The 115,343-nt window shown below is 28.3% G+C and carries 92 protein-coding genes, 2 tRNA genes, 3 riboswitches and 4 other annotated features (1 of these 101 running past the window's edge); of the genes, 16 read left to right on the top strand and 78 right to left on the bottom strand.

What is annotated here, in order from left to right; all coding sequences use genetic code 11:
* The 3 genes from nikB to J2Z24_RS12645 form a co-directional block, all read right to left on the bottom strand.
* Positions 1 to 342: the beginning of a nickel ABC transporter permease gene (nikB, locus tag J2Z24_RS12655; RefSeq protein WP_035145707.1), read on the bottom strand. The gene continues 603 nt to the left of window position 1, outside the view; only the first 342 of its 945 coding nucleotides appear in the window; it begins with the start codon at positions 340 to 342; the stop codon falls past the left edge of the window.
* Between the two features lie 94 nt (positions 343 to 436).
* A complete protein-coding gene (locus J2Z24_RS12650; RefSeq protein ID WP_035145705.1) occupies positions 437 to 1,186 on the bottom strand; it encodes a class I SAM-dependent methyltransferase in 750 nt (249 codons plus the stop codon).
* A 35-nt stretch (positions 1,187 to 1,221) separates the two neighbouring features.
* Positions 1,222 to 2,835 carry an ABC transporter substrate-binding protein gene (locus J2Z24_RS12645; RefSeq protein ID WP_035145704.1) on the bottom strand — a complete coding sequence of 538 codons (1,614 nt, stop codon included), beginning with the start codon at positions 2,833 to 2,835 and terminating at the stop codon, positions 1,222 to 1,224.
* Positions 2,836 to 3,009: 174 nt separating this feature from the next.
* A riboswitch (cobalamin riboswitch) is annotated at positions 3,010 to 3,191 on the bottom strand.
* Positions 3,192 to 3,490: 299 nt separating this feature from the next.
* On the opposite strand from J2Z24_RS12645, the gene J2Z24_RS12640 reads away from it, so the two are divergent.
* From J2Z24_RS12640 to J2Z24_RS21445, 3 genes are all read left to right on the top strand, one after another.
* Positions 3,491 to 3,862, top strand: a complete 372-nt coding sequence (locus tag J2Z24_RS12640; protein WP_035145702.1) for a BlaI/MecI/CopY family transcriptional regulator — start codon at positions 3,491 to 3,493, stop codon at positions 3,860 to 3,862.
* A 1-nt stretch (position 3,863) separates the two neighbouring features.
* Complete coding sequence (locus J2Z24_RS12635) at positions 3,864 to 5,348, top strand: M56 family metallopeptidase (RefSeq protein ID WP_035145700.1); 1,485 nt, start codon at positions 3,864 to 3,866, stop codon at positions 5,346 to 5,348.
* 108 nt (positions 5,349 to 5,456) lie between these two features.
* The gene (locus J2Z24_RS21445) at positions 5,457 to 6,731 is read left to right on the top strand and encodes a S8/S53 family peptidase (RefSeq protein WP_241392938.1); all 1,275 of its coding nucleotides are present in this window, start codon (positions 5,457 to 5,459) and stop codon (positions 6,729 to 6,731) included.
* 271 nt (positions 6,732 to 7,002) lie between these two features.
* Here J2Z24_RS21445 and J2Z24_RS12625 read toward each other — a convergent pair whose 3' ends face one another.
* Complete coding sequence (locus tag J2Z24_RS12625; RefSeq protein WP_156950183.1) at positions 7,003 to 7,143, bottom strand: hypothetical protein; 141 nt, start codon at positions 7,141 to 7,143, stop codon at positions 7,003 to 7,005.
* A gap of 290 nt (positions 7,144 to 7,433) precedes the next feature.
* Positions 7,434 to 8,252, bottom strand: coding sequence for a MerR family transcriptional regulator (locus tag J2Z24_RS12620; RefSeq protein WP_035145697.1), 819 nt, complete (start codon positions 8,250 to 8,252; stop codon positions 7,434 to 7,436).
* Between the two features lie 431 nt (positions 8,253 to 8,683).
* Between J2Z24_RS12620 and J2Z24_RS12615 the strand changes: the two genes are divergently transcribed.
* Complete coding sequence (locus tag J2Z24_RS12615) at positions 8,684 to 9,178, top strand: nucleotidyltransferase family protein (RefSeq protein ID WP_035145693.1); 495 nt, start codon at positions 8,684 to 8,686, stop codon at positions 9,176 to 9,178.
* 261 nt (positions 9,179 to 9,439) lie between these two features.
* Here the strand turns inward: J2Z24_RS12615 and J2Z24_RS12610 are convergent, their stop codons facing one another.
* From J2Z24_RS12610 to J2Z24_RS12590, 5 genes are all read right to left on the bottom strand, one after another.
* Positions 9,440 to 9,793: an ArsR/SmtB family transcription factor gene (locus J2Z24_RS12610; protein WP_035145690.1), complete on the bottom strand. Its 354-nt coding sequence runs from the start codon at positions 9,791 to 9,793 to the stop codon at positions 9,440 to 9,442.
* 118 nt (positions 9,794 to 9,911) lie between these two features.
* Complete coding sequence (locus J2Z24_RS12605) at positions 9,912 to 10,160, bottom strand: hypothetical protein (protein WP_035145689.1); 249 nt, start codon at positions 10,158 to 10,160, stop codon at positions 9,912 to 9,914.
* Between the two features lie 195 nt (positions 10,161 to 10,355).
* On the bottom strand, positions 10,356 to 10,583 hold the full coding sequence (locus J2Z24_RS12600; RefSeq protein ID WP_035145688.1) for a thioredoxin family protein: 228 nt from the start codon (positions 10,581 to 10,583) through the stop codon (positions 10,356 to 10,358).
* A 16-nt stretch (positions 10,584 to 10,599) separates the two neighbouring features.
* On the bottom strand, positions 10,600 to 11,616 hold the full coding sequence (locus J2Z24_RS12595; protein ID WP_035145687.1) for a permease: 1,017 nt from the start codon (positions 11,614 to 11,616) through the stop codon (positions 10,600 to 10,602).
* 20 nt (positions 11,617 to 11,636) lie between these two features.
* Complete coding sequence (locus J2Z24_RS12590; protein ID WP_035145686.1) at positions 11,637 to 11,978, bottom strand: ArsR/SmtB family transcription factor; 342 nt, start codon at positions 11,976 to 11,978, stop codon at positions 11,637 to 11,639.
* A gap of 439 nt (positions 11,979 to 12,417) precedes the next feature.
* Between J2Z24_RS12590 and J2Z24_RS12585 the strand changes: the two genes are divergently transcribed.
* Positions 12,418 to 13,950, top strand: a complete 1,533-nt coding sequence (locus tag J2Z24_RS12585) for a hypothetical protein (protein ID WP_035145684.1) — start codon at positions 12,418 to 12,420, stop codon at positions 13,948 to 13,950.
* 160 nt (positions 13,951 to 14,110) lie between these two features.
* Positions 14,111 to 14,710 (top strand): tyrosine-type recombinase/integrase, encoded by a 600-nt coding sequence (locus J2Z24_RS12580; RefSeq protein WP_035145682.1) that lies wholly within the window; start codon positions 14,111 to 14,113, stop codon positions 14,708 to 14,710.
* A 115-nt stretch (positions 14,711 to 14,825) separates the two neighbouring features.
* Here the strand turns inward: J2Z24_RS12580 and J2Z24_RS12575 are convergent, their stop codons facing one another.
* The 13 genes from J2Z24_RS12575 to brnQ (J2Z24_RS12515) all read right to left on the bottom strand — a co-directional run bounded on the left by J2Z24_RS12575 (position 14,826) and on the right by brnQ (J2Z24_RS12515) (position 31,410).
* On the bottom strand, positions 14,826 to 16,541 hold the full coding sequence (locus J2Z24_RS12575) for a methyl-accepting chemotaxis protein (RefSeq protein WP_035145680.1): 1,716 nt from the start codon (positions 16,539 to 16,541) through the stop codon (positions 14,826 to 14,828).
* A gap of 39 nt (positions 16,542 to 16,580) precedes the next feature.
* Positions 16,581 to 17,876 (bottom strand): putative bifunctional diguanylate cyclase/phosphodiesterase, encoded by a 1,296-nt coding sequence (locus tag J2Z24_RS12570; RefSeq protein WP_035145678.1) that lies wholly within the window; start codon positions 17,874 to 17,876, stop codon positions 16,581 to 16,583.
* A 503-nt stretch (positions 17,877 to 18,379) separates the two neighbouring features.
* Positions 18,380 to 18,769 (bottom strand): response regulator, encoded by a 390-nt coding sequence (locus J2Z24_RS12565; protein WP_035145677.1) that lies wholly within the window; start codon positions 18,767 to 18,769, stop codon positions 18,380 to 18,382.
* A 146-nt stretch (positions 18,770 to 18,915) separates the two neighbouring features.
* Entirely contained in the window at positions 18,916 to 19,371 is a 456-nt protein-coding gene (locus J2Z24_RS12560) for a DUF134 domain-containing protein (RefSeq protein WP_035145675.1), read from the bottom strand.
* A gap of 152 nt (positions 19,372 to 19,523) precedes the next feature.
* Positions 19,524 to 21,236, bottom strand: coding sequence for a methyl-accepting chemotaxis protein (locus J2Z24_RS12555; protein WP_035145672.1), 1,713 nt, complete (start codon positions 21,234 to 21,236; stop codon positions 19,524 to 19,526).
* 212 nt (positions 21,237 to 21,448) lie between these two features.
* On the bottom strand, positions 21,449 to 23,794 hold the full coding sequence (locus J2Z24_RS12550) for a cation-translocating P-type ATPase (protein WP_035145671.1): 2,346 nt from the start codon (positions 23,792 to 23,794) through the stop codon (positions 21,449 to 21,451).
* Positions 23,795 to 23,922: 128 nt separating this feature from the next.
* Complete coding sequence (locus J2Z24_RS12545; protein ID WP_035145782.1) at positions 23,923 to 25,086, bottom strand: glycosyltransferase; 1,164 nt, start codon at positions 25,084 to 25,086, stop codon at positions 23,923 to 23,925.
* A 132-nt stretch (positions 25,087 to 25,218) separates the two neighbouring features.
* Positions 25,219 to 25,356: a DUF4291 family protein gene (locus J2Z24_RS12540; RefSeq protein ID WP_206538599.1), complete on the bottom strand. Its 138-nt coding sequence runs from the start codon at positions 25,354 to 25,356 to the stop codon at positions 25,219 to 25,221.
* 214 nt (positions 25,357 to 25,570) lie between these two features.
* Positions 25,571 to 26,281, bottom strand: a complete 711-nt coding sequence (locus J2Z24_RS12535) for an endonuclease V (protein WP_035145670.1) — start codon at positions 26,279 to 26,281, stop codon at positions 25,571 to 25,573.
* A gap of 573 nt (positions 26,282 to 26,854) precedes the next feature.
* Positions 26,855 to 27,754, bottom strand: coding sequence for a homoserine O-acetyltransferase MetA (metA, locus tag J2Z24_RS12530; RefSeq protein WP_035145668.1), 900 nt, complete (start codon positions 27,752 to 27,754; stop codon positions 26,855 to 26,857).
* A 28-nt stretch (positions 27,755 to 27,782) separates the two neighbouring features.
* On the bottom strand, positions 27,783 to 29,069 hold the full coding sequence (locus J2Z24_RS12525) for an O-acetylhomoserine aminocarboxypropyltransferase/cysteine synthase family protein (protein WP_035145666.1): 1,287 nt from the start codon (positions 29,067 to 29,069) through the stop codon (positions 27,783 to 27,785).
* A gap of 54 nt (positions 29,070 to 29,123) precedes the next feature.
* Positions 29,124 to 29,366, bottom strand: a complete 243-nt coding sequence (locus tag J2Z24_RS12520; protein ID WP_035145665.1) for a hypothetical protein — start codon at positions 29,364 to 29,366, stop codon at positions 29,124 to 29,126.
* A 337-nt stretch (positions 29,367 to 29,703) separates the two neighbouring features.
* A riboswitch (SAM riboswitch) is annotated at positions 29,704 to 29,816 on the bottom strand.
* Between the two features lie 247 nt (positions 29,817 to 30,063).
* Positions 30,064 to 31,410 (bottom strand): branched-chain amino acid transport system II carrier protein, encoded by a 1,347-nt coding sequence (gene brnQ / locus J2Z24_RS12515; protein WP_278320975.1) that lies wholly within the window; start codon positions 31,408 to 31,410, stop codon positions 30,064 to 30,066.
* A 113-nt stretch (positions 31,411 to 31,523) separates the two neighbouring features.
* Positions 31,524 to 31,787, bottom strand: a binding site (T-box leader).
* A gap of 209 nt (positions 31,788 to 31,996) precedes the next feature.
* Here brnQ (J2Z24_RS12515) and J2Z24_RS12510 point away from each other — a divergent pair.
* Positions 31,997 to 33,343, top strand: coding sequence for an ISNCY family transposase (locus J2Z24_RS12510; protein WP_035145662.1), 1,347 nt, complete (start codon positions 31,997 to 31,999; stop codon positions 33,341 to 33,343).
* A 132-nt stretch (positions 33,344 to 33,475) separates the two neighbouring features.
* Here J2Z24_RS12510 and J2Z24_RS12505 read toward each other — a convergent pair whose 3' ends face one another.
* The 4 genes from J2Z24_RS12505 to J2Z24_RS12490 all read right to left on the bottom strand — a co-directional run bounded on the left by J2Z24_RS12505 (position 33,476) and on the right by J2Z24_RS12490 (position 38,114).
* Positions 33,476 to 34,288, bottom strand: coding sequence for an alpha/beta fold hydrolase (locus J2Z24_RS12505; protein ID WP_035145660.1), 813 nt, complete (start codon positions 34,286 to 34,288; stop codon positions 33,476 to 33,478).
* 32 nt (positions 34,289 to 34,320) lie between these two features.
* Positions 34,321 to 36,117, bottom strand: coding sequence for a methyl-accepting chemotaxis protein (locus J2Z24_RS12500; RefSeq protein ID WP_035145658.1), 1,797 nt, complete (start codon positions 36,115 to 36,117; stop codon positions 34,321 to 34,323).
* Between the two features lie 117 nt (positions 36,118 to 36,234).
* On the bottom strand, positions 36,235 to 36,570 hold the full coding sequence (locus J2Z24_RS12495; RefSeq protein WP_338078422.1) for a radical SAM family protein: 336 nt from the start codon (positions 36,568 to 36,570) through the stop codon (positions 36,235 to 36,237).
* A gap of 152 nt (positions 36,571 to 36,722) precedes the next feature.
* Entirely contained in the window at positions 36,723 to 38,114 is a 1,392-nt protein-coding gene (locus J2Z24_RS12490) for a coproporphyrinogen-III oxidase family protein (RefSeq protein WP_035145656.1), read from the bottom strand.
* Positions 38,115 to 38,313: 199 nt separating this feature from the next.
* Between J2Z24_RS12490 and J2Z24_RS12485 the strand changes: the two genes are divergently transcribed.
* Positions 38,314 to 39,069, top strand: a complete 756-nt coding sequence (locus J2Z24_RS12485) for a methyltransferase domain-containing protein (RefSeq protein ID WP_085058994.1) — start codon at positions 38,314 to 38,316, stop codon at positions 39,067 to 39,069.
* A gap of 151 nt (positions 39,070 to 39,220) precedes the next feature.
* On the opposite strand, the gene J2Z24_RS12480 is transcribed toward J2Z24_RS12485, so the two are convergent.
* From J2Z24_RS12480 to J2Z24_RS12440, 9 genes are all read right to left on the bottom strand, one after another.
* Entirely contained in the window at positions 39,221 to 39,958 is a 738-nt protein-coding gene (locus J2Z24_RS12480; RefSeq protein WP_051593146.1) for an ABC transporter permease, read from the bottom strand.
* An 11-nt stretch (positions 39,959 to 39,969) separates the two neighbouring features.
* On the bottom strand, positions 39,970 to 40,728 hold the full coding sequence (locus tag J2Z24_RS12475; RefSeq protein WP_035145653.1) for an ABC transporter permease: 759 nt from the start codon (positions 40,726 to 40,728) through the stop codon (positions 39,970 to 39,972).
* A complete protein-coding gene (locus tag J2Z24_RS12470) occupies positions 40,729 to 41,643 on the bottom strand; it encodes an ABC transporter ATP-binding protein (RefSeq protein ID WP_035145651.1) in 915 nt (304 codons plus the stop codon).
* Positions 41,644 to 41,719: 76 nt separating this feature from the next.
* Complete coding sequence (locus J2Z24_RS12465; protein ID WP_035145649.1) at positions 41,720 to 42,838, bottom strand: sensor histidine kinase; 1,119 nt, start codon at positions 42,836 to 42,838, stop codon at positions 41,720 to 41,722.
* Positions 42,839 to 42,840: 2 nt separating this feature from the next.
* Positions 42,841 to 43,551 carry a response regulator transcription factor gene (locus tag J2Z24_RS12460; protein WP_035145647.1) on the bottom strand — a complete coding sequence of 237 codons (711 nt, stop codon included), beginning with the start codon at positions 43,549 to 43,551 and terminating at the stop codon, positions 42,841 to 42,843.
* Between the two features lie 120 nt (positions 43,552 to 43,671).
* The gene (locus J2Z24_RS12455) at positions 43,672 to 43,863 is read right to left on the bottom strand and encodes a DUF4177 domain-containing protein (RefSeq protein WP_035145645.1); all 192 of its coding nucleotides are present in this window, start codon (positions 43,861 to 43,863) and stop codon (positions 43,672 to 43,674) included.
* A gap of 239 nt (positions 43,864 to 44,102) precedes the next feature.
* Positions 44,103 to 44,178 (bottom strand) — tRNA-Lys (locus tag J2Z24_RS12450).
* Between the two features lie 3 nt (positions 44,179 to 44,181).
* Positions 44,182 to 44,256, bottom strand: a tRNA-Gln gene (locus J2Z24_RS12445).
* Positions 44,257 to 44,453: 197 nt separating this feature from the next.
* The gene (locus tag J2Z24_RS12440; RefSeq protein WP_035145643.1) at positions 44,454 to 46,457 is read right to left on the bottom strand and encodes a methyl-accepting chemotaxis protein; all 2,004 of its coding nucleotides are present in this window, start codon (positions 46,455 to 46,457) and stop codon (positions 44,454 to 44,456) included.
* A 244-nt stretch (positions 46,458 to 46,701) separates the two neighbouring features.
* Here J2Z24_RS12440 and J2Z24_RS12435 point away from each other — a divergent pair, with 244 nt between their 5' ends.
* Positions 46,702 to 47,280, top strand: a complete 579-nt coding sequence (locus J2Z24_RS12435; protein ID WP_051593145.1) for a hypothetical protein — start codon at positions 46,702 to 46,704, stop codon at positions 47,278 to 47,280.
* Between the two features lie 33 nt (positions 47,281 to 47,313).
* Here the strand turns inward: J2Z24_RS12435 and J2Z24_RS12430 are convergent, their stop codons facing one another.
* The 6 genes from J2Z24_RS12430 to J2Z24_RS12405 all read right to left on the bottom strand — a co-directional run bounded on the left by J2Z24_RS12430 (position 47,314) and on the right by J2Z24_RS12405 (position 53,969).
* A complete protein-coding gene (locus tag J2Z24_RS12430) occupies positions 47,314 to 48,174 on the bottom strand; it encodes a methyl-accepting chemotaxis protein (protein WP_035145639.1) in 861 nt (286 codons plus the stop codon).
* A gap of 312 nt (positions 48,175 to 48,486) precedes the next feature.
* Positions 48,487 to 48,810, bottom strand: a complete 324-nt coding sequence (locus J2Z24_RS12425; protein ID WP_035145637.1) for a CGGC domain-containing protein — start codon at positions 48,808 to 48,810, stop codon at positions 48,487 to 48,489.
* A gap of 16 nt (positions 48,811 to 48,826) precedes the next feature.
* Positions 48,827 to 49,585: an ABC transporter ATP-binding protein gene (locus tag J2Z24_RS12420; protein WP_035145777.1), complete on the bottom strand. Its 759-nt coding sequence runs from the start codon at positions 49,583 to 49,585 to the stop codon at positions 48,827 to 48,829.
* A 6-nt stretch (positions 49,586 to 49,591) separates the two neighbouring features.
* Entirely contained in the window at positions 49,592 to 50,734 is a 1,143-nt protein-coding gene (locus J2Z24_RS12415; RefSeq protein ID WP_085058992.1) for a FecCD family ABC transporter permease, read from the bottom strand.
* A complete protein-coding gene (locus tag J2Z24_RS12410; protein WP_035145636.1) occupies positions 50,700 to 51,764 on the bottom strand; it encodes an ABC transporter substrate-binding protein in 1,065 nt (354 codons plus the stop codon). Before J2Z24_RS12410 ends, J2Z24_RS12415 begins: the two co-directional genes overlap by 35 nt.
* A 122-nt stretch (positions 51,765 to 51,886) precedes the next feature.
* A riboswitch (cobalamin riboswitch) is annotated at positions 51,887 to 52,071 on the bottom strand.
* A 110-nt stretch (positions 52,072 to 52,181) separates the two neighbouring features.
* Positions 52,182 to 53,969, bottom strand: a complete 1,788-nt coding sequence (locus J2Z24_RS12405) for a methyl-accepting chemotaxis protein (RefSeq protein WP_035145634.1) — start codon at positions 53,967 to 53,969, stop codon at positions 52,182 to 52,184.
* Between the two features lie 239 nt (positions 53,970 to 54,208).
* Here J2Z24_RS12405 and J2Z24_RS12400 point away from each other — a divergent pair, with 239 nt between their 5' ends.
* From J2Z24_RS12400 to J2Z24_RS12390, 3 genes are all read left to right on the top strand, one after another.
* Positions 54,209 to 57,322, top strand: coding sequence for an efflux RND transporter permease subunit (locus tag J2Z24_RS12400; RefSeq protein ID WP_035145633.1), 3,114 nt, complete (start codon positions 54,209 to 54,211; stop codon positions 57,320 to 57,322).
* A gap of 1 nt (position 57,323) precedes the next feature.
* Positions 57,324 to 58,577 carry an efflux RND transporter periplasmic adaptor subunit gene (locus tag J2Z24_RS12395; protein ID WP_035145631.1) on the top strand — a complete coding sequence of 418 codons (1,254 nt, stop codon included), beginning with the start codon at positions 57,324 to 57,326 and terminating at the stop codon, positions 58,575 to 58,577.
* 104 nt (positions 58,578 to 58,681) lie between these two features.
* Positions 58,682 to 59,107, top strand: coding sequence for a MarR family winged helix-turn-helix transcriptional regulator (locus J2Z24_RS12390; RefSeq protein ID WP_035145630.1), 426 nt, complete (start codon positions 58,682 to 58,684; stop codon positions 59,105 to 59,107).
* Positions 59,108 to 59,180: 73 nt separating this feature from the next.
* Here the strand turns inward: J2Z24_RS12390 and J2Z24_RS12385 are convergent, their stop codons facing one another.
* The 6 genes from J2Z24_RS12385 to ilvA all read right to left on the bottom strand — a co-directional run bounded on the left by J2Z24_RS12385 (position 59,181) and on the right by ilvA (position 69,027).
* Complete coding sequence (locus J2Z24_RS12385) at positions 59,181 to 60,893, bottom strand: glycoside hydrolase family 10-like protein (protein ID WP_051593144.1); 1,713 nt, start codon at positions 60,891 to 60,893, stop codon at positions 59,181 to 59,183.
* A gap of 121 nt (positions 60,894 to 61,014) precedes the next feature.
* Complete coding sequence (gene xdh, locus J2Z24_RS12380; RefSeq protein WP_035145628.1) at positions 61,015 to 63,570, bottom strand: selenium-dependent xanthine dehydrogenase; 2,556 nt, start codon at positions 63,568 to 63,570, stop codon at positions 61,015 to 61,017.
* Positions 63,571 to 63,590: 20 nt separating this feature from the next.
* On the bottom strand, positions 63,591 to 64,676 hold the full coding sequence (locus J2Z24_RS12375) for a 4Fe-4S binding protein (RefSeq protein ID WP_035145626.1): 1,086 nt from the start codon (positions 64,674 to 64,676) through the stop codon (positions 63,591 to 63,593).
* A gap of 31 nt (positions 64,677 to 64,707) precedes the next feature.
* A complete protein-coding gene (locus J2Z24_RS12370; protein WP_035145625.1) occupies positions 64,708 to 66,078 on the bottom strand; it encodes a nucleobase:cation symporter-2 family protein in 1,371 nt (456 codons plus the stop codon).
* Between the two features lie 51 nt (positions 66,079 to 66,129).
* Positions 66,130 to 67,458 (bottom strand): putative aminohydrolase SsnA, encoded by a 1,329-nt coding sequence (gene ssnA, locus J2Z24_RS12365; protein ID WP_035145622.1) that lies wholly within the window; start codon positions 67,456 to 67,458, stop codon positions 66,130 to 66,132.
* Positions 67,459 to 67,809: 351 nt separating this feature from the next.
* Complete coding sequence (ilvA, locus tag J2Z24_RS12360) at positions 67,810 to 69,027, bottom strand: threonine ammonia-lyase (RefSeq protein ID WP_035145620.1); 1,218 nt, start codon at positions 69,025 to 69,027, stop codon at positions 67,810 to 67,812.
* Between the two features lie 160 nt (positions 69,028 to 69,187).
* Positions 69,188 to 69,474 (bottom strand) — a binding site (T-box leader).
* Positions 69,475 to 69,682: 208 nt separating this feature from the next.
* Between ilvA and J2Z24_RS12355 the strand changes: the two genes are divergently transcribed.
* Both J2Z24_RS12355 and J2Z24_RS12350 read left to right on the top strand, forming a co-directional pair.
* On the top strand, positions 69,683 to 70,003 hold the full coding sequence (locus tag J2Z24_RS12355; protein ID WP_035145619.1) for a PadR family transcriptional regulator: 321 nt from the start codon (positions 69,683 to 69,685) through the stop codon (positions 70,001 to 70,003).
* 2 nt (positions 70,004 to 70,005) lie between these two features.
* Positions 70,006 to 70,665, top strand: a complete 660-nt coding sequence (locus tag J2Z24_RS12350) for a DUF1048 domain-containing protein (RefSeq protein ID WP_035145617.1) — start codon at positions 70,006 to 70,008, stop codon at positions 70,663 to 70,665.
* Positions 70,666 to 70,731: 66 nt separating this feature from the next.
* On the opposite strand, the gene addB is transcribed toward J2Z24_RS12350, so the two are convergent.
* The 4 genes from addB to J2Z24_RS12330 form a co-directional block, all read right to left on the bottom strand.
* Positions 70,732 to 74,196, bottom strand: a complete 3,465-nt coding sequence (addB, locus tag J2Z24_RS12345; RefSeq protein WP_035145615.1) for a helicase-exonuclease AddAB subunit AddB — start codon at positions 74,194 to 74,196, stop codon at positions 70,732 to 70,734.
* 152 nt (positions 74,197 to 74,348) lie between these two features.
* Positions 74,349 to 76,010 carry a putative ABC transporter permease subunit gene (locus J2Z24_RS12340; RefSeq protein WP_035145613.1) on the bottom strand — a complete coding sequence of 554 codons (1,662 nt, stop codon included), beginning with the start codon at positions 76,008 to 76,010 and terminating at the stop codon, positions 74,349 to 74,351.
* Complete coding sequence (locus J2Z24_RS12335) at positions 76,003 to 76,728, bottom strand: ABC transporter ATP-binding protein (protein ID WP_035145611.1); 726 nt, start codon at positions 76,726 to 76,728, stop codon at positions 76,003 to 76,005. Before J2Z24_RS12335 ends, J2Z24_RS12340 begins: the two co-directional genes overlap by 8 nt.
* 178 nt (positions 76,729 to 76,906) lie before the next feature.
* Positions 76,907 to 77,671 (bottom strand): hypothetical protein, encoded by a 765-nt coding sequence (locus J2Z24_RS12330; protein WP_035145609.1) that lies wholly within the window; start codon positions 77,669 to 77,671, stop codon positions 76,907 to 76,909.
* A 232-nt stretch (positions 77,672 to 77,903) separates the two neighbouring features.
* Here J2Z24_RS12330 and J2Z24_RS12325 point away from each other — a divergent pair, with 232 nt between their 5' ends.
* Positions 77,904 to 78,434, top strand: a complete 531-nt coding sequence (locus J2Z24_RS12325) for a hypothetical protein (protein WP_035145607.1) — start codon at positions 77,904 to 77,906, stop codon at positions 78,432 to 78,434.
* Between the two features lie 447 nt (positions 78,435 to 78,881).
* Here J2Z24_RS12325 and J2Z24_RS12320 read toward each other — a convergent pair whose 3' ends face one another.
* The 19 genes from J2Z24_RS12320 to J2Z24_RS12230 all read right to left on the bottom strand — a co-directional run bounded on the left by J2Z24_RS12320 (position 78,882) and on the right by J2Z24_RS12230 (position 106,324).
* A complete protein-coding gene (locus J2Z24_RS12320) occupies positions 78,882 to 80,426 on the bottom strand; it encodes an AbgT family transporter (protein WP_278320974.1) in 1,545 nt (514 codons plus the stop codon).
* Positions 80,427 to 80,449: 23 nt separating this feature from the next.
* Positions 80,450 to 81,625: a M20 metallopeptidase family protein gene (locus tag J2Z24_RS12315; RefSeq protein WP_035145606.1), complete on the bottom strand. Its 1,176-nt coding sequence runs from the start codon at positions 81,623 to 81,625 to the stop codon at positions 80,450 to 80,452.
* A 153-nt stretch (positions 81,626 to 81,778) separates the two neighbouring features.
* Positions 81,779 to 83,224: an aminotransferase-like domain-containing protein gene (locus tag J2Z24_RS12310; protein ID WP_035145604.1), complete on the bottom strand. Its 1,446-nt coding sequence runs from the start codon at positions 83,222 to 83,224 to the stop codon at positions 81,779 to 81,781.
* Positions 83,225 to 83,234: 10 nt separating this feature from the next.
* Positions 83,235 to 84,140 carry a D-alanine--D-alanine ligase gene (locus J2Z24_RS12305; RefSeq protein WP_035145602.1) on the bottom strand — a complete coding sequence of 302 codons (906 nt, stop codon included), beginning with the start codon at positions 84,138 to 84,140 and terminating at the stop codon, positions 83,235 to 83,237.
* A 312-nt stretch (positions 84,141 to 84,452) separates the two neighbouring features.
* Entirely contained in the window at positions 84,453 to 85,757 is a 1,305-nt protein-coding gene (brnQ, locus tag J2Z24_RS12300; protein WP_035145601.1) for a branched-chain amino acid transport system II carrier protein, read from the bottom strand.
* A gap of 63 nt (positions 85,758 to 85,820) precedes the next feature.
* Positions 85,821 to 86,077 (bottom strand) — a binding site (T-box leader).
* A 92-nt stretch (positions 86,078 to 86,169) separates the two neighbouring features.
* Positions 86,170 to 87,477: a branched-chain amino acid transport system II carrier protein gene (gene brnQ, locus J2Z24_RS12295; protein WP_035145599.1), complete on the bottom strand. Its 1,308-nt coding sequence runs from the start codon at positions 87,475 to 87,477 to the stop codon at positions 86,170 to 86,172.
* 180 nt (positions 87,478 to 87,657) lie between these two features.
* Positions 87,658 to 87,946 (bottom strand) — a binding site (T-box leader).
* 80 nt (positions 87,947 to 88,026) lie between these two features.
* Positions 88,027 to 90,378, bottom strand: coding sequence for an ATP-dependent DNA helicase (locus J2Z24_RS12290; protein ID WP_477100029.1), 2,352 nt, complete (start codon positions 90,376 to 90,378; stop codon positions 88,027 to 88,029).
* Positions 90,379 to 90,420: 42 nt separating this feature from the next.
* Positions 90,421 to 90,711: a hypothetical protein gene (locus J2Z24_RS12285; protein WP_035145594.1), complete on the bottom strand. Its 291-nt coding sequence runs from the start codon at positions 90,709 to 90,711 to the stop codon at positions 90,421 to 90,423.
* A gap of 100 nt (positions 90,712 to 90,811) precedes the next feature.
* On the bottom strand, positions 90,812 to 91,717 hold the full coding sequence (locus J2Z24_RS12280; RefSeq protein WP_035145591.1) for a hypothetical protein: 906 nt from the start codon (positions 91,715 to 91,717) through the stop codon (positions 90,812 to 90,814).
* Between the two features lie 45 nt (positions 91,718 to 91,762).
* Entirely contained in the window at positions 91,763 to 93,301 is a 1,539-nt protein-coding gene (gene xylB / locus J2Z24_RS12275) for a xylulokinase (protein ID WP_035145589.1), read from the bottom strand.
* Between the two features lie 107 nt (positions 93,302 to 93,408).
* A complete protein-coding gene (gene xylA / locus J2Z24_RS12270) occupies positions 93,409 to 94,731 on the bottom strand; it encodes a xylose isomerase (RefSeq protein WP_035145587.1) in 1,323 nt (440 codons plus the stop codon).
* Positions 94,732 to 94,835: 104 nt separating this feature from the next.
* Positions 94,836 to 95,981, bottom strand: coding sequence for a sugar ABC transporter permease (locus J2Z24_RS12265; protein WP_035145586.1), 1,146 nt, complete (start codon positions 95,979 to 95,981; stop codon positions 94,836 to 94,838).
* A complete protein-coding gene (locus J2Z24_RS12260; protein WP_035145585.1) occupies positions 95,971 to 97,503 on the bottom strand; it encodes a xylose ABC transporter ATP-binding protein in 1,533 nt (510 codons plus the stop codon). Before J2Z24_RS12260 ends, J2Z24_RS12265 begins: the two co-directional genes overlap by 11 nt.
* Before the next feature lie 99 nt (positions 97,504 to 97,602).
* Positions 97,603 to 98,652: a D-xylose ABC transporter substrate-binding protein gene (xylF, locus tag J2Z24_RS12255; protein ID WP_035145583.1), complete on the bottom strand. Its 1,050-nt coding sequence runs from the start codon at positions 98,650 to 98,652 to the stop codon at positions 97,603 to 97,605.
* Positions 98,653 to 98,845: 193 nt separating this feature from the next.
* On the bottom strand, positions 98,846 to 100,207 hold the full coding sequence (locus tag J2Z24_RS12250) for a helix-turn-helix domain-containing protein (protein WP_035145581.1): 1,362 nt from the start codon (positions 100,205 to 100,207) through the stop codon (positions 98,846 to 98,848).
* Positions 100,207 to 101,679 (bottom strand): sensor histidine kinase, encoded by a 1,473-nt coding sequence (locus J2Z24_RS12245; protein ID WP_162175674.1) that lies wholly within the window; start codon positions 101,677 to 101,679, stop codon positions 100,207 to 100,209. Before J2Z24_RS12245 ends, J2Z24_RS12250 begins: the two co-directional genes overlap by 1 nt.
* Positions 101,666 to 102,655: a sugar-binding protein gene (locus J2Z24_RS12240; protein ID WP_035145579.1), complete on the bottom strand. Its 990-nt coding sequence runs from the start codon at positions 102,653 to 102,655 to the stop codon at positions 101,666 to 101,668. The genes J2Z24_RS12245 and J2Z24_RS12240 overlap by 14 nt, the downstream gene beginning before the upstream one ends.
* Positions 102,656 to 102,682: 27 nt before the next feature.
* A complete protein-coding gene (locus J2Z24_RS12235; protein ID WP_035145577.1) occupies positions 102,683 to 105,124 on the bottom strand; it encodes a sugar phosphate nucleotidyltransferase in 2,442 nt (813 codons plus the stop codon).
* Positions 105,125 to 105,160: 36 nt separating this feature from the next.
* Positions 105,161 to 106,324, bottom strand: coding sequence for a glycosyltransferase family 4 protein (locus J2Z24_RS12230; RefSeq protein ID WP_035145770.1), 1,164 nt, complete (start codon positions 106,322 to 106,324; stop codon positions 105,161 to 105,163).
* A gap of 164 nt (positions 106,325 to 106,488) precedes the next feature.
* Between J2Z24_RS12230 and J2Z24_RS12225 the strand changes: the two genes are divergently transcribed.
* Complete coding sequence (locus tag J2Z24_RS12225; RefSeq protein WP_173680442.1) at positions 106,489 to 108,228, top strand: methyl-accepting chemotaxis protein; 1,740 nt, start codon at positions 106,489 to 106,491, stop codon at positions 108,226 to 108,228.
* Positions 108,229 to 108,285: 57 nt separating this feature from the next.
* Here the strand turns inward: J2Z24_RS12225 and J2Z24_RS12220 are convergent, their stop codons facing one another.
* The 7 genes from J2Z24_RS12220 to J2Z24_RS12190 form a co-directional block, all read right to left on the bottom strand.
* Positions 108,286 to 108,471, bottom strand: a complete 186-nt coding sequence (locus J2Z24_RS12220) for a DUF4177 domain-containing protein (protein ID WP_035145574.1) — start codon at positions 108,469 to 108,471, stop codon at positions 108,286 to 108,288.
* Positions 108,472 to 108,509: 38 nt separating this feature from the next.
* Entirely contained in the window at positions 108,510 to 109,016 is a 507-nt protein-coding gene (locus J2Z24_RS12215; protein WP_035145572.1) for a GNAT family N-acetyltransferase, read from the bottom strand.
* A 258-nt stretch (positions 109,017 to 109,274) separates the two neighbouring features.
* Positions 109,275 to 110,015, bottom strand: a complete 741-nt coding sequence (locus J2Z24_RS12210; RefSeq protein ID WP_051593141.1) for a DUF3298 and DUF4163 domain-containing protein — start codon at positions 110,013 to 110,015, stop codon at positions 109,275 to 109,277.
* Positions 110,016 to 110,084: 69 nt separating this feature from the next.
* Complete coding sequence (locus J2Z24_RS12205; protein ID WP_035145571.1) at positions 110,085 to 110,789, bottom strand: DUF1361 domain-containing protein; 705 nt, start codon at positions 110,787 to 110,789, stop codon at positions 110,085 to 110,087.
* Positions 110,790 to 111,035: 246 nt separating this feature from the next.
* A complete protein-coding gene (mglC, locus tag J2Z24_RS12200) occupies positions 111,036 to 112,049 on the bottom strand; it encodes a galactose/methyl galactoside ABC transporter permease MglC (protein ID WP_035145570.1) in 1,014 nt (337 codons plus the stop codon).
* 21 nt (positions 112,050 to 112,070) lie between these two features.
* Positions 112,071 to 113,582 carry a sugar ABC transporter ATP-binding protein gene (locus tag J2Z24_RS12195; RefSeq protein WP_035145567.1) on the bottom strand — a complete coding sequence of 504 codons (1,512 nt, stop codon included), beginning with the start codon at positions 113,580 to 113,582 and terminating at the stop codon, positions 112,071 to 112,073.
* A 123-nt stretch (positions 113,583 to 113,705) separates the two neighbouring features.
* Positions 113,706 to 114,761: a galactose ABC transporter substrate-binding protein gene (locus J2Z24_RS12190; protein WP_035145565.1), complete on the bottom strand. Its 1,056-nt coding sequence runs from the start codon at positions 114,759 to 114,761 to the stop codon at positions 113,706 to 113,708.
* Positions 114,762 to 115,343 lie beyond the last annotated feature (582 nt).

The raw sequence follows: 115,343 nt of genomic DNA, 5'->3' as shown, positions 1-115,343 counted from the left end.
AAAAATAGCAATAATTAATGCATATGAAGCTAATTTAATTGTAAATGTTAATCTATACAATAACTCATTTAAAACCGGCATTCCAGTTTTAAATGAGTTACCTAAATCAAAACAAATAGCTTTTTTCAGCCAATTTATATATTGAATATGTATAGGATAGTTAAGTCCCATTTCCTTTCTAAGTGCATCAGCAGTATCTTTGTTAAAAGCTATTCCTTGAGAATTAAGCTTTAATTCTACTGGATCTCCGGGTGCTAAATTTATCAATAAAAAAGTTATTATTGAAATAACTAATACTACAGGAACAATAGCTAATAATCGTTTTATAACATATCTTTTCAAATAAAACACATCCCTTAATTAAGTGGTTCTAAGCTTCAGCTGGAGTTTTCTTATAAAAAATAATTTAACTCTCAACTGAAGCTTAATTATAGTTTTATTTTCTAGCACATATATAGAACATAGGCGTAGTTCTATTAGCTATTTTTTCTTCTTCTGTACATACTTTTTCATTTATATTATCATCTATAACTATCTCCTTAAATCCAATTTTAGAAAGTACTTCTCTATCCCATCCTGGACGTTTCTCATAAGTTAGAGGCAATTTTAATGAAATTGAATCTCCCTCTGCCTCTAAACTATCACCTATATCTATGAAAAATCCTAAACTTTTTGCTTCCTCTATATCTTTTTCATAATTTTTTTGAACCTCTGGATTTACTAATCTTTCATTCCAATTTCCATCAAATATTATTACTTTTCCTTCTTTTTTCAATATCTTATGCCAAAGTTTATATACTTTTTCAGGTTCCTGTAATGTCCAAGTAACATTTCTACTTATAATTACATCAAAACTTTCTTCTGGAAAAGGCAATGAATCAACATCGCACTGCATGAAGTTTGGATTAACACCAACCATTTCAGCATTATGTGACGCTTGTTTTATCATCATTTCTGATGAATCTACAGCAGTAACTTCATAGCCCATTTGACTCATGATAATTGCAAAAAATCCTGGACCTGTTCCTATATCAAGTACTTTTTTATAATTATCTTTCTCTATATTAGTTTTTATTAAATTTTTCCATGCATCCTTTTTAAAACTAGTTAATTCCTCTAAAATCAAGTCATTATAAATTTCAGAACTTTCATTCCAGTACTTTACATTTCTCTCTTTAAGTTCCATAATACATTCCTCCATTGTATTTTATTAAATTTATATTATTTATTTTTATAAAGCTTTTCCCAAATAACAGGACTATAAGTTGTATTTCCAAATTCAAATCCTGAGATTGTTTTATTTGTTACAAAAATTTCATTAGTATAGTATATAGGTACACATACGGCCTCATCATACATAATTTTAAACATTTTGTCATAAGTCTTTTGTATTTCTTCTTTATTTGACATTGGTGCAATGCTATCTATTAATTTTTCCAATTCTTTTGTTGTATAGGATATAGCAGTTTCCCCTTGTCTACTATGGAATATATCTTTTAGAAAGAAATAAGGATTCCATCCATCAGAATATGTACGATATATAACTAATCCATAGTCCTTACTTTTCCAAATAGAATCATAATATGCACTTCCTTCAAGAATTTTTAAATCTAATTTAATTCCTATCTGTGCTAAATTAGCTTGAATAACTTCACATATAGACTTCCATTCTGGGAACTCTTCCACTTGAAGAACAAGTGGTATTTTAAGCGCTTGTCCGTTTTTATCTAAAATTCCATCATTATTTGAATCCTTCCATCCTGCTTCATTTAAAAGCTCTTTAGCTTTCTGAATATTATATTTATATCCTTTATTATTGTCTTTTGTTACATAAGGAACTGTAGATTGGAATAATCCTTGTGCTGGCTTTCCTGTACCATCAAACAAATTATTAGCAATTTCATCCTTATTTATTGCGTAATTTATTGCTTTTCTAATCTTACAATCTTTAAATATATCATTTTTATTATTAAACATTAAAAAATAAGAGGTTGTTCCTGAATTAGTAAAAATCTTCAAGTCATTATTCTTTTTTATTACTTTTAAGCTTTCAATAGGTATTCCAGACATTTGACCTCCTGCTAAGTCCACTTCTCCATTCTGAAGTGCTAAAACTCTTGTTTGAGGATCTGCAATTACTTTTATTACAAGCTTATCAACTTTAGGTTTATCTCCCCAATAATTATCATTTTTAATCAAAACAGTTTCCTTATCCTTTATATAATTCTCAACTTTCCAAGCTCCTGTACCTATTGGTTTTACAAACTTACCTTTAGGATCTCCTGCTGGCTCTACTGCTGTTGGACTTATTATTCTTATAGGTCTTGGATATGTAAATTCAGTTAATGCAAGTGAATATTTAGATTGAAAATCTAATTTAATTGTGTCCTTATCTATAACATTTATTTTCTTTATATCTTTGCAAATTTTCATCCAAGATAATTTTTCATTATTAGCCCATCTTTCAATTGAAAATTTTACAGCTTCAGCATCACAAGGGGTTCCATCCGAAAATTTTACTCCTTTTCTTAAATGAAAAGTATAGCTTTTACCATCTTCAGATACATTCCATGATTCTGCTAATCCAGAAACTATATTTCCATTTTCACCATATTCAACTAGAGAGTCGTAAATTAGTGGATAAGCCTGCATTAATCCTTTGTCTGAAAGAGTATCTAATGTATCCATTTCACTATCTGAACTAGCTGCTATATTTATTGTTTTTGATGAATTTTTATTGCTTGCTTCCTCTTTGCTTTTACCACATCCAGATGCAAATAAAGATATTAAGCTTAATATACTTAAAATAATAAAAAGCTTTTTCCTGCTAACCATCCTTTATCCTCCAATATTATAAATTTTATAATTTAAAAATCCGGATTTTATATCATAATCTTTTATATAAAAAAGAAACTCCTTCCTTGGGAGTTTCTTAACTACTTACTATAGAATTAATTTATTATAAATTAGCATAAGAAATAGTCACTATATTCCCTCCGAATATACTGAAGCATTTATATCATATAAGCAAGTCTCCTGGCTTGTACTTCATCCTACTTTCTTACCTTCCCGGAATACACCAGTGGTTAATTAAGATTTTGTCTGTACTTACAGTAGCGGGGCTGCGTCGGTCTCTCACCGAACTTCCTTTTTAATCTTTTCAAAAAAGCACTCATATAACTTTAATATAATATTTATTTTTTATAGTAAATATTTTAACATAATCATAAATTATTTTCAATTTTCTAATTTTCATAATATTCCTTGTGAATCCAATTATATTCATAATTCTATTAATATGTATATATTTCGTTTTTTTCCTTAAATTTGCGATATTATTTTAGTTTTATATTTTTTAATCTACAGTATTCTATAACGGATAATGCTTTAATATTTTTCCATGCTAACGTAAAACATAATTATTGACAAATTCAAATTAAAAGTATAATATTAATTTAGAAATTACAATTGTAATCTAAGGAGTGTTACTATGACTAAATTACCTAAAATATCTGACGCAGAATGGGAAGTTATGAAAATAATATGGGATAACAATCCGTGTAGTGCCAATTATGTTATAGAAAATTTGGAAAGCAAAATGGATTGGAAACCTAAAACCATAAAAACATTAATAAGCAGATTAGTAAAAAAAGAAGTATTATCATTTAAAGTAGACGGAAGATCTTATAATTATTATCCTTTAGTCAAAAAAGAGGATTGTATAAAAGAAGAAAGTAAATCTTTTTTGCACAGAGTATTTAATGGAGTGACTAAAGACTTGGTATTAAATTTTATAGAAGATCATAACCTTACAGATGAGGATATAGAGGATTTGAAAAAGATTTTAAAAGAGAGGAAATGATATGGATAAGTTAGTATTTTATATATTTTTAGTTTTTAAACTAATTATAGAAATGTCACTTTTCTCTATTATACCTATAATATTTATAATTACAATAAACAAACTTTTAAATAAGAAAATTTCTGTAAAATTTCAATATATACTTTATATCTTCATATTAATAAGATTAATTTCCCCTGTAATGCCTAAAAGCTCTTTAAGCTTATATAACAAAGCAAAAATATTAGCTATGCTAAATCATAAAAATACCATAGTTGATATGATAAAAAATGAAGATAAATCTAAAAGTTATGATAGTAGCTTAAGCTATTATAGGGAAATAGATAGAAGCTTTAGACAACCTAATTATATAAACTTTTCCTATACTATAAAAAGATCTCATTCTTATACAAAATACTTATTTATATTATGGTTTTTAGGAGTATGTATCTTAATCTTATATAATATAGTCAACCATATAAAGTTTTATAAAAAAATAAAATATATTAAAGAAGTAAATGATAAAAAAATAATAAACACACTGTTAGAGTGTAGTAAATTTCTTAAAATTAAGTCAAAATTTAAATTATTAGAATTAAGTTTTATAAGTAGTCCTGCTATATTGGGATTAAAAAATCCTATAATATTAATTCCAAAGGGATTATTAAAAGAAATTAAAAAAGAAGATTTAAAAAATATACTGCTTCATGAATTATGTCATTATAAAAGAAAAGATATTTTTGTTTTATATTTAGCTAAAATTGTTTGTATATTCTACTGGTTTAATCCTTTGATTTGGTATACTCTGAATAAATTAAAGAAAACCTTAGAATTAAGTTGTGATGAAATGGTACTTTCTTATATAAATACAGAAGGCAAACTAAGTTATGGACATACTATAATAAATCTTCTCTCTTATTCAAAAAATAATTTAAACATTTCCATGCCTTTAAATATGGTAGGAAATAAAAAAGAAATTGCCAAAAGAATATCCTTTATACGTGATTTTAAAAAGAAAGGATTATATGCTACAGCCCTATCTTTAGTTGTAGTAATTTTAACTGGTGCTATTATGTTAACAGAATGTAATAGCACAGTTTTGGCAGCTATGGACAAGAATATATCCTCTAGTTATGTAGTAGATGAAGAAGGAAGAATTAGAAAAATAGATAATACAAATATTTCATTTAATAAAGATGATAAAATCTTAGGAAAATGGATATCTGTAGATTTTGTAAAAAATATAAAGGATTTTATTCCTTATAGAAGAAATTACAAAGACGACTTATATCTTAAAAATTTAGAGTTTTTTCAAAACGGAAAAACAAATATAAAATATTGGAACTGGTCAAAAGATCTAATTATATGTCTTTATGATAAAACAGTTAGCAAGTATTATATAAAAAGTATAGATAATGAGGAATATATATTTTTGCAATGGAAAAGTGGAGATTATTCATTCAGAAATATGTCCCCATTTTACTATGTATTAAAAAAAGTTAAATAATATTTTTCGTATTAGAGATATCATCTTGGATAACTCTAATACAAAATTTTATACTTTAGAGATTACATACGTAATCTCTAAAAAGATTAAATTTGGAGGAGGATTATTATGTGGAATCATATTAAAAAATTTAGTGTCAAAAAGAAAGTATGTTTTTCAATTATTATTATTTTAGTTTTATTTGTAGTATTTGCTTTTACTTTTCCAATAGGTAAATATAACGATTGCAAAGTAAATGGTAATAGCGGAATAGCTAGAGTACCTAACCCTGTAGATTATAAAAGAGGGAAACTTAAAGAACTTCCAACGTATGAAGAAAACTCTAATAAAATGTGGCAAGTTGATTTAAGAAGTTGTGATTTATATGAACTAGACATTAAAAATAATTTAAAAGATTTAATGCACGCAGATTTTGATAGTAAAACAAAGTGGCCTTCTGACCTTCCAAAAGGATTTGATAAAAATGCTATTATGGAATATGGAAAAAATCCAGGTTTAAATTTAAGAAAACTTCACGAAAAAGGCATTACAGGTAAAGGAGTTAGCATGGCTATTATTGATCAAACTCTTTTAACTGACCATGAAGAATATAAGGATAGATTAAAATTTTACGAAGAAATCCATAATGGGGAAAGTGATGGTGCTTCTATGCATGGAGCAGCTGTTGGTTCTATTGCAGTAGGAAAAACTGTAGGCGTTGCGCCAGAAGCAGATTTATACTACATTGCAGAAACCCATGGTAAATTTACTTTAAGTAGCCTTGTAACAGGATTCCCTTTTGATTTTACTTATTTAGCAAAATCCATAGATAGAATCATAGAAGTAAATAAAACTTTGCCTAAAGAAAAAAAAATACGAGCTATCTCCATGTCTATAGGATGGGACGAGAGACAAAAAGGCTTTAAAGAAGTAGATGCCGCAGTAAAAAAAGCTAAAGGTGAAGGTATATTAGTTGTTTCTACAAGTTTTAGTCAATATTATAATATTGATTTTTGGGGCCTTGGAAGAGATAGTATGAAAAATCCAGAGGATTTTAAAAACTATGAAACAGGTATGTTCTGGAGTAATTTATTTTTTAAAGATAATAAAAGATTTAATCCATCAAAAAATATTATGGTACCAATGGATAGTAGATGTACTGCTTCCCCTACAGGAACATCAGATTATGTATTTTATAGAGAAGGTGGATTAAGTTGGGCTGTTCCCTATGTAGCAGCTTTGTATACTCTATGCTGCCAAGTAAATCCTGATATAACTCCAGATGAATTTTTAAAGGCTGCAGTAGATACAGGTAACATAATACAAATAGAGAAAGACAATAAAAAATATAATTTAGGTAAGATAGTAAACCCAGAAAAACTTATAGAAAAGGTTCGCAAATAGATGATTAATATAGGGAGTGTTATAAACACTTCCTATTTATTCGTTTAATATTTTCTAGTTTTTTTATGAAACTATCTATATGGCTTTTCTCCCAAACCATATTTACGATATTCTTTCTCAACAAAAATAGAATCAATTTCTCCAGTTAAATCTTCATTTATTGTATTAATACAGTAGACAATATATAAATCTTTCTCTGTATCTTTAATTAAATATATCTTTACTTGTAAATTATCATCTTTAATAAACTTACTTTTTTTAACTTCAAACTTTAAATTTCTGAATTCATGTGAAAAATAGATTGAATGTCAACTCTGATACCATCTTCCAACATCTTTTCATTTAATACTTCTTTTACCGTACATTCATCTTTTTCTTTTAAATAATTATATTTACATGTTGGAATAGACATATAATAATCTCCGGGGATATACTTAAATTTTATCTTCTTCCTTTACATATTTTGAAAAACACTTTACATATTTAATTTCAGTATTTTGTAATAAGTTAAACATATTTTCTCCTCCTTTTAAGCAAACTCTATATGAATCTAAACATCACTTAACTATTTAGTAACTTACTATGCCTTAAATAGTATTTCAATGATATTATTGGTTAATTATATTACCATAGCATGAAAATAAACAAAAAACTCTTTGCTATCCTTACTCAAAGAGTTTTTTGTTACAAATCTATTTAATTTTAAATTTTTTTAACAGGTATCTGAATTTCAGTAATATATTCCTCAATATTTTGAGTTGACCATTCCCCTTCTAAATATAATTCCCTATTAGGTGCTGAAATTCTATAACCATTTTCTTCAATCCATTTAATTAAAGCATTATATGCCATACATATATTTTCATAGCTTCCTTTGTGTACTACACAAGCTGCATTTTCTACTAATGGAAGATCTTTAACTTTTACCCTGTCTGTTTCTGGTACATCACTTGCTATACATGACATAACCTCAATATCCACATCACTTTCCTTATGCCCCTGGTCATAATATATTGCTCTACAAGGTGCAATTACCTTAGCATTATGTTTTTGTAAGTGTCCATTAAGCTCTATCCATAAATCATGCTGCTTACTATAATCTGGTATAATACCTCTCACAGCGGCTACCCTTCTAGATTCAAGTTGTTTTAAAACCACATCATATTTTAACATAAATCTGTCATCCTCCTTAATTTTATTTATAAGTGTCTCTACTCTTGAAAGTCTTATTTTTTCAGAATTTATGGTATCATTAATTTCTTTCTTTTTTTCATCTAACATTGAAAGTACAATATCCCTAGATTCCTCATTATCAATTACATTACTGATTTGATTTAATGAAAATCCCAAATCTTTTAAAGCCAGTATTCTATTTAATCTTAGAAGTTGTTTTGCTGAATAATATCTATATCCTGTTTGCCAATCAACTTCCATAGGTTTTAAAAGTCCTAGTTCATCATAATATCTAAGAGTTTTTATAGATATTTTATTAAGATTTGCAAATTCCCCTATTCTAAACATATTTTATCTCTCCTATGCGCGCATATTTTGTTAACAATTAAATAATAAACCCTGCCGTAATAGGAGAGTCAATAATTATTTATATTTATCCTTAATTTTCCTTATTATCTTTTATATTACTTATACATCTTCTTCGTTTTAAATATATACCAAGTATACTTGCCATAAAAATGCTTATGAATTGACAAAAGCCTATAACTAGTCCAATAATTCCAACACCATAATCATTTGATTCAGTATAGGTATGAAAAATCTCAGAACCTTTAGTTAAAACTATAACTGAGTACATCATGTATGGAATAAAAATCAAAAATATGTTTAATATTGTTCACCTTTTTTAATATATATTTTTCAATATATTTGAATTCAATTCCAACTATGATAATATTATTATATTGCACAATTTTCTTTACAGAAAGGATTGAATTTAATTGAAAGAAAATTTAACTGTTATAGATAATATAAATGAAGATATTAAAAATCTTCTTCCTACAACATATAATATTTTAAATGAATCTAATTTAACTGTACATCCTTCTGTTTACAAAATTATACTAAGTGGTTCTAGGGGGTTATCCAATCGTTTTCGTGAAAACTCAGATATTGATTTGTCTTTGTTAGTAGACTCAAAATTTTTAAATAAAGAATTAAATCCAGAGCAAATTTTAAAAGAAGTTTTAAATGTAACATTAATCAATTGGAAAAGTAAAGTTGAACTTGATACTGTTGCTGTATTTGATATTAATAATTGTAATTTAAAGTGTTTTGATTATAAATCATATTCAGATAAATTATGTAAAATGGGCGATACTGATTGTTTAGGATTATATAAGAAGCAAAAAGGATTCCATGGTTACGTTCCTAAAATTGGTATTAGTATTAAACTAATTCATCCAATTATAACTGTATGGGAACGTAAAAGATAAGCTTTTTACCATAATTTTCACATGTAGTGCTAAACTCTAGACTTCCGTACTTTAATTAAATGTAGATTTTTAAGCATCATTTAATATATCTTACTTAAACTGATATAAAAATTATAAATATATAGGCACGGGGTAGGGCAGTGGGTAACTTATCGGATTTATAACTTAGAGGTCATAGATTCAACCCTTACCTCTCCAACTCCAAAAACGCCTGTACTTATATGTATAGGTATTTTTTTGACATCAGTACCAGGTACCAAACTACCTAAACTTAATGGTATTACACTCAATTTTTGACTCCTTAAACTTTTTAAAATTATCCATATCAATTTTACATTGTTCTATTTTACTCATTTCATTATTTAATATATCCTTTATAAAATTATGTTTATTTACAGTATCTTCATTTATTTTATAATATACAAATTGAGCCTTTTTATAATTCTCTATTATTTTAGCATTATTTAATCTATTCAAATGCCTAGATACATTAGATTGTGATATTTGGAGTATATATTCAATTTCACACACACATAACTCCCCATAGTTTAATATGTTCAAAATCCTTATCCTATTTTCATCGCTTAATGCTTTTAATATGGTAATTACATCCATAATTCCCCTCCAAATTACTTTTATTCTTCATTTTTTAATATAATTTAATGAGACTATAGTTAAGTTTATGAGTTTACACAAACCTATCTACAGCCTCCATTTAACTTTATTATATAATTTAGCAGCAACATCTTCTTTTATGATGATGTTTATGTCTTTTACTGGAGCAACAACAGCAACATTGATTCCTTCCTCCTAATCCTCTACCATATCCTCCTTGGCCAAACAATAAAATCGCTATTAAAACTAATAAAGCTATATTGCCAGTTCCTCCTGACTTTAGCATTCCCCCAAGTAATTCATTTGTTCCTATACCATTTAAAACATCGCTATTTCCTAAAGCACTTATTAATTCATTCATATCCATAATGTACACCACCTTTCTTATATAGAGTAAAACCTAGTTTGAGTATGATTATATATGCATATAGTAATTTAATGTTTAATATATATTATGCTTATATTAAAAGACTGTTCCATAAATTTATATATAATTTTAAAACATAAAAATTAAAAGACTATCCCAAATATAGAATAGCCTTTTCTACCAATATAATATATTTTATAAATATTTCTTTATTTCCTCTGAGGATAAAACTCTTCCCATAACTTTTACTTTTTCATCTACTACAAGCGCTGGTGTCTTCATTACTCCATAGGATAAAATGTCCTTCATATCAGTTACTTTTTCAATAGTAGCATCTACTCCTAACTCTTCTACAGCCTTTCTTGTATTTTCTTCCAATTTTTTGCAATTAGTACATCCTGAACCTAAAACTTTAATTATCATACTATCTCCTCCAAACTTAAATTAAAATATATGAAAATGCATTAAATGCATAGCCTATAATAATTATTCCTACTGCTACTATTCCTATAAATATTCCTAATAATTTTGGCTTTATTACTTTGCTTAACATAATCATAGAAGGAAGTGATAAAGCTGTTACTGCCATCATAAAAGATAGTACTGTACCAATTCCAACTCCCTTACCAAATAAAGCTTCTGCTATTGGGATAGTTCCAAATATATCAGCATACATTGGTACGCCAACTGCTGTAGCTAATAAAACTGCGAAAGGATTATTATCTCCTACTACACTTTCTATGATGTTTTGTGGAATCCAATTATGAATTGCTGCTCCAATTCCTACTCCTATTAATACATATATCCATACTTTCTGTATTATATCCTTAACCTGACTTTTTCCATAAGAAATCCTTTCTCTATAAGTCATTTTCTCTGATTCTACATCAACATTTTCTATTCCCCATACATAATCTTCAATATATTTATGCATATTTAACTTGTCTATAATTGTGCCTCCTATAACTGCAAGAACTAATCCTACAATAACATAAGCTATTGCAATTTTAGCCCCAAAAAATGACATTAATATTAAAAGTGATCCTAAATCTACAAGGGGAGAAGATATTAAAAATGAAAAAGTAACCCCTAGTGGAAGTCCTGCTGATGTAAATCCTATAAAAATAGGAATACTTGAACAACTACAAAATGGTGTTACAGTGCCTAATAGAGCTCCAAGTATATTTCCTTTAATACCTTTAATTCCTCCAAGAATTTTCTTTGTCTTTTCTGGTGGAAAATAACTTTGAATGTAAGATATCATAAATATAAGAACAGATAAAAGTATAAAAATCTTTATGGTATCATATATAAAAAAATGTACACTTCCACCTAATCTATCTTGCACTGATAATCCAAATACCTTCTCTATAATTACTTTTACTAAATCTGAAAGCCATGTCATTTTTAATAATTGATTGTTTAACCATCTAAAAGCTCCACTTATAACACTCATAAATTTCACCTACTTTAAATTTACTTATTACATGATTGAAGAAATTTTTCTGATTCCTTAATTTTTTCAATATCATTTTTAATTTTTGGATAATCATTTATATTTTTTACTATATTTTGAATAATTTCACTAAAAAGTCCTTCTTCTATGTTTAAACTATAAAATATAAATTGTTCCTGTCTTTCATCTTTTACAAATCCCATATCTCTAAGTTTTGCAAGATGCTTAGAAATTTTAGGCTGGGACTCTTCCATAATGCCACATATCTGACAAACACAAAATTTTCTATGATAAAGTAAAATTAATATTCTTAAACGTGTTTCATCAGATAGCATCTTAAAAAAATTCATTAGTCTATCCATTAACTCACACTTCCTTTATTAATATTTTTATTATGGCAATACATATACTTATATACTCGTATACGTATATAAGTATGATACACTTATATTTATATTTTGTCAACATAAACAAAGTTCTAAACTTCAGAGGGAGTTTTTACTCCCTCTGAAGCTTATTAACAGAATTCTTAGGAATTTTACTCCTTAGAAGTGGTTATCCTTTAGGGGAAATCGTTATCCAGGGCTCTGGCCACTCTTTACTCCCATTTTAAAGATGGGAGTATTAGAATGGGCAGTCATCGGATAAAATAATTAATCCTCACCCATATATGACTTTTATTGACAATATATATTTTTTTACAACATATATAGACAAAATTTTGACCGTATGCTAAAATCATATAGGAAAAGTTCGAAAATTTACTAAAGCACTGATATTTTTTATTTTAAAGGAGGTCCTATGGAACAATTCGTAAATATACAAATGTTAAATCAGTTTTGGCTAACATTATTATTACTAATTCCTATTATTTTAATTTCTCGTACTGTTGTAGCTGGAACAAGATATTCCCCTATCTTAATTATAGTAATCTTTGGATTAGCTATGGGATTAATTCTTGTTAAAAGTAATGTTGCTACACCAGGTTTACCTGAATTTCCTATTGTTGATTTAATGAGTAAAGTGACAGTAACAGCATTAATAGTATCCTTCTTTGTTGGAGGACAAGAATTAAAGAAAATATTAATGCATGAAAAATTAGAAATTGAAGATTTAGTTGTACCATCAGAAGAGGAAATAATCCTTGGAACTCAGCGTACACAACTTGTATTTCTTGTTAGATCTTTCTTTATTTTAATAGGTATTGAAGGAGTTAAACGTTTAATTTTAGGAGTTTCATCTGATGATGCCCTTAGTAAATTCTATCCAATTATTTCTTACTTGGGATTATCAGGAGCTTTAATTTTGATTGACTATAAAGCAACTATTAAAAATAAGTCTCAATACATTAGAAAAGGTTTATTAGAAATTATATGTATAATAGTAATTTTAATTGCATCAGCTTATATTGCTGAATGGATTAAACCATTTATTGGTTTACCACAAATTTTCTTTGCTATGATTTTATCTGTTATTTTAGGTATGCTATTTTCAAATTGGAAATTTGGACCAACAATTAGAGCATTGCTATTTGCTGGTGTTCCAGTTGTACTTGCTGCTAACTTTATGGTAGGTGGTTCAAGAATTCTTGAAGCATTTAAATTAACAGAAATGAAAGCTGTTATGGTTTACGGTCTCTTTGGGCAATTATTTTGGATGTTTGGTGGCTTAACTTTACTTATTGGTTTTGGTTTAGCTAACCATGTACGTAATCTTGCACCAGGTATGGCTGGATCATTATCTCACTCTGGTTTAACTGGAGCATGTACCGCTGGTGACTTAGGTCCTGAAGCAGCATCTAGGGCTCCTATTATGATCAACATACCTTTCTTTGGACATGTATTTGTATTCTCTATATTAGCAGCTAGTGCGGCTCGTGGTTCCTTAATAATTGGATGGACTTTACCAATTGTAGTAATTGGTGCTTTATTGACAATATGGTCTTTAAAAACTTTAAGGAATGCTAAAGGTGAAGAAGCTTTAGAAGTTAAAGGATTAATGCAGTTTTCCTTTGGTTGGCAATTAGTTGCGGTATTTGGGGGATTTTTATTACTTAGCGTTAGTGGAATGCCGATAAATGATGCTGCTATGGCAAATTCATCAGCTATTTCCCACTTTGGACTTTTTGCGGCAGTTCAAGGAGGTATGTTTGGAGCACAAGCAGCTGACATGATTGCATTTATATTTGCAATGCCTTTCTTAATTCATCCATTAGTTTTTGGTATGTTTGGTAAAGCTGTTGAAAATAATGGTGCTATGCCTGCTAAGGTTGTATATGCATTAGGCATCATAGGTACAATAGGGGTTATATATTCTACTTTCTTTATGAAATAATTTATTAAAACATTTAGACTGTTGGCAAACATCATTTGTCAGCAGTCTTTTTACACTAACTATGTTGCATATATTACAATAAGTTGACTATTCATTTTGCTTTGGTATAATAATTGTACAAAACAATTATTTTGTATAATAATACTAAGGAGATCATTTTATGAGAAGAAATTCTGATACCAAAATAAAATACTTAACCCAACAAGAAGCAATAAAACTTTTTGATGCTATTAGCTCATGTGATAGTTGTCATTCTATACGGGATTTAGCTTTATTTAGGGTGGCTTATAGATGTGGTTTAAGAGCTTCTGAGATAGCTTTAATAAGGTTAGAAGATTATAATTCAACTAAAGGAGAGATTTATTGCAAAAGACTAAAAGGGAGTAACAATAATACTATTAGACTTGATCGTAAAACTAAAGTTGCTTTAGATAAATATATAAATAATTATAAAGTATGTGATGAATCTTCTATTCTATTTAAAAGTCAAAAAAATAATCCTATTTCTAGACAAACCATTGACCACTTGATGAAAAAATACTGTGTTCTTGCTCAAATTTCTGATAAGAGTAAACATCATTTTCATACTATTAAACACACTACTGCTGTTCACCTAGCGGAATCTGAAATGGATATTAAAGAACTTCAATGGTGGCTTGGTCATAAATCTGTGTCTAATACAGAAATCTACTTCCAATTTACTACAAAGCAACAAGAAAAAATGTATTTAAAACTTGAAGAAAAAAGTGAAATGGTATAAAAAAGTTCTTAGTTTCAGGTAAAATTAAGCATTCCTTGAAACTAAGAACTTTCCTTTATATTATTTTTTATAACTATCCTATGCCATGCTTACGTATATTACTGCATAAGTGATTCTAATCCACCTTAAATTTCTGAACTAACTCATTAAGAGTTTGAGCAAGCTCTGCCTGATTTTGAGCTGTAGCTGCAACATTTTCCATAGCTTGTGTTGATTCATTAATACTTTCTTTTATTCCTTTTAAATTTTCTGATGAAGTTTGAGACATTTGTGACATGTTTTTAACTTCTTCATTTACTTGATTTATTGTGGCGGTAATTTCCTCCGTCATAGAAGCTAATTCTTCTGACATATTATTAAAGAAATTTCCATCCTCATCATATTGTTCTCCTACCTTAACAAAAGTCTCAAACTGCTTGCTTACTTCTTCGTTCATAAATCTTAACAACTCATTGCTATTTTTGCATACACTATTAAAAGCCTTTTGAACTTCATCTATAGTGACTTTAACATTCTCTGCTGCCACTGAGGATTGCTCTGCAAGTTTTCTCACTTCTTCTGCAACTACTGCAAAGCCTTTTCCTTGTTCTCCAGCTCTAGCTGCTTCTATTGCTGCATTAAGCGCTAAAAGATTAGTTTGTTCTGCTATATTTCCTATTATATTGGCCATGTCTTTTATTTCATTTACAACCTTTCCTTTTTCTATATCTTTTATTATTTCTTTTTCTATATTATTATAAATTTTTGTTGTATTTCCAACTAATTCTTTACTATCTCTTTTAATATATGCCGCTCTTTCTTTTATCTTTAATGAATTACTACTTCCATCTACTGCTTTATTGGACAATACAGAAATACTTGAATCTATTTCCTGTACCGAAGCTGATACCTCTTCAGCTGTTGTACTTGTATTGTGTACTACTGAGTTAATCTCTGATGTAGATATATTTATAGTTTCAAAATTTGATGATAACTCTTCTACAGTTGCCGATAATTCCTCACTAGATGCACTCATATCTTGTGCACTATCTATAACACTTCTTATAAGAGAATTAACATTATGCTGTGCTCTATTCAAAGCCATAGCGGTTTCTCCAAACTCATCTTTTACATCTATTATTAATTCCTCTGAAAAATTATATTCTGATAATCTATCAGAAAAATCCTTTATTTTCTTTAATGGCATTGTTATAGCTCTTATTATCAATACAGAGCATATTGATAATAATATAAATGAAGTAATGATTATTGCTAAAGTAACTTTACGTGAATTATTAAAAGTTATTTTATTATTGGCAACAGCATCTTTTGCCCAAGTTTTATTTAATTCTATTAATTTATCTAACATATCACTAATGTTACTTCGCATATTAGTAAATTCTTTAAATTTTTCTTTAGCTTCAACTGTTTTGTTTTGCATTATTAAACTTATGTAAGAATTTCTAATGTTTTCATACTCTTTTAATTTTACTTCAAACTCACTAAAAAGTTTACTATCTTCATCTTTTGTAATAGCATTCTTATATACTTCCATTATCCTGTGATATTCTTTTGATAGTTTATCAATTTCATCTTTTAATTCATTTTTTCTTCCACTATACTCTTCTTTTGTCATCAATTGCGTATCTAAATAAGTAGCTATTAAATTTTTATCTATATCATTTATTGAATCTATTCCTACTATATTATCATAATATAGACTATCTGCCCCTCTATTAATTTTATTCATATTTGACATACCTAATGTGCTAATAAAAATCATTAACAAACCAACTATTAGAAAACTTAGTGCCAATTTAAAAGTTATCCTTAAATTATTAAAAAACTTCATATATACTCCCCCTTTATTTTCCATATATAGAAATTCATCTTAGTTAAACTGTATCTTATAAAACTCTTTTCTTGGAAATGGTTTAGAAAAAATAAATCCCTGAATTTTATTACAATGAATATTTTTTAAAATTTCTAGTTGTCTTTTGCTTTCTACTCCCTCTGCAACTACTTCAATTCCCAGTTCCTTTGATAATTGAACAACATTTTTTATTACAATAAATTCTTTATAAGAGTTTGAAATCTTATTAATAAAAGATTTATCTATTTTTAATCCACTTATAGGGAAATCACATAAATAATTTAAGGAAGAATACTTTGTTCCAAAATCATCAATTATTATTCCAATTTCTCTATTTTTTAATTGTTTAAGAATATTCAATATTTTCTCTGTAGATTTAACCATACATCTTTCTGTTATTTCAAATTTTATATATTTTCCTTCAACTCCTGTTTCTTTTAAAGTTTCATCTATAAAATCTAAAAATGTTTTGTCTGATAATTGTTTCTCAGATATATTTATACATATACTTATATCTCTATTAGCTAATTTATTTATATTTTTTATCTCATTGCATACTTCTCTAAAAACAAATTTTCCAACATCTATAATTAGTCCATTGGACTCTAGTATATCTATAAATTCTAATGGATTTAGAATTCCACGTCTTGGATGATTCCATCTTAAAAGTGCCTCAAAACTACATATGCTATTTTTAGAAATGTCAACTATTGATTGGTAATATATCTCAAACTGTCCACTATCCAAGGCAGTTAATATGTCTTTTTCGTATTCCCACTTTTTACTATAGCTTTCAATCATTTTTTTATTAAAAAATTCATATTTATTTTCATAATTTTTTTTAATATAATCTAATACAACTTCTGTGTATTTAAAAATAGTATTGATTTCTTTAGAATCTTCAGGATATCTAACTATTCCTATATTAAAAAAAATTCTTATCTTTTTCTCTTTAATTTTCACTAATTCATTAAAATCATTTATTATTTTTTCAATTATATGAGTTACTTTATCTTTGCATTTTTCATGTAAAATAATTAATAAGGTATCTCCACCAAATTTATGTACATGTCCATACCCTTTAATTATATGCCGTATTCTTTCCATGACAACCTTCAATATCATATCCCCATATTCATATCCCAATACATAATTATAATGTTTCAAGCTAGAAATACGTACAGGTATTATGGAAAGACTATTATATCCATACAAACTTTTATAAAATAGATTTTTAAAATTCTCTAAAGAATAATCTACATTATAAAAATTTGACAATATATCAAGTTCATAATTATCATATATAATTCCCATACATTTCCTCCCATATTATTTTAAAACATATTTTATTAAGTAATTTTTAACTTCAATAGGAAATTAATTCATTTCATTAAAGTAATTTACTATTAGGCAAAATAAATATTTTGTATGATTATTATACCAAAACATAGAAAAAAGTCAATTTTTTTACCAGAATATTGTATGATATTTGCATTTAATATCATATTTTTACATAAAAACGCATATAATATTAAATTATTTGTTATTATATTAGAATTTTTCTCTTAAAATGTATACAAAATATTTATTTTGTATGATTATTAGTAAATTTTTTCAATAATTTAAAATATAAAACATTTTATTTGGATATAATTTGCATTTAGCTTATAAAACAGCATATTAATTCTTGGTTATTATTCTACTTATTGTAATTTACTTTATATGATAACAATAAATATTAACAATACAAAAAGCTTCCACTCATTAAGGAGTGAAAGCCATATTTTACAGTAATATCCTATAACATTACTTTTTCTTTATTTATTCTCTAACAACACTTCATTTATTAAAGGAAGCAATTTTTGTTTAACATCATCCTTTTTCATAAAATACATAGCTCCCAAGGATTCGCATATTCCAAGTTCATTATTAAAATTTTCTTTACCTCCATCGGAAAGAACAATAATCTTTATACCTTTATATCCCTTTTCTAATTCTATTAATACTTCTATTCCAGTTTTTTTAGGCATATATATATCAGTAATTATTAAATCTATATTACTATTTTTTTTAAATACTTCAATTCCTTCTTCCCCATTAGAAGCCTCATATACTTTATAATTTGACTCTTCTAAAAGCATCCTTATAAATTTTCTAATGCTTGCTGAATCATCAATGATTAATATATTTTTTTGTTCTCCACTCATAATTCATTCTCCCCTTCATTTATTAGTTACACCACATAAAACATTAATTATAACCATAAATTTAAATTCTTAATAAATATATCGTATATTATTCCAAAAGTATAGTACATTATAAGTTAAATTATACCATACTTTTCATATAAATATTATTTATTTATATAAGAATTATTTCCTTTACACCATTTTCTACAAAATTCAGCTTTCTTGCTACACATAACTTTTTCTGAACCGCAGTTTGGACATATATATCTATTCTGCTCGTAATTTATTTCATAAATGGTTCCACAATCTAAACATTTAAATTTACATAATTTTGTTGTATAATGTCCTCCACTGATTTTAATAGCTTTTCCCTCTGTTAAAGCCATAGCCACCTTTTTTCTTGCACTATCTATAATATTTTGAAAAGTTTGCCTTGATACCTGCATCTTTTGTGCACATTCTTCCTGGTTTAATTCTAAAATATCTTTTAATCTCATAGCCTCAAGCTCTTCTACTTTTAAAACCATTTCCTCTATTTCACATTTCGGTTTTCCCCAAGGTATAAAATAATTTTCTTCTGGGAAAAATTCAACTCTTCTAAATTTTGTTGGTCTAGGCATTTTAATTCCTCCCTGCATATTTTAACATAACCCATTAAACATAATAACATAATTATATATTTCAGACCATTATACTATTATATTTGTAATATTCAAAATGAGAGCTAAATACCATTTAGATATTTAACTCTCATACATAAGTTGTATTTTATTTAAACTTTAAATTTAGATAAAATACTTAAAAGCTTCTGAGATTTCTCTTTAGCTGTATCTATTTCATTTATTACCTGATTTGATTTTTGCACTACTTCTGTAAGTCTTTCTGTAATATTTGTTGTACCTTGCGCCCCCTCTGTAGCCGCTTCTGTTATTCCATCTATTGTTTTTACAATATATTCAATTGATTCCGCTATTTCTTGTGATCTTATACTAAAGTCAGTTACTAAAGAATTTATAAAATTAGCATCCTTACTGTATTCATCTCCTGTTTCAACTAATGTATTATAATCCTTCACAACTTGTGTATCTATAAATTGCAGAACTTCTGTTGAACCATCTGTTAAATTACAAACAGCTTGTATTACAGTTCCTGTAACTTTCTGTATCTCTGCAACCGTAGTATTAGATTGTTCTGCTAATTTTCTTATTTCATCAGCAACTACAGAAAAACCTTTTCCAGCTTCTCCTGCTCTTGCAGCTTCAATAGCTGCATTAAGAGCTAATAAGTTAGTTTGAGAAGATATATTAAGTATAGTATCTGAAAGTACATTTATTTGTTCTACTATCTTTGAATCTTCAATAGCCTTTTCTAGCTTATCCTTTGCATTAACATAAATTGCAATAGCATCTTTTTGTGAACTTAATGCATTATTTTTCAAAGTTTTAGCTCTATTATTTATTTCTTTGGATGAAGTTTCTCCCTCTTTAGCTTTATTAGCCACAGAATCAATAACTAATGTCATTTCATTAGCTGTTGCATTCATTTCTTCTGTTGATGCAGCTGTTTCTTCCATACCAGCTGCTAACTCTTCTGTAGTAGAAAATACATCTTCTATTTGTATATTTAGATTTGCCATATTTTCACCAATAATTTTCACTGTTTGTACAGTATTAGCCGTGTTCTCATTTACTTCAATAATTATAGATCTTAGATTAGCTAAAAATTTATTTATAGCTCTAGCCAGCATCCCCATTTCATCCTTAGAAGAGACTTTAATTTCTTCAGTTAAATCTCCTCCCTTGCTAGATAACATTTCTAGCTCTTTATTTAATATACTTATAGGCCTTATTATACTTAATATTATTATAAATGCAATTACTATAGATAATAAAGTTACTACTACAACAATTATTATAAGAGCATTTCTAGTTTTTTCATATTGCATATTAGCATCTTTAGATGTAGCTACTGCATCTTCCTGGTTGTATTCAACTAATTTTATCACTTCACTACTGACTAAATCAAAAGCCTTTTTTCCTTCACTATTCATTAGATTTATGGCATCTTTAGTTTTTAATTGTTTACTTATTTCTATAACTTTTTTATGAGTTCCTAAATAATTATTCCATTTATCTTTTACTGAATTGTAGATTTGTCTATCATCATCATTAATAATAGTTTTTTCATATTTATTTAATTCATCATTGATTTGCTTATCTTTTTCTTCCATTAATTTTTCTATTTCATTCATACTTTCGTTAGATGCTGTTATAATATGCTCAAACTCTAAAATTTTAAAATCTGATACCATGGTATTGATATTACCTGAGCTTTGAATTCCAAAAATATTAGATTGTACTATTTCATTTGAACTATCATTTACATTTTTAAGAGATTTTATTGAATACGTCCCAATTGAAATTATTACCATAATTAGAAATATAAATGTAAATATTAGCTTATTCTTAATACTTAATCCTTTCATTTTCCTCGCCCCTTCACCTTTGTAGTAATAATAGTATTTCTTTCGACACTATTGTCTGTTTTTTATATTATATCGTCATTATTTTTAATAACTTTAACTACATGTTGCCAAAAATTATTACTTAATATTACATTAATGTGATTCTATTTAAATAAAAAAGCCCTGAAATGTATCATTATACATTCAGGAACTATAGCTTAACTTTTAAATTATTATAAAAATTTTCTTAAAATCCTCTTTATAATTTTAGGTAATGAAATTATACCTAATATAGCCATTAAACATATTAGTATTAGTGGTGCCACACAATAAGATTTAAAAAATCTAATAACAAATAAATTTCTTGTAAAAGGTAATGTAAAACTTAATATGAACAATATTACCATAGAAATTACAACAGAAAATCTATAAAGATTTAATGGGGTAGACACTTTAAGTAATACAAATAAGCTTAATCCTCCAAAAATAATTAGAGCTAAAGTACGACACTGTTCTAAAGGTAAATTTCTATAATAACCAAATAAAAATATTATAGTAGTGCTTATTCCTATTAATGCTCCATTAGGAATAGAAACCTGTAATACCTTTTTTAAAAAATTGCTTTCTATTATATCCGTATTAGGAGATAGCGCTAAAAAGAATGAAGGAATTCCTATGGTTAATGTACCCACCAATGTTAGCTGTATGGGTATAATAGGAAATGGTACTAATAGCAATCCAAATATTATAGAAAGAATTATAAAATATACGGTTTTAGATAAAAATAACTCAGAAACTTTCTCTAAATTATTTATAAGTCTTCTTCCTTCTAAAACTACATGAGGTAAAGCTGCAAAATCTGAATTTAATAAAACAAGTTGTGCCACCGCTTTTGTAGCATCTGAACCACTAGCCATAGCAATTCCACAGTCAGATTCTTTTAAAGCCAATACATCATTTACCCCATCTCCTGTCATTGCCACTGTATGATTATTCTTTTTAAGGCACTTTATTATATCCTTTTTTTGATGAGGAGAAACTCTTCCAAAAACACAAGTGTTTTCTACAATTTCTCTTAAACTTTTCTCATCCTTTGGTAAGTTTGTAGCATCTATGTAATTTTCAGCATTTTTAATTCCAACTCTCTTTGCTATAGATGATACAGTTACTGGATTATCTCCTGATATTATTTTTAATGTTACATCTTCTTTATTAAAATAATTAATAATTTCTTCAGCATTTTCTCTTATAATATCTTCAATAAATATTAATGCTGCTATTTCAACATTTCCATTTAATTCTTCATCAAAATTTTGTCCATTAAATTTAGCTAATAATAAAACTCTTTTTCCTTCCTTAGCTGCATTTTCAACTTCATTAGATATTTCTCTATATCTATTCTTTAATATCATTTCAGGAGCTCCTAAAATCCAAGACCCTTCCTCTTCAAATTGGACTGCTGACCACTTTCTCTTAGATGAAAATGGAATCTTATTTTTAACTTTTAAATTTGGATTATCATTATATTTTTCTAACAAAGCTTTTTGTGTTCCATTATCACTTCCAAAACTATGAACTATTGCTGACAGAATTTTATCTATCTTTTTTATATCTTTATCTTTAAAAGGAACTACATCACTTAATCTTAAATCTCCTTTAGTTATAGTTCCTGTTTTATCTAAGCATAGTACATCCACTCTAGCTAAAACTTCTGTGGCAGGTAATTCTTGAATAAGGGTATCCCATTTGGAAAGTCTTATAACTGATACTACAAAAGTAGCACTAGTTAAAAGAACCAGTCCTTCTGGCACCATACCCACTATACCCGTTACAGATGCTATTAATGCTTCCTGCCAACTTCTATTAGAATAAACTATCTGTGTAAAAATCAACAATGAACCTATAGGTATTACTAGCCATATTATTATTCTAAATATTTTATTTATAGATATTTGAAGCTCAGAGTTTATAAGTTTAAATTTCTTAGCTTCTTCAGCTAACTTTGCTGCATAGGTATCTTTTCCTACATTTATAACTTTTGCATAAGCCTTTCCTGAAGTAATAAAACTTCCTGATAAAAGTTTATCTCCCTGTCTTTTTAAAATAGAATCTGATTCTCCTGTAATCAATGATTCATCTACTTCTATTTCATCCTCATTAAATATCTCACAATCTACTAATATTTGATCTCCTGTATCTAATATAATAATATCATCTATAACAATTTCTTCTATATTTATGTTAACAACCTTGTTATCTCTTATTACATCTACTCTATTTTCATTTATGAGTGATAATCTTTCTAATATACGCTTGGCACGAATTTCTTGAAAGATTCCTATTATAGTATTACTTATTATTACTCCAGCAAAAATAGCATTTTTAGGAGATCCTGCTATAAGTACTGCTATAGCTAAAACAGCATTTAATGCATTATAATTTGTAAATAAATTTGCTCTTATTATTTGTCCAAGGGTACGCGATGGAGCTTTAGGAATAATATTAACTTTTCCTTGTTCTATTCTATCTAATACTTCTCTTTTACTAAGTCCTTTTATTATATCATCTTTATCCTTCATCCAATATTTCACCACCTAATATTATAAGTATAAGCTATTTCTATTAAATTAAACCAAACTATTTATAAAATAAAATGAACGCAGCTATGCCAGGCACTTAGACCTAAGTACCTGGCCGCTTATTCTCACTACATATGGCTGACTATTGGTGCTTGATATCTTACTTGATTAAATCCTATTTCATATAATTTATTAACTCTTTCTCCATATATATCTTTTGAATAATTAAATATGCTTTTAATTGCATTTTGTCTAAATTTGCCATTTTCCTTTAGTACCTTATCTAATGCCTTTAAATAACTATCTGTATTATCATATCTAAATCCATTAAAGTTATCCTTAATTAATCCTTCATTTGAATCGTCTTTTCTACATATAACAGGAGTTCCGCTTGCTAATGCCTCTAAATATGTTAATCCCTGAGTTTCGCTAATAGATGCTGTTAAAAACACGTCACTTATTTTATAATATTTTACAACCTGTTGTGGAGCAATCATACCAGTAAATATAACTTTATTTTCTAAAGAAAGTTCTTTAACTTTTATCTTTAAATTATCCAAATATGGTCCTCCACCTACTATCAATAATTTTTTATCTTCACTACTTAAGCTAAAATTTTCCATTATTTCTTCTATATTTTTCTCTTTTCCTATTCTCCCTAAATACAATAATATCTTTTCATTTTCTTTAATTCCTAACTGCTTTTTAAATTGAGTTTTCTCGTATTGTGTAAATTCTAAATTAAATTTTTGTAGGTCTATACCTGTTGGTATTACACTTATAGGTTGTTTTACTCCATAGCTTTTTAAAGCATTTTCTACTTTTACTGTAGGTGCTATTATTTTATCTACATGTCTAACTGCAAATTTTGATGCTAAGGCTGCTGCTTTTTTACTTAAATTCATTTCTTTCATAATGTATCCTACATAATCTTCATACATAGTATGATATGTATGAAAATGAGGTATTTTTAATAATTTACTTATTTTATTTGCATAATGCATAGTTATAAACTCTGTATGAGAATGTATAACATCTGGCTCCCATGAAATTAACTCTTGTAAAAAACTGCTTTTAAATGACAAACTTCCTTTAATTCCTGGGTATAATTTTAAATCAAAAGATTTCAGATAATAAACATCTTCACTTATATACTCTTGTCCATTTGGTGATAAGGTCAATATTTTAACATCATTTCCTCTTTTTTTAAGTTCTTTATATAAAATTCTTATTGATGTTACAACTCCATTTACTGATGGTAAATATATATCACTTGTTAATAAAATTTTCATATTAATTCCCTCTCCCAAATTTTTATTTGTCTCCATTATCCAATATAAAAATTATAAAAAGCTTATTAATATATTAAAATTTTATTAAGTCCACATAAATTAAATCTTAAATTTATACTTTAATCAGTTATATCATATAGGTTCACTTACATTATTAACATAATCAGTAATAAATTGTTGCCCAAATGCACCTAATCTCACAGCTTCATCTGCAATTTTAGTATTATATGCTTGATAAATTTTAATTGTATGCTCATCAAATTGAGCCAAAATCTTATTATCTATAATTTCATTAATATTACCTTTACAAGACTCTAATTTACCTTGTGGTATTTTATCATCATCATAGCTTTTAAATAATGAGTTGATTCAATCATCATTATAATTTAAAATTAAATTTCTTAATTTCTTTATATTTAACATAAGCTTACCCCTTAAATCTTTCAATTAGTACATAAAAATACTTATTTTTGAATTCTCTTTTTTATTTCCACCTTAATTTTTCTCTTACAATATGTGTTTCTAAATCTGCTAATCTTGTTGGTATTGGGATTCTACTCTCTTTATTTATTAAATTTAATACTATTTCTGTAGTTGTTTCTAAATCGATATAATTTCCACATGAAATAAATATTGGCTTTGTATTTTCTCTACTTCTTAATACTCTTCCATAAACTTCATTATCTATTATTATATCTGTATAGGCTCCTGCTTCATCTTTAGGCATTTCAAAATCTATACCTTTAATTTTAAGATAACTTTTTGCCACACCTATTGTTGGTTTATTCAAGAAAAAGGAAGCATGTGTTGCACTTCCCATATGGTTAAAATGCAAATAACCATTACCATCAAACATAAAAATATCTGGCTCTACCCTTAGCTTTTCTACAGCTTTAATAATTAAAGGTAATTCTCTAAAAGCCAAATATCCAGGTATATATGGCTCATTTATTTTTCCATGACTATATACTCTTTCTATTATTTCTTTAGTTTTATAATCAATAACTACTATGCAACATGTAGCATATTCCTCTTTATCCTTTGTCCAATAAGCAAGATCAACACCTGCACAAGTTTCTATATTATCTACATTAAAATTATTCTTTAGTGTAATCCTTTTCGCTAAATCATTTTGGATTTTTAAAAATTCTTCTTCTGTGTTTACATTCAAATCATGAATAAATTCTACTTTCATTATTACTTCTTACCATCCTTTACTTTTTTGCCAAATCATTATTACATACTTTAGTTTCTAATCATTTCAATATTTTTATCATATATTACCATATGTGCTAATGTAATTCCAAGTCCTCATACCTGATATTCGTCTATTATAGTTCTACCTTTATCTATTTATTCTATTATATTATTTTTATACAATATTAATCTTAATATTTTTTCATGGTAAAGCTCTTTAAAATAACTTTTTATATTAAAAAACTCCAATAGATAGCTAATTATCATCCATTGAAGTTTTAATATTAGATTGTTAACTCTAAAATTTCTTGTTTGTATAATTCATTCATTGTAAAATCTCCCTAATTATTATCTTTGTTAATAATGATACAATCATGTATATTTATTTCTTCTTTTATTGTATTTTCTTAGCTATCACGTATAAAGTAAAATATTCCGTTTCCATAATAGAAATCTTTGCTACATTTAAACTGTCTATTTTGAACCATTAAACACAAGTAAGCATTCAAAAATAAAACCTCCGCAAAGCGAAGGTTTAAAAATATACTTTACTGGTAAAATAGATCAAAAATTAATATGGTGTTTCTTGGTATACATAGTAATTTAGCCAATTTGAAAATAATAAGTTTGCATGTGCTCTCCATTTCACAATAACCTCTTTAGCTGGATCATCATTTAAAAAATAATTTTTAGGTACCTCTATTGGAGCCCCTTTTAAAATATCTCTTTCATATTCTAGCTTTAAAGTTAGTGGATCATATTCTGGATGTCCAGTTATAAATATTTGCCTTTCATCTTTTGAAATTACTATATATATCCCTGCTTCATCTGATTCAGCTAAAACTTTAAGGTCCTTAACCCTTTCTATATCTCTTCTTAAAATTTGGGTATGTCTTGAATGTGGTACATAAAATTCATTATCAAAACCTCTTAAAAGTTTGACTTTTTTATCTAAAACTTTATGATTAAAAACTCCAAATATCTTTTTATCAAGAGGATACTTTGGAATGCGAAAATGGTGATAAAGTCCTGCTTGTGCAGCCCAACATATATGAATAGTTGATGTTACGTTCTTTTTTGTAAAGTCCATAATTTCTTTTAATTCATTCCAATAATCTACATCCTGAAAATTTAAATGTTCAATAGGAGCTCCTGTTATTATCATTCCATCGAACTTTTCGTCTTCAACCTCTTTAAATGAATAGTAAAATCTCTCTAAATGTTCCTGTGATGTATTTTTAGATTTATGTTCCTCTATGCGTAAAAGCTTTATATCCACCTGAATAGGAATATTACTCAAAAGCCTTAAAAGCTGAGTTTCTGTTTGAATTTTAGTTGGCATCAAATTCAATATTGCTATTTTTAAAGGTCTAATATCTTGATGTAATGCCCTATCCTCATGCATTACAAATACATTTTCCTCTGTAAGAATCTTCGATGCAGGAAGAGTTTCTGGTATTATAATTGGCATATTAGCTTTCTCCTTATCTTATAAATTTTTAATCTAAATTTTCTAGAGCTTGATTAAAGTCATTTATAATATCTTCAATGTCTTCAATTCCTACGGAAACTCTTATTAAATCTGCTGTAACTCCGGAAGCTAACTGTTCTTCTCCATTAAGTTGTCTATGAGTTGTACTAGCTGGATGAAGTACTGAGGTTCTTGCATCTCCTAAGTGTACAACTAAAGTAGCCAACTTTAAATTTCTAATGAACTGTTTTCCAGCTTCAACTCCACCTTTTATTCCAAAGGTCAAAATTCCACTAGCTCCTTTAGGTAAATATTTTGTAGCTAAATTGTAGCTATCATGACTTTGGAGAAGAGGATAATTTACCCAACTAACCTTTTTATTTTTCTCTAAGTATTGTGCTAATTTTAAAGCATTATAACTATGTCTTTCCATTCTTAAATGGAGTGTTTCAAGACCTAAGTTAAATAAAAATGCATTGAAAGGGCTTGTGCAAGTTCCCAAATCCCTTAACAATTGAACACGAGCTTTTACTATATAGGCTGATTCTTTAAAAGTTTCTACATATTTAATTCCATGGTAGCTTGGATCTGGCTCTGTAAGGTCAGTATATTTGCCATTTTCCCAGTTAAAATTTCCTCCATCTACTATAATCCCTCCTACACTAGTTGCATGTCCATCAATATATTTGGTTGTAGAATGAATTACTATATTTGCCCCATGATTAAGTGGATTACATAAATATGGAGTAGCTAAGGTGTTATCTACAATAAATGGTACATCTTTTTTCTTTGCAATTTGGGAAAATTTTTTAAAGTCCAATATATTTAATCCTGGATTCCCTATAGTTTCCCCAAAGATTACTCTAGTATTATCTCTAAAACAGTTTAATATTTCTTCTTCACTAGAATCAGGATGAACAAAAGTTACATCAACTCCAAACTTCTTTAAAGTTGTTGCCAATAATGAAAATGTTCCACCATAAAGAGTTGATGCTGCTACAATATGCTCACCATTTTTACAAATATTTAATATGGATAAAGCTGTTGCGGTCTGTCCTGCTGATACCGCAAGAGCTCCAACCCCTCCTTCTAGCTCATTAACTTTTTCTTCAAAAGCAGCTACAGTTGGATTACTTATTCTTGAATACATATGTCCTTCTGCTTTTAAATCAAATAATGCTGCTACCTCATCTGGATTATCATATTTATATGTTGTACTTTGATATATTGGTAAAATTCTTGGTTCTCCCGATTTAGGCTTGTATCCTCCTTGAACACATATTGTCCCTTTATTAAAATTTAAATTACTTCCCATTTATATTTTCCCCCTTCTACTTAATGTTTTTGTTTTTATTTTTCTTTTTAACGTCTATAATATGTCTTTTAACTGCATAATACTTTTAACAGAAATGATTTCCTCAAAATTCTGTAATTTTTCAATTACAGAATTCAATGCCTGCTCATTTTCTACTTGAATGAATACAACTATTTCCTTAGTATTTAGATCATTTTTGTTTATAAAATAACAATTTTTAAATACTTCACTTACTCTTTCTGTTGCTTTTAATTTATCCCAACTTTTTACTCTAATAATCCACTTGCTTTTATACATCTATTCTTTTCACTTATAGCCAGTAATTTAATCTTACATCCAATTTCTTTTGCAATAGCTATATCTATCTCATCAATTTCATTTATACCAATAAATCTAATTTTTTCTCAATATACCTATATTAACCATAACAGCCCTCCTTTAAATCACTTAAAATACACACTCCCTTTAAGTAAACTTTATATAAAGTTAAAAATAATTTCATTTTCAATAAATTTAGCGCGCTATTAATTTATTATTTTTTTAATTTTGCAAAATAAAAAAACCCCTTCAATCTTTCGATAAGAAGCGGTTATAATCTATACTATAAACTATCAAATTAAATAGTTTACTTCACTTCTTATCTCTCAGGATACCTCCTGCAGGAATTAGCACATTTCCAGTTTAACGCTTTAAACTAGCTGTTGCCGGGTTTCATCGGGCCAGTCCCTCAACCACTCTTGATAAGATTAATCTTTTATTTAATTTTGAAATTAATTTTACACATAATTCTATAATATGTCAAGGAATATTTTTCTCCAAAATTTTTAATTGAAGTGTTCAAAGTAAAAAATCTTGTCATAAAAAAGATGAAAATAAAATAGGACTGTCACACTAAGAATAAGTTCTACAATATATTGTATTAACTTTAAACTTGCAAAACAATATATTGTATATAAATTCCTTAATGCGACAGCTCCACTTATTTCATCTAAATTTAACTAGCCTTCCTTAAGTTCGTATTAGTCATGGATTTTTCTTTTACAGCTTTAACTACTATTCCTAAAAACATTCCTATAATAGCTGGAACTCCCCAACCTAATCCCTGATTATAAAGAGGTAATCCGCTACATAAATTACTAATAAACCCCATATTTATTCCTACTTGTCCTAGCGAATCAACTATGCTTACAAAACCTGTAAATAGTATTGTTAATCCATATATTTCTCTGCTTTGCTTAAATAATGAATCTAACATTGCAAGCACTATAAGCATTAATGCTATAGGATAGATAGCATTTAATACTGGAACTGATACTGCAAGTATTTTTGTTAATCCCATATTAGCAAGAGTCATACTAGATATACTTAGTATTCTAACCCAGTTTTTATATGATACTTTATGACTTAATGTTGAGAAATACTGGCTACATGAAGTTATAAGTCCAACACTTGTTGTTAAGCATGCTAGCGTAAATATTACTGCTAATAATACTGCTCCTGGCTTTCCATATATATAAGTTGTAACATTTGTTAATGTTTGTGCTCCATTTTCAGTAGCTCCAAATCTTCCTCCACTAGTTGCACCTAAATGTGCAAGAAGTGAATATATAATTATCAATAAAGTTCCTGCTATTATTCCTGCTTTTATTGCTGTTGAAACTACTGCTTTTTCTTCTTTAACCCCTTTAGATTTTATTGCTAATGCTATAACTATACCAAAATTCAAAGCCGCTATTGTGTCCATTGTTAAATATCCTTCTAAAAATCCTTTAACAAATGGAGAATTTAAATATTCACCAGTTGCCATTCCATAATTACCTACTGGTTTAATTAAAGTTCCAACAAACATAAATGATATTAAAATCAATAAAATAGGTGTTAAAACTTTTCCCATACGATCTACTAACTTATTTGGTGATAGTGAAAGCCAATAAGCCACCATAAAAAATACAAATGTATATACTAATAATGCTAATCCTTTTGATATACTTTGTGGTAAATATGGTGCTACTACCATTTCAAAAGGTAAACTTCCCGCTCTTGGAATACCTAAACAAGGTCCTATTGACAAATATATTAAAACAGTAAATATCATTGCAAATACTGGATTTACCCTTTTTGCTAAATTACTTAATCCCCCTGATTTAGCAACTGAAACTACCCCTAAGATTGGAAATCCTACTGCTGTTATAAAAAATGCCCCCATAGCTATCCATGTTTTTGTTCCTGCTGATTGTCCTAAGAAAGGAGGAAATATTAAATTTCCAGCTCCAAAGAATAATGAAAAAAGCATTAATCCTACAAGTAACAAGTCTTTATTTGATAATTTAGTTTTATTCACTTTAAAAGCCCCCTTAATAAATCTATATCTTTATCTTTTTAAAAGCCTATAATACCATCCTCAATATCCATATAACCGCCTCCTTTATAAATTAAAAAACCCGCCCCTTAAAAATAAGGGACGGGTTAAACCGCGTTACCACCCTAATTCTGTAAAATACATTAACATAAATAAATCTATTTACAGCTCTTAGTTACATATCTAACAATATGCTTGTCTTTTAACGGTGAAAGACTCCGGTAAAACTTACTAATACTAGTTTCAGTTTTACTTCTCAGAGATGATTTTCAATAACATTTTGAACATTGGCTTTCAGCAAAATACCAATTCTCTTTTGAACAAAATTATTATCTACTTTTTCTCTTCGTAGAATTTATTTTAACTATTTTTTATATATAATATACCGATAAGTATTTTTTGTCAATAGTTTATCGAAATTTTTTTAGTGTAGTCTGATTGATATATGATAATGTCTTAATATAACACATGTGATTATGTCCCAAATATAAATTTTAGTATACAATAAACCTCATAACTTGAAATGAGGTGGACATACTGAGAAAGGTTGCTTTAAGAATATTTAGTTATTAAAAAATTGATAGAAACTGATGGAAATAAACAACGTGCAGCTATTATTCTTAACTGTACTACTCGACATATTAACAGAATGATTAAAGGATATAAAGAAAAAGGTAAAGAATATTTTCTTCATGGAAATCGTGGAAGAAAGCCTGCTCATGCACTTGATGACAATACTAGAAAAATGATCGTAGATCTATATCGTACTAAATACTTTGACGCCAACATAACTCATTACTCAGAACTACTAAAATCTCAAGAAAACATTAATGTTTCTCCAAGCACTATTCGTGCTGCTCTTCTTGATGAATATATTTTATCGCCGAAGGCAAAGAAAAATACTAAGAAAAAACTTAATAAGCATTTGAACCACTTAAAAAGCAAATCAAATTCTAAGAAAGAAATTAAAGCTCTTCAAAGTGCCATTATTGAAATTGAAGATGCACATCCAAGGCGCCCCAGAAGTACTTATGTAGGAGAAATGCTTCAAATGGATGCTTCTGTACATCTTTGGTTTGGTGATAAGAAAACCCAATTGTATATCGCAGTAGATGATGCCACTGGTGCAATTATGGGGGCTTATTTTGATGTCCAAGAAACCTTAAACGGCTATTACAACGTCTTATATCAAATTCTCAACACTTACGGTATACCATACAGCTTTTTCACTGACAGACGTACTGTTTTTGAATACAAGAAAAAAAAATCCCCTTCTACCGAAGAGGATACTTTCACTCAATTTAGTTATGCTTGTAAACAACTTGGTATTGAGCTTAAAACTAGCAGTGTTGCCCAAGCTAAAGGTAGAGTGGAACGAATGTTCCAAACTCTACAATCTCGTCTCACCGTTGAAATGAGACTAGCTGGTATAACAACACTTGAACAAGCAAATGAATTTTTAAACTCCTACATAAAAAAATTCAATGCTAAATTTGCCTTACCAGTAGATAGTATCAAATCTGTATTTGAAAAGCAACCTAGTTCAGATAAAATTAACCTTACGTTAGCTATATTAGATTCTCGCAAGATTGATAGCGGTAGCTGTATTAAATTTAAAACAAAATACTATATTCCAACAAACAAAGATGGCATAGCTGTACACTATCATAAAGGCACCTCCGGTATGGTTATTGAATCTTTTGATAAGCAACTATATTTTTGTATAAATGATCAAGTATATGCTCTGGAATTAATCCCAGACCACTTACCAACTTCAAAAAACTTTGACTTTGTAAAAATACCAAAAGAGCCAAAGAAAAAGTATATTCCTCCCATGACACACCCTTGGAGACAATCTTCTTTTGAGAAACATTGTAAAATGCAGGCTCATCGCCTTAAAACCAATGTTGCGTAGCAATAAAAAAGCACCAGATTTTTCTGGTGCTAATAATTAAACTATTTTAGGACATTTTCAAAAACAGTTGACACAGTTTATCGAAATTTTTTTAGTGTAGATTTCTCATATTTCTTTGGTCTTTGTTTAATACTATCCTATAAAATCCATTAAATCTTTGTTGAATATTTCTGGCTCTTCCATAAATAAGATATGTCCACATTTAGGATAATCTATTGCTTTTGCATTAGGAATTACTTCTTTCATATATTTAGCTGTTTCTGCAGTACAAAAAATACTTTCTTCTCCTCGAGCTATTAAGCATGGTACTGTTATTTTTTTCAACTCTTCTCTGTAATCTTGATTTGACATGGAAACCCAGCAGTCTACTACTACATGAGGAGTATTTTTTCTAACTTGTTCAAATACCCAATCCATATCTTCCTTTATCCTACAACCAGAGGTAGCAAATAATGATGGTACAAAAGTTTCGATAACCTTTGGCCAATCACCAGCTACATTAGCAATATGATTCAAATTATCTGCATGAGTAAATTCACCAAATAACCCCATCTTCCACTGGAAATCAGCTACTACTTTTGGGGTCATATCTATAAAACATATGTTGCTTAAGTTTTCACAACCAAACTGTCTTACATATTCTAAAATTATAGTAGTTCCCATAGACCAGCCTGCTACAGTTACATTCTTCAACTGTAAATAATCAATTAAATTTTTTAGATCCTTAGCAAGTCTTCCCATAGTTAATCCATTTTCAGGACGTTCTGAATCACCGTGACCTCTTAAGTCATAGGTAATTACTTTATATTTTTCAGTTAATTTTGAAACTTGTTTTTTAAAAAATCCATGATTACATGTCCATCCATGGGTGAAAACTATGGGTTTTCCTTCTCCTTCAATTTCATAATAAATCTTTGTGTTGTCATCTGTTAAAAAATAAGCCATAAAGAAACACTCCTTTTAGTTATATAAATAATTTAGTTATTAATATTAAATTGATTTACTTGCTCTTTTAAAGTTTTAGCTACTTTTTCTAAATTACTAGACATAGAAGAAAGCTCTTGCATGGTTGAAGCTTGTTCTTCTACACTTGAACTTGCTTCTTCGAAAGCTTTAGATGCTTTATCTGATATTGTTGATATGTTTTCCATAGAAGTAAAGACTAAATTCTTTTCTTTATCTATTTGTAATATACTTTCGCCTAATCTAGTAACTAATTTAATCATTTCTTCTACTGAGTTATTTATAGTTTCAAAAGAATCATTTGCCCTATTGGACGCTTCCTTTGTTTCATCTACTATTACTTCTGCCTTCTTTACATTCATTTCAGTTTTCTCTATTTCCAATTGCATTTCTTCAATTATATTTTTAACATTTTGAGTAGCGCTATCTGTCTGTTCAGCTAATTTCTTTATTTGATCTGCCACAATAGAAAATCCTCTTCCAGCTTCTCCAGCTCTAGCTGCTTCTATGCTGGCATTTAATGCCAATAAGTTAGTTTCATTTGCTATACTATTTATTGTTGCAACTATATCCCCAATAAATGTTGACTTATTTGATAATTCATTTACATTTTTAGCAATTTCATTAGATACCTCTATATTCCCTTTAAATTTATCTGTTAAATTGTTTAATGCATGAATTCCATTTTTACTAGCTTCTCCAGTTTCTTTTACATGTGTTTTTACTATATCAGAATTTTTAGTAGTACTATTAATTTCATCTTCTAAGCTAGATAGCTTGTCTACAGCATTTTGTGACTCTGATGCTTGTACTGATGCACCTTGTGCTAATTGGACAACTGTAGAAGAAACTTGATTTATTGAGCTTGCTGTTTCTTCAGCAGAAGTAGCCAATGTTTTGGAGTAATTAAAGGTTTCCTCAGCTTTATCAGATATATTTTGTATAAATGATTTAAAGTTTTCTTTCATAACATATATATCTCTACCTATATTTCCAATTTCATCAGATGTTATTCTTGCTATATCTACATTTAAATTTTTTTCTGAAATATAATTTATTGCAATCTCTATTTGTTTAATGTTCTTTTTTATGTTAGATACAAATATATAAGTAAATACACTTAATACATATACCATAATAAGTAGAGCTACTGTATAATAAGTAAAAGTATTTGTCTTATTAAGTAAGCCAGTATCTATAGAGTAAGATACGTAAAAATAAGTAAAACTTATTAATATTAAAATAGCATAAATTGTTCCAAATATTTTATTTCCTAAAGAGAATTTAATATAGCTAGACTCATCAATTAAATAGTCATTTAGTCTTTTTTCTATAAATATATCCACAAGAAGTTTTTCAGAATTTAAATAATTAGTTAAAAATCCTGTAAAAGATAAACATAATCCTATTACAGCTGCAGCAAAATATTGTTGTGAAGTTATTGGTATAAATATTTCAGCAACAAACATTATACTAGGAACGCCTAAAAACCATCTAAAAAACATCGTTAAACCTTCTCTTAAAGGAAATTTTAACAAGTTCTTTTTAATATTACATGTTTCATCATAACTTAATTCATCATTTCCATATAATAATTTTAAATTATTATATAAAGTTCTTTTCCTTACTACTATCCCAACAAAAATGTTGAATAAAATTGCTAATATAAGTGCTAAAGTACCATAAGCAAATCTTTCTTTCCAAAAATCACCAATCAAGAATGTTCCTATAATTGCTAATGGCATAACTACTGCATAAGTTACTAATTCTAAATTAAGTGTTAACTGCCAAAATAATTTCTTAGCTTTCATAATGATACCAACCCTTCTAATTAGTGTTATATATTGTCATTAAAATAATATAATGTAACATATTCCATAAATATATCGTGGATATTTTTGTAAACTTTATGTATTCATTGTATAAATTTAAATAAAAATAGTATCAATATTTACTATATAAAATCCTATTTCTCTAGCCTTTTTAATTAAGTCCCTTATGTTTTTGCCATTATGTTCCCAAAGCAAGGTTTCTCCTCCACAGAAAAATAAGATTCTTATGCCCTCATTATAAAAATTTTTCATTTCTTCCACTATATTCTCATAAGGATTCATGACTTTATTTATATTATTTACTGCACAATGTTTACAGTGAAGATTGCAATAATCTGTTAAAATTATAGTTCCTAATATAGACTTCTTTTCTTTAAATATAATTGTTTTTATTCCAAACATAGTAAGCTTTAAAAACTTTCTCTTTTTCATAGTTAATTCTCCAATCTAAATTTTTTATCCGATGACTACTCACTCTAATACTCCCATTTCGTTTTAAATGGGCGTAAAGAGCGTACATACCTAGATAACGGTTTGTAAGCTTCGGTAAAAGTAAAAACTTCTTCTGAAGCCAAGAACTCTGTTTATAATTCTAGCTTTTTTATCCATGGATTTTTCATGGACTCTCCCCATAAATAATTTAAGTAATATATAGAATATTGCTTTTCCACATAGTGATAAGCAAATCTTCCCAGCTCCGTTAAAAAAATTTTATTTTCCTTTTCCTCACACATTTTAAGTATTTTAAGAATCTTAAATAAAAGCTTGAATTCCTTTTCCATATTTTTATTAAACAACTCATAAAATTTATCTCTATTTATTATTCCGTCATAGCATCTCCAAAATATCCAAAATATCATCTTTTCCCTGTCAGTCATAATATTTACAATATTTATTGGAAGTTTCTTTGAATGTATTTTATAACTGTTCTTATATAAACTTTCTTGTGATTCTACATAACTTTCCTCATAAAAATCTGAGTTTATTACATAACCGTCCCCATGTGTGTGTGCATAATGTAAATCTTCAGTTAAAGCCTTTATATATTCATTCACATTAAAGGTATTTAAATAAAAGTAATTAGAAAAAAGTGAACTAGCTCCTGCTCCTATTCCTATAAAACTTTCCCTAGTAACAGAAGTATATCTGTTATCTTCTTCCTTATCATAAGTCCATACAGAGCTTCTTTTATATCCATGTTCCTTGGATACATCATCAATTAATTTAAGTATCTTTCTTTCTTGAAACTCATTAAATCTGTTTAAATTTCTTTCCTTTATAATTTTATCCATAGGAGTCATAGGAAATATTATAAGTGGGTATATAGAAAGTTGGTTAATATTATATGAATAAATCTTTCTTAAATCATACTCAATTTGTTGAATAGTTTGTCCTGGTATATTAGTCATAATGTCTACATCCACACATTTAAAATTAAATTTAATTATTTTCTCTAAAGCCTGCTGTGCATCTTTAGCTGTGTATTTCCTACCTAGAAATTTTAATTTATCATCATTAAAGGTTTGTACACCTAAACTTACAAGATTTATACCTGCAAGCTTTATTTTAGCTAAAAGTTCTTCTCCTACCTCTGTAGGATATACCTCTATTCCAACATCTCCATTAAAGTGAAATTCTTTTCTTATAAAATCTAATACTTCCTTTATTTCATCTATTAAAAGAGTTGGTGTTCCTCCTCCTATATATATAGATGAGATTTTTTTATCCTTTAAGTATTGTTTATATATATTTATTTCATTTAAAAGAGCATTTTTGTATTTTTCGGCCTTATTCTTTTCATAAATAACTTTATTATAAGGACAATAGGGACAAATACTTCTGCAAAATGGTATATGTATATACATCCCTGTATTCTTCTCTATTTTGCTAAAATCTATCATGCTATCCTTATAAGAAGTAAATATAAATTTATCTTTCTTTTTAAGTATTATCCGTCTGAACATATCTGTAATCATATATGAGTTACCTCCTCATTACACTTATGGTGCAATTATACACTATAAGTGTAATGAGAAAAATACTTATCATATAACTTCACATTAAAGTTTATCAATTTGATAATTTTTAAAGAATAGCAAAATAAATTAAAAGTCCCTTCTTTTAATTTGATAAAATAGAATTTAAGGCGAAACGATATACAAATATTTCCCAATAATGAAAAATTTTAAGGAGGAAACAATTATTATGTATAAAAATTTTGATACAATTTCACAATATTATGATTTAATGTATGTAAAAAGCCATGATTATTTAAATGAAGTAAATAAAATCATAAAAATTTTTAATACTTATAAAAAAACAAGTGGTAATAAATTATTAGATATTGCTTGTGGAACAGGGGGACATATAGAATATTTGCAAAATTATTTTCATGTAACTGGTATGGATTTAAGCAAATCAATGCTGAAAATTGCCGAAGAAAAATTTCCTAATATATCTTTACTAGAAGGAGATATGTTTAATTTTAATTTATCTGAGCAATTTGATATTATTTTAAATCTTTATGGTTCTATTGGCTTTGCTCATAACTATAGTCAATTATTAGATGGTATTTTGTGTGTTAATAAGCATTTAAAAAATGGTGGAGTTTTTATTTTTACTCCTTGGTCAACAATAGAAACCTTTCAAGAAGGATTATTTTCGGAAAATAAAACAAAAGGATCTATACAATTTTCTAGAATGGAATCAATAAGTCTTTCTGGAGATAGGAAAATTACTGTAGATATGCATCATTTAATTGGTGAAAACAATAAAATTAAATATAATCATAATACTATGCACCTATCACTATTTAGTGAAAAACAATATAGGCAAGCTATTAAAACAGCTGGATTAACCTTATTGAAAAGATTAGATGAAACAGAATTTTGTATGGGAGCATTTATATGCATGAAACTGTCAAGTGATTGATAATAGATATGGAATAAACGGAGCTGTCGCATTAAGGAATTTATATACAATATACTATTTTCCAAGTTTAAAGTTAACACAATATATTATAGGATTTATTCTTAGTGCGACAGTTCCTTTTATTTTTTATATTTTTACATTAAATTTTTCTTTAATCTATACAATTTTTCTTAAATTTAAAATAACCTATGCTTGTTGCCAAAATGAAAATTGTAATAGCTGCTATTATAAAAACCCCAAAGGAAGCAATTCTTCCCTCATCCGGTGCGGACATTGCTACAAAAGGCATACACCAGGGATAAATTTGTCTTATTTTTAATGTTAAAATAGGTAAACCCATAAAAGTACAGAAAATGTTAATCATTAAAGGAATACTAAAGCTCTTTAGAGAAATTGTAAATGCCATTTGAATAGAAGCTAATACAAAAGCAGCTATAAGACATAAAAATAAGGCATTTAACATAAATCCCCAAGGTATATTTGATTTTATTCCAGATACTCTTCCTAAAATAATATAAAACACTAAAAGTGACGCCTGAGTTTTAAGAATCAACTCCCATGAAACCAAAAGCTTTGCCCCATATATATTCCATTTTGAAACAGGAAGCGCTAAGATTTGCTTCCACCCACCACTCATATGCTCATGCCTACATATCATTGAAACATAAACTCCAGATAAAATAGGTAAAATAAGTAGTCCATAAAATAAAGTTACTTGTGTCCATGCTTCCAGCCATTCATTATCTCCAGACTGGACTAAAACATTATAATTAAAATAAAAATTCATTAAACCTAACAATATACTGAGCATAGGAATAAATACAGCAATTAACCAAAATCTCTGTCTTTTTGTTTTTAATCTTTCAACAAGTATACATTTAAAAAACATTTTTTCATCACCTACCATTCTTTTTTCACAAAATGTCTACAACCTAGCTTTAGTATGATACTTCCTACTATAAAACTTAGTAAGATATACGTACTTATATCATTTGATTTAAGTATCATATGCTTTTCCATAGATAGATAAACTGGCGATACTAAAGATGGATAACTCCAAAATAAATATTTTGTGGCTTCTGACATTTGAAAAAATATTCCTGCTACTGTTCCTATAAGTCCAACAGCAATGGAGAATCCTTGGTTTGGTATAATCATTGATATCCACATTTGAAAAACAAGAAAAGGAAAAGCTGCTACTACTGGAAATAATGCTTCCTTAAATAGAATTGAATATGGAATAGGCCCTCCATAATTCATTACATCCCCTATAAAAATCATTCCTAGAAAAAGTATACACACAAGTATCATTTGAAATACTAACATAATTAACAATTTAACTAAATATATTTTCTTTCTTGTAGTAGGAAGTGTAAATAATAGCTTCCAAGACCTGGTTTTATGTTCTAAATTTGTAAGACTTGCTACTGATAAAGTAATTGCAATGGGTAATAAGAATATAATAAATTGGTGACTTGAAACAACTGAATAACTCCAAATATTTGTTTTAAATTCTCCTGCCTGAATTAAAAGTTTTTTGTGGAGTCCCACTGCATATATAAACATAATTCCTACCATAAAAAATGGAAATAATATATTTACCCAAAACACAGAGGTTCTTTTAATCTTAAGCCATTCACTAAAAAACATAGATTTCATCTATATATCTCCTCCTTTATCAATCAGTTGGAGAAATATATCCTCTAAAGTTTTTATTCTTTCTTCAATTCTATAAACAGAAATATTATTGTTAACAAGTAATTCATTTACTTTAGCTATTATTTCATCTTTCTGTGGGGAAATCTTTATAATACCAGGTTCTGTTTTAACCTGTAAACCTTTCTTTTCAAGAATTCCCATAGCTTTTTCAGGTTCATTTACATTAAATACAATACTTGCATTACTTTTTTGTCTTAACTTATCTATGGATCCTTGAAAAATAAACTTCCCTCCATTTATCACTCCCACTTGGGTAGCCATTTGATCAATTTCACTTAATAAATGACTTGAAATCATTACTGTCATGCCGTAAGCTGATGGTAAACTTTTAATCAACTCTCTTATATCATGAATCCCTGCTGGATCTAACCCATTAGTTGGCTCATCAAGAATAAGAAGTTTTGGATTTCCTAATAATGCCATAGCAATTCCTAAACGCTGTTTCATTCCTAAAGAATATTTCTTTGCTAGTTGGTGTTTTGATTTACTTAACTTTACAATATTTAACACTTCATTAATTCTTTTTTTAGGCACATTAAGGATTCTCTGTATAACCTGTAAATTTTCATATCCTGTAAGGTTACCATAATAGGTAGGTGATTCCACTAAAGACCCTATCTGTGCTAATATTTCCATAGAAGATTTTCTTAGTTCTTTACCAAATATAGATATGTTTCCTTTTGTAGGAGCTGCAAGTCCTAAAAGCATTTTTATAGTAGTAGTTTTTCCTGCACCATTAGGGCCTAAAAATCCATAAATTTCTCCTTTTTTAACTTTTAAGCTAATATTATCCACAACACATTTTTTTTCATATATTTTTGTTAAATTTTCTGTATAAACTACATAATCATTCATCCTAATCACCTCAAGTATTATATTAAACTTATGAAATAAACTTGAAGTAAACTGAATCTGAATTCTACCTGAATTTTTAATGTGGATTACAATTTGGAAGAGTAATTATTATTGATGTTCCCTTATCTATTTCACTATGTATATTTATTTTTCCATCATGAGCAATAATAAACTGTTTTGCAATACTCATGCCAAGACCATTACCATCTTTACATGTGCTTCTATGATACCTTTCAAAAATATGCTTTTTTGTTTCTTCATCTATGCCCTTTCCATTATCTTTAACGTTAATTATTATATCCTCTTGTCTAACATTTAAGTATGTGTTAATAATCGTTCCTTCTGAATTGTGTATTGCTCCATTCATTAATATATTGATTAGTGCACGTTTAAATAACATTGAATCAAAAAGTGTTTCATAATAATCTATATTTGATTCAAAATACAATTCTCTTCCTTTAGACTTAGGATGATTAACTGTATCAATTATTACACAACGTATAAATTCTACAATATCCTTTTTTTCTTTATTTATTGGCAATTCTCCACTTTCTAGCTGAAAAGAATAATTTAGCTCTTCAATACATTCTTCCATATAAAGGGCCTGATTTTGTATCTTTTGTAAAAATTCCTGCTTTTCTTCTTCATTCCATTGATATTGCTTAGATAAAAGCATTGTAGAATATCCTTTAACATAGGATAGAGGTGTTTTTAAATCATGGGATACCCCTGCAATCCATTCCTTTCTCATTTTATCTAGCTGCTTTCTATCTTCTTCATTTTTAATTAATGCCTTTGTTAAATAATCTATTTCTTTAATCAATCCTCTATAAAGGCAAAATACTAATCTTATATTTCCACTTTTAGAACGGCTTCTAGGTTTTCCATGTCTATTAACAGGTTCCTTAAAATTTCCTTTTGCAATTTGTATATTCCACTTTTGAATATGTAACATTGGATAAATTAAATACCAACCATATACAAAAACAAAAGTAATAATTGCTACATTTACATGATTATGAATTACAAACTTAGAGATTTCTCCCGTTATTTGCTCAGATAATCCAAGCATTGGAGCTAAATTTATAAAACTAGTTAATACAAATGCAATACTAAAAATCACTATAGAAAAAACTAAAATTAAACTTATAATAAAATAAACATTAGATAAGATATAGTCCTTTACATATTTCATAGTTATCTTTCCTCCGGTGGAACAAACTTATATCCTAAGCCCCGTACATTTACTAATATTTGTGGTTTACTAGCATCTTCTTCAATTTTTTTCCTTAAACGCAGCATATGTACCATTACAGTGTTTAAATCTCCTAAACTTATTTCTCCCCACACTTGTTCATATAACTGCTGTGTACTAAAAATTCTATTTGGATGTGCACACAAAAAAGTTAAAAGTTCAAATTCCTTAGCTGGACACTCAATTTCATTTTCTTCTACAAATAATTGTGCTGTACTTACATTAAGTTTAAACCTTTTATAATCATAAACCTTAGGATAACTGCTAAGTATTGTTTCCTTTGTAATCTGTATTCGCCTGAGTTGAGCTTTTATACGAGCTACTACTTCTAATGGATTAAATGGTTTTGTTATATAATCATCTCCTCCAATGCCTAATCCCATAAGCTTGTCCAATTCTGTTGTTCTTGCAGTTAAAAATATTATTGGAACTGTAGTAATATCTCTAATCTTTGTACAAAGTTGAAAACCGTCTGTATCTGGAAGCATAACATCTAAAATAATAATATCAGGAGAAAATGAACTAAGAATCTTCAATGCTTCTTCTCCTGAATATGCTTTTTTTATATCTATAAAACCTTCTTTTTTCAAAACCAGTTCTAGCATTTCTACTAGACCTACTTCATCATCGATTAAAAGAATTTTCTCCTTCATCTTATTCTCCTCCAAATTATATTATTTAGTATGGTTTTTGTCAGACTCTTTTATCTATCTCTTAAATAAAACTTTTTATTTTAATAACTAAATCCTAACATAAAACTAAATTCTATTAATCTACAACTGCCTTTTAAATATTATTGAATCAGTATTCAACTTTTCTAGTGTTGTATATGTAGATTGCTTTTCTAAAATTCCTATAAGTTCCCAACCTTCTTCACCATATTTATTTAATTGTTCTTCTACTGTTAAATTATTATCTGAGCTTAAAAAATGATCCATAGTAAACATCTTATATTCCCATTTCATATAAAGTAATCCTCTCCTTTTAATTTTACTAAGAAAATATATTAAAATAAACCTGACAAAAACCATTTAACACTCCATTAATATTATTATCTACTAAAATAATTGAATTATTTGCTAATAGCTTTAATTTTGTATAAAAAAAATACGAACTAACCTTTAGTTCGCATTAATATTTCTCTACTAATTTCTTATAAAATTTTAAACTTCTATTTAATTTTCACATCCATATATAGTTTGGATGGTGACTCACCGGGGAATCGAACCCCGGACACCATGATTAAAAGTCATGTGCTCTACCGACTGAGCTAGTGAATCATATGGCTGGGATGGCAGGATTCGAACCTACGAATGCAGCAGTCAAAGTGCTGTGTCTTACCGCTTGACGACATCCCAATATCGTATATTTTATCAAAATAAAGTCACTAACACTTGTTAATCTAATCTAGCTATCTTACATTTATAGCGACAATGTTTATTTTACTAATTGAAAAACATTTTGTCAAGTTTTTTTCATATAAAGTGGATAAACAAATTATTATTTATCCACTTTTAAGCTTAACTTATGTTTTGTGTAAAATATTTATCAACTTTTATTGTGTTTTAAATTTATTCATTTGTTCTAACATATCTCTTGTCATTTCATTTAAGTTTTGAGCTGTATTTGCTACCTCTTCTGAAGATGCATTCATTTGCTGTGCTGATGCAGATATCTCTTCTGAAGATGCAGATATTTCTTCTGATATAGATGCTATAGATTCTGATTTGTCTAAAATATCATTTTTATTTTCTTCTATAATTTGTGCTGAATTATTTATATTTTTTATTTTTGGTATCATATTTGCAACTGATTTTGATATTTCCTTAAAAGAATTCATAGCTTCATCTGCTGTAGACCTTTGTCCATTTAATTTTTCGTTTACTTCTTTTGAACTCCTTACCATATCTTTTGTATCGTCTAAAACTCCATTTATTATATTGTATATATCCTCTGAAGACTTTCTACTCATTTCAGCAAGCTTTCTTATTTCATCAGCAACCACAGCAAAACCTCTACCTGATTCTCCTGCACGAGCTGCTTCTATAGCTGCATTTAGTGCTAAAAGATTAGTCTTTTCTGATATATCGTTTATAAGATTAGTTATCTCATTTATTTTTCCTACATTTACTTCCATCTTTGATATTTTAGATTCAAATATTTCAAATTCTTTAGTTATGCTTTCTATTGAATTTAATAATTCTTCCATATCTTTATTACTAGTATTTGCTTTTTTATCTATTTCATTAGACATACCATGTATTTCTTCTATATCACTTACAGTAACATTTATTTTTTCGCTAAAATCATTAAGCATTGATACTATTTGTGTTAATGCTTGTGCTTGACTTGTAGCTCCACTAGCTACCTCTTGTATAGCCAATGATATATTTTCAGTAGATGCTGTAAATTCTTCGGATATAGCTGCTAAATTATTTGCTTTATCATCAATTTCTAAAGAACTTCCCTTTAAACTTTTTATCATATTTCCTATAGAAAGCACAGTCTTTGATAAAGCATTTGCCATATCACCTAATTCATCTTTTCTATCTGCTACTTTTTTATCCACTTCATTAGTTAAGTCACCTGTAGAAACTAAATTTAAATTATCTCTCATACTTATTAAATTTTTTGATACTTGTCCAGCTATAAATAATATAACCATAAAAGCTATACACATACCTATAATTGATACTATAATTATATTTCTTGTAATATATGATACCTCTTTTAAAACCTCATCTTTAGGTGTATATATAGCTACAGACCAACCTGTACTCTTCATAGGTGAATAACTTATATATTTATTTTCGCCTTTATAAGTATACTCAGCAGTACCTTCTTTTCCCTGAATCATAGCTTCTTCTATTTGAGCTAAATCTTTTAAATCTCCGTCATTTTTAGACATTTCTATGGTATTTTCTCTATTAATAACAGACTCTTTATTTTTATGTGCTATCACATAACCATTTGAATCTATCATGTAGGCTCCACCATTTTCTCCTACTTTTATAGTATTAGAAACATTACTTATATCATTTCCCTCTCTTACAGCAGTAAGTGCTCCTATGATAGTATTGCCATTTTTAATTGGTACTATATAAACTATAACTACCTTACCATTAACTTTGCTTACTGTTGGTTCAGATACAGTACTTCTACCTTCCATAGCTTTTTTAAAATAAGGTCTATCCTTTATATCTACTATAGTCCCGTCAGTTTGTGTTGATTTACCTTCCTTGTTTACAATTCCCATTTTTATATGGTTATGCAATTTGACTTCTTCTTGTAATATATTCTTTTTCTTATCTAAAGTTATTTTATTATCTTTTATAATAGGGTTATTAGCTAAAGTTTCTAAAGAATATAGATTAGCTTCAAGCCCTTGTTCTATGCTTTGCACTGCCTGTCTACTAACTTCTAACATAAGATCTGATGTCTTCTTTTCAATAGTTTTTTTAGACATAGAATATGTTATAGACGAAATAGCTACACATATTATGAAAAAAAGTGATAGAAAATATACAAGCAATTTTCCTTTCATACTTTTAAGATTCATCTTTTTCCCTCCAAACATAATAAATACTTTGTATTTTGTTATTCGTGATTTTTTTTATAAATCTTTACACCTTCACTAATTATTATCAAAATATCAGTGTATCAATGGAAATATATCGAAAATTATCAATTAAAGTAGTAATTATCTAATACATTTAATCTTAAGAAAATCTTACGTTTTATTTAGTCTTATTTTAAACTTTCTATTTTAAAATAAATACATAACTAAAAAGGAGGATTCATTAATGAAGAAAGTTAAACCATTAGCAAAAATTATTTTACTAGGTTTGTTATTTGTATCAATATTAAAAAATGTTATTCCTGATATTAAAAATAATATAATAAGTAAAAATTACTCTTCTGAAAATGTACATGAATTTCTAATGAGTAAAAAAAATAGGCAAAAAACATATTTAGCTGCTGTTGACTTAAATGGAGGGAATTCTGAAAATACCTGCGTTTTTTTTGTAAGTGAGGTACTAAGAAGAAATAATTATGAAGTTCCCAAATATATGGGAAACACCGGTGATTTCATAAACTTTTTGAATGAGAGAGGATGGAAAAAACAAAGAAATTATAAAAAATTAAAGCCTGGAGACATATGTTTCACAACTGACGAAAAAGGAACTACCAACGGAATACCTTCTCATACATACATATTTATGGGATGGGTTGAAGGGCAAAAATATGATTATGCATATATTTGTGACAATCAAGCAAAAGATTATGATAACCAAGTATACCATATAAGAAATATAAGAAAAGTAGATACCATTAAAGGTCTCACCAAAGATGCCTTTAGCTTTTTTATGACATCACAATGATTCCTTTAATGAAATCTACAAAAATTTTTGCTACTACCTGTATCTTTCAATAAATATTTCTAGACTTTTTGTGGTATTGTTAATATCCTCAAGACTAGATAAAATTTTATCTGTAGCAGCTGCCTGTTCTTTACTAACTTGCCCAGTATTTTCAATGGAATTGCTAATTTCCTTTACAGAATTATCAATTTCTATTAATGTTTGTTGAATACGCTTTGCCGCCTCTTGTGATTGATCTGCTAATTTACGTACTTCTTTTGCTACTACTGCAAAACCTCGACCTTGTTCTCCTGCTCTGGCAGCTTCTATAGATGCATTGAGCCCTAGCAAATTAGTCTGGGTAGCGATATTTTTTATAAATTCCAATATTTCTGTAGTATCATGATTCTTATTAGTTAATTCCTGAGCCATCTTAACTGCTGTTTCTCCTGATTTTGCTAAGGTATTAGCATCCTCAGAAACTTGTTTAGCATTTGATGATACTTGTTTAATTGTTTCAGCTAAGCTTACTATATTTTCTATTAACTCCTTATTATTTTGAAAATCTATTCCTGAACTAAGTGTTCCAATAATTTCATTATTAATACCATATATAGGTGTAAAAATAGTTTTAATAGCTCGTCCATACACTTCTGGAGGAATGTCTGCAAAAGTTTCTTTATTGTATCTAATACATTCTTCAATGGTATCGATTCCCTTTATTGGCTTTCCTTCAGGCAAATCTAGTTCAAATTCCTTTGCCCTATAATACCCTAAATACTCTTGTAAATCTGTAAGCCCTACTGCCATGTCATCATGCACAATCTTATTTATGTATGGCAGTACTAATTTAAATGCGGCTAATATTTCTTCATTAGTTTTGAAAATCTTTTTGTTTAACTTGTTGTTTCCCATAATATACTCTACCTCCTATTATATAAGATTTTATCATGATTATATTTTTTATGTTACAAAATAATTCTATAAACATTATAAAATTTCATTTTATACCTATTTTTCAAGTTTATAATAATTATACTCCTATTAGCTAACTAATTAAATATTTTTAGCCAAATTAAGACTTTGAAAGTCATATATATTTTTAATTACTACAAAAGTTCACAATTAACTACAAATATTATTATCAAATTTTGCATAATAAATAAAAAGCATATACAAACTTTAATTTCACTGTATATGCTTTCTATATATAATTAATTTCTTTTATTAATGACTTCCACGAACTATTTTAAAGCCTTCATTTTTAAGTATTTCTTCATGCTTTTCATATTCATCACATTCCACATTTATACAAAGTGCTAAATGAATAGTATCCACATTATTGCTTTTAAGTTGAGTTATTTTATGTTCCCAGTCTTCATCTGTTCCCTTAGTTTCTTTACAACCACTACAATAGAAAAAACTTGCAAGAAGTGGTTTTTTATCTTTATATATTTCAAAAGCTACTTTGCAATTGTTGTAAGCTTTAAAACATCCTGTACCTGAACATTTCCCAATTAATTTTCTACATGCCATTATTGCTATAGCCATAATATATATCCTTTCTTTAAATTGTTTTAAAGGTGATGTACATTGGCTCTTGTTGTGTATGGATTGTACAATCCACCTCATATACTTCTTTAATAAGCTGTGGCGTTAATACATCTTTGGGCTCTCCATTAGCCACAACATTTCCATTATGCATAACATATAATTTGTCACAATAAGCAGCTGCTAAATTCAAATCATGAAGTGCTACCACTACTGTAATACCTAAAGATTTAACTAAATTTAATATTTGAATTTGATATTTTATATCTAAATGATTTGTAGGCTCATCTAATATAAATAATTCCACCTTTTGAGCTAATGCTCTAGCTAAAAGAACCCTTTGTTTTTCTCCCCCTGATAAAGTTGAAAAGCTTCTTTTAGCATAATGAAGCATATCTACTTTTTCTAACATTTTCCTAACAATTTTATAATCATTTTCATTATCCTGTTCTAACATCTTTTTATGAGGACTTCTCCCCATAAGCACCATATCCTCCACTTTAATATCAAATGCTATATGATTAAATTGACTTACAACACCTAATTCACGCGCCATATCTTTTATAGGCATAGTAAGAAGATTTTTTCCATCTAAATATATAGCTCCTGATTCAGGTTTACAAACACGATAAACTGTTTTTAATAAAGTGGACTTTCCACTCCCATTAGGGCCTATAATTCCTACAAATTCCCCTTTATTAATCTTAATACAGGCATCTTGTACTATTGTTTTTTTGCCTAATACTACATCTATATTTTCAATATTTAACTTCATATTCAATTACCTCTCTCCAAAACTATATGCACGCTTTATTATAATATATATAAAGAATGGAGCTCCTAATGATGAAGTTATAATACCTATAGGCATCTCCATGTTTTTAAGAATAATACGTGCTAATACATCTGCCCATACAAGAAAAATACTTCCAATAAGCATAGCTATAGGTAAATTATTTTTGTGATTTGATCCAACTAAGCCTCTAGTTATATGGGGAATCACCAATCCTATAAACCCTATAATGCCACAATTTGCTACTAACACCCCAGTTAATATAGCTACTATAATCATATATAATTTTCTATATTTATTTAAATCTATCCCTAAAGTTACAGCTGCTTCATCTCCTAGAAGCATAGTATTCATAACACGACATTGGCATAAAAAGAAAGTAGCTAGTATTAGTACAACTAAAGTTGGAAGCCATAAATTACTCCACTTTCCACCTGTTAAACTTCCCATAGTCCATTCTGAAATAGAACGTACTGCATCATTGTTATTAGTTAGATATACCATTAAACAAGAAAAAGATGAGCATATAAGACTAACCACCATCCCAGATAGCACTAATTTTACTGGGGTAATCCTTCCACCTATACTAGATAATTTAAAAACTATTATTGAAGATAACAATGCTCCAATAAATGCCCAAAATGCCACTCCTATGTTTAGAAATGTTCCTGTTAAAACATTAGGTCCTATTAATATAAAAAATGTAGCTCCAAAAACAGCTCCTGAAGAAATTCCTAATATATATGGATCAGCTAAAGGATTTTGTACTGTTGCTTGCATTACAACTCCACCTAAGGCTAATCCCATACCCGCAATTACCCCAAGTAATACCCTTGGTAATCTTATTTGCCATATGATATCAATAAATGACACTTGAACAGTAGACTCTAACCCTTTAATATTAAATAGCTTGTACATAATAACTTTATACACATCCGCTGCAGGTATTTTTACAGAGCCAATAGCCACTGCAAAGATTATTGATATTACTAAAACTATAAATAGGCCTGTTACAATCATTAAATTAGTTATTTTCACTGGTTTTAAATTTTTATTTTCTTTAATAGTAACTTTTGATTTTAATGTATCTTCCATTTTATTTAAATAATTCAGGATATAGTTCTTTAGCATAACGTTCTACTGCATCAACAGTTCGAACTCCGCCAGCCCATGTTTCTGCTAAACCAGTGATAATTATTTTATTATTCTTAATAGCATTTACATTAGCTAAAGCTTTATTTCCAGTAAGTATTTTAGCTAAGTTCTTATCATGTATTTCCTTTTCATCTCCAAAATGTACAAGTACAATAGCATCCGGATTAGCAGATACTATATTTTCAAGACTCATAGTACCTGATTTTTCACCTAAATTTTCTCCACCTGCTTTTAGTACCATATCTCCTACTAAATCATTTTTACCATATAATCTAAACTTACCGTTTCCGCCATCTTCAAGAATTAATACTTTTTTCTTATTTTTAAGCTTAGATGTTTTTTCTTCTATTTTATTTAGTCTATCTCTTAAATTCTTAACATATTTATCAGTTTTATCTTTAATATTAAATATAGTACCTAAGTCATCAATATCCTTGAATCCATTCTCTATGGTAAAATTACCCACTGTTTTCACTGTATTACGTTGAGCAAAAGTTTTAACATTTCGTTCATTCCACTCTTTTACATCGCCTAAAGTTTTATCTGCAAATACACTTTTCCATCCAAAAATTAAATCCGGTTGTAAAGCTAGCACCTGTTCCTTTGTTGGATATTTTTCTGATGTTACAGGAACTTTCTTATATTTATCTACTAATCTATCTAATATTGGATTATCAAGATAGCAGGTACCAACTAAATATTTCTCTAAACCTAAATCTAGCATTAATTCAGTAGTAGTTTGATTTGTAGTTAATACTCTTTCTGGCATTTTATCAAAAGTTACCTTAATCTCTTCTCCAGCAAAATTATAGTTTGTTATTGTTACTGGATAATTAGATTGCTTGTCTCCTTGCTTTACTGAAGTTTCCACATTATTTTTATTTGTACTTTTAGCATTTTTTGATGAATTACTTGCAGAACATGCACTTAATGACATTATCATTGAAACAGTAACTGCTCCTAATATTAACTTTTGATATAATTTTTTTATAGCTTTCCCTTTCATATTTACACTCCTCTTTCTTTATTTTTCTTTAAATAAAAAACTCCTTAACTACAAATAGCTAAAGAGTTATAAATATGTACACAAATAAAATACAATAAACACCTCCCTATTACTCGTAGAGTTACAGTGCAAAAAAATAGGCAGGTCTTCTGGCTTAAGTATCATAATTTTCTTCTGCCTTCCCATTTTAAAAATAGTGGCATAATAGAAGAAAACTCCTCTTTTACAGCGGCGGTACCGCGTGGGATTTTCACCCAACTTCCCTTTTAATTAATAAACTCATTAAACCTATTTTTTGAAAATATTCTATGAAATTATTACCTAAAGTATATTAGCACAAATATTTATATATATCAAGTTCCTACATGCATGAGCTGATGCTTCCATTTCTATATAATTGCTAAACTTATATTAACTTTACAATTTAAATTTTCTAATAATTTCATCTAAAGCTACAACAATACTTTTAAGTTTTTCTGTAGACCCTAATATTTCTGCCATACTTGCAGACTGTTCTTCCATAGATGCAGAAACCTCTTCTGTAGAAGCTGCAGACTCCTCTGATATATATGAAATTTGTTGTATTGAAGTTAATACCTCATCTTTACTTTTATTTACTTCTCTAATATTAGTATCTAATACTTCTGTTTGTTCAAGCATCTCTTCAACAGCCTCTTCTATACTTAAAAATGCCTTTTTTGCTTCTTCTAAAGATAGATTTGCTTCTTCATTACTTGCTTGTCCTTTGTCAATGTTTTCCTTAGCATTTGTAATTTCTTTTTGAATTTCTATAATAACATTACTAATTTCCTGAGTAGATTTGGCTGTTTGTTCTGCTAATTTCCTAACCTCCTCTGCAACTACTGCAAAACCTTTACCAGATTCACCTGCTCTAGCTGCTTCAATAGCTGCATTTAATGCTAAAAGATTAGTTTGTTCTGCTATAGATTGAATTACATTTACTATGCTACCAATTGAATTAGATTTTTCAGCTAAAATCTTAATATTTGACACAACTTCTGCGTTTGCTATGTTATTATCTTTAAATTTATTAAATAAATTCTCCATAACTTCAAGACCTTGAGCGTTTGTATTTTTAGTGATAGATGAATGTTTTTTTAATAAATTAGAACTATTTACTGAATTATCAATTTTTTTCGCTAATCTCTGTATCTTATCCACTCCATTTTGTGCATCCACCATTTGTTCTGTAGCACCTTTAGCTAATTCTTCCACCGCTATATTTACAGCATCTATAGATTGTACTGTTTCATTTGTAGAAGCTACTAAACTTTCAGATTGATTTAATATCTCTCCAGAATTTTCTTGAATCTCCCCCACCATGGCTCTTAATTTGTCTCTTAGATTAATAACTGCTTTACCAATTGTTGCTGTTTCATCTTTATAATTAAGAATTTCCTCAAAATTCTTATCATATGCTAAATCTAAAGCTTCCGTTTTATTAATTAAATTTGTTATTACTAAAATTGGATTTGTTATCTTTTTCCCAAAGTATACTGCTAAAATAATTGCTAAGAAAATAAATGCTATAACCATTCCAATAAAAATAATTCTATTTTTAATTAATTCTTTATTTTGAATATCTTTCTTTTCAGCTATGAAAGTATCAATATCATCTACATAATTTCCAGTACCAATTACCCAGTTAAAAGGTTTAAACAATTTACTATAAGATCTTTTTGGCAAAGCTTCTGTTTCTCCTTTTTTAGGAAACCAATAGTCTGTATACCCTCCATCTTCTTTCATTCCATTGGAAATAATTTCTTGTACAATTAATTTTCCTTTTACATCTTTTAAGTTATATCTATTAGTGCCTTCTGTTGCACTGCCCAATAATACAATATTTACTCCTTGAACAGTATCAATCCAAAAATAACCTTCTCTACCATATCTTAAATCACGCACTAAATCTATACTTAAGTTTTTAGCTTGTTCTAAAGTAATCTCTTTAGCTTCATATTTTTTATATATTCTATCTAATAATGTTATAACATTATCTACCTGATTTTTAATCATAACATTATAATCTTCTCTTACTGTTTCTTCTAAAGAATTCAACATTTTCTTATTCATCTTAATTTCACTATATACACTAATGCTCCCTAAAAGAAAGGATATAAATAACACTATTATAATTGTAAATAATGATATTTTTCTGCTTATTTTACTTGTAATAAAATTCATACACATGCCCCCTAAATTAGATATTTTCTATAATTATAACTTAAATGGTTAGAATTTTCTATCACATTCGATAATACCTATATATTTTTTTGCTTATTCTATTTATTATATGAAATTATTGATTTCTATTTAATATGATATTATAATAAAATGGTTAATTTTATTAACTATTAATATTATTAATAATTACTCATATTAATTATTTTAATATGTAACAAATTTAATATAGGAGGTTCAAAATGAAAATAACCGAAATTTCAGTAAAAAAACCTGCAGCAATAACAATGGTAATATTATTATTTATAGGACTAGGAATAATAGGTTACAAAAATATGGGGGCTGACTTACTACCTTCTATGAATATTCCTATCATAACAGTATCAACTACCTATAGCGGTGCTAGTGCTGAAGATGTAAAAAAAGATATTATAAAACCAATTGAAGATGCTGTATCAGGAATAAGTGGTATTGATAAAATTAATTCTCAATGTCGTGAAGGATACGGTTTGGTTATTATAAGTTTTAAAAGCACTATTGATATGAATTCGGCATTAATAGATGTACAGAAATCTGTTGATAATGCATCATCCAAACTTCCTCAAAGCGCAAATAAACCAGTCTTATATAAAGCAGATATTAATGATATGCCGATTTTAACCTTAGCTTTAACTGGAAATGTTAGTTATGATGAACTTTATAATGAAGCAGATAAAGTTAAAGAATCTATACAAAAAATTCCCGGTATTGGAAAAGTAGACCTGCAAGGTGCCAATAAGAAGCAATTGATGATAAAACTTGATAAAACTGCCCTAGAATACTATAGAGTAAATATTAATACTTTAATAGGTAAATTGAAATCAGATAATATTAATATACCTTCGGGAGAAATCAAACATGATAATATAAATGAATCTATTAGGGTAAATGGTGAATTTCAAAATATTGATGAAATAAAAAATATATTAATTCCTACATTAAGTGGAGGGGCTGTTCGTCTTAACGATATTTCAGAAATAAAATTAGAAACTCCTGAACCTGCTTCATTATTAAGGCTAAATGATAAAAATACAATATCTATTAGTATACAAAAACAAAGTGATGCAAATGTTGTAGAAGCAGTAAATAAGGTAAAAAAAGAATTAGAAAATATTAAAAAAAATAGCCCTAGTGAAATTGATATAAAAATTGCTAATGATACTACTACTTTTATTAATGCTTCTTTATCTGAAATAAAACGTAATCTTATAGAAGGAATTATAACTACTGCTATTGTACTTTATTTATTCTTCCGCAGTTGGCGTTCTTCTATAATTACATTGGTTGCTATACCTACATCACTTATATCTACATTCTTTATGATGTATCAATTTAAGTTTACTTTAAATATGATGTCCCTAATGGCACTGTCACTATGTATAGGTACATTAGTTGATGATTCTATAGTTGTACTTGAAAATATTCAAAGACATTTAAGTATGGGAAAAACTCCTGTCAAAGCAGCAATTGAAGGTCGTGAAGAAATAGGAATGGCTGCTATAGCTATTACACTTTGTGATGTGGTGGTTTTTGCTCCTATTGCTTTTATGTCAGGTATTACAGGAGAAATTTTTAAAGAATTTGGGTTAACAATAATTGTGGCAACCCTATTTTCACTTGTAGTTTCATTTACAGTTACTCCAATGCTTGCTTCAATTTTATATAAGAAAAAAACAATAACTAATGAAAATGTTAAAAAGAAAGCTACTAAGATTAATTTAATTAGAAAAATAGAAAATAAAATTTCCAATTTATTTGAAGGAACTGTAAAATTATATAAAAAAATTCTTATATGGTCATTAGACAATAGAGGAAAAGTGTTAACTATAGTGTTTATAATGATTGTTTTTAGCATATCTCTTATTCCTATGAAATTTATAAATTCAGAATTTATTCCTCAAACAGACCAGAGTTCTCTTACTATTAACTTATCTCTTACTCCTGGTTCTAGTTTAAACAAAACCAATGAAAAAATAGTTCAAGTAGAAAACTATTTAAAAACATTGCCAGAAGTAAAAGATTATTTCTCAACAGTAGGAAACAATAATAACAAAGCTTCTGGTGAAATCATTGTTCAATTAGTTTCTAAGAATCAACGTAAAAAAAGTCAAAATAAAATTGCTCAAGAAGTTCGTGATTGGGGAAAGAAGTTACCTGGAGTAGACTTTAATATATCAGAAAAACAAATGGGAAGCGGTGGAAGCAGTAAACCAATAGTTATTAACATAATGGGAAATAATTCTGATACATTAAAAGACTTATCTAATAAAATTGAAAGTTTAATTAATACAATTCCAGGAGTTATTGATGTAAGTAATTCCTCAAAAACAAAAAGTAGTGAACTTAAAGTAAAAGTTGATAGACTTGCAGCTTCACAATATGGAGTTTCTATATCCGATGTAGCTAGTTTGCTTAGAACTGGTATAGAAGGTACTACAGCGGGTACATATAGAACAAAAGATGATGAATATGATATAAAACTTAAATTTACGAAAAATGAAATAAAAACTACTGAAGATGTTGGTTCCATAAAAATTACTAATTCCTCAGGACAACAAATACCTTTAAGTCAAATTGCATCTATAGTACAGGAAGATGGACAACAATCAATATCAAGAGAGGATAGACAAGACATAGTTACAGTTTCTTCCAATATACAAGGAAGAGTACTTAGTGAAGTTTCTGGTGATATAAATAAAAAATTAAAATTCATATCTGTGCCAACTGGATATAGTATAAATTTTGGAGGAAGTCAGGAACAAATGACAGATGCTTTTTCTGCACTTATAAAAGCTTTAGCTGCTTCAATCATTCTTGTTTATATGATTTTAGTAGTTCTTTATGAATCATTCTTAACTCCATTTATAAGAATGTTAGCTTTACCTTGTGCCATAATAGGTGCTTTATTTGCATTAGCTATAACTGGTAAATCTTTAAATCTAATGTCTATGATAGGTCTGATAATGCTTGACGGACTAGCTTCTAAAAATGGTACTTTACTTATAGACTATACAAACACTCTTATGAAAAATGGTATGAGCCTAAAAGATGCTCTTATAGAATCAGGTGTTACTAGATTAAGACCTATAATAATGACTTCAGTAACAATGATAGTTGGAATGCTTCCTGCTGCATTATCATTAGCTGAAGGAAGTGAAACCAAATCTAGTATGGCTGTAGTAGTAATTGGTGGTATGATTGTATCAACTATACTTTCTCCTATTGTATTACCAGTGGTTTATACAATAATGGACGATATGAAAAAAGCATTATTTAAAAAGAACAAAAAAACATCACATATTATGGAGGTGGAATAATATGAAATCAAATAGTTTTAATAAAAGTAAATTTATATTGATTATTGTCATAATAGCTATTGTAGCTGGAGGTGTTGTTATCTATAATAAAAAAAATAAAAAACTAGAAGTAAAAGAAGAAATTAAAAATGTAAATGTAAAAAAAGCCTCTATCGCCTCAATATCTACTGAAATAGAATATCCAAGTAATTTAGAATCTATACAAGAAATAACTCTTTCACCTAAAGTACCTGGAAAAGTTGCTAGTGTAAATGTAGATATCGGGGACAAGGTTTCAGTTGGACAAACTCTCTTTACTTTAGATTCGTCAGAACTTACAGCTCAACTAAAACAACAAGAAGCTATGCTAAATGCTGCTAATGTTAATTTAGCTAAAACAAGTGATTCTGGATTAGCTCAACAAATATTAACTTTAGAGCAAGCATTAAATAAATCTCAAATATCCTATAACGATTCTAAAGATAACTACAATAAAATGCAAAAATTATATGAAATAGGAGCAATTTCTAAACAAGAATTAGATAATTCAAAATCAAAATATGATACTTCATCTATAGATTTAAATACTTCTAAAAATAATTTAGCTTTATTAAAAGAAAAATCCGGACCTCAATCCATACAAGTTGCTGTAGCACAAGTTGAACAATCTCAGGCTGGTGTTAATTATATTAAATCTCAACTTGATAATCTAATAATTAAATCACCTATTGCTGGTGTAGTATCTGCTAAAAATATTGATATTGGACAAATTGCTTCATCGCCTTCAAATTCAGTTACAATTATAAATTCATCAAATTTAATTGCAAAAATAAATATACCTGATAAAATGGTAAATAGAATTAAGGTTGGTCAATCTGTAAATGTAAAAATAAATGCTTTAGAAGGCAAAAAAATTTCAGGTATAATAAATAATATAAGTCCTGATGTAGATACTAAAAATAATTCTTATATTGTTAAAGTTAAAATTGACAACTCAAATGGAGAAATAAAATCAGGTATGTTTGCAAAAATATCCTTACCATCTGAAAATAAATCAAGTATATTGACTGTTCCTAATGAAGCTATTAAGATAGAAAATAATGTTAAGTATTTATATATAGTTGAAAGCGGTAAGGTAAAAAAAGTATCCATTAGCACTGGAATTTCAAATGACAAAATCACAGAAATTACAAGCAACTTAAAAGAAGGAACTAACATAATTATTGATGGGCAAAACTTTTTAAGTGAAGGTGAAAAAGTTAACATTGCAAAATAATATTAATTAAATATAACTAAATTTATATAAATGCGTTAGTTTTTAAATATTAAATAACTAACGCATTTTAAACATATAGTTTTAGGAGGTGTTATAAAAAATATATGAATAAAGATACTACGGAGCTCATTGTAGATATTCTAATTGATAACATTATGTTTGACAGATTGCTCTTAAATTTCAATTTAGAACTACCAAAAAATCAAAGTATGGTATTAGGTGTGTTGTATGAAGAGGAAAGTTTACCAATTTCAGAAATTGGTAAAAAACTAGAAATTTCCAAACCTCAGATGACAGTTATTATAGATAAACTTATAAAACAAGACTTAGTGGAAAGAATACCTGATAAAAAAGATAGAAGAGTAATAAATATTAACCTTACCACTAAAGGAAAAAAATATTTACACAAAATGTATTTATCTTTAAGAAATAATATTAAACTTAAACTTTTATCTCTATCTAAAGAAGATATGATTATGCTATCCGACTCCTTACAAACTGCTAGAAGCATATTAAAAAAAATAGAATAATGTTTTACTAATATGGAGTAAATTTATTCACTCCATATTAGTTTAAATTTTAAATTAACCATATATTAAAGTTTTATTTCCTCATATATACAAACACAGTAGGCTCACTTTCATTATGAAGCCTGTCTAAAGCAGTAATGGCATAAGTATAATTTCTGTCTATGCTAGCAGATAGATCATTAAATTGTAAATATGTCTGTCTATTAATTCTTCTAACAGTGGTTAAAATATTTTTAGGATTTTGAATATCTCCTATTTCATTGCCATCAAATCTATATATTACATAATAAGTTGAATCATTTTTCTCTTCATCCTGCCACTTTATAGTTATACCTTTGTCCTGCTTTTCAATATTATTTATTTTAACTATATTTGGTGCTTTATTGTCTAACCATGGCATTGTAGGAACAAGAGCTTTAAAATTAAAGTAAGAATCCTTTATTATATTTGTGGTATTAAATTTATTAGTCTTTAAACTAGATAAACTAAAAAAACTACTTCCTTTAACTTCCGGATACATAGAATTAAACTTTAATTGATTGGGTATCTCTTGAGAATTTTGCCAATCCTTATCGAAACTGCTATTAGTTACATGTTTGTAATTAGCATGTCCAATATACAATTGACAATTAGTCCCTTTAACTACATTTGCCCACCAATCTGTAAGTTCTCCATAAGGTGCTGAATTTTGTGCAAAGCTCCAGTAGATTTGAGGAGTAATATAATCCAACCATCCTCTTTTTACCCATTTTCTTGTATCTGCATATATATCATCATAGCTTGCTGAAGATCCTTTAGGTGTATGTGAGCCTTCTCCTTCAGTACTTCCAACAGGGTGATTTTCTATACTTCCCCATATTCCAAAAGGACTTACGCCAAATTTTACATAGGACTTTTTACACTTAATAGCTGCAGATACTTGTTGAATCAATGAATCAATATTGTATCTTCTCCATGATTTTATATCTTTAAACTTTCCTCTGTATTTTTTGAATGTATTTAAATCTTCTTTAGCATTACCAAAAACATAGGTTTTCCCATTTCTATTTACTTTGTATGGATAAAAATAATCATCAAAATGAATTCCATCTATGTCATAATTTTGAACTACTTCCATTAAACTATCCTTAATATAATTTCTTACCTGTGGCTCACCTGGATTTAAAAACAGCTTACCATCAAATTTTAAAACATATTGAGGATTTTTTCTTGCCCAGTTATTTGTAGCCAAAGTACTTAAAAGTTGTTTTGTAGTTTTATTTGGCTCATATCCAACTGTTACTCTATATGGATTGAACCAAGCATGAAATTCCATATTTCTTTTATGGGTTTCTTCTATCATCCACTTTAATGGATCCCAAAGAGGATCTTTTCCTTGGACTCCTGTTAAATATTCAGACCAAGGATTTATCTTTGATTTATAAAAAGCATCTGCTTTTGGCCTTACTTGAAAAGTAACAGCATTTAAATTCAAAGATTGAAAATTATCTAAAAGCTTTATGTATTCAGCTTTAAATTCTTTTTCATTTAACCCTTTCTTTGATGGAAAATCTAAATTACTTATTGTTGATACCCATGCACTTCTAAACTGCCTTTTTTCATGGATTGGATCTTTTGGAATATAAACTTGACTTCCATGTAAAAGAATGGGATTATTAGTTCCATACTTTAATAAAGGTACTTTAGAATCCATATCTGCATTTACTTTAGTAAAAAATAGTGAAGATGACAAAAATATAAAAGATACTGATAATGCTATAAATTTTACTAATTTAACCTTTGACATTATTTTTCCCCCTTTTTTATCTCATCAAGTTATTCTTGTGAAATTGATTCCATGTAAATTTATGGAACGTTCTTCTTATATATTATTATTAAATGGGGGAAATTACAATATGAAAAGCTTATTATTTTTTCTTTCTATAAGCTGTGTCTTCTAAAGGTAGTTTATTTCTAAATTTGCCATCTAATTTCATATAAGCTCCTTGAACTGCTGGTGCTGTAGGAATTGTAGTTATTTCTCCTACACCTTTTGCTCCATAGGCAAGAGATGAAGTGTTTTTTTCAATTATTATAGATTTAATCTCAGGAACACTAGTTGATCTAAATAATCCCAAAGTTCCAAACTTAGCTTTTGGAATAGAATTCTTTAAAGGATAATTCTCTGTAAGGGCATATCCAAGTCCCATTACAACTCCACCTTCTATTTGCCCTTCTACACTTATTGGGTTAATTGCCTTTCCCACATCATGAGCAGCAACAACTTTTATTACAAAACCCTTCTCATCTAGAATAACCACCTGTGTTCCATATCCATATGCCACATGGCTTACTGGATTAGGTTTATCTGATCCCATAGGATCTGTTACTCCTAAATATTCTCCATAAAAATCCTGACCCTCAAGTTCTTCAATAGATTTCACCTTTAAAGCTTCTTTTAATTTTAAAGCAGCTTTCTTTGTAGCCTCTCCTGTAAATACAGTTTGTCTTGATGCCGTAGTAGTGCCAGAGTTTGGGGTAATTGCAGTATCCGGTACATCTACAACTACTTTATCAGGTGAAACTTTTAATGTTTCACAAACCATCTGCAATACTATAGTTGCCATACCTTGCCCTATACATGCTGCACTAGTTCTTATGTGAATTTTTCCATCTATTATAGTCAGTCTACATCTGCCAGTATCAGGAATACCTACCCCTAATCCACTATTTTTAATTGCACATGCAATACCTGCATAAGTATTTTTTTCATATTCTTCTTTAACAGCCAAAAGAGTTTCTACTATAGCTGTATCCTGTCCTGCTATCTGTCCATTGGGCAAAATATCTCCAGGCTTTAAAGCATTTATATATCGTATCTCCCAATGTGATATACCTATCTTTTGCGCTAACAAATTTAAATTACATTCTGTGGCAAAAATAGATTGAGTAACACCAAAACCTCTAAACGCTCCTGCTGGTGGATTATTAGTATATACTGCTATTCCTTCAATATCTACATTTTGATAATTGTAAGGTCCTGCTGCATGGGTACATAATCTTTGAAGTACAGGTCCCCCTAATGAAGCATAAGCTCCTGTATCTGTTACTATTCTAGCTCTCATAGCTGTAAGTTTACCATTCTCATCACAGGCTGTAGTAAATTCCATTTCTGCTGCATGTCTTTTAGGATGAACCAGTATACTTTCCTTACGGCTTAAAATAACTTTCACAGGCTTTTTAGTATACCATGCAAGAAGCGCAGCATGATGTTGTACACTCATATCTTCTTTACCTCCAAAACCTCCTCCTACATATTTGCTTATTACTCTTACCTTTTCGGCTTCTAATCCAAGTAGCTCTGATACCTCTCTTTGATCATCATATATACCTTGTCCTCCGGTATATATTAACACTCCATCTTCATAAGGCATAGCAATAGCAGCTTCTGGCTCTAAAAAAGCATGTTCTGTAAAAGGAGTACTATATTTTTCAGTTACCACATACTTAGATTTTTTTATAGCCTCATCTACGTTTCCTCTTTTTAGTACTTCTTTTTTTAATATATTTCCTTTTGCATGAATTTTTGCTGCTCCCTGTTTCATAGCTTCTTCTGGACAAGTAAATGGTTTAAGCTCTTCATACTCTATGTTCACCTTATTTATAGCCTCTCTTAAAATCTTCTTACTCTTAGCAGCAACTAAAGCTACTGCATCTCCTATATATCTAGTTTCCTCTCCTTCTGCAATCATTGCTGGCCAATCCTTTACTAAATGTCCAATAAATCTATTTCCTGGTATATCTTTAGCTGTAATAACCGCTACTACCCCCGGATATGCTTCTGCTTCCTTTATATCTATCTTTTTTACTAATGCTCTAGGATACCTGGTTCTAACAGCTCCACCATAAAGCATTCCATCTACTTGCATATCATCTACATATTGTCCAGTCCCTAATACTTTGTCTTCCACATCAATTCTATATATAGATTCTCCTACTATTCCTTTAAACTCCCTTTTAAGCGGATAAAAATTTTCTCTTAAAGCCTTTGCCACCATAGCTATAGCTTTCTCTATTTTTACATATCCGGTACATCTACAGACATTACCTTTTATAGCTTCTTTGATTTCCTTTCTTGTTGGATTTAAATTATTATCCAGTAAACCTTTTGCACTTATAACCATACCTGGAATACAAAATCCACATTGTACTGCTCCTGCTTCTGAAAAAGCCCAAGTATATAAATCCTTCTCTCTTTTTGAAAGGCCCTCTACAGTTAATATACTTTTTTCATGAACTTTTGAAGTAGTTAGAAGACATGCTCTTACTTTATTTCCATCAACTAATATCATACAAGCACCACAAGCACCTTCACCACATCCATTTTTAACTGAAGTCAATCTAGCATCTTCTCTTAAATATTCTAATAAATTTTTATCCTCTTCTACCACTACTTCCTTCCCATTTAATTTGAACCTATACATTTCCCTCTCTCCTTAAATTTTTAATAAGCTATACTTAAAGCACCTTTAGAACATCTTGTTACACAAAGTCCACATCCAAAACATTTTTCCTTATTTATATAAAGCTTATCTTTAATAGTTATTGCATCATACATGCAACTAACTTTGCATAATCCACATTTTACACAAAAATTCTGATTTACTGTAGGTACTATTGAATAAGTTCTAAACTCTCTATCTAAATTCTTTTTGTGAGCAAGTCCTTTAATTTGTTCTATATCTTCATATCCTTTACTATTCAAGAAATCATTTAGTTGAGTAACTATCTTTCCATATATGGTTGGTCCTTTAAGTATAGCCTCAGTACATACCTGTACTGCTGAAGCTCCTGCCATAAACATTTCAGCCACATCTCTACCACAAGTTACTCCTCCAACTCCCATTATAGGAATATCAACCACCTGTGAGGCTTCATATATACATCTAATAGCTAAAGGTCTAATAGGGGCTCCCGACAGCCATCCATATCCTGTTTTGCTTCCCATTATTGGATATCCTGTGTCCACATCTATAGCCATACAAGGCCCGAAAGAATTTATCATTACTAATCCATCTGCACCTGCATTTTCAACAGCTTTAGCTATTTTCTGTATATCTGTATGAGGACTCATCTTCATAAATACAGGTACATCTAATGCTTTCTTAGCTTCTCTTAATGCTGCCACTATAGGTTCTGTATCCGTTCCAACATAGTGTGTAGAAAGTTCCACTGCATCCGCAAAAGGCTTTACAAGTGGTGCTACTTTCTTTATTTGTTCTGCTGTATACCCCATTCCTATTATTAAAGGAACTCCAATTTCTTTAGCTTTTTTATATTCCCTTTCTATCCATTGTTCCTTTGGTAGTTCTGACCAAAGTTCTGTATTTAAAAATCCACTATTAGTATTTGCCATACATGGACGTGGAACATCTGCCGGATTTTCAGATATAGTTTTAGTAACTATTCCTCCTGCTCCCCCCTTTACAGCTTCTATACACATATTGCCGTCTTTTGCTCCAGGTCCTGCTGCTGTAAAAACAGGATTTGAAAATTTCATACCACAAATATTAATACTTAATTTAGCCATTTATAAATTCCTCCTATATCTATAAATTATTTTAGATAGTATTATTAGCAATCTTTTCTTCAACTTTAATTTTAGATTTTCCCAGCTCATTAAAAAATAAATTTAATAATATGGCTGCAATACTTCCTGTAGTTATACCACTATGAAAAAGAGTTTGTACCCATTGTGGAAAAGCTTGATAAAAACTTGGCACTGCCAATGGTATTAGTGAAAGTCCTATACTAATTGCTACAATCATTCCATTTTTAGTCCCATTAAACTGAACACTACCTAAAGTATTAATTCCTCCAGATACAACCATTCCAAACATGGCAAACCCTGCTCCTCCAAGTACAGGATATGGAATAGATGCAACTATAGCACCAGCTTTGGGAAACAACCCCAGTAGAATAAGAATTGCTCCTGAACAAGCTACAACAAATCTACTTTTTACTCCTGTAAGATTTACAAGTCCCACATTTTGTCCAAATGCAGTATGAGGAAATGTATTAAAAAATGCAGCTAACATTGAAGCAAATCCATCAGTCCTAAGTCCTCTTGTTAAATTCTTATGATCAATAGGCTTTCCTACTATCTGATGAATAGCTATCATATTCCCAGTAGCTTCTGTCATTGCAACAAGAGTTACTAATATTAAAGATATTATTGCAGTTAAATCAAACTTTATCATTCCAAAGTGTAGTGGAGTGTTTATGCTAAACCATGATGCTTCATGAACTCTACTAAAATCCGTCATATTTAAAAATGAAGCAATAACTGTTCCTATAACGATACCTAAAAGTATGGATATGTTGCCCAAAATCCCTTTAAGATATTTAGACATAATAACTATTAATATAAGTACAAATATTGCTAACATAATATTAGCTTGACTTGCAAAATTAGGTGATCTCACATCATTACCTGCTGACCACCTTATTCCAACAGGTAATAGTGATAACCCTATTATTGTTATTACTGTTCCTGTTACAACCTTTGGGAAAAATCTTATAAGCTTACTAAAAAAAGGAGCCATAAAAAAACAAAATACTCCTGAAGCAAATGTAGCTCCAAATATAGTGGTTATACCTGTTATAGTATCTCCTGGATAACTATTAGCTATAGCTACCATAGCTGACACAAAAGCAAAACTTGTCCCTTCTACAATTGGAACTCTAGCTCCTATGAAGGTTTTTATTCCCAAAGATTGTATTAATGTGGCTATCCCCGCTACAAATAGATCTGCATTAATAAGAAATATAGTTTCTTCTGATGATAAACCTAATGCTCCTCCAACAATCAATGGTACAGCTACAGCACCAGCACACATTGCTAAAACATGTTGTAGTGCCAAAATTATCATTTGTTGCCTAGGTAATATCTCATCTACTGCCATTACAGCTTCATTCCCCTTCTTTTCCATTTATTTCACCTCTCAATTAAATTATTCTTACAATCCTTTACATGAATTTTTTTAAAATCTTTCCCAAGTTTTTTTACTTAATTCTCTAGCTTTATTAAAAATGCTTTCTTCGTCTATATTAATTAATTCCCTATTCTTCATAAGAACTTTTCCATTTATTATGGTGGTATCAACTCTTCCACCTGACATACCAAATAAAATATGGGAATTTAAATTTTCTTTTAATATAGGTGTATATGGATTATAATCAACTATAATTAAATCTGCATATGCCCCTTCTTTTAAACATCCAATTGGTTTTTCAAAATATTTTGATGATATATTTCTGTTATTTTCAAATACCATAGTAGGTATTTCACTAAATCCTACACTTGAATCTGAAAGATTATGTTTCTGTAAAAGATTGCACACCTTCATAGATTCAAACATATCTGTAGTATATCCATCTGTTCCAAGTCCTAAGTTTATTCCCTTATTTAACATGTTAATAATTGGAGCAACTCCTACTGCATTTCCCATATTTGATTCAGGATTATGTACCACATTTGTGTCTGTATCCTTTAAAATCTCCATTTCAAGCTCATTCACATGTACGCAATGTACTCCAATAGTTTTTTCTCCTAACATATTAAAATCCATAAATCTTTGCACTGTTCTCTTTCCATATTTTTTTAAAGAATCATAAACATCTTCTATCCCTTCTGCTATATGAACATGAAATCCACTATCTAAATTACAAATAGACTCTGCACATTTTTCCATTGTCTTATTTGACAAAGTTAATGAAGCATGTAATCCAAACATTCCTTTTAAAAGGCTATCTTGTTTATCCTTTGTATATTTTATAAATTCTACATTTTCCCCTATACCTTGTTCCATAATATCTTTTCCATCTCTATCAGATACTTCATAACATAAACAACTTCTTATGCCTAATGCTCTTGAAACATCTCCAATAGTAAAAAGACTATCAGTAACAGCTTTTGGACTAGCATGATGATCAAAAACTGTAGTAGTACCATTTTTAATACAATCAATAAAAGTAACTAAAGCACTATATTTAATATCTTTTAAAGTTAAAGCTTTATCTAATCTCCACCATAATTTTTCAAGTATTTCTAAAAACTTTACAGGTGATTCATCCTTTAAAGCCATACCTCTAGCAAAAGTACTATATATATGCATATGTGTATTAATCATTCCTGGCATTATAACTTTACCTTTAGCATCAATAAATTCAGCTGAATTATATTTTTTTCTAAGAGTTTCTGTATTTCCAACTTCCTTTATAATATTTCTATCTATAACTACACATCCATCTTCAAAATATGGCATTTCATAGTTTTGAGTAATTAATCTTCCACTACCTACCAATAACATTAAACCACTCCCTATTTACCGATATACTGTTATAAAATTAACATTTATTCTAATAATAGCAATATATATGCCAAATATATGTTATGGACAATCATCTGGCATATCCGCATTTATGTATTTTTTTGTATTATTATACATTGATTCCTATTATCAAATTGATAATAAATTATCAATTTGATAATTACTTTTTTCTACCTTTTATTAAAGTATTATAATGTATTTTTCTAAAAACAATTATCATTTTGATACTATCCATTTATTATTAATTAACTACATATTATAAAAATTCACTCCTTAAAAAAGTTATAAAATACAAAAAAAGAAAGCCAACATTTGTTGACTTTCTTTTTTTTAGTACACTATTTTAGGCTCATATCCTTTTTCTCTCAAAGCCTTCATTATCTCATCTATATGTTCATGTCCATTTGTCTCTACAGTAACCTCTAGTGCCACTTGTTTTAATCTATCAATTGCTTTAAATTGATTGTGGTCAAGTTTTATTACATTTGCACCTAAATTAGACAATATCTCTGATATTTTATAAAGTTGCCCTGGAGTATCTCTAAGTCCCACTGAAAAGCAAAATAATCTTCCTCTTGAAAGTAATCCACAATTAAGTAAAGATGACATGGTCACTACATCTATATTTCCACCACTTATTATAGACACTACTTTCTTATCCTTAAAGTCTAACTTTTTTAATGCTGCTAAAGACAATACTCCTGTAGCTTCAGATACCAATTTATGTTTTTCTAGTAATACAAATAAAGCTTCCATAAGTTCCACATCTTCTACAGTTATAATTTCATCTACATATTTATTACATATTTCGAAAGTATTATCCCCTGGTGTTTTTACAGCAGAGCCATCTGCTATAGTATCTACTGAATTTAAACTTATTTTATTTCCACATTCCACTGAAAGCTTCATAGCCTTTGCCCCTTCTGCCTCTACTCCTATTATTTTCACATCAGGCCTTAAGCTTTTTATAGCTGTAGCTATACCACTTATAAGACCTCCTCCTCCAATAGGAACAAGTACTGCATATACATCTTCTATTTCTTCTAAAATTTCTAAAGCTATACTTCCTTGACCAGCTATAACATCTAAATCATCAAATGGATGTATAAATGTATATCCCTTTTCTTTTTCCAATCTTTTAGCCTCATTATATGCTTCATCATAGCAATCTCCTATAAGAACTACCTCTGCCCCATAATTTCTAGTAGCCTGTACTTTTATAAGAGGAGTATGCTTTGGCATTACAATTGTTGCTTTAATTCCAAGTTTATTTGCAGAATATGCTACCCCTTGAGCATGATTACCTGCTGAAGCTGCTATCAATCCTCTTTTTCTTTCTTCTTCAGTTAATTTCTGTATCTTATTTAAAGCCCCTCTTATTTTAAAAGATCCTGTTAACTGAAGATTTTCTGGTTTTATAAATACTTGATTTTCACATTCTTTACTAAATTCTGTACTATAAATCAATTTAGTATTTATACATATATCCTTTATCCTTTCCCTAGCTTCCAATACATCTTCTAATTTTAAATACTGTTTATCATTCATTGTTAGCCCCCCTATTTTGTATTAGTTTTATATCTTAACTAAAATTTAAGTTAAAATGCCCCTATAAACTAAATTTGATTTTATTGCTATTAATTCATCATGCATGAATAAAGTTATTAATACAATAAAAAAGTCCCTCGTCCTTAAAATAACTTATTACTTTAAGGACGAAAGACTATAACTCTTCCGCGGTACCACCTTATTTACAATTATAAAAATAATTGTCCCTTTTTTCAGGTCGACTTTTAAAAACATATTATATAAATAAATTTTTTAGTGAACCCTAACCATTTATCGTTGGTGAACGTCTTTATTTACTTAGATAACTATCCTTTCAACTCAGAAACTCAGGAGTGATAATTATATTTACATTAACACTAACTTCCACCAACCGTTAGCTCTCTTTAGTCAATTATTAAATATTTTTGTCTCCCTCATCGCATTTATCTTTATTAAAATTTTAAAACTTGTTAATTATTATATTTATAGTTTTTTAATTTGTCAATACTTTCTTATAAATCATTTTTACCTAAGTATCCATTTATAACATAATAATACCATATTGTCCTAGCAATCACAAAACTACTTGACATTACATAGTAGTTGTAATATATTATTTGTATAAGCTATTATGTAATACATGGTAGGTGATAATATGGCAAGAAATACTCAAATGTTAAAAGGCTTATTAGAAGGATGCATATTAAAAATCATAAGCAAAAATGAGACTTATGGTTATGAAATCTGTGAAAAACTAATAGAATTTGGATTTAAAGAAGTAACAGAAGGAAGTGTTTATCCAATTTTAATAAGACTTGAGAAAAAAAAGCTTATATTTTCTATTATGAAACCTTCTCCTCTAGGACCTATGAGGAAATATTATTATATTACTGATACAGGTAATACCGAATTAAAAGAATTTATTATTACTTGGAATGAAATGAAGCAAAATGTTGAAAATGTATTGGAGGAATAATTATGTTTTTAGAATTAAAACTTTTGAAAATAAGATCTAGAGAAGAAAAAAAGTTAAATAAAAAAAACTATAATTCATTTAAAGAAATAGAAGAATATATGAAAAATAGTACTTTAAGCTCTATTGAAAGAGAAGAAGTTTTTCAACAAATATTAGATATGATGCTACAAGCTCAATCTGAAAATAAAAGCATAAACTTATTTTTAGGAAGCAATCATAAAAAATTTTGTGACTCAATAATAAATGAGTATAATTCTTCAAAAAGCTTTATATTTAAAACTATAGATTTCATTGAAGAATTTATTGTGTACTTTCTTATATGGATATCACTAGACATGCTATTTAGTTTTTCATTACAATTTAATATAAACTCTTTAATAACAGTGTCATTATTATGCATTATAACTTTCATAAAAAAATCAAAAATAACATCTACAAACCAAGGTAACATAAAATCCACCATTAAGTCTTTTTCTTTTATAGTACCTCTAGTACTTATAATAAAAATTATAATAAATACTATAACATCTATTTTCAATATTAACACAGATATAAATATAAATTTATATTCTGTAAGATACTTCATAGTAGGATTTATATTGTTTTTATTAATATCTCAGTTATATAAGATAAAATCTAACAAAATAAAAATCTTACAGTAAAATAATAGAAAGAACTTAATTGGATTTAAATAAGTTTAATTAAGTTCTTCCTATTTTATAAAACACTTAACTTTCTTTGTTTTTTACATGATTTTTTATTAATTCCCATATTTCATTATCACTTTTGTCATTTATAACTCTATAGTTATTTCCATCTACACCAGTATCAAATTGACATATAGAGGAATATTCACAAAATCTACATGGAGTTGAATTATCTTTCTTTTTATAAGGCTTTATGCCTATATTTCCTTCAAGCATCTCTTCACATAAATTTACTATAGTTTCTCTTACATATTTCCTTAATAATTGAAACTCTTCCTCTGTAGCTATAGATGAACTTTTTGAAAGGGATTTATCCTTGTTCAACCTTACTGGAAGAATATCAGAAAACCCTTTTATTTCTTTATCCATAGCTTTTATTATGTCTGCATCTGCTAAAAGAAGTCCTTTCATTTTTAATTCCTTTAATATTTTTTCATGAACCTCTCCCTCACTTATTTCATCCTTTGTTCTTATTATTGGATCATCCACTTTAAAGTATAACATTCCTGCTGGAAAAGTATTTTCTTTATACTTTTCTTCAATTTCTGTAAGTAATGCGTCTAAATAAACTAATAGTTGAATTTGAAGTCCATAATATACATCAGATAATTTAAAATCCTTATTTCCTGACTTATAATCTATTATTCTAATATATGTTCCATCTTCTTCTTTTAAACTATCTACTCTATCTATTCTTCCTATTAAGTTCACCCTTTCCCCTGAATTAAGTTCTACAGAAATAGGAGGAAAATCTCCATTAAATCCAAAAGATAATTCATAACCTGCTGGTTCAAATTCTCCTCTTTTAATTTGCTCTCCTATTATACAAACTGATCTAGACAAAATTCTTTTTATTCCTTCTGTCATATGTTTATATCTAGGTGAACTATTTAATATAGAGCCTGGCATATCTCCTACTTTTTTATCTACTATATTAGATACTATTCCTTCACAAAGGTCTTTATTTACATTATCCCAGGTTATATTCCTTTCTGCCATATGTTTTGAAAAAGATTCTAAAACTTCATGCATAAGAGTTCCTATATCTGGAGTTGTTAATTTATAAACCTTTCTCTCCTTTGCCTTAAGCCCATATTTTATAAAATATGCAAATGGACATTCCGCGTATTTTTCTAATCTAGATACACTTAAATTTATTTTAGGACCATAAAGATTTCTTAGCTTTCTTGTATCCATAATCTCTGCTGCATTACTATAAGTAAATCCTTCCAATATGGTAGTAAGCTTTTCCTTCCAATAATCATCTTTCATATACCAATTGTATACACTAAGCCATAATGAACTAACTTCTAGTCCTTCCTTTCCACTTCTAAGTTGTGATATAAGCTCATTAAAGGTAGCTCTAGGGGATGAAATCCTATCTAATTCTTCTTCCTCTATATTCTTACTTACTATATTACTTTTTTCACAAATATGTGGAAAAATCTTTTTAAGCCTTGATACTACTATAGATGGTCTTAAAGTTTTTCCTTCTAAATCTGCTATAGGATAGCTTACACTTAAATAACTACTCATAGTGGTTAATGTTATATAAGTCAAAAATTGTTCCTCAAAAGACTTACTTTTAGTATCCTTTGCTAATTCCAGACCCTTTGATCTTAAATTTTCTCTTTCTATATCAGATAATACACCTTCTGCACTTATTGCTCTTGGGAAAATTCCATCATTTACACCTACTATATATAATGCTTTTATATCATGGCTTCTTAGACGATCTACACTACTTACTAAAATTTGATCTAATGCAGGAGGAATAAGACCTAGTTCATATTCTTCAAAACCATTTTTTAAAAGTTTTCCAAATATATCGAAATCAAGTTTTTCTTCTGCCATAACCTCTACAATTTGATCCATAAGTTCCACTATTATATTCCATATTTGACTATATTCATTTACCTTATCTAATCTATCACTTTCTTTAAATTTTTCTATCCAATTTTGTATTTTTTTTTCTATATTTATGCTACTTAAAAAATCATATAATGCAGTACACATTTCCCTAGCGGTTTTCTTTTCTCTAATATTTTCATGAAATGCTTTCAATGGATTAACTACTTTACTCTTTATTCTATTTATATTATCTAAATTTTTCTGTTCTTCTTCTCCTATTTCTTCATCTTTATTAAAACTATATCTTATTCTATAACTCCAAGTTTCATATTCAGTCCATTTATTTGCTATTATTCCATTAGCTAATACATAATTTTCTATTATATCTACTTCCTCTTTATCTAAATCTGTAAGACCTGTTTTTAAGTATCTAAAAACAGATTCATAATTCCATCTTTTGCTTAATATCTCTATAGATGAAAGTATCAATACTATAAGTGGATTATTATTTATTTGAATTTTTTTATCTATAAAATATGGTATTTCATATTCACTAAATATAGCACGAGCTAAATTTTCATAACCATCTAAATCGCCTGTAATTACAGCAATATCTTTAAATCTAAATTTTCTATTCCTTACAAGTTTTAAAATATTTCTGGCAACTTCCTCAATTTCTGTATATTTATTCAAAGCCTTAAATATACAGACGTCTTCTGTATTATCTTCATAAAACTTATAAGGAAATGCAAATAAATTCTTCTCTATATGACTTAATTCTTTACTTTCCTTAAATCTATAACAAGGAGCACATTCTAAAGCAATAGGCTTATCATATTTTATATTATTTTTTTCTATAATCTTTAAAAGCTTTTCTTCTGTATTCTTTATAGGATAAAATAAATCTAAATTATCTATTCCTCCACTCCCTACACTTAATACATCTGTGCATAAAGTTACATTTACTCTTTTGGCTTTCTTTAATATTTTTTCTAACACATTATATTCCTGAGGAGTAAAATCAAAAAATTCATCTATCCATATCTCTGCATCTTTAAATAAATTAGATTTATCTAGTTTTTCTACTAAAATAGTCAAATCATCATCTTCATCTATGTATTTTTGATGCAAATTTTCTTGAAATTTTGAGTATATTAATGTTATATCTCCAATTTTATCCTTTAAATTTCCATCTTCTATTCCTTCTAAGCCTTCATACAGCATTTCTGGGGTAATATTATATCTTTTAAGTTCTGTAATGAGTTCTGACATAGTAGCTACAAATCCGTCTCTTTTAGAAGCTTTAGCAAATATTCTAAATTTATCTCTCAACTCATCCATTACCTTGTATATAAGCATACTTTTTCCTGATTCATTTATATGGATATGAGTAATTCCGCCTACTTCATTAAATACTCTATATGCCATTCTCTTAAAACTTAATACTTCTACTCTAGATACCGCTTCTTCACCTATGTAATGAAGTAAATTTTTCTCACTTTGAAAAGAAAACTGTTCTGGTACCAAAAGTATTAGTGGAGACTTTTCATCCTTTTCTAATTTTCTTTTTATATCTTCAAAACAATAATGACTTTTACCACTACCAGATCTCCCATATATAAATCTTAAACCCATTTAATCACCTACCATAGAATTGTTTTTATTTAATTATATCAAAAATAAAGTTGCTGTCGCACTAAGAATAAATACTACAATATATTGTGTTAACTTTAAACTTGCAAACCAGTGTATTGTATGTAAATTCCTTAATGCCACAGACCCAAATTTTATATTTGTATTTTGTTAAGCATATTAGTGCCTTTGTTTTTTAATATATAATATAGTCCAAAATTCAAAGCACTATATAAAATAATTATAAATAAGAATCCATGCATACTTTTCATTTCTAACATTATTATAGCCATTGCTGTAGCTACTCCAAAAACTATTCCCAATATCATATGGATTACTACATTAAAATTTTGTTTTACTGCTCTTTGTTCATTATCCCAATTCAATTTAGGTGAACTTAAATCTATTAGTAATCCTAAAAATGATGTAAATAATATAGCCTCTATACTTAATGCTAAAAATGTAATAATCATATATATAGGTATCTTAAACAATAAATATAAAATAACAAATATACTTATAATACTGGTGAGCTCAATTAAAATTGCTGACATTACTTTTGCCATAAAAATCTTCATATAGCTTATGGGAATATATTTATTAAAAAAGACATTTTTACCTTCCCTAGATATAGCAGTAGATGCAATGCCGTTGCTAGATGATATAAACATTATTCCACCAAAAAAAATAGGAATTATAAATTTAAAATAATTAGGATTATTTAAAAAACCTCTTACTACTTCCAAACTATTTCTCATATCTCCCTTAGCTAAAATAGGAATGATAAAAAATACAGGCCATAAAAAATTCATTATTACACAATTCATTAAATATATAGGTGTTCTAAACAATATTCTCATTTCTTTTGTAATATAAGTGATTAAATGAGATTTTCTACGAACAGATTTTATTAGTTCTTCATCACTTAAAGCTTTTCTTTTTGAATTTGATTCTGAAATTCCAATAACACCTTTAAAATAAAGTTTTTCTGCTAAATAGAAGAATATTATTAAAAATAATATATTAATGGCTATAAACATTATTAAATACACAACACCCAATAATTCATTACTTTTTAAGAGTGCTAAAGTAGCTATTTTAGCAAAAGGAAATATATTATTTGCTACTACAGTAGCATAGGAGTTATTTCCTTGCATAATTAACTGTTGTAATTCATTAGCATTATATCCACCAGTAGCTAAATTTTGTGATATTAAATTTATTCCTATAGCTAATGCTAATGAAAACATCCATCCTATAATTTTTAGCTTATCTTTATTTTTCCCTACATTAGTAAATCTCATAATTATCATTACTATAATTGAAGCTAATATAAGCGGAATAATAGGGTTTATTAAAAATATTACTATTGAATAAAAATAATATATTATTCCTAAATTACTTTTAATTCCATATTGAAGTAATATGGGAAAGAAAAAAATCAATTGGGTCATATATTCATATGTGACTACCATAAAAAATTTAGATCCTAAAATATATGAAGGTTTCAGTGGTAAATAAAGTAAATTTTCTATATCCATTGAAAAATAAAATGTCCCTATGCAATAAAATATTCCGAACACAAATATAATCAGTGCTGATAATGATATTCCTAATCCTAATATCATTCCTTGTTGATTTATTTGTGAAAGCGCTTCATATAATTTATTAACTCCTGAAAATATCATCCCAACTAAAGGAAAAAACGCCATTATCATCAATAAAATAAATGCTACACTTTTCACCTTATTTTTTTTATTAGATAAGTCAAACATCATTTTAAAATTTATTTTTATTAAAGCACTAAATTTATTCATTGTGAGTTACCTCCAAGAATATCTTTTCTAGTGATTCATTTTCCTTGAAATGCTCTCTTATTTTATCTAATGTATCACATACAAGAATTTTACCTTTATTTATTATTGCCACTCTATCACATACTTTCTCTGCAACTTCAAGTACATGCGTAGAAAAGAAAACAGATTTGCCCTCATTTGTATGTTCCTTCATCATTTCTTTTAATAAATATGATGATTTAGGGTCAAGTCCTGTCATTGGTTCATCTAATATCCATATAGGTGGTTTATGTACAAGCACTCCCATTATAACTATTTTCTGTCTCATACCATGGGAATAACTCTGAATTTGATCATTTAAAGCTTTCTCCATATCAAACCTTTTACTTAAATTTTCTATTCTTTCTTTTCTTATATCTGAAGGTACTTCATAAATATCTGCCATAAAATTTAAATATTCTATTCCTTTAATTCTCAAAAACATATCTGGAGTATCTGGCACAAATCCAAATTGTTTTTTTGCTTCTAAAGGATTTTCTTTTATATCAACACCATTTATTTTTATAGATCCACTATCTGAATTTAGTATCCCTGTTATCATTTTTATTGTAGTTGTTTTTCCCGCTCCATTAGGTCCTAAAAATCCAAATATTTCTCCATCCTTTATAGTAAGATTAAGATTATCTACTGCTTTGTTTTCTCCATTATAAGATTTATTTACATTTACTAATTCTATCATAAATCTCTTCCTTCCTTTTAAATGTTACAAATAGCTTTTGTATCCTACTAAACTACTCATATTTTTTATATCCGTATTTATAATAATATTTTATCCTAAAATTAAAGCAAAAAACAATGGTAAGCTGCATAAATATAGTTACCATTGCTTTTATAGGTTTTTGTGTGATTATTAAAATTTATTTATTATCTACTTCAATTTGTTTATAACCAAATTGCATTGGAGTTACTCCTTCTCCATTTCCTCCCCCTAATAATATAGTATTATTGAATTCTAAAAGTCCTTTTCCTTCTTTATATATTTTTATTTCTTTATATATTTTTTCTGGATATCCCCCTGCTCCTTTAATTACTGTTTCTGTTTTTACAAGTTTTTTATGATCTTTATCTTTACTAACTTCTAAAATAGTAGTTACAGCCTTATAATTTTTCTCTTTAAATACTACCTCTTCTTCCCATAAATTGCCTTTTTTTATAGGTAGCTTTAAAACTGTAGATTTTTCAATAGCTGCATGTCTCTTTTTCATCTCTCCATTTTTTTGAACTTCTAAGACAGAATCATTGTTTATAGTATATTCTTTTTCAAATTGAAACTTGCTTCTTGCAGGCCCTTCATCTTTTTCAGCTTCATTTTTTATTTCTCCCTTAAATTGAAGGATTAAATTATTTTTGCTCCCAGTTACCTTATTTAATTTTATAACTTCTCCATACTCTGCAGTACCGCTATAGTGAAATTCTTTCATGTCCTTTTGTGGAAAATATAAAGATAATTCTTTGCTATATTCCTTTATATTTTTTGTTTCCTTATCTTCACTCTGAGCTTTTACTATGCTTTCTTCAATTTTTACTGATGCTTTTTTATTATCTGCTGAGCATCCCACTAATCCAAAAGCTACTATTGATATAACAATAGAACTTATTATTATTTTTATATTATATGTCATTAAAAATTACCTCCTAAATAAATAGTCTTTTACTTTGCCAAAAAATATATTATATTACGTAATTATAATACTACATTCTAATATCCTTTCAATTACAAGGCATTTACAAATATATTACAAAATAATTACAATATTATCTTTCACAATTTCATCACAATTATAACAAAGTTTAATCATAAATATATTTTATTATAATTACATAAGATAAATAAATATTTAGGAGGTAGATTTTATGAAAAAGAAAAATATTATAGCTGCTTTAGCACTTACACTATCAATAGGAATGGGAGCTACAGCATACGCTGCTGCTACTGCACCTGCAAATTCAAATATAGCAAATAAAATAAATGCTACTTGTACAAGATTAGGTCTTGGTAGGATTACTGGTATGAGAGGTTATGATTCAGCAACATCTATATTAAAAGATAAACTTAAATTAACAGATGAAGATATAACAAAAGCTAGAGAAGCAGGTAAAACTTTAAAAGACTTAGCTTTAGAAAAAGGCATGACTGAAGATGAATTTAATCAAGCAATGATAGATTCAAAAAGTAAAGCCATAGATGAAGCTGTTAAAAATTCCACTATCACTAAAGAAGAAGGAGATACTATTAAAGAAAATCTAAAGTCAAACATAAATAATTGTACTGGTAGTTGTGGTCAGATGAACAAAGGCTTTGGAAATGGTCAAGGCAATGGTAGAAAAATGAGAGGTAACGGCTTAGGCAGAGGCTTTAACAACAATGTAAATGTTCAAAAATAACAATCTTACTGTTAAAAATGTAATTATGTAATAAAAACACTATCAGACTTCTGATGCATGCTCCCATTATGGTAGGCAGTTAAAATGATAAAACTGCTGCCATAAAGGGAGCATGTCATTTTCTTTCACTTAACAAAGCTTGATAGTGTTTTTCTCTAATTTCAACTTACTTTTACTAAATAAATTACTATTAAATGTAATGGATAGAAAGCATAAAATAAATCAAATATAGTATTTAATATAAGAATATTATCGCCAAAAACTTGTCTAAATGTTAATAAGAATGGCACTTATGATATAACTGCTATGCCAAATAACCTTAACATATATTAATTCATCTATAAATTCCTTCCCTAACTAGTTTCATTTTTCATTACTTGCCTTAATTTGGTCCCTATAATTTTATATTAAGGGAAACTTATAAACTTTTTATAAAGAAATAGAAATTTATATTATATATCTTACTTCTCCTCCTGGTCCTAATGGAATATTAAACACTATAAATACTACCAATAGTATAGTCCATAGTATTCCAAATAATATAGAGTAAGGTATCATATTAGAAATCATTGTTCCCATTCCTGCTTTTTTATCATATCTTTGTGCAAAAGTTATCAATATAGGAAAATAGGGGAATAGTGGACTTATTGGATTTGTTATAGAATCCCCTATACGAAAAGCCATTTGAGTAACAGCTGGATTATATCCTAGTAGTAGTAACATTGGTACAAAAACAGGAGCCATTATAGCCCACTTTGCAGAGGCACTTCCTACAAATATATTTATAATGGATTCTAATAATATAAATCCAATTATGACACCTATTCCTGTAAATCCTGAATTTTTAAGCAAGTTAGCTCCTTTTACAGACATAACTACTCCTAAATTACTCCAATTAAATAATGCTATAAATAATGATGCTGCAAAAGCCAACACTATATATGCTCCCATGTCTTTCATAGATTCTCCCATCATTTTTATTACATCCTTATCATTTTTTATAGTTCCTGTTATTTTTCCATATATTATACCTGGAACTAAAAATAATATGGTAATTATAGGTATAAGCCCCTGCATAAGTGGAGATTCCCAGGCAAGTAAAGATCCTGTCTTAGGATCTGCCATAAAGGCATCCTTCCCTATACTTAATGTTATTATAAGTATTACCATGGTTAATATTGAAACCAATGACCACTTTAAAGCTTTAGTTTCTTTTTCACATATTTTACCATGTTCCTCATCCATAAAAGTGAATTCACTTTTTTCAAAGCGAGGAGCTATTATTTTCTCTGTAACCCAAACCCCGCCTGCTACTAATATTGCTGTAGAGCATATCATAAAATATATATTCATTGCTGGTGTACCTTTATAGTTTAAATCTATCATTTTAGCTGCTGGAATAGTAAAACTGGCCATTAGTACATCTGTCATATTAACAACTAAGTTTGCTGAAAATCCTCCTGCCACTCCTGCATAAGCCGCAAACATTCCAACTAAAGGGTGTCTTCCCATAGATAAAAACACCGTAGCTGCAAGTGGTGGCAATAATATAAATCCTGCATCTCCTGCCCCATCTGCTAATATACAAACTAAAATAAGAGTACCTGTGACTAAACTTTTTGGAACTTTTGTTATAGAATTCTTCATTGCTGCAGTCATAAGTCCAGACTTTTCTGCTACTCCTGCTCCTAACATAACTACAAGTACCATTCCTAGTGGTGGAAATTCTTGAAATTTAGTTACACATTGCATAAGAATTGTTCTCATTCCATCTTTGGATAACAAATTAACTACAGCTACAACTTTATTGGTAGATGGATTTATAACTGTACTTCCTGAAGCTATCCATGAAATTATCATAACAATTAAAGATAATATTAAAAATATAGTCACTGGGTCAGGCATTTTATTTCCTACTATTTCTACTTTATTTAAAAACTTTTCAAATAAATTTAATTTTTCTTTCTTTTCAATTTGAGGTGATGTGTTCACATTAATTCCTCCTTTTAGCCTCATTAGCTATTTAAAAAATTCACCACTATCTGTGATAAACACTGGCATGCTGTTAATAAATTTTCATCATTCCAAGCAAAATTTCCATTGTGATGAATTATCTTTTTCTCTTTCATTATGCCAACAAAAAAAAGTGCTGAAGGTACACTATTACTAAAGAATGCAAAATCTTCTGCTCCCATATCTGGCTCTTTAGCTTCTAATACTTTGTCTTTACCCAATATTTGACAAGCTGACATTTTAACTAACTCTGTCATATGATAATCATTGATTACCGGTGGTGCAAAACTTTCACATTGAAAAATATATTTTGCACCTTGGCTTTCTGTAACTGTTCTTAAAATATCTTCAAAAGCTTTAATTATAAAATCTCTTGTATCATTATCAAAAGTTCTAATAGTCCCTGTAACTTCTACTTCATCTGGTATAGAATTTATACCTTCTCCTCCATGTATAGAACAAAAAGAAAGAACCACAGGTTCTAAAGGATTTATCTTTCTATTTACAAATATTTGGATATTACTAATCACTTGAATAGCTATGTTTATAGGGTCTATACATAAATGTGGCGTAGCTCCATGTCCACCTTTTCCTAATATCTTAAATTTAAAATCATCCGAAGAAGCCATTATAGGACCATTTTTTAATTTAATACATCCTTCTTTTACTTCGCCCCATAAGTGACATGCAAAAGCTGCATCTACTTTAGGATTTTCTAATACTCCTTCTTCAATCATAATTTTAGCTCCACCGTCCCCTTCTTCAGCAGGCTGAAAAATTAATTTTACATTTCCTTTAAGCTTATCTTTTAATTCATTAAGTATCATAGCTGTTCCAAGTAAAGCTGCAGTATGTCCATCATGTCCACAAGCATGCATAACTCCATCTACTTTAGATTTATATTCTAGATTAATTTCTTCTTTAATAGGGAGTGCATCCATATCTGCCCTTAGAAGTACAGTTTTTCCTGGATATTTGCCTTTTATAAGCCCAATGACTCCTGTTTTTGCTATATTAGTTTTAACTTCAATATTTAATTTTTTTAATTCTTCCTCCACAATTTTAGAGGTATTTACTTCCTTAAAAGCTAATTCTGGATGCATATGAAATTCATGTCTTAACTTAACCATTTTTTTATAATACTTTTCTGATAAAATTTTTATCTTTTCTGTGCACATAATTTTGCCCCCTTTAACACTATATTGAATTCATTATAATCCTTCCTATAATGTTTTGTAAATATTTGTAATTATTTTAATAATTTATTATGTTAAACCAATAAAATAATAGACATAAAAAGAAGCTGTTGTCAAATTAACAACAGCTGATGTTTACCTATATTTTAACATTTTTGCCTGTTCCCCTATTATTTTTATACCTTTTTCTATATCCTCCAGTGTAAGTCTAGAAAATCCTAATCTTAAAGAATTTTTTCCTCTACCATCTGTATAAAATATATCTCCTGGTGTAAAAATTACTCCTCTTTTTATACATTCACTAAGTAGTTGTCTAGAATTTATATTTTTTAGTTTTATAAATAAATATAATCCTCCATCTCCTAAAACAAATTCATTTGGTATATACTCTTGTGAAAGTTTTTTAGCTAATTCATATTTTTCTTTATATATATTTCTAGCCTTTTTAACATATTTTTCAAAAGATCCACTTTTCATATACTCATATAAAATTGCCTGATCTAGAAAAGAAGTATGTATATTTCTACTTCTTTTAACACTTTCTAAAACATCAATAAGTTCACTATCCCCAAATATCCATCCTATTCTCATTCCTGGGAAAAGTATTTTAGATAAGCTTCCTATATAAACTACAGAATTTTCTTCTCCACTTATCCCTGCTATTGGTGCAATATGAGTGCCTAAATGCTGTAATTCTTCATTAAATCCATCTTCAATTATAGGAACATTATATTTCTTTAGTATATTATAAACCTTTTCTCTTTTTTCTGAAGACATAACCATTCCTGTAGGATTGTGGTAAGAAGGGATAATATAAGCTAGCTTTATCTTATTTTCCTGAAGTTTTTTATCTAAATCTTCTAAATCTATTCCTTCCTCATTAATATTTGCTCCTATTATATTTAGTTCATACAATCTCATTAATTTAATAGAAGTATTATGAGTAGGGTTTTCACATAATATATTATCTCCTCTCTCTGTTAAAGAAGATAATGCTATATCAAATCCTTCAGTGAAACCATTAGTTATGATTATACTTTTTCCTTTAGTATTAACCCCTTTTTCCTCCATGTATTCTATTAAAAAATCTATAAGAGGTTTATAGCCTTTAGCATATCCATAATTTAATATTTTTTCTCCTTCTAAAGCCATTCTGTTTAAAAATGCTCTTTTTAATTCTTCCACATCAAAAAGGCTTTCATCTGGCGCTATACTTTTAAAAGAAATCATACCTTTTTTATAAATTTGCTCATGTTTCATAATATCCAATTGTTCTGCAACTTTAGCATGGTTACTTATTTTAGTAATCCAATTTATATTCCAATCCTTATTTTTATTTACATCAACCTTCTCTACAAAAGTTCCTTTTCCTTTTTCAGTATATACTAATGCATTATCCTCTAACATTTCATACACTTTCATTATAGTATTACGACTTACTTTCATCATAGTTGACATTTCCCTTGTAGAAAGTAATTTGCTTCCTGATGGCAACATACCATTCTCTATTATTTCTTTCATATAATTGTATATTTGAATATATGCTACTTCTCCATCTTTTAATTTTATATTATTAAACAACTAAAACACCTCAAAATTTATTTATATTCAATGAAGACTCTATTATCCTATCTAAAAGTTCACTAAAACTTAGTCCATATGCCGCTGCACTTTTAGGAAATAAACTATTTTTAGTCATTCCTGGAAGTGTATTTATTTCTAAAACATATACTTCCCCATTCTTTATTATCATATCTATTCTTCCATAGACTTTCAATTTAAAGTTATCCCAACATTTTATACATATTTCCTCCACCTTTTTTTGTAAAGTATCTGGAAGTTTTATAACCTTTTCTTCTGCTCCATTCTCATCATATTTTGAAGAATAATTGAAGAACTCTTCTTTTGTCTTTATAGACAGTACGGGTAATACCTCCCTATCTAACATGCAACAAGTTATTTCTTCCCCTTTTATATATTCTTCTATCATAACTTCTTCATCATACTCCAAAGCTTCTTTTACTGCCTTTTTTAAATCTTCTTTGCTGTATACTATAGCTACTCCTATACTAGAACCTCCATTATTAGGTTTAACTATAACAGGATAGCCCATCTTCTCTACTTTATTATAATCTATTTCTTCTTCCTTTTTTATCATCGTCCAACAAGGAGTTTGTATTTTTTCTGCTAAAAACATTTTTTTACTCATATCCTTGTCCATACATAAAGCACTTGTTAAAACTCCAGATCCTGAATACGGAACTCCTATAGTTTCAAGTAGCGCCTGAACTTTTCCATCCTCTCCAAAACTACCATGTAAAGCAATAAATGCAAACTCCAAGCATTTAACAGCATCAATAAGTTCATACTTTGTATTTATAGGAATAGGTAAAACCTCATATTTGCTCTTATCTAAACTTTCTATAATATACTTTCCTGTTAGGTAGGATACTTCTTTTTCAGTGGATATCCCACCCATTACAACTCCTATTTGCATATAAAAACCTCCTAACACATAACTTATCAATTTTATTTTATTCATCAACAGTATATAATTAAAGTACCACTGTAAGTTTATTTTAACATTATAGTGGTAAACAATAAAAAAGTGCTTCGCAATCTTTTTAAATTGTCCATTATTAAATATACAGGAGGCAACTCATATGTCAATACTGAAATTTTCTAATGTATCCTTTATTAACGAAAGTAAAAATTTAAAATATAGATATAGAAAAAAGAATAAATAATGAATATAAAAAAATATTCATTATTTATTCTTTATTATTTATCATCTATGTTAAGTCCTTTTTTAATTTTCTAAAGCTTTTTCTGAACTATTGTCTTTTCCTTTAGTAATAATTAAAGAAATAATTAGTGCCAATACTGTTGGCGTAACCCAAGCAAATCCCATACTTGACAATGGAATAAATGCAAGTATAGATTTTAAAGCTTGTGAATTAACCCCCATAGATGGTAAAGTCTCAACTATGCTAAATATTAAAGAAGTATATACTGTAATCTTTAATACAAAACTATTTTTAGATAGTTTTTTAACTAAAGTTATTGCTACTAATGTCATTGATACAGGATATAATATACATAATACTGGTACAGATATTTTTACTATTTTGTCTACACCAAAATTTCCTATTATTATACTAACAATAGATATTACTATAGCATTTATTTTATAAGGCAATTTTCCATTACTTACACTTTCAAAAAAGCTAGATCCTGCTGTTATTAATCCTACTGATGTGGTAAAGCAAGCAAGCCCCATAGCGATTCCTATAACTGCGCCTCCATACTGCCCTAAAGTTCTACTTGATATTTCTAATAATAAAGCTGTCTTTGATATTTCTCCAGATATTACTGAGCTTGTTTGTGCCCCTAAATACATTAGTCCACCATATATTAATGCTAGTCCTAATATTGCTACTAATCCAGATTTTATAGTTATTGATATAGCTTCTTCCCCTTTATATCCCTTTTGAAAAACTGAAGAAGTAATTACTGTAGCAAACATGAGTCCAGCTAAAGCATCCATAGTTTGATATCCTTCTATTAAAGAATTTGAAAATACAGATGTAACACCAGTTTGCTCTACGGTCCCTATTGGATATACTATTCCTTTTATTATTATTATTGCAAGAGTTATTAAAAGTGCTGGAGTTAGAAACCTTCCTATATTATCTATAACCTTTGAAGGTCTTAAAACAAAACATAAATTTAATACAAAATATAATATCATAGAAGCTAATGATGACATCCATGGAAATACTGGTTGTATAGTGATTTCATAAGTTGTAGCTGCTGTCCTTGGTATTGCTAACATTGGACCTATGGCTAAAAAAATGGCTATAGAACATAATATCGCAAATCTTTTACTTATTTTTCCCGCCATATCTTCAAAATTACCATTAGTTTTTGTACAAGCAAGTATTCCCAAAAAGGGAAGTCCCACTCCAGTTATTACAAATCCTATAGCTGCTATTAAAAACTTACTTCCCATTGCTTTTCCTAAATAAGGAGGAAATATAAGGTTTCCTGCTCCAAAAAACATTGCAAACAATGCAAGTCCTATTACTAAAAAGTCTTTTGTTGTTTTTTTCATGAACACACACTCCTTAATTTTATTCTAATAATAAAAAGTCTTTCGTCCTTATAATAATTTTATTATAAGGACGAAAGACTTTGCTTCCGCGGTACCACCTTATTTATGATTTAACAAAAATCATACCTCTTTTTAAAGGCTACTCTTTTAATATGAACCCTATCCATATATCGCTGGTTACGTTCTAGTCTACTAAAATTTCTTTCAACTAGAAAGCTCTAGAGTGAGTATTATATATTCTCATTAACATCAACTCTCATCACTCGTTGATTCTCTGTAGTTAACGAACTAAATATTTTTCTCTCTATCATAGCTTATTATACAATATTAAACTTTTTTATCCATATTTCATTATATTGTTATTTTTTCCACTTGTCAACACAAAGTTAAAATATATTACATATCTGTAATTTTATTGATTTTCTACAACTTTCCGGGAACTCCCTTCTCTTATTTTACTAATTGATAAAGCTATTACTAAAGATAATACTGTAGGAATTACCCATGCAAATCCCATATTTGATAATGGTATTAAATTAGTTATAGATTTTACAAATTCTAACTTTACACTTATTGATGGAAGAGTTTCAATTATACTGCAAACTAAAGATGTATATACTGTAGTTCTTAAAACAAATCTATTCTCTGATAATTTATTAGATAAATTAAGCAATACTAACGTTATAGATACTGGGTATAATATACATAACACTGGTACAGATATTTTTACTATTTTGTCTACGCCAAAGCTTCCGATACCTATACTAACTAAAGATATCACTATGGCATTCAATTTATAAGATAACTTTCCGCCGCTTACTTTTTCAAAAAATCTTGATCCTGCTGTTATTAATCCTACTGATGTTGTAAAACAAGCTAATCCTATAGCTATTCCAATAATCATACTTCCATAAACACCTAAACTTCTCTTAGATATTTCTAATAATAAAGCTGTTTTTGATATTTCTCCAGATATTATTGAACTTGTTTGAGCGCCCAAATACATTAATCCACCATATACTAAAGCTAATCCTAAAATTGCAACAATACCTGATTTTATAGTTAGACTCATTACATCTGACCCTTTATACCCTTTATCTGTAATTGAAGAAGTTATTATTGCGGCAAACATCAGTCCAGCTAAAGCGTCCATAGTTTGGTATCCTTCCATTAAGGAATTTGAAAACACTGAAGTTGTATTCATGTTTGCTACTTCTCCTATTGGGAAGAATATACCTTTAAATATTATTGTTAAAAGAGTAATTAATAGTGCTGGAGTTAAAAATTTTCCTATATTATCAATTATTTTTGAAGACTTTAACACAAAACATAAATTTATAGAAAAATAGATTATCATAGATACAAGTGGTGTCATCCATGGAAACATAGGCTGTATTGTCAATTCATAAGTTGTAGCTGCTGTTCTTGGTATTGCTAGCATAGGTCCTATAGCGAGAAATATAGCAATAGAACATAACATAGCAAATGTCTTACTAATTTTCCCTGCCATATCTTCAAAACTTCCATTAGACTTAGAACAAGATAGTATAGAAAGGAATGGTAATCCTACTCCAGTTATAACAAATCCTAAATTAGCTAATAAAAACTTATCTCCTACCTGTTTTCCTAAAAATGGTGGGAATATTAAGTTACCCGCTCCAAAAAACATTGCAAAAAGTGCAAAGCCTATAATTAAAAAGTCTTTATTATTCTTTTTCATAAAGTACAACATCCCTTCTTCAAATTTAAAATAATTCCACATTACATAAGTAATATTCAATATGCAAATTTAAAAACGCATTTTAACTTAAAATATCTAAATTGTGTACATAGTTTTTATAGTCTAAAAACTAAGTCAAGTAATAAAAAAAGCCTTTCATCCTAATAAATAAACTATTATTATAAGGACGAAAGACTATACTTACGCGGTACCACCTTACTTTATGACTAAAAACTAATCACATCTCTTTCAAGTCAACTTCTAATTGTAACACAGTAAATTAATCATACAATATTATTTTAAGTTAACCCTAACCATATATCGTTGGTATACGTCCTTGTCTACTCAAAAATTTTTCGACTAGGAAGCTCTGGAGTGAGTATTATATCCCATTAACACCAAATCTCAGCAAATATTGGTTCTCTGTAGTCAACTTATTGGATAATTTTATCTCCGTCATAGCTTAAAAATTCTTTATTGAATTTAATTTATTGTCTCTCATTATATTTAGAATTTTACAAGTTGTCAATATAAAAATGAAACTTTTTTTTATTTCTTGCTTTTCCAAAATTCCCCTAAGATTTTTTCTATGTCATCTGAACTTCTAACTATGAAATTATTCATCCATTCTCTCGGAAATAATTTTTGATAATTTTTGCTTGTAAATCTGTCATCTATAAGCAAAATTGCACCAATATCCTTCTCTGAACGTATAACTCTTCCAGCAGCCTGAAGAACTTTATTCATGCCTGGATACATATAGGAATACTCATAACCACAATTGTTTTCTTCATTAAAATGATTCATTATTATATTTCTTTCAAAACCTATTTGAGGAAGACCAACTCCTACTATAATTGCTCCTGAAAGTCTTTCTCCCTTTAAGTCTATGCCTTCTGAAAATATGCCTCCAAGTACTGAAAAAGCCACTAAAGTTTTTTCTCCTTCTTCATAAAAGTTATTTAAAAATTCTTCCCTTTCTTCTTCTTTCATAAAAGAATTTTGCACAATAATTTTTACATCATTATATTCTTTTTCAAACACTTCTAATACCATATCCATATATTTATAAGATGGAAAAAATACTAAATAATTTCCCTTTTTAATTTTTATAAAAGCTTTTATATAGTCTACTATTTTTCTTACACTATTTTCTCTGTTTTTATATCTAGTAGATATATTAGATGCTATCATTAATGCTCTATTTTTTATAGAAAAAGGCGATTCAAACCTCATGGAATAATCATCTTTATCCCCGCCTAAAATATCTTTAAAATATTTTATAGGAGTTAAAGTAGCAGAAAAAAATATTCCAGACCTTCCTCTCTTTATTGCCATATTTAAAAGATTAGCTGGATTCAAACAGAATAATTTCAATTTTGAATTTTTACCTTCTTTTTCAACGTAAGTTACAAATTTTCCATCATAAAATTCACTAATCCTTAAAAAAGCTAAAACATTAAAATAGATTTGTAATATTTCTTCATAACCTTCTCCTTTTTCATTTCCCTTTAACCATTCCTCTCCTTCATTAACTAAATTTCTCAAATAAGGATATATTTCTAATGGCTCTTCCTTCTGCATATAAAAACCATCTTCATTACATTTTTTATTCATGTCTAACATATAGGAATTCAATTTATTAAATATCTTATAAAGCTTTGAAGAAGAATTTTTTGTTAGTTTTTTTCCATTTAAAAATTCTTCTTTAGTTAATTCAGCAGAGAACATCTCTCTTCCTCTATCTACTAAATTATGTGCTTCATCTATTAAAAATAAATAATCTTCCTTACCTGCATCAAAAAACCTCTTTAAATACACTCTAGGATCAAACACATAATTATAATCACATATAACACAATCTGCCCAAAGTGTTAAATCCAGTGATAATTCAAAAGGACATACTTTGTATTCTTTAGAATATTTCTCTATAACAATCCTATTAATTAAATTTTCCCTTTTAAGTATTTTCATTATAACTTCATTTACTCTATCAAAATGTCCTTTAGCAAATTCACATTGTTCTCCATTACAAGTAGGTTTATCTTTGAAACATATCTTATCCTTAGCAGTAATAGTTGCAACTTTAAATTGTAGTCCTTTACCCTCCATTTTATTGAAAGCTTCTAATGCTACAGAAGAGGTTATAGTCTTAGCGGTTAAATAAAATATCTTAGATATTAACTTTTCTCCCACAGCCTTTACTCCTGGAAATATGGTAGATATAGTCTTCCCTATGCCTGTTGGAGCTTGCAAAAATATATTTTTCTTCTGAGAAATAGTTCTATATACTGCTACAGCTAATTCCCTTTGACCACGCCTATAATGTAAAAAAGGAAAAGTTAATTCCTTTATGCTTTTATCTCTCTTTTCTGACCAATCTTTGGTAAATTTTGCCCAAACATAATATTTTTCTATTAATGAATAAAAAAAGCTCTCTAATTCCTTTAGAGAATACTCATTTAATATATATTTAATTTTTCCTGTCTCTACCTGACAATAAGTTAACTGTACTCCTATAATAGGTATCTCGTTTTGTTTTGCATATATATAGGCATAACATTTTACCTGTGCCATATGTAATGGATTATAATTTTCATCTATTCCTTCTATATCTCTTGTGGTGCTTTTTATTTCATCTATAATTATTTCATCATTATTCTTTATTATTCCATCCGCTCTTCCTTCTAATGTAATGGTCATATCTCTATATTCAAAAGTGTGCTTTAATGAAACCTCTGGTAAATAATCTTCTCCTTTGTTTTTCTGTATCTTTTGATGAATTCTAGTCCCATCTACTGCTCTACTACTTCCTATAAAGGTAGAGTCTAAATCACCAGTTCTTAATATAAATTCCACTAAATTTCTTACAGATATTCTAACTTCATTATTCATAAACATCAGCCTTTAATAATATATTTACTCTATATTAAAAATTCTATATTATAATGCTTTTTCCTTCTTTAAAAATTGAATGTGTCTATTCATTTGAATTATATTAAATATTACTGCCATTATACAAGATATAATCAAAAGATTGCCTATTTCATGCAATGGCAAAATATACGTTCTATGAATAAAAATAAATATTATAACTAAAATATTAAATATGTTTTTCAATATTCTAAAGTAATGTTTTCTAATATAACTATTAAAATATTTATCTTTAATATTACATTCTAAAAATATCATAATTAATAAAGATGAAAAAAGAAACATCAAAAATTCAAACATAAAAATGCCCCCTTACTTTAGTTATAAAGTTAACTATAACTATATTATAAAGGGGCATTCTTACTATATTCTTACGTAAATCTTAACATTTACTTAAATTTTAATATCTTATTTCTCTATTCACTATTTCATCTAATTTTTCTTCATTGAATCCTGGGAAAGAAACATCTTTAACTAATTCCCATCTCTCCACATGTGTTAACGTTTCATTAGGTTGAAGATTTGTTATTGGTGATAGAGTTTCCATTTCTGTCATAAATTCATTAGTATAGGTTTCATAAGATACTCCAAAATCCGGATATTTTTTTTCTTTGTGATGATTAAATTTTTTAATAAACAGATTATTATGATTAAAATATGCGGCCCAACCTTCTTGGTTAGATAATCCTAATTTAAATGCTTCCTTTATATCTTTATTATGTTTCAAAATTATATATTTATCTCCAAAATAAACACGAGAATCATTCATTTTTGAATATGGCCATAAAGATAAAACTCTATTAGGAAGCAATCCAGTATCTCTTTTCGGTTGTGGTATTATCTCTATACCCCCTGATGCCATAACTGTAAGAGCCCAAGCTGAAAGTTCTATAGTCCACGCATTTTTATTAATTAATCTATGAGTTACCTTAACATTGCTTCCACTTTCACTTAGATTTATTTCTATCTCCTTTTTTATCTGTGTCCAAGACTCTACTCCACTTTCTAATACAACTCCATTTGCGCTATTTATCCATTTCACCTGCTTATTATCTGGTATATAGGTTCTAGGATTTTCCTCTGGACTATGCCATAATCTATGTCCACCTGCTAAATGCCATTGTTCACTAAATACTTCCATTGTACTTGGAATGTCATCACAAAATTGATTTTCTTCTTCTAAAAAACTATATTTTATTATTCTAGGTCCCATGTCTAGGGTAACATAAAGTTCTACTTCTTGATTAAAAACTCTTAAACATTTACCAAAGTTCTTGTAGTTAGTTTCCTGTAACTTTACGTTCATTATTAAATACATCCCCTTCTTATAAAATTAACACCAAGACCTTCCTTACTTACTATTAATTATACCATATAATGATTTAAAATTGTCTTTTAAAGATACATATAAGCTTTTATATGCATCATAATATTTCATATAACTATTATAATTTGCTTCTATAGGCTGTTGTGAGTTTTCTCTAGTTATTATACTATCACAGGCTTCCTCTATAGAGGAATATATTCCTGCCCCAACCCCTGCAAGAATTGCAACTCCCAATGCAGGCCCTTCACTGGAATTAATCGTTACAACTTCACTATTAAACATATCTGATTGCATTTGCCTCCAGAGAGGACTTCTGCTTCCTCCTCCAGATGCTCTCACTTCTTTAACATCTATGCCTAATTCCTTTATAATTTCCATACAATCCTTCAAACTATAACTTACTCCTTCCATAACTGCTCTTAACATATGAGCTTTAGTATGACGGGGAGTTAGTCCAAAAAATACTCCCTTAGCATAAGAATCTAAATGAGGAGTTCTTTCTCCCATTAAATATGGAAGATATATAAGTCCCTCACAACCGTGTTGCACATTTAATGCTTCCTTTGTCATAATTTCATAAGGATCTATCCCCATAAGCTTTGATGCTTCCTTTTCTGACGTACAAAGGTTATCCCTAAACCATTTTAAAGATAGCCCTGCTCCCTGAGTTACCCCCATTACATGCCAAGTATTGGGCACTGCATGACAAAATGTATGAACTCTTCCTAATGGATCTATTGTAACTTTATCTGTATAAGCAAAAACTACTCCTGAGGTTCCTATGGTTGATGATACTATTCCAGGTTTTACAATACCATTTCCTATAGCTCCTGCTGCCTGATCTCCTGCTCCTCCTACCACTATAGTTTCTTTATTAAGTCCTGTAATTTCCGCTACTTCTCTTTTTATCTTTCCTGTAACTACTTGTGATTCATATACTGGAGCTAAAAGTTCTTTATCTATTTGTAGTTTTTCTAATACTTCACTGCTCCAATTTCTTTCTCTTATATTCAAAAGTTGCATACCACTTGCATCTGAAACCTCTGTTGCAAATTCTCCCGTAAGCATAAATCTTATATAATCTTTTGGCAGTAATATTTTATTAACCTTTTCATAAATTTCAGGTTCATTATTTTTTACCCACATAATTTTTGAAGCTGTAAATCCTGTTAAAGCTGGATTTGCTGTTATTTCTATTAATCTTTTTCTTCCTATTAAATTGGTTATTTGTTCACACTCTTTGCTTGTTCTTTGATCTGCCCATATAATTGAAGATCTTAATACTTTATTATTCTTATCTAATAATACAAGTCCATGCATCTGACCTGATAATCCTATACCTTTTATATCTTTACTATTAACTCCACTTTTCCTTATAACATCCTTAATACTCTTTACTGTTGCTTGCCACCAATCTTCAGGTCTTTGTTCAACCCAGCCTGCTTTTGGTTGGTAAAGTTCGTATTCTTCTGTAGAAGTACTTATTGTATTGCCATAACCATCAAATAACACAGTCTTTGTACCAGATGTTCCTATATCTATACCTAATAGATATTGTTTCATTCTTAACGCCTCCCTTTTTGTGTAATTTAAATTAACAGTGAAAAACTTAGAGGGGTTTAAGCTTTTCACTGTTTTTCAATTTATATTATATTTTTTACTTATTACATTTATTGGACTTCAGTTATATACTGATTTACTATGCTTTCAAGCATTTCCTGTCTTCCTGATGTATTCTTTACTTCTCCTAATGATAAAGCATGTTTCTCTAATTGTTTAAATCCAACTTTTCCTTCTACAATTTCTTTTCCTATACCTGTAGTATAGCTTTCATATCTCTTATCTATAAAGTTCTCTAGTACCTTGTCTTCTAATAATTTATGTGCAACTTTTAATCCTCTTGCAAATGTATCCATACCTGCAATATATCCATAAAATAGATCTATTGGTTCAAATGAAGCTCTTCTTACTTTTGCATCGAAGTTAAGTCCTCCTTTATGTAATCCATCATTTTTCAATATTTCATACATAGCAAAAGTTCCATCATATATATTTGTTGGGAACTGGTCTGTATCCCATCCTAACATTAAATCTCCTTGATTTGCATCTACACTTCCTAAAACTCCATTGATTCTAGCCATATTTAATTCATGCTGGAAGGTATGTTGTGCTAATGTAGCATGATTAGCTTCAATGTTCATTTTAAAATGCTTCTCTAGATCATATTTTCTTAAAAATCCTAAAACTGTAGCTACATCAAAATCATATTGATGCTTAGTTGGCTCCTTTGGCTTTGGTTCTATTAAGAATTGACCATCAAATCCTATTTCTTTAGCATAATCTACAGCCATGTGTAAAAATCTTGCAAAGTTATCTAATTCTAATGTAGTATTAGTATTTAATAAAGTTTCATAACCTTCACGTCCACCCCAGAATACATAGTTTTCTCCACCTAATTCTTTTGTAATTTCAAGAGCCTTCTTAACCTGAGCTGCTGCATAAGCAAAAACATCTGCATTAGGTGAAGTAGCTGCTCCATGAACAAATCTTGGATTGTTAAAAGCATTAGTTGTTCCCCAAAGAAGTTTCTTATCTGAATCCTTTAAAAATCCCTTCATATACTCCACTATTATATCTAAATTCTCATTAGTTTCTTTTAAATTTCTTCCTTCCGGCGCTATATCTCTATCATGGAAACAGAAAAATTCTACTCCCAATTTATCCATAAACTCAAAATTTGCTTTTACTCTAGCTTTAGCTAATTCAATAGGGTCTGTAATGTTGTCCCAAGGACGAAGCATTGTTCCTGCTCCAAATGGGTCTGCTCCATTTGCAGTGTAAGTATGCCAATAGGATACTGCAAAACGTAAATGCTCTTTCATTGTTTTATATCCTATTTTTTCATCAGGATTGTAATATTTAAATGCTAATGGATTCTTTGAATCCTTTCCCTCATATTTTATTTTTGGTACTTCTTTAAAAATATCTTGCATAATAATAGCCTCCTCACAATAATTAAAATTTAAAATCTTATGGTCTTCTATAAATAACTAATACCTCTACTTTTATATTTATATAGTTATTTTTCATAAGATGTCTAAGCCTGCTTGTTTTTAGAAGTTATGTCCACCCACACTGCAATCAATAATATTAACCCTTTAACTATATATTGCCAAAATGGCTGAGTGTTTAACATACTCATTCCATTATCTATACTTGCCATAACTAAAGCTCCTACCAAAGCTCCACTTACAGAACCTGCTCCACCTGCTAAGCTTGCTCCTCCAATGACACAGGAAGCAATAGCATCTAGCTCAGCATTTTGTCCTGCTGCTACAGAACCCGCATTTAACCTAGCCGCCAAAAGAATTCCAGCTATAGCTGCCATTAATCCATTAATAGCATAAATTATTAAAACGCTTTTATTTACATTTATTCCTGATAATTTAGCTGCTTCTCTATTACCACCAATTGCATATATTCTTCTTCCAAATACTGTATTGCTACTAACAAATGAAAATATTACAGCAAGTACAAGCATTATAAATACAGGCACAGGAAACCCTTGATATTTGTTAAGTATTACTATAAACAATAGTGTTATTATAGTAATTGCTACTATCTTAGCAAAATCTAAAGCTTTTGATGGTACTTCTAGTCCATATTTGATTTTTTTCTTTCTACTATTTGACATTATTAAAATGCTAGCTACTATAGCCAATGTCCCTACAATGTAGCCAAATATATCTGGGAAATAAGCCTGTCCTACTATCTTTAAATCCTTTGTAAGAGGCGCTACTGTTTGACCTTTACTTATTCCAACAAGTATCCCTCTAAATACTAACATTCCTGCAAGAGTAACAATGAAAGATGGAACTTTTTTATAAGCAATCCACCATCCATTCCATAATCCTAGAATTAATCCTAAAGCTAAAACTATAGCTATTGTAGTTATAGCATTCATTTTATACCAAACATTAAGTATAGCTGCAATTCCTCCTAGTAAGCCTAATAAAGAACCTACTGATAGATCTATTTCTCCTAATATAATTACAAAAACCATTCCAATTGCTAGTATTCCTGTTATGGACATCTGTCTTAAAAGATTTGATAAGTTTCTTGGAGTTAAAAAATTTCCATCAGTTGTAACAGTAAATATTATCCATATAGATATCATTGCTATTATCATTGTATACATTTTGGAGTTAATTTTTATTTTTTTACTTTCTTTCTTATTTTCCATTATTGCTACCTCCTATAGCACATTCCATAATTTTTTCTTGAGTTAAATCTTTATTTATAAAATCACCTTTTAATTCTCCTTCATGCATTACAAGAACTCTATCACTTATTCCTAGCACTTCTGGAAGTTCTGATGATACCATAATTATGGAAATACCTTTTTTTACAAGTTCGAACATAAGCTTGTATATTTCATATTTTGCCCCTACATCTATTCCTCTAGTAGGTTCATCCAATATTAATATCCTAGGTTGAACTAAAAGATTTTTCGCTAAAACTACCTTTTGTTGATTTCCTCCACTTAAACTACCTACATTTAAGTTCATGCTAGAGGTTTTTACTTTTATTTCTTCAATATATTTTTTTACATCTAGTATTTCCTGATCTTTATCTATACAATTAAAACTTCCCTTATATTTAAGTATATTAGCTATAGTTATGTTATTCCTTACAGACATATCAGCTATAATGCCATGTCTTTTTCTATCTTCTGGCACCATAGCAACACCATATTTTAATGCATCACTTGGACCTTTTATATTAAGTTTCTTTCCTTCTAAATAAGCTTCTCCTTCATATTTTCCTGGATAGCTTCCATAAATACAGGATACCAATTCTGTTCTTCCTGAACCTATAAGTCCAGCTATACCTAAGATCTCTCCCTTTCTTAACTTAAAGTTTAAGTCTTTCACTTTTTTTATTTTTTTATTTGAGCTATCATAGGCTGTGAAATTTCTTACTTCAAAAAACTCTTCTCCTATTTCATGCTCTTCTCTAGGATATAAATCTTTCATTTCTCTTCCGACCATCATTTTTATGATTTTTTCTTCAGTTAAATTTTCTATTTTTTCTGTTCCTATTGCCCTTCCATCTCTTATTACTGTAACATTGTCTGCTAATAACATTACTTCATTTAATTTATGTGATATATATATACAGGTAACCCCTTTTGCTTTCAATCCTTTCATTATTCCCATAAGTACTTTAACTTCACTATCTGTTAATGAAGCAGTAGGCTCATCTAATATAAGTAATTTTGCATTTTTAGCTAATGCTTTTGCAATTTCCACTAACTGCTGTTGTCCTATACCTAATTCTTTTACTTTAGTAGCTGGATTTATATCAAGCTTTACCTCATCCAACAGCTTTTTGGTCTTATTGTACATTTCATTAAAATTAATAATTCCATGATTACTAATTTCAGATCCAATAAATATATTTTCGCTAATTGATAATTCCTTAATTAAAGCTAGTTCTTGATGAATTATTATAATGCCTAAATTTTCTGAATCCTTTATTCCATTTAAATTTATCTTTTTACCTTCATATATTATTTCCCCACCATGGGTTCCAGTCTTATAAATTCCACTTAAAACTTTCATTAATGTGGATTTACCAGCACCATTTTCTCCACATAATGCATGTATTTCTCCTTTTTCAACTTTAAGACAGACATTATCCAAAGCCTTTACACCTGAAAACTCCTTAGTTATATTATTCATTTCTAATATATATTTGCTCATACAAACTACCTGCCTTTTTATTTAATTTTTACTAAAAGGAAAAAGCTTTTTTCTTTTCCCCTTTAGTAAAATATTAATTTAATATATTTAATAGGCTACTTATTTTTTATAAACTTCTTCCGTAGTATGGAATCCATCTTTTATTATTGTTTCTTTCATATTATCCTTAGTTACTGCTATAGGAATTAATAATTTTGATTTAACATCTTTTTTCCCATTGTTAGTAACACCATTTGTTTCTACTTCTTCATCTTTAGCCATTTTAACTGCCATTTCTGCTGCGTTTGTTGCTAATGTTTTTATTGGCTTATAAACTGTCATTGTTTGTTTTCCTTCAACTATTCTTTGACATGCTGCTGCATCTGCATCCTGTCCTGAAATAGCTACTTTACCATCTAATTTCTGAGCTGCTAAAGCTTGTATTGCTCCACCTGCAGTACTATCATTTGAAGCTACAACTGCATTAATTTTATTGTTATTAGCTGTTAACGCATTTTCCATTATCTTTAAGGCTTCTTCTGGTAACCAGTCCTTTGCCCATTGATCTCCAATAACTTTTATTTGATTTTTATCTATAAGTGGTTTTAGAACATTCATTTGTCCTTTTCTAAATAATTTAGCATTATTATCAGTTGGTGAACCACCCATTAAGAAATAATTTCCTTTTGGAACTTGTTTAACTAAAGCTTCCGCCTGTAACTCTCCAACTTTTACATTATCAAAAGAAATATAATAATCCACATCACAATTAGTTAATAATCTATCATAAGCTAATACTTTTACTCCGTTTTTATGTGCTTCCTCTACAATAGCTCCCATGGCTTCTCCATTATGCGGAATTACAACTAATACATCTATTCCTTGGGAAATTAAGTTTTCTGCCTGTGAATATTGAGTTTGGTCATCTCCGTTAGCTGATTGAACTAATACATCCGCACCTAGTTCTTTAGCTTTTGCTGTAAATAAATCTCTGTCATGCTGCCATCTTTCAAGCCTCAAATCATCAATAGACATACCTATCTTTATTGATTTCTTACTATCTTTTTTAGCTGTTGTTTCCTTTTTCCCTGAACAACCAACTAAAGCTGCTGCTGTCATAACTGTCACTAAAGCAAAAGTTATTACTTTAAAAAGTTTTTTGCTTTTCATTCAAAACTCCCCCTAATCAGTTTATTGTTAATGTTTACATTTAAATCTTATATGTAATCTCATCATTTATCCATGCACTTATTTGCTTAAAAGCTGTACATATATGTTCTCTTTAAAAACAAAAAAGTGCTATATAGCATTATTTTGCTATATAGCACTTTTATTCCTATTTTATTACACAAAAACTTGAAAATCATTTTATATTATCCTTATATTCTTTTGGACTAATTTTTTCCACCTTTTTAAAAACTCTACTAAAGTAGTTAGGATCATTATATCCTACTTTAAAACATATTTCTTTTATGCTAAGCTGCTGTTGTTTAAGCATTTCTTTAGCCTTCTCAATTCTTATATCTGTAACATATTCCGAATAATTTAATCCGGTAAACTCCTTAAAAATTCTACTAAAATAGTATGGACTCAAATTAAATTTGTTTGCTAATTTATCTAAAGTTATATCTTTATTATAGTTATTTTTTATATACTCTATAGATTTTAATAATATACACTTACTATTATTCTCATCATTTTTATATAAATCAGATATATTATTCTCTATATTACTTTCTTCTATATATTTATAATTTTTATCTTCATTGTTTTTAATATGATTTTGGCTTATTATTGTAATAATATCCTGAAAATGCTTTACGTTTACATCCGGTATGTTATGATTTAAGGATATATATGCTTCCTTGTAAGATTGAATTAAATTATCGATTCCACTATATTGCTTTCCTATGCCTATACTTAAGGACATTGCAAATTTTTCTTTAACTTCTTTCCTTAATCTTCTTCCAAAATTTATAGAATCAATCCTTACAGAGTAATCATTTTTTATATCATTTTGTACAAATACTACAATATTCTTTGTAAAAGAACTGTTTACCAAAAACTTATAGTATCTATTCATTAACTCTCTTATAAATTCACTAATGTTACTTTTTATAATTTTCTTTTCATTATCATTCATGCTTCTATAAGAATACTTTTTATTTATTTTAATAATCATAGCATATCCTAATTTAAAATTCATATCTAAACATTCCATACACATATGATAATCTATAAGATTTAAGCTGTTACTTATTATAGAATAACTTAGTTCATTTTCAATCATAGGTTTCACATTATATATTTGTTCTTTAAGAATTAGCTCCTTCTTTTTCTTACTTTTTCTTTCTTTCATGTATTGTATAGCTTTATCCATCTTTTCTAAAAAGGTTTCTCTATTAAAAGGTTTTAATAAATACTCTTTTACATTGCATTCGATAGCTTCCTTTGCAAAATTAAAATAATCATAGGCTGTGAGAATTATAAAATAAGCATCTTTATGAATTTTTCTAATTTCCTTTATAGATTCTATTCCATTTATACCAGGCATTTTTATATCCATTATAAAAATATCAGGCTTTTCCTTATCTGCTATTTCAATAGCTTCTCTACCATTTTTCCCTTCAAAAACAGTTATTTTATCTCCATATTTCTTAATTAGTGTACTTTTTATAACTTTTCTTTCTAAAGCTTCATCATCAGCTATTAAAAGTTTCCACATTACTTCACTGCTCCCATCCCTATTTTTATATAAATCTTTGTGCCTTTGTCTTCTTCACTCTCTATATGGAAAACCTTATCATCATTATAAAAAATTTTAAGTCTATTTATTACATTTTTTATGCCAATACCTGTAGTATGACCAATATGTTTTTCATTATCTTTCTTATTAAGAATTCTATCTAAAGTTTCAGTGTCTATACCTTTTCCATCATCTTCAATTTTAACTATACAAAAATTATTTTCCTTATATACATCTATGTTTATAAAGCCGCCTTCTTCTTTAGGCTCTATTCCATGTATAAAAGCATTTTCAACTAATGGCTGAAGAGACATACCCGGTATTTTTATATTTTCTAAGGTTTTATCTACATTTATATCAAACTTTACTCTATCTCCAAACCTAGTTTCTTGTATATATACATATTGTTTTATTATATTTATTTCATCTTTTAAATAGGCTTGATTTTCAATCATATTCAAACTATACCTTAAAAGCTGAGATATAGAATTTATAAGTTTTTCCGTCTCATAGGCATCTTCTATTATTGCTTTTTGTACAACACAATTCAAAGTATTAAATAAAAAATGAGGATTTATTTGTGACTGAAGAACCTTGAGTTGGGTTTCTTTTAACATATTTTTAATCTGAAGGTTTCTCATTTGCTGATCTTTCAGTTTTTTTTCTAATATAGCATTTTCTTGTATGGTATTTATTAGTTTATTAATATCTTCTACCATCCTATTAAATCCTTCTGCAAGAATATCTATTTCGTATATATGGGACTTATCTATTTTAGATACATTAAAATCTCCTTTAGAAACCTTATCTGCATTATTAACTAATTCTTCTATAGGATTAGTTATATCTTTAGAAAAAATAAATGCTATTATTATGCAATTGCAAATTATTATAAAAAGTAAAATCACTGTTATTAAATTATTTAATTTATTTTGTTTATCTAACACCTTATATGTATTACTATTATAGTTTAAATAACTATCATGAAGCTTGTAAACATATTCATTACAATAAGAAGCTATTTTCTTTGTTTCTAAAAAGTCTTCATAAAATCTATCTGTTTTTTTATAGCTTCTGAATTTATCTAAAGCCTTTATCCCTGCTTCTCTATAACTAATTAAAAGATTTTTTAAATCCCTTAAAGTATACATGCTCTCTATATTTAAGTCCTCTTGTAAAATACTTATTTTTCTTTTAGCTTCATCATAAGATTTTAAGTATTCTTCGTAGTCACTTTGTGCTTTACTAGAAAAATATTTATCAAAATAAAAAGAAGAATTAGTTATATTTTTACCTATACTGTCTATTATAATCATTTTATTTATCATATTACTATACTTTTTTTCAACATTTCTCCCTTGTAGTATAGCATAAAAGTTGATAAAGGCCATAGATATAACTATTATTAACACCAAAAATAAAAGCTTAAACTTTAAACTATTTCTGTTCACTATTCTGCTCACCCTCATATCTACTGTAATTATATATATTTGATTTATTTAAAACTGATACATTTGTTAAATAATCCTTTTGTAACTTTTTCCCCTGAAGTTTATCCATTATCATATTTACACTTCTACATCCCATTTCATAAGGTCTCTGTACTATTGTTGCATGTACAATTCCCTTCTTTATGTTCTCTACAGTTTCAGGTAAATCATCAAAACAAATTACAGTTATTTTTCCCGCCATATTTAAGTCAGTAATAGCTTTAGCTGCTCCTACTCCATCTAAAGCACTAGAGCAAAATAAAGCATTTGGTGTTTTATTAGATTTTAATATTTTTTTTGTTGCTAACTCTGCTTCTAAAGTGTATGATCCAGAGGATTCTATAGTTGTAACTTCAATATCTGAATGCTGCTTTAAATAATCAATAAATCCTTTTACTCTTTCTATTTGATTTTTTACTTCTTTTCCTCCCATAATTATAGCAACTTTACCATTTTGGCCTATGTTATCTATTAACTCTTCTGCTGCTTTTTCTCCTGCCCTTATGTTATCGGTGCCAATATACGCCAACCGGTTGCTTCCTTTGGCATCAGAGTCTACTGTTATTACAGGTATTTCTTTACTTATAGCTTTATTTATATATGGAGTATATTCTTTTTCATCTTGTACATATGTTATTATTCCACTTACATTGGAAGCTATGGCCATATCTATAAGTTTTATACCTGATTTTACACTAGCAGCCTGAGGGCCATTATATTCTATAACGGCTCCTCTTTCTTTAGCTGCATACTCTGCACCTTTTCTAACATAAGACCAGTAAGGGTTTTGATACACATGTGCCAATAATACTATTTTAGGCTTTAACTTTTCTCCTTTAACTTCACATATTTTAATATTATTAATTCCGAAAAGTAGAATTATAAGACTAAATACTACAATGCTTAAAACAATTAAATACATCTTATTTTTTTTCATACTATGAGCCACCTTTAAAAGCAGTAATTATTTTTTTACTATAGAGTTAATTGTATCCATTAAATAATCTGCAATTTTATCCCCTTCTTCTTTATCCTTTGATTCTACAAATAACTTGCACATTGGTTCTTCTTCATCTTGGGAAATTAATGCCCAACAATCTTTAAATTTTAATTTTATGCCTTCCATTATATCTATAGAATGTTCACTAGTTTCTTCTATAATATTTCTCATTACTCTGCCTCTTTCATTTAAAGAGCATATTATTTCATTTTTTACTCTATAATATTTAGGTATTAAATCCATTATAGAAGATAACGTGAGATTATTTTTAGTCATAAAATCCATTATAGTTATAGTTATCTTTATAGGATCTAAAGTATTTAAATATAAATTAACCATATCTCTTCTTGATAATTTTTTTTCATTTTTTAAATAAGTATCCAATATATTTCTGTGAGAAGTTTTCGTTCTTATAGATTTTACATTACACAATGCCGCTACATTTTCCAAAGAAGAAGAGTAATTTATGGGTACTGCTAATGTTTTAATACCCGTAGTTTTTAGAATTATAAATGCTATTAATGCATGTAAATCATCATCTTCTATAATGTTACCATTCTCATCTATTAAAATAGTCTTATCACCATAACTATTAATCCATATTCCTAAATTTGCTGTACTATTTAAAACTTCTTTTTTTAATCCAGAAATATCATTATATCTTTCATATATTTTTATTTTTATACCAAGTTCCATAAATATTTCTTTTAAAATACTATAGACTAGTTCATCCTTCACATTTAATACAACTTTAAATACTTTTTTTCTTAATTCACTGTAAGATATTGAATTGACAATTTGGTTAATATAATACTTTTCCCAATGAGATAATTGAACCAATTCTTTAAGCTCTTCCCCTTTTACTCTTCTGAAATCACCTTTTCTAAAATTGTTTTCTATTTTTCTCTCCATAGTTTTATCAATATCTACCCCATCTTTATCCATAAATAAAATATTAACTCTTTCTGGATCATTTTCTTCTATAAATACATGTATACTTCCCTCAACTTCCAAAAATAAAATAGTACTTCTAGCCATAGGAATAGTTATTGTTCCAAAATCATAGACTTGTATTCCTACAGTTAATAATCCTATGGATATAGAATTTTTAATCATCTGAGCACTTCTATGATTGCTACAACTTATAGACACCTTAGAATTATGTTTTAATAAACCTCCATAAGCTGAACCTAATTTCGATAAAACTTCTGGAGTCATATCTAAATTTATTTCTCCACTTGCTCCATATTTTCCAAACATCAACTTAGAGGATTTCTCATTCCATATTATGTTAGAATCAATAACTGATCTACTTTCAATAGTTTTATCAGGCCATATTTTAACATTTGGTTTTATAATGGTTCTCTTTTTTAATAAAGTATTATCTCCAACAATACTTTCTTCACATACACAAACCATAGATTCAATCTGTACATTTTTGCAAAGTATTGCCCCTCTGACTTCAGAACAATTTCCTATATAACAATTATCAAAAGTAATACTTCTCTTTACAGTGGCTCCTGGCGATATAATATTATTTTTCCCCAGAATAGCATAAGGACCAACTGATGTATCTCTATATATTTTAGTACCACTTCCAATAAATACCGGGGGTTCTAATTTAGCTTCTGAACTTATTTCGCAATTCTTTTCTATCCATATTCCTTTATCATAATTTATTTCTTTGTCCTTAGCTTTTATTTCCCCATTTAATATATTAAATTGACACATCATATATTGCTCAGCATTACCTATGTCACACCAATATCCATTGTCCACATATCCATATATATTTTCACCATTATTTAATAATAGAGGGAAAAGATTTTGGCTAAAATCAAATTTTTGATTTTTTTCATAGTATTTAAATATATCAGGTTCTAAAATATATATTCCTGTATTTATCTTATCACTAAAAACTTCCCTCCAACTAGGCTTTTCTAAAAAGCCCGTAATTTTCCCACTTTCCTCTGTAACTACTACTCCAAAATCTAAAGGTATTGGTGTCTCTTTTAATATAATTGTAGCTATAGCTTTCTTATTTTTATGAAAATCTATAGCTTTGGATATATCTATATCTGTAAAAGCATCTCCACTTATAACTAAGAAAGTATCGTCTAGAAATTCTTCCCCATTTTTTATACTTCCTGCAGTGCCTAAAGGATATTCTTCTATAAAATATCGTATATTAACTCCTAATTCTTCTCCATTATCAAAATAATCCATGATTTCATCAGGCAAATATTGTAATGTAATTCCTATATCCTTAATCCCATAATCTTTTAACAGTTCAATAGTATACTGTATTATCGGTTTATCTAAAATAGGCATCATTGGTTTTGGAATATTACATGTAAGAGGCCTAAGCCTTTGCCCCTGGCCTCCTGCCATAATCATGGCTTTCATATAACTCATCCCCCCTAATTTATTCAGAGTTGAATTTTATTTTATTTGCAAATAAAGTTTTTCTGTCTTTTTCCCTATACTATGCCAAGAGTATTTCTTTTGTATCTCTTTTAAAGCATTTCTTCTTAATCTATTATAAAGAGTTTTATCTTCTAACAACTCACATACATTATCTTTTAAACTCTCTCTTGATTCATTTATAAAGGTTAATCCATTGACCTTATGGTTAACTATTTCTAATAATCCTCCAGTATTTGAAACTATTACCGGACACCCCGCTGCCATGGCTTCTAATGCTACTATACCAAAAGGTTCATAAATAGACGGAACTACCACAGCATTAGCTACTTTATACAACTTATTCTTTTCAAAATCATCTATATATCCTATAAATATTATTTTATCTTCTAATTTCATTTGTGTTACTCTATCTTTAAGTTCTTCTGTCATAAAGCCTGTCCCAGCTATAATAAACTTCACCTTATCATTTTCTTTTAATATTTCAGGAGCAGTTTCTACTAAAACATGTAATCCCTTTTCATAAACATGTCTCCCCACAAAGAAAATGATTTTTTCATCTTCTTTTGCATATTTTTTTCTAAATTCACCCTTATTAAATTCAAAACTAAATTCATCTATATCTATACCATTAGAAATAATATTGATTTTTTCCGTTGGAATTTTAAAAATATTTTCCAACTCATTTTTCATATATTTACTACAAACTATTATATTAGAAGATTCATAACTTAAAAGCCATTCTGCAGAAGATATATATCTTTGCATATCTGTTCTTATTCCATTATTTCTTCCATGTTCTGTAGAATGAATAGTGCATATTGTAGGTATAGTATAGGACCATTTTAGAGTTTTTGCTGCATAACTGCACAACCAGTCATGAACATGAATTATGTCAAATTTTCCCTGATTATTTATCAATCTAATAGCTTCCTCAATCATGGCAAAATTGAGATGCATAACCCACTTTGTAAAATCATTAGTATCTATCTTATAGGGAGTAACCCTATAAATAAAAATTCCATTTTCATTTTCTTCTATTGGAGCTGTACCTTCCTCACATGTAATTACATGAACTTCATTTCCAAGCTTACTTAACTCATTGGATAAATGATACACATGATTTGAAAGTCCTCCTACATTTTTTGGTGGATACTCCCAACTTAACATTAATATTTTCATAATCTAATCCCCCCATGCAAAAATAACATAAACTTAACAATTTTTAACTAACATATAAAAAAACAAAAATACCTTTTGGTATAATTATACTATAATACATTATTTTATAAAGCGTCTATTTATTCATTATATACTGAATTTTTAGCTATTAAGGAGGCCACAATATGAAAAATACTAATAGAATAAAGTTAAAGCTTTACAGTATGATAATTTTCGTTATTATGTTTACTCTATTTCTTGGAATATTTTCATGGATTTCTTTTAATAAATTCAGAGAAACCTCTAAAGAAAACTTATATACTTCACAGGAATTTATTCATCTGATTAATGATAGTAGAAAAATACAAGTAGACTTCAAAAAACAAGTACAAGAATGGAAAAACATTTTACTTAGAGGATTCAAAGAGGACTCCTTTAAAAAATATTATAATCAATTTTTAGAAGAAGATAAAAATGTTAAAGATGGATTGATTGAGTTAAAGGAAAATATGAATAGATTAAATTTAGATACATCATTAGTAGATAAATCTTTACAATCACATGAAGAATTACACAAAAAATATATAGATAGTATAAAAAACTATGATGCTAAGGACAGTATAAGTTATCGTAAAATAGATTTATTAGTAAAAGGAATAGATAGAGCTCCTACAGACAATATGGATGCTATTGTAAAATTAATTGAAGAAAAAGCTAATTCTGATATGGCAAAAATGATTGATAAATCTGCAAAAGATAGTAAAATATTTAAAAACAATTTAACAGCTATTATTAGTGTTAGTATACTATTAACTATTTTAATTTCTATCCTATTAATATTTACATATAAAAATCTTTATAAATCCATAAAACAAATGAAAAAAATTATGGTAGATGCAGGTAATGGAGATCTTACAGTTAAAGGTGAAATTTACACCAAAGATGAATTAGGTGAACTTACACATAATTTTAATAATTTTATAGAAAAAATAAAAAATTTGATTTCTAACACAAAGGAGTTAAGTTTAACTGTATCATCTTCTTGTAATAATATAAAGATATCTTCCATAGAATTAATGAAAGTCTCTGATGAAATTTCTTGTGTTACCAATAACATTGCTCAACAATCTCTAGAGCAATCATCCCTAGCTCAACAAGGAAGTACAAAGATAGGTAGCATTGTAAAACAATTAAACGACATTGCCAGAAGCACAGAAAGCATGGAAAAGTTCACAAATCAAGTTGAAGATGTTTTAACTTCTGGTGTTAAAAGCATTGAATATGGCAAAAACAAAATACTTCATAATAAGAAAACTTGGGAAAAAGTTATTTATTCAACTTCTAACCTGTCTAATAAATCTGGACGAATTGGTGAAATTATAAAAGTTATTAATGGAATAGCTAAACAAACAAATCTTCTTGCATTAAATGCAGCTATAGAAGCTTCTAAAGCTGGAGAATATGGAAATGGCTTTTCTATAGTCTCAGAAGAGATAAAAAAACTAGCTCAACTTTCTAAAGAATCCACAGAAGAAATAGGTAATTTAATAGTGGATGTTCAAAAAGATATAAAAACAGTTAGTGATCAAATAACAACAGCTCAACTATCCATGAAAGAAGAAATATCTTCATTTGAGAATACTGAAATCTCTTTTAAAAACATAGAAGATGTTGTTTTACAACTAACTAAAGAAATAAAAGAAGTTTCAAATAAAATAAAGTATACTAATGAGAATGGAATAGCTGTAAATAAGTCTATATTTAACATCGCCAATATAACAGAACTAAATACTTCCACTATTCAAGAAGTTGCCTCTTCTACAGAAGAACAAAGTGCTTCCATTGAACAAATAACATTATCTATTAATAGCCTTACATCGCACTCTGATACATTAGAAAAAGAATTAGGAAAATTTAAAATATAATGTATAAAGTAAAAGTTACAGCAATCTATTTGCTATAGCTTTTACTTTACCCTCTAATCAATCTACTATTTCTCTTTCAAGAATTACCTGATAAATCCTAGGCCTACCATTGCTATTAAAATCTTTTAAAAGTATTTGAACTAATCTCCAATCTTTTTTAGCATGATCTTCTATTACTTTCTCATAACTTTCTTCCGTAAATATTCCCTCTACGTCTGTACTAACAAATTTATATTCATACATATACACTCTTTCCTCAAGTTAAAAATTGAAATTAAACTTCACCACTGTTTCGCTAATTCTTCTAATTTATCCTCTGATATTCTATATACTGTCCACTCATCCATAGGTATTGCTCCCATACTTTTATAAAATTCTATTGAAGACTTATTCCACTCTAAACACCACCACTCAAATCTTCCACAATTCCTTTCTATAGCAAGTTTAGCTAAATAATTAAACATTATTTTTCCTATTCCTTTTCCTCTCATTTCAGGTCTTACATATAAATCCTCTAAGTATATACCTGATCTTCCTAAAAATGTAGAAAAATTGTGAAAAAACAAAGCAAAACTTACAGGCCTTTCTTTATATTCTCCGATTATAACTTCTGCCGCCTTTTTATTAAATAAAGAATCTTTTAATACTGACTCTGTAGCAACTACTTCATTAGATAGCTTTTCATAGGCTGCCAATTCTTTTATAAACTTTAGAATTAAAGGTATGTCCTTTTCTTCTGCAAATCTTAACTTAAACTCTTCTATTTTTGTGTCTATAAAATAACTCATAATATTTCTCCTAATTTATATTAAAATTTAAATATACATTTTATACTTAATACTAATATTATTGTAATTATATCATAATAAGGTTTTATATGGTATAAATAACACTTCATAATCTTTTTAAATAAACTTAATATCAAAATAAAACTACTTAAAAAGAGTGCTGATTTTCATATGCTCCCTTTGAAGTAACCAGTTTTATTATTTTAACTGTCTACCACAAGGAGAGCATATCATTTTTCAACACTCTTTCTTATATTACTATATTAACCTTTGTATAGGACTAACTGGTCCTAAGGCACTTATTATTTCTGTATATGGTATTTCAATTTTAAATAATCCATAAGCATAAGGCGTATATTCATAAACCTGATAATAAATAACTAATGACTCTGGAGTGAGGTAAAATTGTTGATTCTCCGTTATCCCATTATATTCCTCAATAAGTGGCACATCCATCTCTTTTATCTTTTCATAAATAATCTTGTCTAAAAATCCTTTATAATAAAATTTAGGATTAAATAGATCTTCAAATTCATATATTTCTCCTGTATTTAAGTCAATAGTCAAAGAACTGTATGCAGTATATCCATGTGCTCCTCCTGTATAAGTATAGAGACTAAAAAGTATGCTTAATAACCCTTTTTCATTTAAGGTAACTTTATAAAAGCCTATTATTTCTTGAAAATTAATTTTTTCAGCTACCATTACCTGATTTTTAAATAAATATAATACTTCATCAATGATGGCTTCATTTATCCTCTCCTTTAAATCTTCATCTTCTAAACTCATTATAAAAGGATAGGTTAATTTAAAATTTGTAGGAGAAAGAATTTGTTCTTCTAATTCTACCTTTTCTATTTTTTTATTATTGTACATATAATTTTCATTTCTATAATATTCTTTGGAATTCTTTTCTAATATATCTTTATAAAAATGTGGTTTAAAATTATCATTTAGCCTACAAAAATTATAGAAAGAACACCAATTGCAATAGAACATTTCTATTCCTTCCTTAATTCAAATTACTTACTATATTAATATATTAAAATTATAATATTATGTTCTATTTTAGTTTACATCAATTATTAAATAGATAATTAAATATAACATAAAACTGAAAACTCCAAATATAATTGTATAATATAAAGATTGATTATTTACATGATTAAATAATATTATCATAAGACTCTTAGGATTTAATATTACATCCCAACTATTCCATCTAATAAATCTACCAAGATATATTGCAAATCCACTAAGTAAATTAACACTAATAACAAATATCCATGATAAAAATTTATTATAATATTTCTTTACCATACTTTGATTTATGTATAAGGATAAAAATCCTACTATACATCCTATTAAAACTCCTATTCCAATATTTATAAAATCAAGCCATATAGACACATCTTCATTATAAATAATTGGGGGAACATTGGAATAAAGTTTATAGTCTGGATTAGAAAAATAATATTTATTAGTTGAAAGATGTATGAAATCTGTAGTTATATATGGAGAGTTAGGATAAAACAATAACCATATTATTCCCAACATGAGTATAATTACTTTTTTACTTTTCTTTTTAATTCTACTACTAGTAAAGTTATATATTAACATAGCAATTTCTAATGGAACCCAGGCTAGAATAATATTCCAAATCATATATATTTGCTTTAAATTTCCTCCAAATAAAATCCAAATAAAATAAAACAAAGTTATTATGATAAAATAATTTTTTAACTTTTTTATCTTATTTATACTTCTAATCACAGCTTTCTCCTCTAAATAAACAATTTTACTCCACAAAATCTATTATACATTATCACCTATATATTATTTTACATATTATTCCATAAATATTCAACCATAATATCCAATCACTTTAGATCTTACTTATGCATTTCTTTGAATCAACTCCATTCAAAGCTAAGAATGACTTCATTCACAAAAAGAGTTAAGATATCCTAATCTTAACTCTCCTTTGTTCTTTATATTAAAATTATATTTTATATGTTATTATCTCTTTGCTAAATATTTACGAATATCAAATGCTACAGCTCCAATGATTATTATACCTTTAACAACCTGTTGCCAATACGCTGATACACCAAGGATAACAAGTCCATTGTTAAGAACTTCAAAAATTAATACACCAGTTATGATACCAGATACTTTTCCTATACCTCCTGAAGTAGATACTCCTCCTATAGTAGCAGCAGCTATAGCATCAAGTTCATACATAAGTCCATAATTATTTGTTGCTCCACCAGTTCTTGCTGCAAGTAATGCTCCCGCTAATCCATAAAGAGCACCTGCTAAAGCATATACTTTTACTAATGTAAATTCAACATTTACTCCTGATACTTCTGCAGCACTTGGATTTCCACCTATAGCATAAATATATTTTCCAAAACGTGTTTTATTATATATAAACCATATTATAAAAGCTACTATTGCAGCTATTATTATTAAATTAGGTATAATTCCTACTTCCCCAGAAGCTATGCTAGTAAAATCATTTCTAAGCCCACCAATAGGTTGTGCATTTGTATATATACACGCTAGTCCATATACAATAACCATCATACCTAAAGTTGCAATAAATGGTGGTACTTTAAGATATGCTACCACTACTCCATTAATACACCCTATTGCTAGTCCTACTAGTATAGCTGCTAATATTGGTATAGCCACTGGCAGGCTAGGTAGATCTTTAAATAATTTATATGCATAATCAGGTCTTTGAAGTAAACTGGCTGCAATACAAGCTGTAAGTCCAACTACACGACCTGCTGAAAGATCTGTTCCACGAGTTATAAGTGCTCCTCCTACCCCTAAAGCAATGATAATACGAACGGAAGCTATTATAAGTACATTACGTAAATTTACATAGGATAAAAAACTACTATCCATCGCCCCAATACCAACTAATAAAGCCAAAAGTACTAAATATATTGCATTTTTACTAGCAAATTCTTTAAAATTTCTATCTTTTGATTTTACTTCTGAATTTACATTTCCCTCTGACATATTTAGACCCCCTTCTCTTGTCTATGCAAACTTAGTAGCATAGTTCATGATAAGTTCTTGGCTTGCTTCCTTACCATCTAATATTCCTGTAACTTTTCCAGAGCACATTACCATGATTCTATCAGACATACCTAATAACTCAGGCATCTCTGAAGATATCATAATAATACTCTTTCCACGTTTAGCCAAATCAGCAATAATGGTGTATATTTCATATTTAGCACCAACATCAATTCCTCTAGTAGGTTCATCAAGAATAAGTATGTCTGGCTCAGTAAGTAACCAACGTGAAAATATAACTTTTTGTTGATTTCCTCCAGAAAGATCTCTAATAAGAGTCCTAATAGAAGGAGTTTTTATATGAATTTTATTAATACTTTTAGTTACATCTTCTATGCCTCTCTTTTTATTAATTATTAGATTAAAATCTATATACCTATCAATACTAGCAATTAAAGTGTTGTCTTCTATAGAAAGTACAGGAAAAATCCCTGTAGCTCTACGTTCTTCTGTAAGTAGAGCTATGCCATATTTTTTAGCATCTATGGGACTCTTTATTTTAACTTCTTTATTTTCAATTATTATCCTTCCTTTAGATATATTTCTAAGTCCAAATATAGCTTCTACTAATTCTGTTCTTTGCGCTCCAACCAATCCACCTACACCTAATATTTCACCTCTTCTTAATTCAAAGGTTATGTCTTTAAAAGACTTAGGATTTATTGAAGTAAGTTCTTCTATTTTCATAATCACTTCATCAGGTGTATTTTCACGTTCTGGAAAACGATTAGTTAAATTACGTCCTACCATTTTTGATATTATAGTATCTGTAGTAAGCTCATTTGATAACCATGTTCCTATATATTTTCCATCTCTCATAATAGTTACTTCATCTGAAATCTCTAATATTTCCTCCATTTTATGAGAAATATATATTATTGATACTCCTTCAGCTCTTAGTTTTCTAATAATGTCAAAAAGATGAGACACTTCATTTTCAGTAAGAGATGATGTAGGTTCATCCATTACAATAACTTTTGATCTATATGAAACTGCCTTTGCAATTTCCACTCCTTGAATACTAGATACAGATAATTTAGCCATTAGGGTACTAGGTTCTATATTCATTTGCACCTCTTCCATAAGGTTTTTAGTGTCATTATACATTTTCTTATGATCCACCATTTTTATTCCTATAATATTTTTCACAGGAAATCTTCCGAGCCATATATTTTCCATAACATTACGATAAGGAACTGGATGGAGTTCCTGATGTATCATTGAGATGCCATTCTTTAATGCATCCTTTGAACTGTTGAATTGTACTTCTTTACCTTCTAAAATTACTTTCCCAGAATCGGGAATATATATACCAAATAAACATTTCATTAAAGTTGATTTGCCAGCTCCATTTTCTCCCATTAGTGCATGTACCGTTCCAGGTCTGATTTTTAACGTTACATCATCTAACGCTTTTACACCAGGAAAACTTTTAGAAATATTGTGCATCTCCAAAATATACTCCTGTGCCATATATTACACCTCTTTCAACAAGATTGAACTTGCTTATAATAAATCATTTAAATTCAGGGAGTGTTTAAACTTCACTCCCTGAATTGTTAATTTTTAGTATAGAAAATGTTTTCTATATTGATATTACTTAAATTGGCTTAAATTTTCCTTTGTAACTGGTTGATATGGAACCCACTTATATTTATTGTCTGTAATTCCTTCTACTGATTTTTTAATATCTTCCCCTTTAGCAAGAGAATAGGAAATGTCAAGTACTGCTTTCCCCTGATTCTTAGCATCGTTCAATACTGTTCCAAGCATTTGTGAACCTTTAAGTGAATCAAGAGCAGGTGCTGTGGCATCTACACCAACTACAGGCATCATTTTATTATCTTTAAAATAACCTGCTGCTTTAAGTGCCTCAATAGCTCCAAGAGCCATATCATCATTATTAGCAAATACAACTTCAATTTTATTTCCAAAAGATGATAACCATGCTGCCATTTTTTCTTGTCCCTGCGCTCTCTGCCAATTAGCAGTGTCACTAGCAAGTTTGTCTACTTTTAATCCAGCATCTTCTAAAGCTTTTATTGAATATTTACTACGTAATATAGCATCCTGATGTCCTGGTTCCCCTTCTAACATTACATATTGTATTTTACCATCCTTATTTTTATCAGCCTGTGGATTCTTCTTCCAATAGTCTGCAATTATTTGTCCCTGCATTGTTCCAGATTCTTCAGCTTTTGCTCCAACATAATACATTTTGTCCCATTTCTCCATATCTTCTTTTACCGGTTCACGATTAAAGAACACTATTGGTATATTAGCTTTTTTTGCTTTGTCAATAATAACTGATGCAGCAGTACGATCAACCATGTTTACCGCTATAACATCATATTTTTGAGTAATAAACGTATCCACTTGATCATTTTGTGTAGCTTGCTGTCCTTGTCCATCTACAGCATTAATATTAATTTTTACTCCTGTAGATTTTTCTTTTTCTTCAGCAGTCTTTTTTATAGCTTCGTTTACAGTGGAAATAAATGTATCGTCAAATTTGTAAAGAGCAACTCCTACTTTTATTTCCTTCTTTTCTCCTCCAGAATTTGAGTTAGTAGAGCTTGCTGATTTCCCACAGCCTACCATCATAGTTGTAGCAATGGCTGCAGTAGCAATTAAAGTGATAACTTTTTTCATTTTGGTCCCCCCTGTTAATTTTTTATATTAACTTATATGAACATTAACCTAACTATTGCTTAAATACCGAAAATTTTCTTCATATAAGCAATAGCATAAATCAATGTACAAAACTCTCATTATAATCTATAGGTAACTAAATAATCTATAGGTAACTAAGCAATAAAATTCGTCATAACATAAATAATCATAACGTTTTCAAATATTAAAAACATTACTTCATTCACGTAATCTACAAAATTTTATTATAAATAATTCTATACTTATTTTTATTTTCCTCTAAAATATTAATACTTTTCTTAATATTGTAATAATACTTGTTGTAAATAAAAAAATTTCTTTCATATATTCAACTATATGTATGTAAAATAAAATTTAGTCCTATCTGAAAATACAATTCCATAAATTTTATTCACATATAAATATTGCCTTAAACAAATTAATAGGGCTGTCGCACTATAAAATTAGTGTGACAGTTTTTTTTGCATAAAAAAATAAATCTCCCACTCGGAAGAGTGAAAGACTTATGGTAAAATTAATATATGATCAAACACATTAATTTACATAAAAATTATACTTCAA

This window comes from Clostridium tetanomorphum, assembly GCF_017873215.1.
Lineage (GTDB): Bacteria > Bacillota > Clostridia > Clostridiales > Clostridiaceae > Clostridium_AO > Clostridium_AO tetanomorphum.
Note: the sequence above shows the minus strand (reverse complement) of the source record. Positions and strands in the feature narration are given on the sequence as shown.

Coding starts and splice junctions, on each gene's coding strand:
- J2Z24_RS12650 (WP_035145705.1), bottom strand. CDS start 1,186: ATGGAACTTAAAGAGAGAAATGTAAAGTACTGGAATGAAAGTTCTGAA.
- J2Z24_RS12645 (WP_035145704.1), bottom strand. CDS start 2,835: ATGGTTAGCAGGAAAAAGCTTTTTATTATTTTAAGTATATTAAGCTTA.
- J2Z24_RS12640 (WP_035145702.1), top strand. CDS start 3,491: ATGACTAAATTACCTAAAATATCTGACGCAGAATGGGAAGTTATGAAA.
- J2Z24_RS12635 (WP_035145700.1), top strand. CDS start 3,864: ATGGATAAGTTAGTATTTTATATATTTTTAGTTTTTAAACTAATTATA.
- J2Z24_RS21445 (WP_241392938.1), top strand. CDS start 5,457: ATGTGGAATCATATTAAAAAATTTAGTGTCAAAAAGAAAGTATGTTTT.
- J2Z24_RS12625 (WP_156950183.1), bottom strand. CDS start 7,143: ATGTCTATTCCAACATGTAAATATAATTATTTAAAAGAAAAAGATGAA.
- J2Z24_RS12620 (WP_035145697.1), bottom strand. CDS start 8,252: ATGTTTAGAATAGGGGAATTTGCAAATCTTAATAAAATATCTATAAAA.
- J2Z24_RS12610 (WP_035145690.1), bottom strand. CDS start 9,793: ATGGATGTAATTACCATATTAAAAGCATTAAGCGATGAAAATAGGATA.
- J2Z24_RS12605 (WP_035145689.1), bottom strand. CDS start 10,160: ATGGATATGAATGAATTAATAAGTGCTTTAGGAAATAGCGATGTTTTA.
- J2Z24_RS12600 (WP_035145688.1), bottom strand. CDS start 10,583: ATGATAATTAAAGTTTTAGGTTCAGGATGTACTAATTGCAAAAAATTG.
- J2Z24_RS12595 (WP_035145687.1), bottom strand. CDS start 11,616: ATGAGTGTTATAAGTGGAGCTTTTAGATGGTTAAACAATCAATTATTA.
- J2Z24_RS12590 (WP_035145686.1), bottom strand. CDS start 11,978: ATGGATAGACTAATGAATTTTTTTAAGATGCTATCTGATGAAACACGT.
- J2Z24_RS12585 (WP_035145684.1), top strand. CDS start 12,418: ATGGAACAATTCGTAAATATACAAATGTTAAATCAGTTTTGGCTAACA.
- J2Z24_RS12580 (WP_035145682.1), top strand. CDS start 14,111: ATGAGAAGAAATTCTGATACCAAAATAAAATACTTAACCCAACAAGAA.
- J2Z24_RS12575 (WP_035145680.1), bottom strand. CDS start 16,541: ATGAAGTTTTTTAATAATTTAAGGATAACTTTTAAATTGGCACTAAGT.
- J2Z24_RS12570 (WP_035145678.1), bottom strand. CDS start 17,876: ATGGGAATTATATATGATAATTATGAACTTGATATATTGTCAAATTTT.
- J2Z24_RS12565 (WP_035145677.1), bottom strand. CDS start 18,769: ATGAGTGGAGAACAAAAAAATATATTAATCATTGATGATTCAGCAAGC.
- J2Z24_RS12560 (WP_035145675.1), bottom strand. CDS start 19,371: ATGCCTAGACCAACAAAATTTAGAAGAGTTGAATTTTTCCCAGAAGAA.
- J2Z24_RS12555 (WP_035145672.1), bottom strand. CDS start 21,236: ATGAAAGGATTAAGTATTAAGAATAAGCTAATATTTACATTTATATTT.
- J2Z24_RS12550 (WP_035145671.1), bottom strand. CDS start 23,794: ATGAAGGATAAAGATGATATAATAAAAGGACTTAGTAAAAGAGAAGTA.
- J2Z24_RS12545 (WP_035145782.1), bottom strand. CDS start 25,086: ATGAAAATTTTATTAACAAGTGATATATATTTACCATCAGTAAATGGA.
- J2Z24_RS12535 (WP_035145670.1), bottom strand. CDS start 26,281: ATGAAAGTAGAATTTATTCATGATTTGAATGTAAACACAGAAGAAGAA.
- metA (WP_035145668.1), bottom strand. CDS start 27,754: ATGCCAATTATAATACCAGAAACTCTTCCTGCATCGAAGATTCTTACA.
- J2Z24_RS12525 (WP_035145666.1), bottom strand. CDS start 29,069: ATGGGAAGTAATTTAAATTTTAATAAAGGGACAATATGTGTTCAAGGA.
- J2Z24_RS12520 (WP_035145665.1), bottom strand. CDS start 29,366: ATGTATAAAAGCAAGTGGATTATTAGAGTAAAAAGTTGGGATAAATTA.
- J2Z24_RS12505 (WP_035145660.1), bottom strand. CDS start 34,288: ATGGCTTATTTTTTAACAGATGACAACACAAAGATTTATTATGAAATT.
- J2Z24_RS12500 (WP_035145658.1), bottom strand. CDS start 36,117: ATGAAAGCTAAGAAATTATTTTGGCAGTTAACACTTAATTTAGAATTA.
- J2Z24_RS12495 (WP_338078422.1), bottom strand. CDS start 36,570: ATGAAAAAGAGAAAGTTTTTAAAGCTTACTATGTTTGGAATAAAAACA.
- J2Z24_RS12490 (WP_035145656.1), bottom strand. CDS start 38,114: ATGATTACAGATATGTTCAGACGGATAATACTTAAAAAGAAAGATAAA.
- J2Z24_RS12485 (WP_085058994.1), top strand. CDS start 38,314: ATGAAAAATTTTAAGGAGGAAACAATTATTATGTATAAAAATTTTGAT.
- J2Z24_RS12480 (WP_051593146.1), bottom strand. CDS start 39,958: ATGTTTTTTAAATGTATACTTGTTGAAAGATTAAAAACAAAAAGACAG.
- J2Z24_RS12475 (WP_035145653.1), bottom strand. CDS start 40,728: ATGAAATCTATGTTTTTTAGTGAATGGCTTAAGATTAAAAGAACCTCT.
- J2Z24_RS12470 (WP_035145651.1), bottom strand. CDS start 41,643: ATGAATGATTATGTAGTTTATACAGAAAATTTAACAAAAATATATGAA.
- J2Z24_RS12465 (WP_035145649.1), bottom strand. CDS start 42,838: ATGAAATATGTAAAGGACTATATCTTATCTAATGTTTATTTTATTATA.
- J2Z24_RS12460 (WP_035145647.1), bottom strand. CDS start 43,551: ATGAAGGAGAAAATTCTTTTAATCGATGATGAAGTAGGTCTAGTAGAA.
- J2Z24_RS12455 (WP_035145645.1), bottom strand. CDS start 43,863: ATGAAATGGGAATATAAGATGTTTACTATGGATCATTTTTTAAGCTCA.
- J2Z24_RS12440 (WP_035145643.1), bottom strand. CDS start 46,457: ATGAATCTTAAAAGTATGAAAGGAAAATTGCTTGTATATTTTCTATCA.
- J2Z24_RS12435 (WP_051593145.1), top strand. CDS start 46,702: ATGAAGAAAGTTAAACCATTAGCAAAAATTATTTTACTAGGTTTGTTA.
- J2Z24_RS12430 (WP_035145639.1), bottom strand. CDS start 48,174: ATGGGAAACAACAAGTTAAACAAAAAGATTTTCAAAACTAATGAAGAA.
- J2Z24_RS12425 (WP_035145637.1), bottom strand. CDS start 48,810: ATGGCTATAGCAATAATGGCATGTAGAAAATTAATTGGGAAATGTTCA.
- J2Z24_RS12420 (WP_035145777.1), bottom strand. CDS start 49,585: ATGAAGTTAAATATTGAAAATATAGATGTAGTATTAGGCAAAAAAACA.
- J2Z24_RS12415 (WP_085058992.1), bottom strand. CDS start 50,734: ATGCTAAAGAACTATATCCTGAATTATTTAAATAAAATGGAAGATACA.
- J2Z24_RS12410 (WP_035145636.1), bottom strand. CDS start 51,764: ATGAAAGGGAAAGCTATAAAAAAATTATATCAAAAGTTAATATTAGGA.
- J2Z24_RS12405 (WP_035145634.1), bottom strand. CDS start 53,969: ATGAATTTTATTACAAGTAAAATAAGCAGAAAAATATCATTATTTACA.
- J2Z24_RS12400 (WP_035145633.1), top strand. CDS start 54,209: ATGAAAATAACCGAAATTTCAGTAAAAAAACCTGCAGCAATAACAATG.
- J2Z24_RS12395 (WP_035145631.1), top strand. CDS start 57,324: ATGAAATCAAATAGTTTTAATAAAAGTAAATTTATATTGATTATTGTC.
- J2Z24_RS12390 (WP_035145630.1), top strand. CDS start 58,682: ATGAATAAAGATACTACGGAGCTCATTGTAGATATTCTAATTGATAAC.
- J2Z24_RS12385 (WP_051593144.1), bottom strand. CDS start 60,893: ATGTCAAAGGTTAAATTAGTAAAATTTATAGCATTATCAGTATCTTTT.
- xdh (WP_035145628.1), bottom strand. CDS start 63,570: ATGTATAGGTTCAAATTAAATGGGAAGGAAGTAGTGGTAGAAGAGGAT.
- J2Z24_RS12375 (WP_035145626.1), bottom strand. CDS start 64,676: ATGGCTAAATTAAGTATTAATATTTGTGGTATGAAATTTTCAAATCCT.
- J2Z24_RS12370 (WP_035145625.1), bottom strand. CDS start 66,078: ATGGAAAAGAAGGGGAATGAAGCTGTAATGGCAGTAGATGAGATATTA.
- ssnA (WP_035145622.1), bottom strand. CDS start 67,458: ATGTTATTGGTAGGTAGTGGAAGATTAATTACTCAAAACTATGAAATG.
- ilvA (WP_035145620.1), bottom strand. CDS start 69,027: ATGAATGATAAACAGTATTTAAAATTAGAAGATGTATTGGAAGCTAGG.
- J2Z24_RS12355 (WP_035145619.1), top strand. CDS start 69,683: ATGGCAAGAAATACTCAAATGTTAAAAGGCTTATTAGAAGGATGCATA.
- J2Z24_RS12350 (WP_035145617.1), top strand. CDS start 70,006: ATGTTTTTAGAATTAAAACTTTTGAAAATAAGATCTAGAGAAGAAAAA.
- addB (WP_035145615.1), bottom strand. CDS start 74,196: ATGGGTTTAAGATTTATATATGGGAGATCTGGTAGTGGTAAAAGTCAT.
- J2Z24_RS12340 (WP_035145613.1), bottom strand. CDS start 76,010: ATGAATAAATTTAGTGCTTTAATAAAAATAAATTTTAAAATGATGTTT.
- J2Z24_RS12335 (WP_035145611.1), bottom strand. CDS start 76,728: ATGATAGAATTAGTAAATGTAAATAAATCTTATAATGGAGAAAACAAA.
- J2Z24_RS12330 (WP_035145609.1), bottom strand. CDS start 77,671: ATGACATATAATATAAAAATAATAATAAGTTCTATTGTTATATCAATA.
- J2Z24_RS12325 (WP_035145607.1), top strand. CDS start 77,904: ATGAAAAAGAAAAATATTATAGCTGCTTTAGCACTTACACTATCAATA.
- J2Z24_RS12315 (WP_035145606.1), bottom strand. CDS start 81,625: ATGTGCACAGAAAAGATAAAAATTTTATCAGAAAAGTATTATAAAAAA.
- J2Z24_RS12305 (WP_035145602.1), bottom strand. CDS start 84,140: ATGCAAATAGGAGTTGTAATGGGTGGGATATCCACTGAAAAAGAAGTA.
- brnQ (WP_035145601.1), bottom strand. CDS start 85,757: ATGAAAAAAACAACAAAAGACTTTTTAGTAATAGGACTTGCATTGTTT.
- brnQ (WP_035145599.1), bottom strand. CDS start 87,477: ATGAAAAAGAATAATAAAGACTTTTTAATTATAGGCTTTGCACTTTTT.
- J2Z24_RS12290 (WP_477100029.1), bottom strand. CDS start 90,378: ATGTTTATGAATAATGAAGTTAGAATATCTGTAAGAAATTTAGTGGAA.
- J2Z24_RS12285 (WP_035145594.1), bottom strand. CDS start 90,711: ATGTTTGAATTTTTGATGTTTCTTTTTTCATCTTTATTAATTATGATA.
- J2Z24_RS12280 (WP_035145591.1), bottom strand. CDS start 91,717: ATGAACGTAAAGTTACAGGAAACTAACTACAAGAACTTTGGTAAATGT.
- xylB (WP_035145589.1), bottom strand. CDS start 93,301: ATGAAACAATATCTATTAGGTATAGATATAGGAACATCTGGTACAAAG.
- xylA (WP_035145587.1), bottom strand. CDS start 94,731: ATGCAAGATATTTTTAAAGAAGTACCAAAAATAAAATATGAGGGAAAG.
- J2Z24_RS12265 (WP_035145586.1), bottom strand. CDS start 95,981: ATGGAAAATAAGAAAGAAAGTAAAAAAATAAAAATTAACTCCAAAATG.
- J2Z24_RS12260 (WP_035145585.1), bottom strand. CDS start 97,503: ATGAGCAAATATATATTAGAAATGAATAATATAACTAAGGAGTTTTCA.
- xylF (WP_035145583.1), bottom strand. CDS start 98,652: ATGAAAAGCAAAAAACTTTTTAAAGTAATAACTTTTGCTTTAGTGACA.
- J2Z24_RS12250 (WP_035145581.1), bottom strand. CDS start 100,207: ATGTGGAAACTTTTAATAGCTGATGATGAAGCTTTAGAAAGAAAAGTT.
- J2Z24_RS12240 (WP_035145579.1), bottom strand. CDS start 102,655: ATGAAAAAAAATAAGATGTATTTAATTGTTTTAAGCATTGTAGTATTT.
- J2Z24_RS12235 (WP_035145577.1), bottom strand. CDS start 105,124: ATGAAAGCCATGATTATGGCAGGAGGCCAGGGGCAAAGGCTTAGGCCT.
- J2Z24_RS12230 (WP_035145770.1), bottom strand. CDS start 106,324: ATGAAAATATTAATGTTAAGTTGGGAGTATCCACCAAAAAATGTAGGA.
- J2Z24_RS12225 (WP_173680442.1), top strand. CDS start 106,489: ATGAAAAATACTAATAGAATAAAGTTAAAGCTTTACAGTATGATAATT.
- J2Z24_RS12220 (WP_035145574.1), bottom strand. CDS start 108,471: ATGTATGAATATAAATTTGTTAGTACAGACGTAGAGGGAATATTTACG.
- J2Z24_RS12215 (WP_035145572.1), bottom strand. CDS start 109,016: ATGAGTTATTTTATAGACACAAAAATAGAAGAGTTTAAGTTAAGATTT.
- J2Z24_RS12210 (WP_051593141.1), bottom strand. CDS start 110,015: ATGTTCTATTGCAATTGGTGTTCTTTCTATAATTTTTGTAGGCTAAAT.
- mglC (WP_035145570.1), bottom strand. CDS start 112,049: ATGTCAGAGGGAAATGTAAATTCAGAAGTAAAATCAAAAGATAGAAAT.
- J2Z24_RS12195 (WP_035145567.1), bottom strand. CDS start 113,582: ATGGCACAGGAGTATATTTTGGAGATGCACAATATTTCTAAAAGTTTT.
- J2Z24_RS12190 (WP_035145565.1), bottom strand. CDS start 114,761: ATGAAAAAAGTTATCACTTTAATTGCTACTGCAGCCATTGCTACAACT.